This is a genomic window from Niastella sp. sgz303648, from assembly GCF_059587045.1.
The window spans coordinates 1-115,343 of the sequence record NZ_JCAPSW010000018.1 but is presented as its reverse complement, the minus strand read 5'-3'; the positions used below and the strand labels follow the sequence as shown (position 1 = coordinate 115,343).

Sequence of the window (115,343 nt, the reverse complement as noted above, 5' to 3'; positions counted from 1 at the left end):
TATAAATTACATTGTTACGGAAGTCAACATTTTCAATACCGGCTGTACTGGGCGAGTAGGTACTGATGCCTGCAAAACGCGGATTACGGTTGCGGCAATCGGCAAAAAGGTTATGGTGAATTGTTCCGTGTTTTGCACCCTGAATGCCTCCGTAGCCGTGCTGCTCATAATCTGTATCTCCGGTTTCGAAGTGATATGAATAATTCAACGGTTCGGTAATAAAACAATATTGTATAGTGAGGTTATCGCCTCTGTAAATTGTTAAACATTCATCGTCGCTCCAGCTTACACTGCAATGATCGACGATGACGTTGCTCACCTCTGTGCCGCCAAACGAATCGTCGCCCCCGCTGCCATCAACCATACCTTTGTTTTGGTTTTTATCACCCATTCTGAAGCGCATGTACCGCACAATTACATTATTTCCGCTGATCACTACGGGGTAATCGGCTACGCAAATACCATCACCCGGAGCGGTTTGTCCGGCAATAGTAACATTATCCCTGATGTTTAATTTTGAATTGAGGTGAATGGTGCCCGACACCCTGAACACAATGGTACGGTAGGTGGCAGTTGCCGTCAATGCATACCGCAAACTACCAACGCTACCATCGTCGTTTAAATTAGTTACTTCGAAAACTGTAGTAGGTGATGTTGAAGTACCCCGGCCGCCGGTTGTATACATACCGGCTCCTTCGGCTCCCGGGAATGAAGGCTGTTGCGCCTGTGTACTGATAACAGCTGTAATGAAAAAGATAACTACAATGAATAATTGTTTGAAACAATGCGCAATACAGCGGGTAAAAATTTGCATAAGCAATCGTTTGGTTGTTATATCGTGAAACGGCAAACGTGAAACGGCAAATACCTCCGTTTCAGTCAACCTGTAAACTTGTAAACCTGTTAACTTGTCAACGTCTTCTTACTTCGCACTTCCTGCCTCCTGCTTATTACTTACTACTTACGACTCTCTCCGCCAGCTCTAAATTCAACGCTCTTACTTCTTTCAGCACAATCTGTGCAATCATACGGGCGCCGAGTTCGTTGAAATGGGTGTTATCTTCTTTACCCTGCGGGTAATTGGGATGTTCACCCGGTGCCAGGTGATTGAATAATAACTTTGATTTTTCAACACCCCAGGCCTGCAACAGCTCCTGCCCTTTTTTATCAAGGTCGATCAACGGTACATTATTCTCTTTTGCCACCTTTTGCACGATCTGCGCATATACGTCGTGCGTTCCTTTTACATTTCCCAGCGAATCGAACAGGCGGCGCGCTACCGGCGTTAATAAAACCGGAATGGCTTTTTTGCTGCGGGTGTCGGTTATATATTTTATCAGGTTCGTTTTAAATTCCTCTTCGGTGGTATAGCTTTTCTTTGTTTTTACTTCGTCGTTATGCCCAAACTGTACAAACACATAATCACCTTCCTGTAAAGCATCAACCACCGGCTGCCAGCGGTTCTCCTGCATAAAGGTTCTGGTGCTGCGGCCGTTCTGCGCCCGGTTATCGATCTTTACGGTGCTATCGAAGAAATATACAAAGGGCATACCCCATCCGGTTTCGGGATATGCTTTTGTTTCTTTTACCGACATGGTTGAATCGCCGATAAGCCATACCGTTATTTTTTTCTTAGGCGGATTCGCAAAAGCTGTTATTAATGCAATTACTATACTGATGGTTCTGATCATGTGCTTACGTTTATAGTTGATAAGTTAACAGGGTAACAAGTTGACAAGGCAACGGGTTAACTTATCAACTTTTCAACTTTATCAACTCTTCAACTAAACTATTTACATACACCTCCACATTCGTATACTCCTTACTCAGCGTATAAGCTGCCGCGTCAGCAGCATCATCCGGATTTAATTTATGGGCAGTTTCCCATTCATCGGGCATGCCATCCTGGTCTTTATCGGCCGGGGCCGGTAACGACTTCAACGCAGGCCAGGCGTTCACCGTGGCTTCGTATTCAGTACCATGCGGATAACCGCCCTGTACATCAATAAAGTCGCCTTTACGACGTACCACATCGCTGATGATGCGCTCATCGAGCGCATCTCTTTTTGGCAAACTGCAACCTGCCGAAGCCAGCACCAATGAACAGGCATCTTTGGCCGGTTGGGTTGTTACCGGTACTATGGTAAAAGGCGAAGCGGCTTTTGCCTGCTCAACATCATCGGTATTTTTTTCGCCCATAATTACACCGGCCCAGTTGTTTTTGCTTACTTCGCCCGACCCATCAACATAATTGCCATCCACATACCATTTTCCATATGGTATTTTGGGTAGCTTGTTCCAGGGGTTCACTATCTGAAATTTTCTTTTTTCACTGGTAGAAGGTCCGCATTTGTAAAAATTGTTCACGATATTATAATTACCGCCTTCGCCGGCATACACGTTATTGCCGCCCCAGTTATAAATAACATTATTGCGGTAATCGACATTCTCTTCGGGAATATTCCTGATCCCATCAAAGCGGGGATTGCGGCTGTTGCAGTGCGCAAACAGGTTATGGTGGGCCGACAAATGTTTACCGCCCCAGATACCGCCATAACCGTGGTGTTCATAGTCTTTATCGCCTGTTTCGTAATGATAACTGTAATTCAACGGCTCCGAAATCAGGTTCCATTGCAGCGTGGTGCTGTCGCCGCCATACACCGAAAATGCTTCATCGGTGCTCCAGCTCATGGAACAGTGATCAATGATGATATTCCTTCGTCTGGTTCCGCCAAAAGCGTCATCGCCGCCATTGCCATCTACCATGCCGCCTTTTTGGTTTTTATCACCCATTCTGAAACGCAGGTAACGAACAATGATATTATCGCCGGCTAACAATACCGGGTAATCGGCCAAACAAATACCATCGCCGGGAGCGGTTTGCCCGGCAATAGTTATATTTCCTTTTATGTCGAGCTTCGACTGCAAATGAATAGTGCCCGATACCGCAAACACCACTATGCGCGGATCTTTTGCCTGCACTGCCTGCCGAAAACTTCCCGGGCCATTATCATCGAGATTGCTAACGATGTATACTTTTCCCCCACGGCCGCCTGTGGTGTATTGGCCAAATCCTTCAGCACCCGGAAAGGCGATGGGTTGTGCCATTGCGCCCGATGCCATAGCATAGCCTGCCACTATCAATGCCATTCTTATGATCTTCATTAGCCTCATCATTATCTCTATGTTTTTATTACAAATCACTTTCCTGCGTGGGACCCATTGCCTATTGCCCATTGCCTACTGCCTGTTTCTTACTGCCTCCACCTCGGATCACCACTGGTTGATTTACCGGCGAAGGAGGCATCCTTTATGGTAAAGTTGCCATTGGCCGGGTCGGTGAACAGACTGGTGCTTGCTGCGCCATAATCTGTTATGCCCGAAATAGCGCTGGCAACAAATGCCGCATCGGATGTTTTATAACAATTGGAAAGCGAATAAGCTGTACCGGCCCGTATGCCGCGTGCCGTTCCTGCAGCCGACAGCGTTTTACCCACAATATTATTATTGAACGTAAACGAAGTGGATATTACCTGCGCATTGTAATCAATTAAATAACGCGTATCTCCAACAACATTATAAAAAGTATTATTCTCAACCTGCACCGTTTGTGATGGTGTAACACTGTGTAATATCAGGCTATACCCAATATTGTAAAAGGTGTTATTGGTTAAAATTATATTATTGAATTTGCCTATAACTCCGGTTCCTGCACAATGAATAAATGCGTATGTACCGGTGGTTGCGTTAACGCCAATATCATACACGATGCATTTATCAACCGTTACCTTGCCAATGGTAATGACATTGGTGCTCTGCAAACGCAGGGGCGAGTTGGTTAAATTGCGTATGATGCAATTTTCAAAAATGATCTCGTTAGTAATATTAGCAGTGCTTTGGTTAAAAATATAATTGCGCTTGGTTAACGAAGGATCGGCATTCTGATAACCGGTTATATCAAGGTTTTCGAATTTAATAATACCGGCAGTGGCCGATAATGTAAACCCGTTAAAAGCAAGAATGGGTTTATTCGGCCCCAACTGACCCCATATAGTAAATGAAACGCCATCGGGAATAACGATCGGATTATCTGTGGTGTACTTTGTTCCCTGCAGCAACACAAACTCGGTTCCCGAAGTTACATTTGCAATCATGGTGGGCAGGTCGTCTGTTGCCTGCACATACACTACATTCGTACCTGTTGGTAAATCGGTTGGCGTGGTAAAAGTAATAGTGCCCTTTAGTTTGGTGCCGGCATAAATAGTAGCTGTATACGAAGTTTTTGGGGTAAGTCCCGTTATTTGTTTTTGACCGGCAGCAGCATCTGTAGCATCAAGCGTTATATCGGTTGCAGATCCGCCGGCGGGCGTAAGCGTAATTTTTGAAACACCTGCTGTTAATTTCCACCTCAGCCACACGCTGTTATAAACAAGGCCTGTATCGGCAATCGGCAAAAATATCTGCTCGCCGGTGATAGGAACAAAACTGCTGCTGTATACCCATTTCGAATCATCTGAAGGCGCCAGGGCATTGGCCTTTATACGGGCAAAATATTTTTGTTTTATGCCCAGCTGGTTATCTGTTACGGTAACCTTTGTTGAATCGGTTACTACCGAATATGCCGCAGTGCCTTGAAAAGCAGAATCGGCTGATATTTCCAAAGTGTATTGTACATCTTTACCGGTAGTGAACAACGAAGATTTCCATTGCAATATCGCCGATGTTTCGCCGCTGGTAACGGTAATATCACCGGGCATAAACAAACGGTCGGGTTCAAAACTGCTGTCTACCTTTTTTTTGCAGGCAACTGTTAAGAGCAAACAAATCGCCGCAAGCATTACATGATAACTGAATTTATATGGCAATGTTTTCATAATAATAATTGTTTGTGTTACGCAAAATCAATATCCGTAATCCTGACTTAATTTAGGGTTCGCATCAATAGCAGTCTGCGGCAATGGCAGCAGTTCGCTTTTGCCTGCAGTAAAATTCGAAGCCAGGTATTGCGTAATGGTTGTTGTGATACCCGATCCTATCCACGACACCGATGAAGTATAACCTGTAGGTGCTGAAGCGGGCGCCGGATAATAAAACGAATTACCCCACTGCATAGATGTTACGCCTGGTTTATAATACATGGTGGTTGGTAAATTATCATAGGGCGCCAATTTGTTAGCCATAGCTGTTAAGGAAACCTTTACGGCATCGAGCCGTTCCTTCAGTTTATTCCAGCGCAACAGATCGAATTTGCGAATGCCTTCGCCGCCAAACTCCAGTTGCCGCTCGTTCATAATGGCTGTAAAGAAACCGGCATAGTCAGTTGGAATGGTGCCTATAAGACTGGCATTGTTACCATAAGCGCGTAAGCGTACCTGTGTCAGCGCATTTTTGGCAGCAGTTGTTGGACCGTTGTTCAACTCATTTTCGGCTTCGGCAAACATCAGCAATACATCTGAATAACGGATCAAAGGCCAGTTGGTGCCAAAATACTGGGCTGCAGAAGTGGTAATTGAATTCCAGTCGCGCCGGAACTTACCATCAACCATGGTTTGCAGTGATCTTGCTTCGAGTGTTAAGCCCAGCAGAATATTATAGGGCGCGCAGGTAACATCACGGCGCGTGTCGGTTGAATCGAATGAATAAAAATAAGTGGGTAATATCGTCAGCGCACCATTGCCGGTTCCGTTGTAACGCGGACCGTTATAATACCCCAGTTTGCTATCGCCAAAACTACTGCTGCCGCCGCTCATGCCTACTTCCCAGATAATTTCGCCATTGGGTTCTTCTTTATGGGCGCCGATGGCATCTTTAAACACCGACTGAAAACTCGCATTCAGCTTGTGCTGACCGCTTTCGATAATCTTCTGGCATTCGTCGCGCGCAATCTGATAATACGTTTTATAATCGGCAGAGCGCTCCATGCTCTTACTTTTCCGTAACGAATACCCACCCCTGAACAAAGCAATGCGTGCCCGCAATGCCCGTACGGCCCCCTGTGATATTCTTTCGTTGGTAGTACCACTCGATGAACGCCAGGGCACCAGGTCGGCAGCTTTGCCCAGATCATCGATAATTACATTATAAAGGGAGTCGCGATCGGTTTTTGCTTTAAACAGATCAGTTTCCAGGGAAGATGGCTTAAACTGCGCAGGAAGATCGCCCCAGTTGCGGATCAGCTCCAGATAAAACTGGGCGCGTAAAGTAAGCGCTTCGCCATACAGCTTTCTTAATTGTGCCTTTTCGGTTTCAGTACCCCCGGTGTACTGGCTCATTAAGGGAATATTGTAAATACAGATATTGGCGCGTTCAATGCCCTGATACATCTGATTATACGGGCCCGCCAGCTGGGTGTTACCGGCTGTGGCATTATAACGTGCAATGTCTCTCCGTTCTCCATCACCGGCTGCACCGCCCTGCCCCATCATTTCATCATTATCATATGGATAGTACATGCTGATACGAATACCGTATCCCTGATCGCCATCCAGTGCGGCGTAGGCCCCCAAAACCGACTTTTCGGCATTGGCAACATTACTAAAAGTATAATCAGTTCCAAAAGAGGAAACGGGTTCAACCCCTAAATATTTTTTGCAGGAAGTAACCGAAAGCATTGCTACCGATACAAGTCCGGTTGCTATATATTTTGAAAGATTATTTACTCGCATTGTTCTTCGTATTTAAGGTTATAATGACAGATTTACGCCTACAATAAACGCACGGCTGCGTGGGTATGCCGAATAATCAACACCGGGTGTTAACGGCGTGTTTCTGCGTGTATTCACTTCGGGATCATAACCCGAATAATTAGTGAACACATACAGGTTGTTTACCGTGCCATAAATTCTGAAGTTATTGATCTTAACCTTATTTAACCATTTGCGCGGAAGCGCATATCCTAATGTAATATTATTGATCCTTAAAAAGGAGCCGTCTTCAACCGCCCATGAATGCACATAAAAAGAGCTGGCGCTGCGCAGGGGCTGCCATATGCCGGCGTTGGCGTTTAAAGTAGCCAGGGCCACGGGGTCGGTGACTACGACGCCATTTGCATCAATCGTTTTCCAGCGATTGTTCATGATGGCCAGCAGGTTCGAATTAGGAGTGTAGCCACTGGTAAATTCCAGCTTATTGGCATTGTATACATCGTTGCCCACCTGAAAGTTTACAAAAACACTCAGGTCGAAATTCTTATACGAAAACTGCTGGTTCAGCCCGCCAAATAATTTAGGTTGTGTATTGCCGATAATAGTACGGTCGTAATCTGTAGTAACCTTTCCATCGGGCTTGCCATCGGGGCCGCTGATATCTTTAAACTTCAGCATACCGGGAGCAGGGGCTGTAGCTGTTACATCAGCATTTGTGGGCACACCTGATTTTAAGGTGTATGTGCCATTGTTATAATCAAAATCATCAATTGTATAATAACCATCCGTTTGGAAGCCCCAGATCATGCCCACTGGCTGTCCTACACGAACAAGATAATCTTTAGGCATGGTGCCGCCTGCCCATGCCGACGAGGTCAGATATTGCGATTGATACGTGCCCAGTTTTTCGACGCGGTTTTTATTAATTGAAATATTGAAGCTTGCATTCCATTTAAAGTTTTTATTTATAACCGGTGTTCCGGATAACTGAACTTCCACACCTCTGTTCGTAGTAGAACCAACGTTCTGTATCTGTTCAGTATAGCCCGAATTCGAGGGTACGGGTACATTAACCAGCAAATCTTTTGTTGAGTTCCTGTACACATCAACCGATAAAGACAAACGGTTGTTGAGTATCGACAGGTCAACACCGAGGTTACGCGCAATGGTAGTTTCCCATTTCAGATTTGGGTTGGCCAAACTGGCAGGACTATACGCAGTGATCAACTGATCGTTTACACTATAATATACATCGGGGTTAAACTGTGTGAGGTACAGAAAATCATTGATACGGTTGTTACCTGCCTGACCATAGCTTGCCCTGAATTTAAGATCGTTGATGCCCGGCAGAAACTCCTGCACAAACTTTTCTTCACTTGCCCGCCAGGCAAAAGTGGCTGATGGAAAATAACCCCAGCGGCTATCTTCTGCAAATTTCGAGGAACCGTCGGCCCGCATCGTAAAGCCAAAAATGTATTTTCTGTCGTACGCATAATTCACTTTACCGAAAAACGAAAAAATGCGGCTGGGCAATTCGGTCGTAACAGGCAGCAGCGTGGAACCTCCCAGGCCCATGTTGCCAAGCGCTTTGTTGGCTGTAATACCCACCGGGAATAAACGCGATTCAATATAAAGCTTCTTGTAAGTTTGCTGATACAATTCCTGACCTACCAGCACATCGAGGTCGTTCTTTTCACTGAACCTGCTGCCCGACTTTTTCATTGTAAAAGTAAGTACGTTCGAATTGTTCAGAATATTCTGACTGATGGTAGTAATATTGGCCGTTGGCATATTACTGTTCTGTTTGGCAATAGCTGTAATAGTGTCGTTAAAAGCATTCTGGCGGGTATTGGTAATGTCTACCCCCAGGGTTGATTTAAAAGTGAGGTATTTATTAAACGTATAAGTAAAATAGCCGCTGAAGTTGGCTACCTGATTGAAATTCTTCCGGTATTCGGCATCGTTTAGCAATAAAGGGTTGATCAATGAAAGGCTGTTGCCGTTCGTTTGTAAAGCATAATCAGGATCATAGTCATTCATATCCTGCCCGTTCATTAATATGGGCCGGTATTTTATAGTTTGCCTTAACCGGTTGGTACCTGCAGAGCCGTCGCTCGACGTACCGGCGCCGTTTACTATGGTACTATTATATCTTACGGCTGCACCAACGATCAGTTTTTTACTTGCGTTGTGGTCGAACTTAAAGTTAATCAGCTTTCGATCGAAATCAGAATTGAGCATTACGCCTTCTTCTTTATTCGAGGTAACACTCAGGTTAAACCGGGTAGTGGCCGTACCGCCCGTGAGGCTTACATTATGTGTTTGCATCAACGCCCTTCTTCCAAACATTTCTTTCTGCCAGTCGGCCATGGGCGCTTTTTTATACAGGTCAAGATCTTCCCAGCGGCCATAGGTATTTTGAAAATCAGTACGGTCCTGCTGGCTGCCTCTTGATCTTTCGTACTGATATAATACAAAATCATACGGACTCATAACTTCGAGCTTATTGGCCAGCTTGCGAATACCAGCCATGCCATTGTAGTTCACTACGGTTTTCATTTCGCGGCCGCCTTTGGTCGTAATGATCACTACACCGTTGGCGCCGCGGGCGCCGTAAATAGCAGTTGCCGAAGCATCTTTTAAAACATCGATCGATTCAATATCCTGCGGAGCCAGTATCGATAAGGCGTTTTCGACCTGTATTCCATCAACAATATAAAGAGGTGAATTATCCTGTGTAATTGAACCGCCGCCGCGCACCCTGATCACAGCCTGTGCATTGGGCGAACCTTCGGAAGTGGTAACCTGTACACCTGCCAGCCGGCCTGTTATGGCTTCTGCAGCAGAGTTAATAGGAACATCTTTCAAATCGCGTGAGCCTACCGAAGAAACCGAGCTGGTTAAATCGCGGCGTTTTACCGTTTGATATCCCACTACCACCACATCATCGAGGTTCGAGGGAGCCTGTTCGAGGCGAATGGAAACGGGCGTGTTGGGGTCGGCTGTAATTTCGTATATCTTATATCCTGTAAAAGATACAACCAGCGCAATTTTTCCGGTACCGGCAACACTTAATGTGAAATTTCCCGACGCATCTGTTTGCGTTCCGTTTTTGGCGCCTTTCACTACCACGCTTACCGAAGCGAGTGGCGCACCTTTTTCATCGGTAACAGTTCCTTTAATTTGTCGGGTTTGTGCAAAAAGAAAGAATGGAATAATAAAAACCAGGACAACCAGCAGGGGGCATCTCTTATTCATATGGCGACTCATTTGGGTTCTCGATAGATTCCGGATAATCCTTAACCAACCGGAAAACGGGTTTTAAGTATAAGCAATCGTCTGATAGCAATCGTCAGCAATAGCAATCTGATGTCAATTCTAAATAGAATATTTGTTAAAAACACATTATATGTAGGCATTTTTCTATGCAATCGTTCCCGGTAACGAATGCAAAAACAGAAGTCGGAAGTCAGAAGTCTGAAATCAGACTGAACCTGTGAATTCATCAATTGTTACACCGGCACAGGCCGCGCCTTTTTCATCGGTGACCATACCTTTAAACCGGCGGCTTTGCGCCAACGTAATACATGGAACAATTTGAAATCCTGGTGATGGAACGCAGTAGCTATCACCGGGAATTGTAGGGTAGCAGTTATTTAGAGGTGGATGAATCAGGCTTTCACTGTACGATTTCTCTTTATGTATCCTTTGTATTAAAGTAGACATAAAAAATGTAAAAAATACTGCTTTGGAAATGCCTTTTTCTATGCAATCGTTCCCGATATCGATCTCAAAAAAGCATTATAACCAGCCTGTTAAAAAAAAGACTATTTTTATCTGCAGTTTGTTGCCACCACGTGAAATTTGAAACTGTAACCATAAAAGATATTGCCAGAGCGCTGGGACTTTCTACTTCTACCGTATCGCGAGCTTTACGGGGGAGCTATGAAATTAGTCCCGAAACAAAAAAACTGGTACTCGAGTACGCCGAAAAGATCAATTACCGGCCCAACCCCATTGCATTGAGCTTAAAGGAACGGAAAAGCCGCTCCATAGGAGTTGTGGTCAGCGAGATTGCTAATACGTTTTTCTCACAAGCAATTAATGGTATTGAATCTATCGCCTACAACCGGGGTTACCATGTTATTATTTCCCAAACCCACGAATCGTATGAACGGGAGAAGGTAACTATTCAACACCTGGCTTCCCGGTCGGTAGACGGATTACTTGTATCACTCTCAAACGAAACCACCGACCTTTCGCACCTGAAGCAGCTGCACGAAAAAGGATTGCCCGTGGTGTTCTTCGACCGAATTACCGACGAGATCAATACGCATAAAGTAACTGCCAATAATATAAAAGGATCTTTTGACGCCACCCAGCACCTGATCAATAAAGGCTTCAGGCGAATTGCTCATATTACCAATTCGGCCAACCTGAGCATTACCAGGGAACGGTTGAAGGGTTACCGCGATGCGCTGGAAAAGAACAACATTCCCTACGACGAAAAGCTGATCCACTACTGCTACCATGGTGGAATGATTTACGCCGAAATAGAAGATGAGATTCGAAAAATGCTGAGCGCCGGCAACAAACCTGATGCCCTTGTAACCGCCAGCGACCGCATTACCACTTCGTGCATGACGGCCCTGAAAGCCGCCGGCAAAAAAGTGCCCGACGATATTGCCCTCATCGGTTTTACCAATACCAATATTGCCGATTTATTTAACCCGCCATTATCTGCCATACGCCAGCCGGCGTTCGACATGGGCCAAACGGCAACCGAATTGCTTATTCAAATCATCGAAAGCAAACGCCCGGTTACCGATTTTGAAACGAGAATACTCGATACGGAGTTGTTTACGAGAGAATCTTCACAGAAAGCGATTTAGAGATCTATTTTTTTCGATTTCGGAATTTAACACACGGCCTGGTGCTCAGACCGGATTGAGCAGGAACTCCCCGCAAAGTGATTTTTCGATTTATTGATTTAGAGATTTTGAGATTTAATTGAGTTGTAGCTATGGAAGAAATCGCAAAATCTAAAAATCCCAAAATTCAGCAATAAAAGATCCTGGCCCCGCCCTCTGGAACGAATTGACCTTGTGTAATTCTTCTCCCAACCTTGCGTAATGCTTGTGCGATCCATGTGCGATCCTTGTGTCAAAACAGCTCTTTTACCAATGAAGCGCACATGATTCGCACATGGTTGACACAAGGATGAGGCTATTCACCCCAACTTTTACCGAAGCCCACCACATTTTTTGGTAAGGCTCACCACAAATGGCTGAAACCTCATTTACCGGCAGATTATTTTTGTATTGTTCAATTAAAACTTATTGGCCGGTAAATTTGCTCTTTGACAAACTGATTGCTGAAAACATTCAAAAAAATTACATGTCTGAATTGAATACCGTACAGGTGAATATCGAAAACCTTACCTCGCTTTGGAAAACGGCAGCCCAACCGTTTGGTGCTTACCGCAGTAACCCGGTTTACCATTACTGTGATGTGGCTGATTCGGATTGGCCCAACCGGTTGTGGTTTAATGAAGATATAACTGCCCATTCATTGGAAGCCGGTTTAAAAATTATTCCGGCGGCTTCAACGAAGTTTCATTTACCGTACTGGGATATTTATGGCAGTAAGTCGTACGAAATGATTGAAGCCAAAGGATATCCGAAAGTATCTGAACAGGCCGGCAAGTCGTTACAACTGCAGCAGCCGTTTGCACTAAAAAACAATTTACAGTATAAAGAAGTAGCAACAGCTGCGGAAGCTGAATTATGGACGAGCCTGTTTCAGCAGGCATTTGGCTACCACATCAGCAGCGCTATTCTTTTACACACATTGCAGCACATTCATTATTTTATAGCTTATTATGAAAGCCAACCTGCCGGCACTGCTATTTTATACAACACCGGCAGTGTTAGTGGTATACATGCCGTAGGCGTTGTGCCCGATATGCGAAGAAAAGGATTTGCCGAAGAGATCATGAAATTCATTCTTAATAAATCAATTGAATCGAATGCTACACACGCCACATTACAGGCATCAAAAATGGGAAAAGACCTGTATCTGAAACTGGGGTTTAAAGATGAGTTTGTGATTAAGAATTATAAGGTGAGAGGGTAGCAAAATCTGTTGCAGGTTGCAGGTTACAGGTTACAGGTTTCAGGTTCCAACCGATTCCCGGGCATGAAACATATACATATGTAAAAAAACGGTAGCGGCCCCCTGAACCTTGCAACTTGTAACCTGAAACCTTTAACTTCATATATGCTTTCTTCTGAACAAATCAAACAACTGGTTGCCAAACAGGCGGCACAACTGGTGCAGAATAATATGACCATTGGAGTAGGTTCAGGATCTACCGTATACTGGCTGATTGCCGAACTGGGTGAACGTGTAAAAAATGGCCTCTTCTTCAGGGCCGTTCCCACATCAAAAAAAACCGCCACACTGGCTGCACAGCAAAACATTCCCCTGGCCGATCTAAATGATGTAGACAGGATCGATCTTACCATCGACGGGGCCGATGAAATTGACCCCCAACTACAGTTAATAAAAGGCGGCGGCGGCGCCTTGTTGCAGGAAAAAATGGTAGCCGCTGCATCGCGTGAGTTGCTTATTATAGCCGACCATACCAAACTGGTGAACCAGCTGGGCAAATTTCCATTACCGTTAGATGTGATTCCTTTCGGATGGAAACAGGTGCAACGTCACATGCGCGAAACCTATAATATTGCAGCCACTCTTCGAATGAATGGTAATCAGCCCTTTGTTACCGATCATGGCAATTATATTCTGGATTGTCCCTTTCAACACATCGAACATGCCGATGTATTAACCTACGAGCTCAATGCTTTTCCCGGTGTAGTTGAAAACGGCCTGTTTATCAATATGGCCGAACTGGCATTGATCGGGTTTCCGGATGGGAAGACTGAAACATTGCACAAATAGTTTGTGGTTTGAAGTTTATGCCCGCCCGGATGACCCGGTCGGACGGGGTTTGTAGTTGCTGCCGCGCTTTGGAAAATCATTATTACCTCCCGGCACCTAAAAATTGTAACAGCATCAAAATCGCACAGTATGATTCACCGAAAGAACCACAAACTACAAACCTCAAACCATAAACTGCTTTGCGCGAATATCAGTTGAAATTTTCGTAATTTTAACTATATCAGATTCCCATGCTCAAAAATAAACTAAATGGCTCCGACCATTTATATCTGCAGATTGCCGAAGGATTGGAAAAAATGATCCATAACGAAATACTGAAGATCGGCGATAAGCTGCCTTCGGTTCGTATGCTTAGCGAAGAATATGGCATCAGCATGGGCACCGCCTTTCAGGCTTACTATTATCTCGAAGGAAAAGGATTGATCGAATCGCGTCCTAAATCGGGTTACTACGTGCGGTTCAATCAAAAACGCTTTCCGGGGCTACCCGCTTCGCCCAAACCCGAAACACTCACCGACAGCATCAGCGTTGAGGAAATGATAACCATGGTGTTCAAAAAAATGAGCACGGCCGATATAACCAATCTGGCCATGGCAGCCCCTGCCATGGAATTGCTGCCCACAGCCAAACTGAATAAATCAATAGTACATGCTTTTCGCCATTCGGCCACCAGCTGTATTCAGTATGAAGATATACAGGGCAATGTTGATTTGCGTAAACAGGTAGCGCGACTGGCATTTAACTGGGGTGGAAAAATAAATGCCAACGATGTAGTAATCACCGCAGGTTGCATGGAGGCATTATCGCTTTCGCTACAGGCAGTAACCCGCCCGGGTGATACCGTTGCTATTGAAACGCCTACTTTCTTCGGCATATTTCAGGTTATGGAAAGTTTGGGGCTGAACGTGGTTGAAATACCAACCGATACCATAACAGGCATCGACCTTAATTACCTTGAAAAGGCTATTAAAAAATCGAACATCAAAGCCTGCGTGTTTGTTCCCAGCTTTAACAATCCGCTTGGTTGCTGTATGCCCGATGAAAATAAAAAAGCGCTGGTTGAACTGATCACACGCTACCGCATTCCGCTTATTGAAGATGATATTTATGGCGAACTGTATTTTGGCCATCACCGTCCGCGTTGTTGCAAAACGTATGATAAAGAAGGATGGGTGCTGTATTGTGCATCGATAAGTAAATCGCTGGCGCCGGGCTATCGCATTGGCTGGACGATCCCCGGCCGGTTTAAAGAACAACTGATACGTTTAAAAATGCGGCATACCATTACCGGCGTTACTATAACACAATGCGCCATGGCGCACTTCCTGAGCATCGGTCGTTTTGATTATCATCTTAAAAAATTACGCACCGCATTACATACACAACAATTGCGGTTCGTACAGGGCATACTCGATCATTTTCCGGCCGATACCAAAGTATCGCGGCCACAGGGTGGTTTTGTATTATGGCTTGAGCTGAATAAAAAAGTGAACGGATTTCAATTATACCAGGAAGCGATGAAATACCAGGTATCGGTAGCGCCCGGCCGAATATTTTCAATGCGCGATCAGTACAGCAATTATATACGAATTGGCTATGGCCGGCCGTGGAACGATGAGGTGGAGAGAGGTGTTAGAATTATAGGAAATCTTGTGAAGAAGATGAGTTAAAACGGCAAATGAATATCGAATATTGAATTTTAAATTTTGAATGAAGAAGTGAATACAGAAGAAATGAAAAATGATAAATAAAGAATGTTAAATGTAAAAGTGAAAGACAAATACACGGGTTCTTACTTCGACATTCTACATTTAAAATTCGATATTCAATATTTTAGTGCTCGAAAAAGGCTTCTATATCAGCATTGGAATTGTAATTGCGGAAAACGTGCTGACTGCGAACGGGTAACCGAAGCGTACAGCCTTCGTCGAGAATGGCCTGCAGACTGTAATTCTTTAACCGGCCGATCATAATACGGCCTGCAACTTTTTCCATTCCGGTACGAGTATATAAACCACAAAACGGCTGGGCGAAATCAGCATCCTGGTATACATAAAAATCGTATTGATTATCGCGGATGTATTCCTGCAGCAGGTTGTCGATCGTAATAGCATCAAGATCGAGCATATCGCAGGCAAGCAACAACAGATCTTTATCGGGAAATTGCTGGTGCACACTCAGCAGGCCTTTTAACGGACCTTCCACTTCGGCATTATCAACCACCAGCAGCTCGGGCGAAATTTCTTCAATATAATTAAGCACCTGCTGCTGATTTACCGAGTATACAACGGGTATATGAAACATGGCCAGCTTTTCGTGCATATGTTTTGCCCATATCGTATTACGAATAGGCAACAGGCCTTTATCAGCCCCCATGCGCCTGCTTTCGCCGCCACATAATATTACACCTAACAAATTTTCCATAATTAATTTTCAGGGATTGATAAATCAATCATGTATTTTTCGATCTGCATGGCCCAGGCTTTTACCCGGCGCCACCACATCGCGCACCATTTGCTTCAACTCTTTTATTTCGGGGAAACCACCGGCCTCTTTTCGGTCAAAAATCTTCCGGTCACCTATGCAAATAATATACCGGCCACTTATTTCACTGGGTTGAATTAACACACCCTGCAGTTCGTCTGTAAATGTAGTTAATAATTCCTGCGCCATATACGCCGCACGCAGCAGCCAGCCGCATTTTGGACAGTATTCAATGGTTATCGTGGGTTTCATGAAGCAAATATAAGGGAAGCAGGCAAAAAGGCAACGAGACAGAAAGGTACAAGGCGCAAGGTTCAAGGCACCCGTGCTCTGGCGCAGAAGATTCAGCGCCCAAACGGCAGACAAGCAGAGCGTAGGGCGTATGGCATCTACCTTATGCCAGGATTGCGCATCTGTGCTATGGCGCTGAAGCTATGGTACAGGCACTTAATGATTCAGCGACACGCTTATGGTGAACAAACAAGGCTGAAACCGCCCTCCTTCGCTAAAGCTTCGGCTGACAGGCAAGGTTCAGGGCACCTGCCTTCGCATTTACGCACCTGAGCTATTGCGCAGGCGTCTGAGCCTTCACCAACACGCGAACGACGATCAAGCATGGAAAGAAAAAAAATGTTAAAAGTTGTGAGATGTTGAAAAGTTGATGAAGTTGAAAAGCTAACAGGTTTAAAAGTTGAGAAGGTGATAGAATTGTTCAGGGGACAAATAAAGCAGGCAGTGATCTTCGGGACTTATAGTCTGCCACTGCATTTCGGGACTTGCAGTCCCGAAGTTATATGCTGTTGCCTTTGGCAACGAATTAAAGTGGCCGAAGGCCACAAAATAATACGGCGGGGCTGCAAGTCCCGCAGAGCATAGCGAATTAAATAATGATACTACGGAACTTGCAGTTCCGTAGAGCGTAGAAATCTATTAACAGCTATACTTTAATCGCTTCGGTTTCCAACAACTCAAAATCATCTTTGTTTGCTTCGCACACAGGGCAATGATAGCTTTGAGGCAACTGCTCAAAAGATGTACCGGCGACAATATTATTGGCAGGATCGCCATACTGTTCGTCGTATACCGTAAAGCAATGCTTGCACTGGTGCAGCACAGGTTGCTTCGCCGAAGTTTTTACCGACGTGTCCTGCACTATCTCCTGCCTGTATACGCTGTGCAACACTTTATCGGCTTCGGTAGTGAGTTCGTAAAAATATTTGCACAACGAAATAAGGTAAGTGCCCAGCTCTTCCTTCTGCACGCCCTTGCGAAACAAAATATATTCCCTTGAATTGGGATTAAAATCTTTGGTGTATAAAATATCATACCGGTTCATGGCCGCACTTTTATTACGGCTCGAATTGTGCTGTTTGCTGATCACAACAGCGCCAAACAATCCGAACAAACCCGATTGCAATTTTGTTTTGATGGCAAAACAAAGTCCGTGCGTACGCACATCGTCCTTATCAAACTGACGAATGATATATCGTTTCAGATTCAAACCTTCTTCATTCAGATCTTCTACCTGCCAGTTGAGCTCATTGGCGGCATGATGCACGTTGATACGGTATTTGCTCAGTACATACTCCCAGGCCTTACGATCGTTTTGTGCAATACCTTTTACGATCAGCGATTTCCACGGCGTGGTATACAATTGTCCTACTTTGGTTTTCAAACACAACGAGGCAATATCTTTCAAAAACGAAACAGGAAAACATTCATCACGGCGGTAAATACCCAGCCATGTTTTTTCGCCATAGCGGTTAAACCCTTCGTAATAGGGCAAAGCAAAATCGGGCAAACTTAATTCGGCAGTAACCGGTTGCGTTATAAAATTCTCCCGGCTGTGCACCATGTTATACAAAGCATCGCCGTCGGTGAGCGTTTTATTGGCCACAATCATTTCCTCTAACAGCCGGCTTATACGGGGAATATCATCTGAATAAATCAAACCTTTCCAGCAATATATAATGGTGGTTTTCGGAAACCGGATGTACAAATACCAATAGTTGTTCACCGGCGATGAAACAAAATTGAGGTTACCGGTAAAGAAGGGTATGAACGACTGATTGGCATCTACCAGACTTATTTTTATTTTTGGCCTGAAATCGAACAACTGCAGAATATCTTTATACACGCCTTCGCTTAACCAGTTGGCATTCTGAAATACATCTTCCGCCACATACGAAGTAAGAATGTTCGGATGCTCATCGCGGCTGGCTTCGTAAAAAACACCCAGCTGATCGAGCTCTTTCAAAAACTCCTTTACATTGGCATTATCGGCCCGGCAATACATTTGCTGACGGTTGCCAAACTGCACCTGCTCTACTCCGCATCTTTCAGCAGCTTCCATCCAGGCATACAAATCACCGGCAGCTACGATGCCACCGGGCAGGTTTATTTTTATATGATGATACTTCCTCATTTAAATTCTAAGTTTTTAAGCACTCTAATTAAATGGTTCGATGGTTTTATTGTTTGATGGTTATTTCCGCGAATCCAACAGTCCGCCAATTATCAACAACCTTAAAATTCAGACACCCAGCCATCAAACCATTAAACAATCCAGCCATCTGTCAATCAACATTTATCTATTCACCATTGACCATTCACCATTGACCGTATTCAGGGTTTCCTCTAAGATCCTTTGCACTTCGGGCCGGCACGAACCGCAACCTGTTCCGGCGCCGGTTACTGAACATAACTGTTTAAAGTCGGTGCAGCCTTCATTGATTTTCATCTTCAAATTTTCACTGCCTACGTTATTGCAACTGCATACCAGCTTCCCTAATACAGGATCGGCCTTTTTTCCACTGCGCAACAACTGTAACCTTTTTTCATTCAGCTCAATTTTATTGGCAATCAGTTCCCTGAATTCCTGGAACTCGCTTTTATCACCAATTAAAATGGCACCTACCAACCGGTCCTGGTGTATAATACATTTCTTATAATACCGTTTTGCTTTATCCAAAAAGATGATCTCTTCGTAATCCTGTTCATTGGGGCATTCGGGTATACCTATGCTGCACAGATCAAACCCATGAATTTTGATAATGTTCATGAACAAACTGCCGCCGTAATAGCTGGCAATATCGCCCTGCAGAAAACGGGCTACCACATGCGCCTGTTGCTCTGCCGCTGCGGTAATACCATACAATGTGCCTTCAAATTCGGCTATTTCGCCAATGGCGAATATATTGGGATCGCTTGTTTGCAGTCTTTCGTTCACAATTACGCCACGCTGACAATGCAAACCGGTTTCTTTGGCCAGTTCAATATTCGGCACGGTGCCAATGGCAATTACAAGGGCGTTGCAATCAATTTGCTTTCCGCTTTTTAAACGAATACCCGTTAATTCAGTACGACCATAAAACAACTGCACTTCATCGTCGTAATAAATATCGCAGTGCTGATCTACCATTTCTTCGTGCAGTAACTGGCTACCCAGGGGATCGAGCTGACGGTCTAGGAAGCGCGAAATACGTTGCACAATGGTAATTCGTATACCAACTTCACGCAAAGACGCAGCCATTTCAAGACCCAGCAAACCACCCCCAACAATAACTACATGTCCATCGGCAGGTACATGTTTTTTAAATTCATCGGCATCGGTACGGCTGCGCATGGTAAAGATCCCTTTCAGCGAAGGCACATTGCGGGGAACTGCGGCCCGGCTACCGGTGGCCATGATCAGCACATCGTAATAGGTTGTGCGCCCGGTTGAATCGGTAACACATTTATTTTCGCGATCGATCTTTTCAATGCTTACTCCTTTATATAAACGGATATTATAACCAGACTCTTCCGATTCCTTCATTTTAATTAACTGCTCCCAGCTTTGTACACCGCTGATATAATCGGGCAGCATAACGCGATTATAAAATGGAAAGTTCTCTTTGCTGAAGATCACCAATTCATCTTCGCGGTTCAGTTCGCGGTACGATTTCACAAAACCGAATGCACCGGCGCCGGCGCCAATGATCACAATGCGCTGGCGGGGCTTTTTATACGGCTGCACCTGTACCGCACAGAATTTAAAATCAGGCTCTTTCGATATAGGGTCAATCAAAGCACTGGTAACATTATTGGCGCGGTTGAGATCGTTATTTAAGATCTTTCCCCAGTGCATGGGCAAAAACACAACGCCGCGTTTGATAGAAGCCGAAACGCTTGCCTTAACCCGTACTTCTCCCCTGCGCGAACTCACTACAGCTATATCGCCGTCTTTCAAATGCAGGCGGCGGGCATCTTCGGGATGTATTTCGAGAAATGCCTGCTGAATATGCTGCTTCAGCTTATTTACTTTACCGGTTTTGGCCATGGTATGCCACTGATCGCGTATACGGCCGGTAGTTAGTATAAACGGGAAATCACCATCGGGCTTTTCACTGGTAATATCATCGGGAACCGGATGAATGACGGCTTTGGTTGAAGGGGTATAAAATTTTTTGTTGGTAAACAATCTCGCAGTACCGTGGCCGGTTTCCCCTTCGGGAAACGGCCATTGTACTGTTTTTTTAGCCTGAATTGTACTATAGCTTAAACCACTAATGTCAATATTGGTGCCTGCTGTCAGCCGTGCATGTTCATCATAAATGGCCGAAGCATTGGGAAAATCAAAACCATGAAAACCCATTTTTTGGGCAAAGCGGCAAATGATCTCTGCATCCGGCAATGCTTCACCGGGTGCATCAACAACTTTATTCAGGTAAGCAATACGTCGTTCCGAATTGGTCATGGTGCCCTCCTTCTCCGTCCAGGTGGCGGCAGGCAAAATCACATCGGCATACTTCAGGGTTTCGGGGCGGGTGCTGATATCCTGCACTACCACAAACTTTGCTTTCTTCAATCCTTCTTCGGCCACGCGTACATTGGGCAAACTCACTAACGGATTGGTACAAATGACCCAGATGGCTTTTAAACGGCCGTCGTTCAAAGCATCGAACATTTCGGTGGCAGTTAATCCTGCCTTTTCTGAAATATGGGTACCGCCCCAGAATTGCTGTACTTCGGCGCGGTGTTTGGGATCGGCGAGATTACGGTGCGCCGGCAACATATTGGCCAGGCCACCTACTTCGCGGCCGCCCATGGCGTTGGGCTGACCGGTTAATGAAAACGGACCTGAACCGGGTTTGCCAATATGGCCAGTGATCAGGTTCAGGTTAATCAAACTCAGATTTTTATTTACACCAACGGCGCTTTGGTTCAAACCCATCGTCCACATGCTCAAAAATCCTTTGGCATTGCCTATATGGTGTGCGGCCAGGCGAATCAGGTCTTCACTTACACCGCAAATTTCAGCCGCTTCCTGCAGTGTTCTTTTAAAAACGATCTCTTTATACTTTTCAAAACCTTCGGTATGGTTCTTTATAAAATCAACATCGATATCACCGTTCTCTATCAATACTCTTCCTATGGCATGATTTAAGGTAATATCAGTGCCGGGGTTCAGTTGCAAATGCACATCGGCCAGGGAACAGGTATCGGTTTTACGCGGATCGGCAACGATGATCTTTACATTTGGGTTGGCAGCTTTGTGCGCCTCAACCCGCCGCCATATGATGGGATGGCACCAGGCAGGATTAGCGCCGGTTACAAAAAAGCAATCTGCCTGCTCTATATCATCGTAACAAACAGGCACACTGTCTTCGCCCAGCGACATTTTGTAACCAACCACTGCACTGCTCATACATAAACGCGAGTTGGTGTCAATGTTATTGCTGCCGATAAATCCTTTAATCAGTTTATTGATAACATAATATTCTTCCGTTAAGCATTGTCCCGATACATAAAAAGCCACAGAATCGGGGCCATACTTTTTGATAAATGTTTTAAATACTGCGGCAGTACGGTCAAAAGCTTCATCCCACGATACACGTTGCAGGGGCATGTTTTTATTGTAGCGCATCTGCGGATACAATAACCTGTCGCTTTTATCATTTATGGTATAATGCAGGTTCAGGCCTTTACTGCAAAGCATGCCTTTATTAACCGGGTGTTGCTTATCGCCTTCTACCGAAATATTCCCTTTTTTATCTTTATTCACTACCACGCCGCATCCTACGCCGCAATAACAGCACGTGGTGGTAACCGAACCGGAATTTACATTACTCATGATTATACTTATTAGATACGGACCCTAAGAAAATATTGAATATCGAATGTTGAATTTTGAATGCCGAAGTATAGCGTTTTTGTATTCGTCTTTCACTTTTTCATTTAACATTTCTTATTTTTAATTCTTAATTCCTTCTGTATTTCCTTCGACATTCTACATTCATTATTCAATATTCATCTGTTTAAAACTTATGCTCTTGCCAACGCTGCTTCGTCTTTCATTTCCGTAGCAGTTTCTGATTTCTGCGCGTTACGTAAATGGGTTAACAAAACCAGCACGCCAACCACCGCAACGCCAATACCTATATAATAAAAGGCCTGGGCATAGGTGATGTTTTTCGATTTGAATAAAAAGCCTACCAGCATGGCGCCAATATTTCCACCGGCGCCCACAATACCGGCAACGCTTCCAATAGCATCTTTATTTACAAATGGAACTATCGAATAGGTTCCGCCGTTAGCCATTTTCAAAAACAGGGCAAATAACAACATCGAAACAATGGCCATGGTTAAGGTACCTGCATTGGCAAACAGTATAATGCCCATGCCTTCCATTACCAGAAAACCGGCCAGCAATAAGCCTTTTCCACGCAGGCCATAGGCTTTGCCTACTTTATCGCTGATGATACCGCCGAGGGCGCGGGCAAACAGGTTCATAAAACCAAAAACGCTGGCCAGTGCACCTGCCATAATAATGGTAGCCTTAAAATTGTCGACGAAGTAAGTAGCCGCAACGTTGTCAACGGTAATTTCAATCCCAAAACAGGCGGCATAAGCAACAGCCAGTATCCAGGTTCTGTAATCCTTTAAAGCCATTACAAAAGTGCCTTTCTTCTTTTCCTTCGCCTGGCGTTTAATTTCATTATAGTTACCGGCAGGCGTATCTTTCGTAAACCGGTAGTAAACAAATGACATAATCAATAAAATAGTGCCGGGCACTACCATGGCGATTCTCCATGAATTGGCTTTGTCGATATAACCTAATCCAACAAATGCGGCAGCAATTAAAGGCATTACCAGGTTGGTAACACCGCCACCCAGGTTACCCCATCCGCCGGCAACGGCATTGGCAGTACCTACCACATTGGGGGCAAACATTACTGAAGTATGAAACTGGGTTATTACAAACGAAGCGCCTATGATACCGATAATAAGACGGAACAGTAAAAAGCTTTCGTAGCTATGGGCAAACCCGATACATATAACCGGAATTGCGCCAATAATCAGCAAAATAGTGTACGACAATCTGGGACCCAGGGTATCGCATAAGCGGCCAATGATCAACCGCGCTATAATGGTAGCCGATACAGATGCAATGGTAATATTACCTACCTGTTCTTTTGTTAAATGCAATTGTTCGCGCACAAGCGGCATCAGCGGTGCAATACCAAACCATCCGAAAAAGCAAAAGAAAAAGGTAAGCCAGGTAATATGGAAGGTACGCATCTGTATTCCTTTACCCGAAAAAATGTTCAGCTTAGCAAGCGGTTGACTCATACTTCAGAAATTATGCGGTTTAAAAATTTGTTGTTTTAGTTAGTTTGGTTTCTGTTATTCTTTTATATCATTTATCGAAAACTTATCAATCAGCAGGTTCAGTAATTTGTCGTGAATGCTCATATACACCGGATCGTGCACAATGTCTTTTTTGTTGCGCGGCCGCTCCAATGGAACAGGAACGATTTCTTTAATAGTAGCGGCAGGACCGTTGTTCATCACCACTACCCTGTCGCTTAAAAAGATGGCTTCCTCAATATCATGCGTTACCATTACAATGGTTTTTTCGCGGTTATCGAGGTTCCACAGTTTCAATAACTCAACGTGCATATTGCTTTTGGTCAGGGCATCCAATGCACCGAAAGGTTCATCGAGCAACAGGATGCTGGGATTAATGGCAAATGCCCGCGCAATGGCCACCCGTTGTTTCATACCACCCGAAAGCTGGCCGGGCAGTTTATCTTTATGTTCCCACAAATGCACCATTTTCAGATTGCGTTCAACAAGGGCTCTCTTTTCTGCCTTCGACATATCTTTTAAAGCACTATCAACTGCTTCATAAATATTTCGGTATACCGATAACCAGGGCAACAGGGAATAATTCTGAAAAACAATGCCTCTGTCGGGCCCCGGGCCACTTACGCTTTTACCATTGGCTATTACGGTACCGCCTGAAGGTTTAACCATACCGCTGATGGTGCCCATTAAGGTTGATTTACCACAACCCGAGTGACCAATCAAACTGATGATCTCGCCTTTTTGTACCGTGAGTGAAATTTCTTTCACGGCAGTATAAGTGCCTTTCGGTGTTTTAAAACTAACCGTAACGTTTTTGATATCAATGGCCGTTGACGGCGTTAATACCGGCTCCAGAATGGAGTCGGCAATATTTTTTGTGGCTATTTGGCTGGGTGCTGTGTTCATTTTGTGTCAGGTTTTAAACGTTAAAAGTTATTTGCTTTTGCCTGTTCCAGGCATCCGATGGGTTTTTCCGCAGAGATAATATGCTCAACACAGCCATCGGATGCCTTTGAATATTGTTGGTGATTAAACAACATACGTGAACCGCTTTTGCAGCCCGGTAAACATTTTATCAAGCACCAATCCTACTGCTCCGATGATCAGAATGGCAACCAGAATTTTTGCCACGCTGCCTCCGTTGAACCCTTCTTCCCAAACAAAATAGCCTAACCCGATGCCGCCCGATAACATTTCACCGGCAACAATTACCATCCAGGCCACGCCTATCGACAACCGCAACCCGGTGAAAATGTGCGGCAGGCTATAAGGCAACATGATCTTCGTTATATATTTCCAAACCGAAAAACCAAAGGCTTTACCTACATTTTTATGATCCTGCGGAATGCTTGACGCTCCAAATGAAGTATTGATGAGCGTTGGCCACAAGCAACAAATGAATATCATAAATATGCTTGCTTTAGGCGAATCCTGAAAAATGGCCAGGCCCAAAGGAAACCAGGCCAGTGGTGACACCGGCCTTAATATTTGCACAATGGGATTGATGATATTCATAATGGTTTTGCTTGAACCCATGATAAATCCAAGCGGGATGGCGATTAAACTGCCCAATCCAAAACCAATGCCTACCCTTGCCAGGGAACTTAACAGTTTTGTACCTATTCCTTTATAATCAGGATCGTTTTGAAACGGATTATGCATAACCTCTTTAAACACGCTCCAGGTAGCCAACGGCGATGGAATTTCGTTTTTGGTTATGCGCGCTATCATATCCCACAAACCCAGCAACAACAGCATGCCGGCAACAAAATACAAAACCGACCAACCTACTTTAATTGCTTTTGCTTTCATCTTTTTTAATTTTGATGGTTACATAATCGGGTTTACTTATTTTGGCGAAGCAGCGATGTATGCTTTCGGATTATTGGGGTCGAATGTTACAGACTCAATATTCAACTTAAATGGTTTCATATCATCTGCAGGAATGGGAATGTTCATGCTCTTTGCCACTTCTGCATACAGGTCATCCATTATTATATTATCAACAATTTCTTTATAATTGGCAGGTAATGCACCAATGTATCCAAAGCGAACATATTGCGACAAAAACCAAATACCATGTGCTTTGCGCGGTGCATTTACAAACCCATTGTTATGGAACAACATGTAATCATCTTTATACTTCTGCACACCTAAATCGCAACCGAGGTCGGTGCTGCCCATCAAACGGGCTTCGAGCACTGTTACCGGTGCATTCACGTAATTAGGGCGCGACAGAATAGCTGCTGCTTTTTTACGGTTACCCATATTATCGAGCCATTTGCAGGCTTCGAGAATAGCCATCATTACTTTTTTCAGGTCTTCGCGGCTGCCTTCGGCAAATGCTTTATTTACCACCAGCGCTTTTTCGGGATGGTTCTTCCAGATATCCTGTGTAGCGATATGAGTAAAACCAATGTTTTGTGCAGCTGCAACACCGTTCCAGGGCTCGCCTACGCAATAACCTTCCATGTTATCAACACGCATGTTAGCCACCATTTGCGGAGGAGGAATGGTGATAATGCCTACTGATTTCGAATTAACACCACAGGCGGCCAGCCATGTTCTTAACCAGATATCGTGTGTGCCGCCGGGAAAGGTCATGGCAAAAGTTACCTCTTTGCGCGACTGTACAGACTTCACTGCTGCTGCAACTTTTTTAATTTCTTTGAACCCAACCAAACCGCAAAAGTCCTTTGAGAGCGTAATCGCCTGGCCATTATTATTCAACATCATGGCAATGCGCATTTCGGAACCGGCTTTACCGCCGATGCCTTCGTATACCGAAAACGGCATCGAAAACAAACAATGCGCACCATCGAGCTCACCGTTCAATATTTTATCACGCACATTGGCCCATGACGCTTCTTTCGTTACCTGCACATCTAAACCGTATTTCTGAAAAAAACCCATTTCTTTTGCTATAACCAGGGGAGCGCAATCGGTTAAGGGAATAAAGCCCAGCTTAATTACTTTGGTTGGCTTTGGTTTATACGACGCATGCTGTACATACGAACTCGAAACGATCAATACAGCGAGCGTTATTAAGAATATTTTTGATTTATGAAAAAGCGTGTTCATGTTGGTTGATTTTAATAGCGTTATTGTTTAATTGCCACTGGTTTTGTGAAAAAGAAATCAGGACGAATGTTAATCATCAGGTAAGCCCATGTAGGCCGCTGATTGGTTTGGTCCATGGTCGTTCTTTTAACATACTCTGTGCTGTTGTTCGCCAGCATAAAAGAATAACCGAGTTCCAGCGTAGTAAACTTGTTCAGTGAATAGTTGGCTATAAAATCGAACTCATATCCAAGATCTTTTTTAATATTTGCTTTATTGACATCTGCTGCATTCACTACATTCTCAGCCAGTCTGAAGTTGTGTGCATCGGCCGATAATGAGAATAAATTCGACTGGTACTTAACTTTAAAGTAAGCATCCTGCAGGCCGCCTACCGGTGCACCGGTTGCTACATAATAATAATCCATATATCCCCAATGTTTATGCGGTGTTCCGTACAGGGGATCAAAGCGGTGGTTGTCGGTAGCTGCTGTATTGGGATCGTTACCTGATAAATAATCATATCCCGGACCAAAGCTGAACTTGCCTTTTTGTAACATAAGCGAAGCGGTATAATGCGAAGCCTTCAGGCTTTTCCCATCTCTGTCTTTGCCGCTCTGGAAATAGGCGCCTACCTGCCATGCTTTCTTTAAACCCGATGCATTACCTATAGTACCATTGATCATCATGCCATAGGTAAGCCGGCTGTTAACACCTTTTACATCATATCTTCTGCCGAATACATAACCGGATGATGCACCACCAACAGAATCAAGACGGTATTTTGAAAAGTCATCTTTAAAGAAAAGACCGGCAAATTTTGTTTGACCGAACTTGCGGCTTACATACAACATTTGCATGGACTTATATTGCTGGTTCATACCATTGGTGCTTACGGTATTGGCCAGCACCGGTGTACCCGTCAAACTACTTTTTGCGCCCATGGTGCCATTGGTCGAAAGGGGTATTAAGCCAGCGGGGGTTGCTACCAGAACACCGAGCGAATTGGTAACATAGGGAGGCACGTTGCCGGCTGTATAATAGGTTCCTGTTACACCAGCTGCATCGCTATTTTGATTAAAACCTACTCCCAGGTCAACCTGCCAGCCATGGTGCATTGCCTTAACCAGCAAGGCATCGTGGCGGCGCGCCTGTTGCAGCCAGTCGAGGTCGCCCAGCAAACGAACATCATCATATATTAAAGCCTGACGGCCTATTTTAAAAGAAAGGTTATCAATACCTTTTGTTTTGATAGTGGTATCGGCCACATTCATCAGCGTTACCTCGGCCCAGGCTTCATGTACCATTAACCGGTTGCCATCGGCATTATTAATGGTAGAAGCGTCCTGGCCCCACACACGCACATCCTGAACAGATACGTTAAAATTTACCCGGTCCCATTTATAGCCAAATGTCAAACGCGCCCGTTGTGAAGTGAATAATGCTTTTGACGACCCTTTGGTATTCAACGTACCATACCCGTCGCGCATTTCGGTACGCGTTCTTAATTGCCCCAGTAAAGAAAATTGAGCAACACCTTTAAAAGGGTTTCCCATAAACACAATTCCTAACAGCCCCATGAAAATTAATTTTTCCTTCATACTTTTGTTTTGGTTTTAAGATGATGATGATTCATTCATTTTAGAATTTGCTTCGCCCCGGCCAGACTGCCATCTGCCGGGGTTTTTTAATTGGCTTTGTTTTGGTTGGTTGTCAATTTTGTCATTCAGTGTTTGGTTTTAATTTAACAATCGGGTTAAGCAAAGCAGCAATCTGTTAGAGGTCATAAGCAGGCAATCATCATCTTAAAATATCGAATATCGAACCGAAGAACTATGAATGATGAAGTAAAAACAACTTCAATATTCAAAATTCAGCATTCATTATTCAACATTTTCTACTCCTATATACACCCAGTCGTTTTCTATTTTTACAGGATATGTTTTTATGTCGCATTCATCGCCATTCAAACACTTTCCGGTAGCGAGTGAAAAAGTTTTTTTGTGAAACGGACAAGCCACTTTCGGTTCACTGTTTTGTGTACCGATCAAACCACGGCTAAGCGCCATTTGCTGGCGGTGTGGGCACATATTCTGGGTAGCATACCACTCTTTGCGGCGGCTAAAATTGAACAGCGCTATCTGCTCATCCTGATACTTTACACATACACCACCGTTTTCGGGTACATCTGTTGTACGGCAGGCTAAAAACCAGGTAAATACTTTTTCTTGAATCATAGCATGTACATTGATTTGGCAAAAAATTTCTGTTTCAGCCTTCGCTGATCACTTTTTTCAATGGCAATTAAATGGGGGAAATAAAAACCCGCTGCATTTTTAATGCAGGCAAGCAATCGTTAGTAATGCGGCATTCAACCGTTTGCTGTTACAGACAAACAGGTTAAATATTAATGAGAGTGTTTTAGTTATATCAGAGAAGGATTACGGTTCAATTGGCAATGGGCAATAGGCAAATGTCGCTAAACTTTAAAAACTCAAATTCATTTCAACCATCATAAAACCCAGGCAATTGCTTATTGCTAATTGCCTATTGCTTTTTAGTTACTTCCACTCTTTCGCTCTCTTCTGTTCGCGCATGGGATCAAACTTCACCGATGGATCTTTTTCTTCAGGCGCATTCACAAAGTGAGTAAAGCGTTTGCGTATTTCAGGATTCTCTACCGCTTCTTTCCATTCGCATTTATAATTGTCGACCAATAGTTGCATTTCTGCTTCGAGCTGCGCGGCCAATCCCAAACTATCATTTACCACTACGTTGCGCAGGTAATCGATACCACCTTCCATTTTGTTCAGCCAGGTAGCCGTACGTGTTAACGGATCGGCAGTTTTGATATAGAACATCAAAAATCGGTCGATATATTTTATACAGGTTTCTGAATCAAGGTCGGTAGCCAGCAACAAAGCGTGTTGTGGCTTTGATCCGCCATTACCGCACACATACAGGTTCCAGCCTTTTTCGGTGGCGATTATACCAAAGTCTTTGCTTTGTGCTTCGGCACATTCGCGTATACAACCCGAAACAGCCGATTTAATTTTATGGGGAGCCCGTAATCCGCGATAGCGCTCTTCGATCTGAATGGCAAAACTAACGCTGTCGTGCAGGCCAAAACGGCACCAGGTGCTTCCCACACAACTTTTAACGGTACGCAATGCTTTACCATAAGCATGACCGCTTTCAAAACCGGCTGCAATCAGTTCAGCCCATATTTCAGGTAAATCGTTCAGGTGAGCGCCAAAAAGATCGATGCGCTGACCGCCGGTTATTTTTGTATAGAGATTATATTTTTGAGCAACCTGTCCTATTACGATCAGTTTCTCGGGAGTGATCTCTCCACCGGGTATGCGGGGCACCACTGAGTACGTACCACCTTTTTGAATATTCGCCAAAAAGCGGTCATTGCTGTCCTGTGCGGTATCGTTTCCTTTGGCCAGGATCATTTCGTTCCACAAACTTGCCAAAATAGATGCTACCGGTGGTTTACATAATTCACAACCATCGCCGGCACCCAGTTTATTGAGTACTTCATCGAAGGTCATCAGTTTATGAACTTTTATCAGGTCGTATAATTCCTGGCGGCTGTAATTAAAATGTTCGCATATAACGTTGCGTACATATTTACCCTGCGACTTCAGCGTATGAGTGATCAGGTCTTTTACCATCGGCACACAGCCACCGCAACCTGTACCTGCTTTGGTGCATTTTTTAATGGCTTCCATACTTTCGTTGCCATCACATACAGCACTGCATATGTCGCCCTTGCTTACACTTTCGCAACTGCATATTAAAGCATCATCGGGCAGGCTCGATACACCGGCGCCGCCTTCAGCAGCTGAACCGCCACGAGAGCCAAGTATTACATCTTCGGGATTGGGTGGCAATACCACTTTATTCTTTACGGTTTGCAGCAACATGTTGTATGCATCTGCATCACCTACCAGCACACCCCCGAGTAAATATTTTCCATCGGGCGAAATATTAATGCGCTTGTACACACCTTTCATCCTGTCTTCGAGCACTATACTACGGCCTTCGGATGCAGGTACAAAAGGATCGCCAAAGCTGGCCACATCAACACCAATCAGCTTCAGCTTGGTGCTCATATCGTAACCGGTAAATAATTTATCACCACCGGTTAAATTAGAAGCTACCACATCGGCCATTTCGTAACCGGGGGCTACGAGGCCATAGATCATACCATTATATAATGCACATTCGCCGATGGCAAAAATGTGCTGATCGTTCGTTTGCAGTTTATCATTTACGATAATACCGCCGCGGTTGCCTGTTTGCAGGTCGGCTTGTTTCGCCAACTCGTCGCGCGGTTTAATACCGGCCGAAATCACCAGCATATCTACATCGAGCTTGCTTTCATCATTGAACCGCATGCCGGTAATATATTGTTCGCCTAAAATTTCTGCGGTGTTTTTGCTGGTGTGAATGGAAAGTCCCAGCGCTTCGAGCTTGTTTTTAAGAATGTTTGAGCCGGCGTCATCAATCTGACGGGGCATTAAACGGGGGGCAAATTCAATTACATGGGTATTGGTAACACCCAAATCGATCATGGCCTTGGCAGCCTCGAGCCCCAGCAAACCACCACCTATTACTGCGCCGGTAGTTGCTTTTTTGGCGTGGGCCGTCATCAGTTCAAGGTCTTCGATGGTGCGATATATAAATACTCCTTCTTTTTCAACGCCGGGGATTGGCGGAACAAAGGCGGCAGAACCCGTTGCAAGAATGAGGTAATCGTACGATTCAACCAAACCGTGGTGCGAACGAATCGTTTTTTGGGCCCGGTCGATATGCTGAACCGGATCGCCCAGGTACAGGCGGATATTATTTTCAGCATACCATTCAATAGGCGCCATGGTAAGATCGTCGGCAGTTTTACCGGCAAAATACTCACTCAGGTGAACGCGATCGTAAGCGGGGCGGGTTTCTTCGCCAAAAACAACAATCTCAAATTGACCCGGCCGGGCTTTGGCAGTTAGTTTTTCACAAAACTTATAACCCACCATTCCATTGCCAATAACTACTATTTTCATATTCTGCGTTTTTTGATCTGGATTAAATTTTCGCAGCAATCGTTAATATTAAAATAAATCACATGTAATATCAAGTTGGCAATTCCTTAAAAAATTAACCGTTGTTTTGTGATCTGTGTAATAAAAATACGGCCTTTTTATTATTATTTTTACATATAAACCTGACATTGCTCATATATTTATTTTAATAATGTGTAAATATTTAGGTTTTTAAGTCAAATTTTAATTTGTGCAAACTCGTAGTTAATAATAAGTTGCACTATACCGATTTTGCAAAATGTGGGTATCTTTGAAAGATTATATTAAATTATTTTACATATATATTTGAAGCGTGAAAAAAAATAAAAATGGTTGTGATCTGAAAAGCTGCTTTTTGTGCAGGCTCTGTTCAAAAGACTGGTTGCCTGCTATTGATATATACCGCCAGAGCTTTCATGTAAACAAAGGCGAAATGCTGTTTACCGAAGGAAGTCAGGTTACCGGCATCTACTTTATATATAAGGGAACATTTAAGGTGCATAAAAAATGGACCGATGATAAGGAACTGATCGTTCGGGTGGCAAAGAATGGCGCCATTCTGGGACATCGCGGTTTAGGTAATGATATATATTATCCTGTTTCGGCAACCGCCCTTGAACCTTCGGAAGTATGTTTTATAGACCTCGACTTTTTTCAATCGACCCTGAAAGTAAATTACCAGTTCCTGTACGAACTGATGATGTTCTTTGCCGGGGAGCTGAAGGAGTCGGAAAAAAAGATGCGCAACCTGGCGCATATGCCGGTAAAAGGTAGAATTGCCCAGGCATTGTTGAATTTTCACGCAAAATTTGGCACCACCGAAGAAGGATTTATCGATTTAACGCTGAGCCGCCAGGACCTTGCCTCCTATACCGGTACCACTTACGAAACCGTTTTTCGCATCATGAATGAACTGGTACAGGAAGGTTCTCTTGAATTATCAGGAAAAAGTATTCGTGTTCTTGATACAGAAAAGCTGAACCTGCACGCCGGTGAATAACTTTGCATCTTGGAATTTTGGGATTTAGAGATTTTGCGATTTCTTCCATTGCTAAACGCTAATTAAATCTCAAAATCCCGAAATCACTAAATCAGCAATTTTAAATTTACGATTGTGAGCTCCTCCAATATTCAACCCGAACTGATTGTAGCCGGCGCGGGGCCTGGTGATCCTGACATGATCACGCTGAAAGCTTATCGCATATTACAGGAAGTGCCGGTGGTTTTGTACGATAACCTGGTGAATAAAACTTTACTCGGTTATACAAAACCCGATTGCGAACACATATATGTGGGCAAATTACCCTACGGCGAATATACCCCCCAGGAACATATTCATGAATTGATTCGCGAAAAAGCATTTGAAAAAGGAAAGGTATTACGCCTCAAGGGCGGCGACCCGTTTATTTTCGGAAGGGGCTTTGAAGAAATTTTATATGCACGCGAGCACGGCATTCGTACTACCTATATTCCAGGCATCACCAGCATGCAGGCAAGTGGTTTGTACGATATACCACTCACATTTCGCAATATCAGTGAAAGTATTTGGGTGGTAACCGGAACAAAAAAAGATGGTTCATTATCGGCCGATCTGCAACTGGCCATACAAAGCAAAGCCACAGTGGTGATTTATATGGGCATGAAAAAACTTGCCGAAATAGCCAATACCTATATTGAAAAAGGATGCGGCGATATGCCTGCAGCCATTATACATTATGCTTCATTGCCCTATAACAAACTGGCGAAAGGCCTGGTAAAAGATCTTCCGCAAATAGCAGCAGAAAAACATATTACACATCCGGCCCTGATCATTATCGGGCATGTTACTGCCTTACCTTTGGCTGATGTGTAATCATTCTTCCTATTGATTTAAATATTTTATCATATGATGTTGAGTAAATTTATCCTGATCAATAAAATCCAACACATATCAGTTTGCGATTACATAAAAACGTTATATATTACAATAAATTCTCACCTCAATATCTTTCGTATACCAAAGAATTCCTAACCGGTAACGCAATGGCCTAAGTGATTCTATGTATCGCCTTCTACAGGGGGATTACTAAATCGAAAAGTTTTCTGTTTTTTTTGTTGTCGTACTGCATTGTCACGTTGTTTATAATCAAGTGTTACTTAAAACAGGTAGCACAAAATAGTTATCGGTTGCTGCGCCTCAATTTTTTTTCAAAGTTTACACGAAGGCTCTGGTTAGGCACTTACAGCTCCCGGTTTAAAATCCGGGAGCTTAAATTTTTCAAATATGGAAATAGCTTGCTATAAGCCAGGTGTTACCAGCCAGGCAGATGGGTTCTTCGCTTCTACCAGTATGTCGGCAAGGAAAGAAGTAGTTTATACCAAACACTTTCTTCCTTCTTCATTATCTATTTCGTTACGGCCGTTTTGTGTGCCCCGCGATGTAACTACTTTGTATAAATGGGCATGGAAGCTAAGCCGCGCTGAAGATTCAGTGGCTGCTAGTTATTTGTATACTGGTTACAGCGATTTTGCACGTTCATTCATGGCATTGATCAAAAACCGGATACCGGTTTGTCAGATAGATATTTGCGCTGCCGACAAAGATGAATTGTGCGAAACTTATCCTTCATCACCGGGTGATTACATCATCAGGCTGCTTATGAACACCAACAAAAAAATAGTTCGGCCGCTTCATTTGAAAGCACTGCAAACCTGTATGGAATATTTCTTTTCTTTTCCAGAGATCAGGCAAATCATGGCAGAACCTGAAGCTGATAACAAATTATACAACGACCTGTTGCAAAAAGCGGGATTTCAATTCGAAGATCAGGTGTATCATCAATATACAGTATGCAATTTATTTGTATGCACCAGAGAAACTTTTATCTGCAACACTAAAAACGACTAAGACACTAACCCAATACATAACCTTGTCCTCAAATAAAAGAACGCACCATTAAACACTTATCCTGCTACTTATCCTGTAATGTGCTTACGCCCTTATCCTTACGCCTTATCCTAACCATGGCAACGCCGTGGAGATTTTGAAGCAGATATATGTGAATTATTACTCCCATTTAAAGGGAAGCCGTTCCCGGCTTCCCTTTTTGCTTATTGAAATTACCCCGTGACACATACAGACGAGTAATACATCAATAACCCGGCTTAGCTGCGATGCTATTCAGCGACATCATACAATTCATCCATTTTTTAATTGGCATACTGTAGAGTAATCTCCACACCAACCTCAAAACCTCACGGCACGAAATTTTAGCGTATACTGAAAAAGTATATGACGCTGAAGGCTTTTTATATAAGATATTCTGTTTGGGCAGCGGTATTTAATACCCTGAGTATAATCGTTTATTTGTTCGCCCGCAATTACACCAATGTATGGGTGCTGTATATCGGCAGTATTTTATTCAGCGCCGTTGTATTAATGGGTGTGTTTAAAGGCAATCACCGCGTTCACGAAACCGCCAGCGTACGTTCCTTGTTTATGATGGGCCTTAAGATCACTATATACGGTATTTTATTAGCATCCCTGTTGTGTGTGCTGCTATTACTCGTTAACTCGATGTTTACCGGTATTTCGTCGGCAGATGTTCCTGCACAGGCGGGCCGCGGCGATATCTTATTTACCATTTTATCGACCACCATTGCAGTGAATGCAATTTTGGGAGCGTTGACAGCTGTTATCGGCGCTACTGTTGTGAAAAAAAATCAAAAAACCGAACAGGGTAAAACATTGTATTAATGCAGCACGGACAAAAAAAGAGAAAAATTCGTCCTGCTCAAACGGTGAAAAAAAAGCAGGGCAAAGAAAAACAGATGCAACCCCAGCCAATATTTGAAAAGGAAAGGGATGTATTGCGGCTGCGTAATAAAACAGCCATTATAACCGGGGGCGACAGCGGCATAGGAAAAGCAGTAGCTATTGCCTTTGCAAAAGAAGGCGCTGATGTAGTTATTGCGTATCACGAAGATGATAAAGATGCACGTTCAACGGCCGGCCGTATTGAAGAGATAGGGCAACAATGTTTGCTGATAGCCGGTGATATTGGTAAACCGGCCCATTGTAAAAAAATTATTCAGCAAACCATTAATCGTTTTGGCAAAATAGATGTGCTGATAAATAATGCCGGCATTCAGTTTCCGCAAACCAGTCTTTCAAACATCACTCCACAGCAACTGAAAAAAACGTTTGAAACGAACATCTTCGCCATGTTTTACCTGGTGCAGGCGGCAGAAAATTATTTAAAGGAAGGCGCCTGTATTATCAATACCACATCCGTTACCGCTTACCGGGGCAGTTCGCATTTACTGGATTATTCAGCTACCAAAGGCGCTATTGTAAGTTTTACCCGGGCGCTGAGCGCCTACTTTGCCAAACAACAGATCAGGGTAAATGGTGTGGCGCCCGGTCCTGTTTGGACACCGCTGATTCCCGCCACCTTTCCGCCTTCGCATGTAAAATCATTCGGTTCTGATACGCCGTTAGGTCGTGCCGGCGAACCGGTTGAAATTGCCTGGTCCTACGTTTTTCTTGCATCCGATGAAGCCTCTTATATAACAGGGCAAATTCTTCACCCCAATGGAGGTGAAATTGTAAATACTTAAAACCGATGTAACATGAAAATGGTAGGGATTGTACTTATTGTCATTGGCATTGCCATGATCATAATCAGGCAAATAAATTTTACCAGCGAAAAAAAAGTGGCTGACCTGGGGCCCATTGAATTGAATAAAAAAGAACAGAAAACAGTTGCCTGGCCAACCTATGCCGGTATTGCCATAGCCGTGTGCGGCGTAGTTGTTTTGGTAGCAGCAGGAAAGAAAACAAGTCAGAGTTAATATTTCTGGATTTTTGGATTTGGGGATTTATAGAATTACGGAACCTCTGTTTTACAGAAATCTCAAAATTTATAAATCAGCAATTGTTTTTTAAAATGTCCGGGAATTTAGTTTTCAGCTGGCAATGTACAGTTGAATATGCCTGGTAATCATATAACAGGTAAAAAAAACACTTACTGCCAAATGCCAGGTAAAATCTGCAAACTTCCACCTGTAAACTGTCAACGGCTTTCCCTGTTTGGGGATTTTTGTTCACACTACTTTTATTATACCGCACTTAAATTCAATTAATTAAAGGAGGAATAGTATTTGAAGATATTTTTAATACGAGTTATCAAATTATTTATTTAAAAACTTTATAATCATGACTACAACGACTAAAGTTATTCTTGGCCTGATAGGCGCAGCCGCCGTTGGAGCTGCAGTTGGTCTATTACTTGCACCCGATAAAGGAAGTGAGATAAGAAAAAATATTAAAGATACAGCAGGTAAGTGGACAGATCGCTTGAGCGATATGTGGCAAAACGGCAAAAGCGCTGCAGAAAGAGCCGCTTCAAAAGTACAAAGCGAAATGTAACAGGTTTCTATCTCTGAAACCAATAAGGGGCAGGCTCAGGCCTGCTCTTTGTTTTTGTATTACTGTTCACCTTCGGTGAACGATGACCTGCCACAGATTGCACAGGTATGCACGGATAAATCCATTGCAATTTGTACAAGTAATTTGAAAATGATTGAAATGTTTTTAGCCTTAGATGGAAAATATCTGTATTCATCTGTGCAATCCGTTGCAACAAAATTGCTGAGCGAAGCGAAGAAGCTCCGTGACAAGGCCTGAATAAAGTGAAGATTTTAAAATTTCAGGTTATGAAAAAAAAGAAAACATCTGTAAGGCATCCGGTTGTGCATAAACATTCCACTACTCCACCGCACGTAAAACAACATACTAATACAACTAAACAAAACGAACAACCGGCAACTGAACCTGTAACAGATAAAAGCATTGCTATTCAAACCGGTTATAAAAAGCCCGACAACCAAAAAGTTGTGAATGAACAGGAGCAGGACCAGGTTGTAAATGACAAAGAAGAAGCACAGGAGGTGGAGGAAAGATAAACTATGCTGATCATTTAAATAAAAAAGCTGCCCTTTTCAGGACAGCTTTTTAAGTTATACCTATTAAATATTCTTAAAGTTGAAAGATTACTGTTTCAGCAATTTCACTACCACTCTTTGTGTTCCCTGAGTAACCACTGCCGTGTACATGCCCGCTCTCCAGAACGCTCCAACCGTTACCGTTGTATTATTGCTTACATTATTCATTCTGGTAACTACTTTTCCGGCCGAATCATAAATACGAATGCAAATTCTATCGGTGTTGGAGCTGGTTATTTTCAACTTAAATACACTGGTGCTTGGGTTAGGCATCGCCTCAACGGTCAATAATCCAAGATCGGGCGACTTCATATCCAACACCGTTATTGTTACTGTATCGGTACCGGTAGCACCTCTGTCGTCGGTAACTGTTAACCTGAATATATATACGCCGGTTACCATATTGCTAAGCACGGTAGTTGAAGAAGTTGGCGTAGATAAAGTAAACTGTGTTGGTCCGCTGATCTTTACCCATTTGTACGAAATGATAGTTCCATCAGGATCATAAGAAGCCGTACCATCGAGGGTTATACCTGCCGTGGGCAACTGAACGGTAATATCAACGCCTGCATTGGCCAGCGGGGCCTGATTACCGGGCGAAGCCGTATCGTTCACTACTACTGTAACATCATCATTGGCTGTTGCACCCTTATCATCGGTTACGGTTAACCGGAAAACATAGGTTCCTGTAGTCAGATTGCTGACTACTGTAATGGCAGAACCGGAGCTTCCGATCAGGAATTGCGAAGGACCGCTGACTTTTGACCAGGCATATTTTGCAATAGTGCCATCGGGGTCGCTCGATGCCGAACCATTGAGCGAAACACTGCTGGTAGGCAGAGTAATAGCAATATCGTTTCCTGCGTTTGCCACAGGCGGCTGATTGGTTGGTGTGCCGGTGTTGTTAACTATCACATTCACATCGTCGGTACCTGTTGCTCCTTTATCGTCGGTAACTGTTAACCTGAATACATAGGTCCCTGCCACCAGGCCGGTTAAGGCAGTAGATACGGCAGTGGCATCGGCAATAGTGTAAGTTGAAGGACCGCTTATTTTCGTCCAGCTGTATTTTGTAATGGTTCCATCCGGATCGCTCGATGCACCACCATTCAGCGTGGTACTGTTGGTGGGCAGTGTAATATTTATGTCGGAACCGGCATTGGCCACAGGTCCCAGGTTAGCGGCTTTTACAGTTACAGTAACATCATCGGTACCAGTTGCGCCTTTATCATCGGTTACTGTTAATCTGAAAACATATACGCCTGCTGCCAAACCGGTAACTGTTGTTGTTGCAGAACCCACACTGGTAATACTAAACTGTGAAGGGCCGGCGATCTTTGTCCACGCCCAGGTTACAATAGTACCATCCGAATCTTTCGAGGCTGAACCGTCAAGGTTAACCGAATTGGTAGGCAATGTAATAGTGATGTCTGAACCGGCATTCGCTACAGGAGCTACATTAGTGGTTGGCGGCTGACTAACAGGATCACTGAACAACTGGCTCACGGGAATATATTCCAGCCCGGTACTGGGGCTCATCCAAAACAAACCTAATGTACTGCGATCATCATTGTTAAAATATTCCAGCTGAATATCATATTTCTGTCCGGCTGTAAGTGTAACAGGTGTTGAATTATAGGTGTTCGGATAATCTTCCTGCCAGCCGTCGATAACCAGTTTGCCATCTACCCACAGGCGATGACCACCGCCGGCGCTTACCTGAAAAGTATAGGCTTCAGAAAACTGGGCCATTACTTTGCCGGTCCAGCGCATGGAATACACCATGCCCGGAATTTTATAGTGTACGCCCAACCGCATCCAGTCGAGGAATATAATATTGGGATCAGTTTTAGTGAATACGAGGTTCGATAATTTATCATCGCTATAATACTCTCCTTTTAATCCGTTTCCATTACCCCAGATCGTTGCTGCAAAAGGAGCAATATTGGTTTTACCTGAGTGTGTTAACACATACGGCTGACCGCTCGCCGGTTGCACACGCATATTTTCATCAGCGCCTGCATCGGGGCTCAGGTAGTAATCAACAGCAGATGATTGCAGGGCCAAAAAACCACCGGCCATACCCGCTGTGGTACATTGAATAATATCTACCTTCTTTGTTCCTACAGGTGATTGATTAATAATACCTGCTTTTGCATGGCCGGTAATTGTACAGTTTCTTATAAAAACAGGGTACGGACCATTAATCGGGCCTTCCTCAAGTATAATACCATAATCCCGGCCTGCGGCATCGATTACCAGGCTCTCAAATCGCAGGCGGTTACTGCTTTCCGAAGCTGCTTTAATCATCACTTCGCTGTTGTAAATTGAACCTCTGCGATACAGGTAGGTGTTTACATATGCGCCGTGATAAATACCAAAGTCGTTATTATATAAAACGAAATCTTCGATCACATGATTCTTTTCATTATTCTGCCACGACACGAAACCTGCGTTGCAGTTATGCGCCATATTATTATTAAAGTCCCAGGTACTTTCGATAGTTCCTTCATCCCATAAATAAGCGCCACCAATGCGATGATCGCCGGTATTACCAATCACCACATTGTTTTTACAAACATTATCGTCGCCTACGCCTAAAATAAAACCGCTCGTAGCCAATGAATTGGCCGATTGCGGAATGTATTTGCACATCGCCACTACATTACCATCCCATACAATACCATGCGTTAAGTCTAATACATCCCACCAGAAAGCAATCTCCGTAACATTATATGCTACATTTCCTTTCATGGTAACGCCATTCGATGCGTGTGGTACATAAGAACGGTTATCGCAATTGCGAACCACGCATCCTTCAACCAGCGAACCCACGCTGCCATTGTCGCAATGATGAAAATGTATACCGTATCTGCCAAGTACAAATTCTGAAATGCCATTGATCATCTGGCGTGGCCCTGCATAGCGAATCTGTGCATTTTTTATTGTTTGCGGAACAGAGGAGCGGATGAAAATATGCATTCTTCCTGCAGTAGTTCCTTCGATGCGCACATTGCGTGTAAGGTTTATCACTTCGGCAGTCCACGAATTGTTGATCTGCGGATGAACACGAACGGTTCCGGCATTAAGGGTTAATGACGTACCTGAAATGCTTTTAATACTGCGATCTTCGAAACCATTCAGATAAGCATCGCCTACTATGGGCGCTTCGGTAGGTGCAATGGTAAGGTCGTCGCCAACCATCCAGCCCGAAGGCGCACTGTTTAATGATATAGTGGCAGCACCTGCTGCAATACTTCCGGCAGCACGTACGTAAGCTGTTTTTGGCGTACCAACAATGTCAAGCACACCGGTTCCCATAACCCACAAACCAACATCGGTAGTCATTACATCCATTCCGCCCCCAACAAACACACTCTCATCGATATTAATAAACTGAAGTAACTGAACAACACTTGCCGAAGCCGGTTGCATTTGTAACCTGCCCTGTACAACCACATTGCCCGAAGTTTGCAACGTACAGCTGTTGTTGCTGTCGAATTGCAAAGTGGCTCCGCTGCTTACACTTACACCTGCATAGCTTGCCGTAGCTAAATCGAAAATAACTGTATGTCCCGATGAAATAAGAGGAATATCTGATGGCCCTGGTAATTTACCGCCCCATGTTCCGGGGTCTGACCAATTGCCGGATTGTATAGTGGAGACTGAACCTAAAAGCGCATAATTATTATTGGGTGCGCATTTGATGATATTGGTACGGATATCTTTTTTAGTAGCACCTATTTGAGAAGTCAAACACAATCCGGTTGCAGTCAGGGATGCATCCCGGAGGAATTTCCTTCGATTAGTGTTCATCATAGGGATATTTTCGTTTTTCTTAAAGAGTAGTTTCACGATTCACCAACAATTATGGTGCCTGAAATTTTCGCATGAAGATTATTAATGAAAAAATAGATTTGAATCAAACATATTCCTGTTATTCAAATATGTATATCTATTTCTATCTAACTTTTTCGGAATCATTTTTACCAAAAAAAAATTTTAAAATCTTCTGCAAAACAGATCTTGTCAGTGTTTACTAATAACGACGCGGATTTATAAAAGTATTATTGGTATAAGCATATTTATAAATTGAGAAAAAGTGCGCATACACGGCACAGAAAACACTATTTGCAATAGCAATTTTTACTAAAACTCAATAAGTAAATATGCTTAGTACAATTCAAAAATAAATTGGTTAACAACCAAATACAAAAAAAATGAGTAAGGGAAAATTACGAAGGCAGTAAAAACAGTTTTTGTAAAAATAAGTGCAGGAAACAGAAGAAGTGAAGATGTTCTGCAACATCAGAATAAATTTCGAAGCAGGAAGATTATCTACTGAACAAACGTTAGCCAAAGCAATTTATTGCCTGAGCAGTGGCATTAAAGAAACCGGCTTACTTCAGCATCTTTTCGAACCGGTTATTAATTTTTATGAAGCCCCACAACGCAATTTTGAATTTCAACATGGAGAATAATCCGCTTACATGAATGCGGCTGATGAATAATTTATTTTTTAGAGGCAGTTTGTCGACCCGGTTGCCTACTCTGAAAGCAAGGCGAACACCGTTTTGCTGAAGTATATCAAAAATAGCAAGCCGCCTGGTATCATTATTTTGACTGTACGCACCAAAGGTGTAGGCATGGCATGGCTGCACAGGAATGCCAAGATGTTGTAAGCGTTCTTTGGTTTGCTTTACATCGGCAGCAATTTCGGGTACGCCTAATTTTGAATAACTCTCGTGATGATAAGTATGTAAGCCAAACTGAACCATGTCGTTACTCATGGTCAGCGCTTCCTTTACATCCATGAATTCGCCCATAGGATTTTCAGCGAGGTGCTTATTATCGGGCGATTGAATAAAACCCGCTACCAGAAATATGTTGGCCTTTATATTATATTCCTTTAACAATGGATACAAACTGGTGTAATTATCGCGATAGCCATCGTCGAGCGTTATCATCACCGGTTTAGATGGCAATGGCTTCTTATGTTCAACATAATCAACCAGCTCACTTAAAAAAATAGAAGTGTATCCGTTTTTATTCAGGTATTCAAATTGCACACGCAACTGAGCAGTTGTTACCGTTAAAAAATCAGGCACGTTTCCACTGCTCACTTTATGATAATTTAATATCGGCAATCCTTTGAAAAAGGATCCCATATTATATATAAGTACCACAATGGCCGCCAATACTATTACAATAATTACCAGATAAACCATCCTGTGTATCCTTTAATCCCGGTGTTTTGTATTAACGTAGTCTTATCCTAAAATCTTTTTCAATCGCTGACTCACTCTGATGAACCCGTTTAATGCCAGTTTATATTGCCACATAGTATAGCTGCCATTCATATGTAAGCGGTTAAGTAGTAATCGGTTTACATTATTTCCCATAGGCAATTTATTTAACCGGTCGCCTACTTTAAATGCATACCGAACGCCATGCTTTTTCAGAATATCAAACATTCCACGTTGCTTAACAGGATCATTTTTCAGGTAGGCTGCCCATGAATAAGCAAAAACAGGCTGATAAGGTATGCCCAGCTCATCTAATCTTTGTTTCGACTGGCGCATATCTTCATCCATTTGCTCCAGGGTAAGATTATGATAGTTCTCGTGATACATGGTATGTAACCCAAACTGAATATGATCTTTACAAATAGTTTTAGCCTCTTCGGGCAACATGAATTCGCCTTCGGCGCGTGGGCCCATATTACCGGGTATTTGAACAAAACCGGCTACAATAAATATATTGGCTTTGCAATTAAACTCTTTCAGCATTGGATACAAATCGGTATAGTTGTCGCGAAACCCATCATCGAGTGTGATCATCAGGGGTTTGGGCGGCAGCGGTATATTTTTTTCAACGTAATCGATCAGGTCGGTGAAAAAGATGGTATTGTATCCGCTTTTAGTGATGTATTCAAGATGTTCGCGCATTCTTGAAGTAGACACTGTTAAGAAATCAGGTTTTTTGGTGCTGCTTATTTTGTGGTACACCAATACAGGTAAGCCTTTGAAAAACGGGCCGGCATACCAGTACATAAGCCCAAAAACCATTAACAGAAGTATAGCAGTTATTATTAAGTACGTCATGGGAAGGGGAATATTATGCTTTTTTGTGGTTGGTTTTGGAACAGGTTAAAATAGAAAAACAGGCAACAACATGGTTAAATAATTATTCAACAACTCTCGTCTGGTACCATTTTGTCGCTGCCTGTTGTGGTGGTTGTTTCAATCGGCGGCCGTTGCAGTAAAGGCCTTATTAAGTTGTAAATCCAGTTTTTCGTATTGCGAATTCTTGCTCTTAAATTCAGGCACCAGCTCCTTCATTTTTCTTACAATGCCGTAATTATCCTCGAGCCGGCTCATACTAATCAGTTCTTCAATATCTCTTACTATTTTATGCGAGCAGGGTATTACTTTGGCAATTTTTATTTTCTCGTGGTGCGTGGGCAAGGTTTTCTCTTCGGCGTTCAACAATTCTTCGTACAATTTTTCGCCGGGGCGTAATCCTGAGAATACAATTTTAATATCCTCATCGGGTGTTAAGCCAGCCAGTCGTATCATCTTCAAAGCCAGGTCAACGATCTTTACCGGTTTGCCCATATCAAAAACAAATATCTCGGCGCCTTTACCCATGATAGCGGCTTCCATAACCAGTTGCACCGCTTCGGGAATGGTCATAAAATACCGGGTTATTTCAGGATGAGTAACTGTAACCGGGCCGCCCTGTTGAATCTGTTGTCTGAAGCGGGGAATTACCGAACCATTTGAACCGAGTACATTGCCAAAACGGGTGGTAATGAACTTCGTTTTGCCGGTACCATTTAAAGAATGTTTCGATTCGCCATGAATTAAACCGATAATGGTTTCATCAACAAGGTTCGAAGCTACGCTGCTCAGTGATTGTACATACATTTCGGCAATACGCTTCGATGTACCCATTACATTGGTTGGGTTAACCGCTTTATCGGTTGAGATCATTACAAACTTATGCACGTTGTATAAAACGGCCAGGTCGGCAATGATTTTGGTTCCCATTACATTGGTAAGGATGGCTTCCGACGGATGCCGTTCCATCATAGGCACATGCTTGTAGGCGGCTGCATGGAATACAAAATGGGGGCGGTAATCGCGGAAGGGGATCTGCATCCGGTTGCGGTCGCGAATATTTCCGATAAAGATTTTGATATCGGCACCGGGAAATTTCTCTTCCATTTCCAGTTGCATTTCGTGCAACGGCGACTCGGCCTGATCGCACAGGATCACCATTTCAGGATCGAACGACAATGCCTGGCGCACAATTTCGGAACCTATTGAACCTGCCGCGCCGGTGATAAGAATTCTTTTGCCCGACAGTTCGTGTGAAATTTTTTCATTGTTAATGATGATCGGCTCGCGTTGCAAAAGGTCTTCGATGCGTAGTTCCTGGATCTGTTTCAAACTAAGCTTTCCATAAATCCATTGGTCCGACGGAGGAACAGTAAGCACCTTGATACCGAACTGCAAACATTTTTCAATCACTACTTTTTTATCCTTACTGTCTAACTGCTCGTTCATCAAAATCAGCTTATCGATCTTCTTCTTCGTTTTCAACAGCGGCAGTTCCCTGATATGATATACTTTTTTCTGCTGAATACTCATGTTGGCCTTATTGATATCGGTATCAACAAAACCGGCAATTACAAACTTATTGGTAATGCTCGATTCGATGGCCTGTTTTACCAACATAGCTTCGGTATCGGAGCCGAATATTAAAACGTTTTCCTTTAATGAAATAGAATTGTGTTTTACGAGGTAATAAAACCCGCGCACTGCTGCCCGCAACATCATATGAATGGTACAGCTTATAAAGAAGTTGATAAGTAAAACACCAAAAATGTTGAGAGAATTGATATGGTATTCGCGGTTCACGATAAATAATACGGCTACCGGGTACAGGATACCTGTAATTAATACCGCCAGTGAAATACGCATCATGTCGTATATATTCGAAAAACGCAGCATTCCCGTGTGAATGCGCATCGAATAAAATACAATTACCGAAATTAAGCAATACAATAGGGTATACACAAAAAAGTGGCCACGCAGAATTTCTGAAAATTCAAATTGCTTTACGATAAAGTATGATAACGTAAATGAAAAACCGGTAATAACCAGATCTGTAAGCAATATCACCCATCTGGGTACTGCCCTGGAGAATGATAAAAACTTCTTCATGCTACTAATCAAATATGTTTACAATGTTGATACCTGAGTGAACAGGATTTTCCAGGAATTAAATGGAACTACCATGAGTAATATTCAAAGAATAATCATGGCGAAATGGATATTACGCAGGAAAAATGGATTCCGGGGTTGAATAGTGCAAGGAAAAAATGGATTATAAACCAGGGAAGTTCAAAGGATTACCACAACGCTACAACAATTGGTTTTAATTACCAAGGATATGGATGAATAGAGGAATAAACAGAAAGGTCAAACAGTGGATTTGTAAAGGGAGACATTTCAAAGGATCGATCGGATGCAACAACCGGGATTTCTATATCCCTTATATATGGTTATTATGGAGGAGTATTGCGTTTTAATTTACTCGGAGGAAATTCAAAGGATTGACAGGAGGATTGATTCGGGAGACAAGGTACGCAAGAAATTGGATTATGAAGAATTTTGCGCATGATTTTTTTTGCACCATGGCACACTCACCACTTACCCCGCCCTGGCCACGCAATTAAACGTGAACCGCACCTGCTTTCTTAAAAGCAAACGAATGAATATGGGCAACCGCCTTTGCAGGGGTAAGGTATTTTTCAAAATAGGCCAGGGCATTTTGCTCCAGCTCCATCCGCTCTTCTTTGTGAGCAACGAGGTATCTGATAGCCTCTTTCAATTCGGCATGAATATCTTTTATCTCCATATAATGGGTTCCGGCCCCGAAATTCCCGGGCAATACGCGATTGATGGGCGTTGTAATTATGGCTTTACCCAATGCGAGGTATTCACCCAGCTTCCAGCCAAGGCAATCATGCACCGCAGGCGTATTAATAGCCACAGCCGATTGCTTCAGTTGCTGAAGGTATGCTTTATGGTTGTACCTTTTTTTGGCCGAATATTGCTCAAGCCCTTCGAACGGCCCTAACCTGCGACGCGAAAAGCCGCCTGTAAAAGAAATTACTTTTTCACGGTCGAGCTCCTGCAGCATGGTGATAATTTCCTTTCGCAGATTGGTTACATTGGTGTGCTTTTTCCAGGGATAGTTCAGGTAAAACAGGTAGTTGTCTTTTGACGGTTTTCGATCGGCATACACATCGAACGAACACCGCTTTAACGACTGGTGCGTATACACCCTGAAATACGGGTTTTTAATACCGGCCTTTCTATAGAGCTTCCACGATAAATTAAGATAGTTAGGAATACTAAAATAATTTATCCCAAAATTCGGCCCTATGGGCAATAGTTTTGAATGCGTTTGCAACGAGGCCTGGTCAACATTCACTTTAGCATATACATCAACCCAGTCGTAAACAGTTTCATTCACTTCGCATTTATCGTTGGCGGCAATGCATATTTTTTTAACGTTGCCGTTTTCACAGATCTCATAATAAAAAAATTCCTTTTTATATGGCCCGTTAACAAACTCTTTGAAACGAAGGAACCTGTCTTCGAACGAAAACTCAATGGTATAATCTTTATAAAAGTCATACAGACCCTTAATATAAAATTCATAATACCAGGGATCGAACAAAGGGCAAATCAGGATCTTCTTTTCCATGTTTATCTTTTTAAAAATTGATTATTTCTTACAGGCAACACGCACCTGCGGGAATAATAACCGGGGTTATTATTCAATTCATACTATATAATATATGTAAACAGTATTACGCCTTTAAAGCGGTTTTTAATGATCGTTCTTCAACACATTCATATATAGCAGAAGTTACTCTGTCGAGATCGGCTTTGGTAAGATTGGACCCCGAAGGCAGGCACAAACCTATTTCAAACAGCCGTGCACTGGTTTCTTTTCCGTAGTAAGGCGCATCGCAAAACACCGATTGCATATGCATTGGCTTCCATAACGGGCGGCAATCGATATTATTGGCAATTAAGCGCAACCGCACATCTTCGCGTGTAAAATGGCGGTTTTTTATAAGTATGGCTGTTAACCAATGGTTAGAGAAATAATTTTCATCAGGCTCTTCGAGAAATGAAATGCCTTCGATACCGGCAAGAGCTTTTTTATAAAACTGATAATTGCTGCGTCGTTGCTGAACCCGCAATGGCAATACTTCCATCTGGCCGCGTCCTATGCCGGCACAAACATTACTCATGCGGTAATTATAACCAATTTGCGAATGCTGGTAATGCGGTGCAGGATCGAGCGCCTGGGAACTCAGAAAACGGGCCTTGCGAACAAACTCGGGATTGGCCGATATCAAAGCGCCCCCACCCGATGTGGTTATGATCTTATTTCCATTGAAAGATAAAATACCAATATCGCCAAATGTTCCTACAGGTTTACCATGGTATGTTGAACCCAGCGCTTCGGCCGCATCTTCCACAACCGGTATTTCATATTTTCCGGCAATGGCCATAATTTCATACATATGGGCAGGCATGCCGTATAAGTGCACTACTATAATCGCCTTTGGTTTTTTGCCCTTTGCCATACGGTCTTTGATGGCTGCTTCAAGAAATTCAGGCGACATGTTCCAGGTGCTGTCTTCACTATCTACAAAAACGGGAGTAGCACCCTGGTAAACAATGGGATTAGCAGAAGCAGCAAATGTCATAGACTGACATATTACTTCATCACCTGCTTTTATGCCAAGTATGATGAGCGATAAATGCAGGGCGGCTGTACCTGAGCTTAATGCTGCTACATGCACAGTATTCCCTAAAAATTTTTCGAGATCCTGTTCAAAACCATTTACGTTAGGGCCAAGGGGGGCTATCCAATTAGAAGTAAATGCATCCTGAACATACACCATTTCCTTTTCGCCCATATGCGGAGACGACAACCAGATTTTCTCTTTCATTAGTTACTTCTTATATTATACAAATTATAACGCTTTTACAGATAAAACAATATGGCACAATCGGATTCTTTATTTTACCTGTAAATTTTTGTTTTTTTTAAACCGGTTCACTTACTTTAATTATTCTGCCGGGGTTACCCACAACTATAGCATAATCAGGCACATCGCGAATAATAACAGCCCCTGCTCCTATTGTCACCCATTTACCGATGCTGATATTTTGTATTACACAGGCCCCTATGCCTATTTGCGTGCCCTCACCTACCCGTACATTTCCGGCCAGCGCAGCATTGGGCGATATATGAACAAAATCACCAACCGCGCAATCATGATCAACCGAGCAATTCGTATTAAGTATAACATGATTTCCGATGCGTGTATGAATGTTTACCGAAACATTCGGCATCACCACATTACCTATACCCATTTCACTTCGTTGCGAAATTACCGATGAAGGATGAATGGCATTGGTAAATTTTACCTGCTTCAATTTTGCTGCTACCGCTTTGCGTATGCGATTGTTGCCAATGCAAATAATCAATTGATTACTGGCCGTTACGCCGGCTGCCTGCAACGAATTGAATACAGGATATTCGAGTAAAGATGTAACGTGTGGGTTATCGTCAATTAAGGCATGCGGGTTGCGCTGTTGCGCTTCGAGAATCTCACAAATCACTTTTGCATGCCCGCTGGCACCATACAAAAAAATCGGGTTGGTATTCGACATAATTTAAGACTCATCAATTCGCGCAATAAAAGTACATCATTTATAGCTGACCTCATTTTATTTAAACACGAATTGCTATATAGGGGTAATTGCATAGCGCTGATGCAACTGCCATTTATTATAAGTTAACTACAAATAATTACCGGCAAAATAAATGCTGTGCCTGTTCATCCGGCAATCCGGTAAAAACGACCCTGCTTACGTGGAGCAGATTCATCGGCAAAATCATATTTCTCCTCATCATTTTCACCGGTGGGCACTGAGTAATCAAAGCTTCCCGGCAAAATCATTACCGGAAACAAAAAGGTATTTATGAAAGTTTTTACCGGCCTCAGCTCTTTTACCGATGCAATAACAGCATCTGTAACGGTTTTACATTGGTCATTGGTAAGCTGAGGGTATATAGGCAGTGAAATTTCGTTTTTGTACATGTTATAGGAAACCGGATACTCATCTATTTTATATCCATTGTCTTTAAACACAGTAAGCATGGGCAGCGGCGTAAAATGCACATTCACCGTAACCGACTTGTTGGCAATTTTTTCAATGATCATATTGCGCTGTTGCTCATCAATATTTTTTATGCGCAATGGATACAGATGGTACGATGAGTGATATTCTTCTTTTTGATATGGCGGACAAATAGCCCACTCGTATCGGGCAAAAACACGGCTATAAAAATCGAACACCCTTTTTCTTTCGATCAGCAATAAAGATTTATATTTTTTGAACTGTGCCAGCGCTACTGCCGCCAGTACATCGGGCATATTCATTTTATAACCGGGATAAACCACATCATATTGCCAGCCGCCCGCTTTGGCTTTTGTAAAAGCATCTTTCGTTTGGCCATTTAAGCTCCATATGCGAAGCGTGTTATACGTTTCCTGATTACAGAATGGTGCAGGCAGGTTTAATATAATAATTCCACCTTCGGCAGATGTTATATTTTTTACTGCATGCAAAGAAAAAACAGTTATATCTGCACAGGCGCCAATAGGTTTGTTTTTATAAACTGCACCAAGCGCATGGGCCGCATCGTCCATCACCAGTATACGGCCAAGTTGTTTTTGTGCATTTGACGCAGGCCTGAATTTTAGTTTAACTTCTTCGCTGTTTACGATGCGGTAAATGTCATCGTAATCGCATGGCCATCCGCCAAAATCAACTGCAATAATGGCTTTTGTTTTTTCGGTGATGGCCTGCTGAATTTTTTCACAGCTGATGTTAAAATCATTGCCAACATCAACCATAACCGGTTTTGCACCTACATGCATAACCGCAAGCGCGGTAGCGCAATAGGTATAGGCAGGCACTATTACTTCGTCGCCTTTGGTAATGCCAAACCAGTGCAGCATAAGTATCATGCCCGATGTAGCCGAGTTAACAGCCAACGCATTCTTAACATGGCAAAACTCAGCCATTTCATTTTCAAGCTGTCGTGTTGCCGGCCCGGTCGTAAGCCAGCCACTTTGAAGTATAGAAGTGACTTCCCTGATGATATCATCATCAATGTAAGGTGGAGAAAAACGAATCATAGCGGGGTTTCTTAGGGTTTATAATTACCAAACTTACTTAATTAAAGAAGCCCCTTATTGAAAAAAAGCCCTCTATTTATTCAGCCAATCCGGTAGTTATAAACAGGTTTTAATGTAATGGTATTTTTGATTAGTTGCCGGTAAACTTTTGCATGGTAACATGGCCCTGTTGACTTATTCCCTCGCTTTTAACCACTTTCATCAACGTAAAAAAAATAATCTTACAGTCTAACCGAAAATCCAGATGGTCAACATACCAAACATCCAGTTCAAACTTTTCATTCCAGCCTATGGCATTGCGGCCGTTTACCTGAGCCCAGCCCGTAATACCGGGCCGCACTTCGTGCCTCCGTTTTTGTGTTTCGTTATACAAAGGCAGGTATTCAACCAGTAAAGGACGCGGACCGATCAAACTCATTTCGCTTTTTATAACATTGATCAGTTGCGGAATTTCATCGAGCGATGTTTTGCGTATAAAACTGCCAATACCTGTTAACCGGTCGGCATCGGGCAACAAGTTCCCTGCATCATCTTTACGGTCGTTCATTGTTTTGAACTTAACCAGTTTGAATATGCGCCCATTTTTTCCGGGGCGGGCCTGCACAAAAAACGGACTTCCCTGGTTGGCCACAAACAGCAAGGCTGTTATAATTAAAAACAATGGCAACAATAAACAAAACGCCACCAGGCTTACTATAAAATCAACTATTCTTTTAAAAAAATTACGATACAAATGCATGTTCTTTTAACTGGTCGTTATATTCTTTTAATAACAATTCCCAAATGTATTGCTGTTCGTAGCGGGCGGTGATCATTTTACGGGCATTGTTCTGTAAAGTTAAATATAAAGCCCGGTCGGTCATAAGCATTTCCATAGCCTTTTGCAGCTCATATACTTTTTTAACCGGAATGATCAAACCGTTCTTTCCGTGCTCAATGATTTCATTACAGCCATTGATATCGGTTACTATTGATGGCAGATCGAAACAGCCGGCCTGCATAGGCACATTGGGAAATCCTTCGCGATAAGAAGGAAACGCCAATGCATTACTGATCATAAGGTATGGCCTGATATCGTGCTGAAAACCTGCGTGTATGATCAACGCATCTGTTTCAATTATTTGTCGTGTTTCAGGTGATAAAGGATCTCGCTCGGGTTCATACGGACCAACCAGCAACAATTTAATTTGCGGATGCTTTTGCTTTAACTGGCTAAACGCTTCAACCAGTTCTTCAATTCCTTTATCTTTTACCAGCCGGCCAACAAATACAAACACAAAATCACTGCCGGTTAATCCAAATTGTTTTTTTAATTCACAGGCTGTTTTAGACAGTTCTTCATTCGGTTCAAAAAAGTGTGTATTGATGCCGTTGCTGCTACCGTTACCAAGCACCTTCATTTTTTTCGACTTACAAAAACTGTTTTGTACAATAAAATCGGCCAGGTGTTTCGAATTGGGGTATACGCCGGTTGCACAACTGTAAGTAAGGCGTTCTATTACATTCAGTATACTTCTTTTTACACCCGAATGCTCCATTAACGGCAACCCGGCCACCGTATGCAAACGTATGGGAACGCCTGCCAAACGGCCGGCGATCATACCCAGCAAACCAGCTTTTGGTGTATGAGTATGAATGATGGCAGGTTTTTCTTTTTTTAATAACCTGTACAACTTCCACAATGCCTTAACATCTTTAACAGGAGTAATGGCACGGGTCATTTGAACAGGCGCCGTTCTTACACCTTCACGAATACCTACCTGTTCCAATATTTTTTCGGGCGATGATACCGCCAGCACTTCAAAATGATTCGACATGTACCGCAGCTGATCTTTCAGCAACACACTTAACGACACCGGAACGGTGGTTATACGGATCAGTTTAAGGGGCTTCATGTTTTATAATTTAATTACGATACAGGGTACACTTTACAGAAAAACTTATCTTTATAAAGTTGGCAGCTGGCAATGGCAAATTGCCATACAGCTACGAGGATTAACACTAAACAACTAATATGCAAATACGACCAGCTAACCCGCAAGACAAACCGGCCATGATTGAGCTGCTGAAAAAATCCCTGGGCGAAGGATTAATTCCGAAATCAGAAGCCTTGTGGGCATGGAAACATGAACAAAATCCGTTTGGCGCTTCTTTTGTACTGCTGGCCGAAGAAAACAATACACTCATCGGTTTACGGGCATTTATGCAATGGCAGTGGCAATGGAAAGGAACTGTATACAAAGCCATTCGTGCCGTTGATACCGCCACACACCCCGATCACCAGGGAAAAGGCATCTTCAAAAAATTGACCCTGCAGCAGATAGAACTTTGCAAACAGCAGGGCATTCACTTTGTTTTTAATACACCCAACGACCAAAGCCGCCCGGGTTATTTAAAAATGGGCTGGGTACAGCAGGGGCGAATGCCATTAAAGCTAAAAATACTGAACCCGATATTACTGGGACTTAACCTTGCATTAAAAAAAGGAAAAACAATGTCAACTTCCGACGACCCTACCCCATTGCAGCAATGGGACCCCAGAGTATTTGAACTAACGGATAATTATGTTCCGCAAACCGACCTGCTAAACACCGTATTATCATCTGCGTATATCCGGTGGCGCTATGCCGACAATCCTTTATTCCGTTATGTTTATTTTACCGATTATGAAAGCTTTTTACTCATCGGCCGCATTAAGCCACATTCTTTCACCAAAGAGTTGCGCCTGGTAGACTTTATGTTCTTAAACAATTCATCAACAAACAGGCGCATTAACTCCCGGCTAAGCAAGTTGGTTATTCCGTTCTGCAAAAACAATAAGGTACAGGTCGTTTCATTTTCAGGTCAGCAGTATCAATCATACAAATCACATCTTAACTGGATGGGCATGTTGCCTGTTCAAAATCGTGGCCCCATTGTTACATTAAGAGACTTAAATATGAATGAACGATTTCCTGAATTATTGGACATTAAAAACTGGGGCTATTCTTTAGGCGACATGGAGCTGTTTTAAAAACAGCCTATCGCCTCATTTTGAGATTTAGGGATTTTGGGATTTAGAGATTTGATTCGGTGATACCGTATCAGGAAATCTCAAAATCCCGAAATCGCAAAATCAGAAATTTTTATTTCGCGGCTTTCCTGCTTCCCGCATAAATGATCAACATACTCACCCATATTCCAGCTTGTCATGCCATACCTCTCTTTACATTTTTTATAGTGCTGCAACAGAATTTTCAGGTTATTTAAATTCTGCTCAGGATAATCACCAAAATTTTCGGGGTGCCACCATAAATGGTAAACTTCTTTACGGGCAGCGGCAGAACGTAATTCCTGGCACAAACGTCTTAACTGCATTTTATTGGCGAACTCATATTTCGGTTGCCAGGGACGCATAAAACGACTGGCCGGCAATTGCAGCGGTTCACCAGGTACAACGGGAATGCTGCTTAAAGGATAAGTGGTTCTTATTGTACCCACCTGAATATAGGCATCGGCTGTGCGGAATATGCGACGCAGCCAGGTGGCGCCGCCATCGGCTACCGGCTTCCAGAACCAGCCTGAAGGATTTGAACGAACGGCTTTGATGCCATTATCGTAACATACTTTCATGTATTGGGGATTCACCTGGTTACGGGGAAACACCAGCGAACGCAGTTCGGTGTTGAACTTTGCAGCTGATTTGCGAACCGACTTCAGATCGGCATCAAAAGCAAGCTGCTCTCTTTGCTGTTCAAGACAATAATAATGACTGAACGTGTGCGTACCCAATTCCTGACCGGGGTATTGCATAATCATCTGCACTTCTTCGGGGCAAAAATGCGCCCAGCGATATTCTTCAGGCAAACCATGTTTACGCATCCATTTATAAGGTGAATATCTTTCTTCGGCATAATCGGGTTCAATGGCCGGTCTGAACTGCTCCCACTCCTGCTGGTTATTGGCAAACAAGCTGCCCACAGTAGCCCAGGTTACATGCACATCGTACTCAGCAAACAATTCGAGCATTTGCGGAATGATGCGTAATGTATTTTTATAACACGCTTCCCGGGCCTCCCGGTTTCTTTTATCAAACACACCCCAGTGCAATTCAAAATCCAGCGAAATGGTGAAAATACCTTGCATATAATAAGTTGTAAGTTCTAAGTTTTAAGTTCTAAGTCCTGAGTGCCTGTGTTCTTAATTCTGCATGCCCTGCCCGCTCCCGATAGCAATTGGCACCTACCACACCCTACTCACTTTCCATTGTCTGTTGCCTATTGCCCACTGTCTGTATTACTCACTGCCAGTTTTAATTTTCCGGTTACCGGCGCAGGCATATTGCGGCGTTGTAGCATCCGCTCCTTTTTCATTACCTGCAAATGTTTTTTATAATCAAGAAAGCAGATGATCACAAAAAGCAAAAAATACATGATCATACTCTTTTGCCGGATGATAATACCCATGTTCGACATGGTAGATGATAAAGCAAAAGATGTGGCCAGAAACGATACCGCACTTGTTTTTACTAAAGCCGACCCCGTACGTAAAAATTTTAAAAACCCTTTCTGAAACAATTTGCCGGTTAAATACAGATACAACATATTTTCAAACGAAACCACCAGCCCCATAGCACCGGGTGAATCAACAAAAAGCGGGCGGAACCAGAAAGTAAACAGCTTCAGCCATAACGGGTAATTTGAAATATCAATGCCTGAGCCCGCACTTTTTGATAACTCGTATGAACGCACTGCCGAAAACTGGTTAAAACTTTGTATCAGGTTGTCGCCATCGAGTTTTGAAAAGGCCATGATCTTATCGTACAACAGCACCATGGCAGCCACACTGCCTCCAAATACCAGTATTTTCTGGTACAAAGGAACTTTTTGACGCCCTGTAAATAATCCGACTACAATTCCCACCCCCATAAATAAAAACACGTGTGGCCGTACATGATAGATTATCAGCAAACCGAATATCAAAGGAATTTTACGAGTCTTTAACTGGCTCAGGCCAAACATCACCAAACCAAGGCCTAAAAAAATGATCGATCCTTTTCCCAGCGAACCCGTCCAAAAGTGCATATTGGGTAAAAAGATCATAAGACCAACAAGGTCCATGCCCCACAGCTTATGCTTATACCTTATATTTTCTTTGAAATAAACATAAAAGCATACAAATCCCCAGTATCCCATCCAGGCAAACAGCACCATCATCATTTCGTACGAAAAGCCGAGGTAATTAATAAAGGGATAACCTACAAAATCAATGAAAGGCGTACCGGTTCCATAAGCACTGAACCAATCGGCATACTCTGTTTGTGGGCGCAGATAATAATCCTGCGAATCTGACCGCGAAAACAAAGCAAATACATAATAAACGAGCATAAAAAGCATATGAAACCAGTACAGGTTTTTCATCATACCAACCTGAAACCAGGGCAAACGCTTTTTTACATCCTGTAGCACCGGAATAGATGCCACAAAAAGCAGGACCATTAAAAAAATTCCACCAATCACGTTCCTGATTTTTATTTATTAATCAAATCATTATAAATCGTTTCCAGTTCAGCTACCATTTTTTTCATGCTGAACGAACTGATAACCGTTTCGCGTGCAGCCTGTTTCATGTTCGCCAGGTGTTGCGGTTGCTGCAGGTATTGCGATAAGCGTTTGGTCAATTGCATTGGCTCATCTACCGGCACCAGTATACCGTTTACACCATCTTTGATCACTTCGGCAATACCCCCGGCAGCAGTACAGGCAGGCACACAATTCATACTCATGGCTTCGAGCAACGCAATGGGCAACCCCTCAAATTCCGAACTCATCATAAACACATCCATGGCCTTAAAATAAGGACGGGTTTCAGTTTGCAAACCTGCAAAAAACACAAATCCTTCTGTTCCCAGCGCTTTTGCCTTTGCATGCACGTCATCGCGCAAAGGACCATCACCTACCAATATAAAATACGTGTTGGGATGTTTGGCATGCAGCGCGTGAGCAATTTCGAGCCAGGTGGTTAATCTTTTTTGCACGCGAAAAACACAGGTGATGCCAATTACAGTAGCATCGGCCGGTATATTCAGCTCTTTGCGAATATCTTTTTCAAGCGGAAAAGTGCGAGTGTACTTGGCTGTATCAGTTCCGTTTAACACCACCTGCACCTGCGGTTTTGCCTTACTATAATGCGTTTTTATTGATGTAGCCACTTCCTGCGATACGGCAATAACTTTTTGCTGACTCGAAAAACTTAGTTTATTTAAATAGTAAGTGGCTTTATGATAGCGTTCCCATTTATTATGCTCGGTGTATACCACCGGAACACCGGTGAGGCGGCCCACCAAACGGCCCGCCATACCTGCCCAGGGAAGATGACAATGAATTAACTGAATATTGTGTTTGCGCACATAGGCCACTATACGACGAACAGTTAATAATATGGCCGCATTGTTTTTGGCAGGAATACAAATTACCGTTCCGCCTTCTTTTTCAATTTCGGCTACCACCTGGTTTTTCCAGGGAAGAAAATATATATAATGAAACCTGAATTTATCTTTATCGTGCTGACGCAATGTTTCGGGCAGCAATATTTCTGCACCACCCCGGCCGAGCGATTTAATGATATGCAGCACCGGAATAGGCTCTGGCTGCTGATACGATTTCCGGATATAAGTTTTGTTCAAGGTAGTCATTCTTTAGTTTGTCAGGGGGTTCGCTTATGCAATTGATTTATACACTTCGATGAACTTCTTAGCAACAATTGTATTCAGATAATCCTGCATCACCAGCTGCCAGGCATTTTGAATCATCTGTTTATTAGCAGCTGTATCGGCAAGTGCTTCTGTTACATTATTCACAAACGCTTCTTCGTTGCCTTTTGCCACCAGACGGCCTGTTTTATTATTGATCACTATTTCGTGAATGCCGCCTACATCATATGCCACTACCGGGGTTTTGCAATAGAATGCTTCGAGCAGTACACCGGGCAATCCTTCAATGATGCTGGGCAGTAACAACACATCGGCATTTCGCATAAACTGCATGGCATCGTTTCTGAAACCATAAAATGTTACGTGCTGTTGTAACCCTTTTTGCTTTACCAGGTCTTCGATCTGCTGCTTCATGGGGCCGCTGCCCACGCAATGCAGGCTGGCCGAAGGTTGCTGCTGATGTATTTTTTCAAACATTTCAATCAGCCGCACATGATTTTTTTCGTAGGTAAAGCCGCCTACATGCAGTAAAGCCGGCCGTGAAGCTTGTTGTAACGGATTATTTTGCGCTTCATTTATATTCACTTTCTCAATACCAATGGGAACCGTTACTATATTGTTTTTAAATTTCGGAAACAGGCGAACAAAATCCGTTGCCGATGTATTGCTTACCGAAACTACTTTTTTTGCATGCCTGAAAAAGAACCCGTTCAGTAATTTAGCCGGTACGGTTTTTATATACAAGCTAATGGTGCTGGCGTTTCTGAATACGATCGGCTGCTTCCACCCGAAAAACAGTTTCGATAACGCCGCATACTTTAAGGTATCCCCTGCATTTGCCTGAACAACATCGGGCTTTTCTTCCTTTATTATCTGTGCCAGTTTTTTCCAGGCCTGCCAGTCGAACATGCGCCGTTTTGGTGAACCGTTCAGATGCATTGTTTCACCGCTAAAAAGCAATGGTGCACTACCCGGAAAAACAAACACTAAAATCGCTCTGTGCCCGGCTTCGTTAAGGTGTGTACACAATTGCGAGGCAAACACTTCTGCTCCCCGCAGTTGCGGTTTTTGAACAAGTTGAAGTATGATCAATTTTTATCAATAATCATGTTTAGTAAATAGTTTTCCAGCTTCTCTGCAATAGTCGTGAGCTCAAAATTTTTACGCGCATGTTCATTGGCTTTAACGGCCAGCGCATTGGCGGTGCTTACATTATTCTTATACCACAACAATGCCTGTGTAATGGCTGGTACTGAGCCCTTCTCAAACAAATAACCCGTTTTCAAATGAGTGATCACTTCTTTATTAACCTCAATATCGCTGGCCAAAACCGGCAAGCCTGCAAACATAGCCTCTACAATGGCGCCGCTGAAACCTTCGCTGTGCGAGGGAAAAACAAAACAATCGTACTGATTTATTAATTGCGGTACATCGTTACGACTACCCAATAAAACAACCTTGTTCTGTAATCCCAGATCGTTAATGAGCGCGGTTAAAGAAGCACGGGCCACGCCCTCGCCGGCAATATGCAAAACGGCACCGGGACAGGTTTTTAAAAACTCATTAAAGCCCAATATCAGATCGTTCTGGCCTTTTACCGGCACCAGGCGGCCTACATTTAAAAACCGAAGCGGCTTACCGGCATTTGTATGCGGCACTTCAAACCGAAACACTTTGCTATCGCGGCCGCGGTTTATTACTTCAATTTTATCGGCAGCTATATCCAGTGCGGCGCCGTTCGATTGTTTTACCACCTCCGAATTCGCCACAAAACCTTTGCAATAGCGGGCGGTTCTTTTGTTTGCCCATCTGAAAAACGAAACAGCTGCTTTTGCCTTCCACGAAAGCGCTGCATTATACGAACCTGAATACAAATCGCTTACGAAAGTGCCGATAACCGGAATGTGCGTAAAGCGGCTTACCATGCGCGTAACCAGCTCTGAGCGGGTTAAATAAGCTACCAGTATATCGGGCTGTTCTTTCTGTACTATGCTTTTTAATTGTTTATACGCCTGCCTGAACCCAAACTTTTTTTGCAAGCCTACCGAGTGCACCGTTATGCCATTATCGGTAAAGCGTTTTTTCAAAAGGGCGCCTGCATACAAATGGCAAACCACCGGAGTGATTTGATTGAACCTGATGACATTATTGAAAAGACTTTCTTCGGCCCCTCCTGTTTGAAGGGTGTCGATTACAAACAACACTTTAAAGCGGCCTTTTTTGTGGCTGTTGCCCGGCAACATCACAGCTGCTTTGTCATCGGCTGCAGGCGTAATGATCTCCATACTATGCAACGGTGCTTTGGTTATCATCTTCAAATTTTATAATAATGTTTTCGCCCTGGCAAAACATGGTGAAATCGCGGTCAGCAATGGCCCTGAAAAAAGCAGGTGTGCATCCGGGTTTATCGCCATCGTGCAATTCGATCATTATGCAGCGAACCTTAGGCAACCAATTCTTATAGTTATATGTAAACAATTCTTTTTCGGCGCCTTCAATATCTATTTTAAGAATATCGATTGTTGACAGCTGGTACTTTTCCACAATATCATTTACGGTAATGCCTGCTGTGGTTCCAACATCGTTTCCGGTAGCTTCTACAACTCTAAACGCATATTCACCGCGACCACCATCGAACAGGTTCAGGTTTTTATCTTCATACCAGATGGCATTGTTCAGGGGATGCACATTTTTGTAACCCGATAAATTTTTTACCATCAGGTCGTAATTATGTTTTTCGGGTTCCAGGGCAATCACCTGTGCATCGGGGTATTTTGTTTTAAAAAACACGGCCGACAAACCGATGTTTGCACCAAGATCAATCACTGTTTTTACCGGCTTACCGTTCAGGCCATTAAAATTATATTGCCCAAACGCCATTACCTGTTTAAAAACTTTAAAATCAGAAGAGCCTTTTCTAAGGTGCACTTTGCGGCCCTTCCACTTTACTTCAAATTCCGCTTCAGCAGTAGCGCCGGTTATGGCAAGTCCGATCAATAAGGATTTAATAATCCCGACTCTGTAAATAAAACGAAGCGTGGAAAAAATTCTTTTGTTCAAGGTTTTCTTATTCATCTGTTGGCTTTTTTAATCAGTAAATGTTAGTAGTCGGTTCAAAGGGGTTTATTTTACCGTAAAAGCCTTAATGCTGACGCAAAAAATACGCTCTACACAACCAATTGAGCTGTTTTAACAGGGTGATGTTTGCCGGTTTCGAATTTAAGGGTTGCCGGATCTAACGTTTTACCGCCAACGCCTTTAATACCATGCCATATGCCCAGCAACCTGAATTTAACACGCTTAAACCGGTCGGGGGCAAACAGCGCGGCTGTAATCAGCAGCTTGGTTTGCTGCAGGCTATAGCCTAATAAACCTATAAATGAAAAATGCTTTTTGATAATAAACGTATGGTTGCGGGCCGAATAGTAGCCTCGCCATAAAGTAGCGCGGGTAAATTGTCCGCCACCTCCGAGATACAGGCGGTTATCGGTGTGGTTTTTCAACACGCCTATTTTGTACCCTCTGCGCTGCATACGTACCGAATATTCATGATCGTCGCACATCATAAAAAACTCCTCACAAACAGGCCCGATTTTGCGAACCACATCTGCTTTTATAAGCGCGCCGTCGATCATGGCATAATCAACTTCCTGTAATTTAATGTCTTCGCTCACTGCCATTTTTCTGCCCATTTTAATATGCGCACCATGTAAACCAAGCATGGCGAAGTCGCTCTGCTGAATATTCTGAACAAGATCAGCCAGCGCGTTTTCGGCATAAAATGTATCATCATCCATCACCCAGAAGTAATCGAAGGAATTATTTGCAAGCCCGAAATTCATAGCTTCGGCAATTGCACCGGCCGATCCGGTATTGCTTTTCATAAAAATGCAATGAACGTTGTTGCGGCCATGCACCGTTTGCAGATATTCACGGGTGCCATCAGTACTGTTGTTATCAACTATAACTATAGCAGTTGGTTTCACCGTTTGGTCAACAATGTGCTGCAGGGCAGTTTTGAGGGTTTCGAGCCGGTTATACGTAACAATGATCGCACAAACACTATTATTCATGGGAGCCTTAACTTAAATAATTAAAAATGGTACCGGTAGCTATTACTGTTTATACATCCTGCTTAAACTATAATCACGTACCGCTTTGCAGGTGGTTCTGATAACAAGGGTACCATACCTGAACCCATATTTATAGCTCAGTAAACTTTTACCAAACGAAACGAATAAAACAGAAAAGAATGCAGAGTAATGCCGGTGCTTTTTCATAATGAACAACAAATTGCGGATGCTGTAATAATCTCTCCACAACACGCCTTCATCTTTCTTTTTGGTAACTACGCGTTTAACCTGTAACCGGTTCCATTTTTCACGAAGGCCCAAAAACAAACCGGTATGCACCAGTATCTTGTAACCGGCTGCTTTTTGCGAAAGATCAAAATCAAGATCTTCGAAGCCGAAGAATAATTTTTCCTCGGGCACAATACCATTCCTTATACACTGGCCATTTATAATTTTGATCATGCCTCCGCCAATAGTATCCACTTCAAGGTATTCACCCTGTTTCAGTTCTTCATTGGTGGTTCTTTTCAGCAAACCGGTCATTTTGTTCAGCTTATGGCCTACCACACCTACCTGGCCTACCTTTCCGTTATGGGTTTCTGCCAGCTGCAACAACTTTTCAAATGTATCTCCTGTATAAGGCGGATCATTATCATCGCCCCAGAAAATCCATTCATACCCTTCCTTTGCCAGCGTTTCGAGACCAATTTTTCCACCGCCGGCATAACCGGAATTATGCCCCACTTTCAGGTGAGCTACATTGGGAAACAACTGCTGCAGATTGTTCTTTGTATCGTCGTTGTCGTTATTATCAACGATCAGCAACTTATCGGGCGGCCTTGTTTGACCGAGAATTTTTTCGATCGTATCCATTAAAACGTCGGGCCGCTTAAAGGTCACTATAAAAGCAGCAAATTTTTTATCATTACTCATAAAAGGGAGAATTAAAAGATTGTTTATGGTTTGTGGTTTATGGTTTGTGGTTCTTTCGGTGAATCCTGCCGTAAAATTTTGATCCTGTTAAACAGTTAAGGTATTCATTTTAATAATGAATTTCCAAAGCGCGGCAGCAACTTCAAACTACAAACCAAAAACCAGAAACAAAGGATTTAGAAGCCCTGCAGCGATACCATTTTCTGAAAGCGCGACGATTTGTTCACCATTTCGTCGAAAGAACCGGAAGCGGTTACTTTTCCTTTCTCGAGTAAATAAATGGTATCGGCTTCTTTGATAGTGGATAAGCGGTGTGCTATGAGCACAATGGTATAGGTGCCACGTAACTGTTCAATATTTTCCTGGATGATTTTTTCAGTTTCTGAATCCAGCGCTGAGGTGGCCTCATCGAAGATCAGCACCTCGGTATTCTTATACAACTCTCGGGCTATTGATATACGCTGGCGCTGACCGCCTGAGATGAGTATACCGTTATCGCCCAACCGGGTTTGTTCTTTTTCGGGTAGGGCAGTCACAAAGGAGTTGAGCGAAGCCATTGCGAGCACATCTTCAAAACGTTTTTTGTTTTCGGGTGTAGGCTCGGCCCAGAAGGTGATGTTGTTAAAAATGGTATCATTAAACACTACCGGCTCCTGGGAAATATAACCTACTTTATCGCGATATGTATTCAGGTTATACTGGTCCATGGGTATATCATCAATATACAACTCGCCATTATCGGGCTTTATTAAACCGGCAATCATGTTCGCGAGCGTTGTTTTACCGGCGCCGCTTTCACCCACCAGCGCAATGGTAGATTTTTTGGGAATATTTATGCTGATTTCATCCAACACCTTCAGGCTGTCGTACGAAAGCGTCACGTTTCTTAACTGAATGTTACTTTGAATGGTTTTGAATTCAATGGGGCCATGTACTTCCTGTAAGGCAGCCATTTCTTTGGTAAGCGACATAACCGCATTGATACCACCGGTGTTTTCAACAAATCCCTGCCAGTAGTTTTGCGTCATTACCAAAAAACTAAGGGCGCGGTAAAACAATAATAAGCTTAAAATGATGCTGCCCAAACTGGCGCCCATCCAGTGCAACTGCATTAATATTACCAGCATTACTATGCTTACAATGATAGGCTCTTTAATACTGGTAGCAATGGCCGTCATATGACCAATCTTTCTGTTTAACGATTCGGCCTGGTTAATAACCGTTTTTAATTTACCGGCATACCGGTTAAAGGTATTGGTAGATTTAAGGTATTTGAAGTAGTGTGTGGTTTGAATAAGAAAGCTGTTAAAGTCGCTCCCCTTTTTTGAGAGTTCGTTACTGGCCCTCTTGGTAGTCTTATACAGGTTATTGTATATGAGATTAGATAAAACAGCGCCAAAACATACAAGCACGGCAAACTGGTAATTGGCCAAAAATGCCAGGAACATGTAGGTAAGCAGCATAACAGATGCCTGCGCCGCCGTAAAATAAAAACTAAATGACTGGAACAAACGCTGTACTTCGGTAGTGAGGGTATTTTGAATTTTACCCGCATCGATCTTTAAAAAAGCACTGTACGATAATCCTTCGAGGTTATTAACGAGGTTATACCTCACTTTTTTAATAAACCGTTCGCGCAGGCGTGCATAAAAGCTCATTTGGGTATATTTCAACACGCCTTTCAGCACAAATAACGTAACCAGCGACATCAGCACGGTGGTAACCGTTAATTCGAAACCCATTTTTTTAATCAGGTTTATGATATGCTGCAACTGGCCCAGCGACTCGTGGTCAGTCGATGCCGCCGTTTGCGAATGCCCATCACCCACTGCTTTCAACAGGGGGATAAACATTGCAAGGCCCATACCATCTAAAAAGCTGATAAGAACGCTCAGGCCCAGGAACAGCATCAGTTTGGGTCCCACGATGCTGTAATAAAATTTAAAATAGGTCCAGAAGTTGTTTTTAAGAGAGAATTTCATTGTGTGCTTGTTTTTACTGCAAAACAGTAAGGTTGTTGCAGGTTACAGCAGGGTATCCCCAGCTGCAACCCGCAGCGATCAATTCATTTGCTTATTGCTGTTACCCGGCGATCGATGATCCTCAGGCAATTTTCAATTTACTATCGTTGTTTTTCTTTTTCTTTTTCATTTTGCCCATCTGACCATATTCGTAGCCATAACCATATACATGCTGGAATCCGTAACCGGGTTTAATGCCATTGATGATTAAAGAAATATGGGGCAACTTCTGATCTTCGTGCAACTGGTTGATCAGTTTCAGTGAAGGACGAATGGAGAATTTATGACGAAGCACAAAGAATGAAATATCTGCCAGCTTACCAAGCGATAAGGCATCCGACACTGCTTCAACAGGCGGTGTATCCATAACCACGTAATCAAAATGCGCTCTCAGGTAATCGAACAACACTTTCATACGCGGATGCAATATGATCTCGCCCGGGTTCAGTGGTAACGGAGCACCGGCACTGATGAATGAAAGATTTTCCAGTTCGGGAACTGCTTTAAAAATTTCATCGATCTGCAACTCACCGCGTAAGAAGTTGGTAAGGCCGGCTGATTTTTTAAATCCTATACGCTCAGATAAACTCGGATTGCGCAGGTCGAACTCAAGCAATACCACTTTTTTACCGCCGATGGCCAATGAGCTGGCCAGGTTTAAGCTTACAAAACTTTTTCCTTCGCCGCTTACACTCGAAGTAACCATCAATACCTTTTGATCGGGGCCATATCCCATATAAGAGATATTGGTACGCAGTGTTCTGAACTGTTCAGCAATGGGCGATACCGTTTCTTCGGCAATCACCAGGTCGGTTTTGCTGTTATCGAGAATAATTTCACCGGCAATGGGCAACGATGTAACGGTTTGTACATCTTCACGTGTTTCGATCTTGTTGTTGAGCATAAATTTCACAACAACAACCACAACAGGCAACATAAGACCCAGTGCCAGCGCCATAACATAAATCATCATGGGTTTGGGATCAACGCTTTTGCTAATCTTCCAGTCGATTATGCGCGAACCGGCAATTCCGGCCGAAGCATATTCCATTTTCTTATCTTCTATCTTTTGCTGCAGGAAGGTATACAACGCATCCTTTACACCCAATACTCTGTTGGTTTGGTTTAAATCTTTTTCTTTTTCGGTCATACCCTGAAAACGTCCGGTGGCACTTTGTTCCTGTGTAGCAATAAAGTCATTGCTTGTTTTCAGTTGCTGGCGTATGCTGTTAATGCTTCGGAATATGCTGTTCTTTAACTCGGCCAGTGCGCCATTGATTTCAGGCAGCCTGATATCCTGTGCCGTACTGCGATCGAGAATTTCTTTTCTTCTTAAAACCAGTTTATTGTATTGATCAACAAAATTGCTTAAACCGGGATCAGCCAAAGCCGTTACGTTGGGAATGATCTGCTCCTGGCCGCTTTGTTCGCGTATATTACCTTCAACCTGGTTTAATATATTTTCCTTTAACAGGTTATCGCTTTTGCGGCCGTCGAGCGTTACCAGGTTACCCAATATCTGGTTGGCCGATGTAGGCACATCGTTTACCTTGTTAGATGATTTAAAGTCTTTTACCTTATTGGCCTGTTGCGCCAGTTCAGATGATACGGTTGCCAGCCGGTTTTCGAGAAATTCAATTTCGGTGCGAAGTGCTTTGCTTTTAAATTCAAAATTGGCTTCATCGTAATTGCGGAGCAGCACATCAACTATCTGCTTTGCTCTTTCAGGAATTTCGTCGCGCACCGATATCTGCAGCATGGCCAAACCTCCTTTGGGTACAGCAGTAGCTGAAATTCTTGACAAATACTTTGAAACAGCGCCCGCTTCGCCCGGTAAGTGCAACAGGTAGGTGCTCTTTTTAAGGGTTACCAATGGCTTGGGCTGAATGGTAATGGTATCGCCCTTAAAAACAAGGGGCTTGAAGAATATACCGCTTACCTGTTCTTTTTCGTGCTGCAGTTTAAAGCCGTTTTCGTTGATGAAAAGTTTGTACACAGGTGTATTTTCATCTACGTCGAAACGGCTAACATTAATGGTAAAGGGCAACGAGTCGATGTGAAGCGGCTTATCGAGCACTCTTCCTTTTGTCATTACCTCAATATCGAGGCGCAATGAATCGACTATCTTTTGCACCAGCGCAGCCGAAGTTAATTTGAATATTTCACTATTCAGGTCGGGCTGCGCGGTGGCGGCTGCGTTAGGGGCCTGGCCAAAAGCCGATCCCCCGAGTATATTTGAAGTTACTTCACCGGGCGATTTCACCTCAATAAAGGTGGCTACCTGGTACAAAGGCGTTGTATACCTTATGTACAACCAGGCTCCTGTTATAAAAACGCCGGCTGATAAAATAAGCCACAAGTAACTTTTGGCCAGTTTGGAAAAAAGTCGTTTCGCATCAAAACCTTTACTTTCTTCTGGTTCGTCAATATACTTCTGCTCCATAAATGAAAAGTTTATTTGGTGGTGTTACGAATGGTAAAGCCCAGCGTTATGGCCGAAAGCAGGATGGTGAACATCGAGGCAAACAAGCCTGATTCCTCTTTCAACAACGAACCCGAACGAGCCTGAACATATATTACATCATTGGGGCGCATTTGAAAAATATCAGGATCATTCAGTATGTTGGCTTTGCGCAGATCGAATTTACTGATGGTTCTTTTGCCGTCGTAATCGCGGTACAAATGCACATCGTACCGTTTTGCCGTGTGAGGCAAATCACCTGCAGCAGCCAGCGCCTCGAATAAAGTAGCATGTTGTGATGATATAACAAACGACCCGGGATTCTTTACTTCGCCAAGCACCGTTACTTTAAACGTATTAAAGTTTACTTCTACCAGCGGGTCTTTTAAAAACGGACTAACAATGCCGATTAATTTTTCTTTTGCCTGGCGGGTAGTTAATCCTGCCAGCTTCACTTTGCCTATCACCGGAATTTCTATTTCACCCTCAGGATCAACCACGTAATCACCGTTCGACGTTCCTGCTGAAACACCCACACCACCTAATGTAGCAGCCGCATTTAAACTGTGCTTATTAAAGAAAGCGGCCGACTCCTGATCTTTTACAATAAAGGAGATATCGAGCCTGTCGCCACGTTCAATGATGCGCTCCAGCGGAAGCATCGGCTTTAACTCATACGACTCGGAATTCGGCAAATCATTAAAATAATTTAATTTTTTGCCGGTACTGCATGAACTGGTAAGCACTAAAACAAATGCAAAACAAACAAGGATGAGGGTAGCAGGATTTATGTGGTTTCGATTCATTGTGGGTTTTATTTTTATAGTTACAGGTTTCAGGTTAAAGGTTACAGGAGGAGGTGTGCCACGTTTCGTTTAACGCGCCAGAGTAACCGTGGCACACCTTTCAACATGCAACCAGCAACTATATCATGAGGTAATTTTCGAATAGGATGACTGCCTGTACCACTCTACAGTCGTTTGTAATCCTTTTTGAATGCTAACGGCAGGCTCGTAACCGATGAGTTGTTTTGCTTTGTCTACATTGGCCAGGCTATGCCGAACATCGCCTTTTCTTTCTTCGCGATAGCGCGCCGGAATATCGATGCCTGTAATGTCGCAGATGTGTTTCCACAACTGGTTCAGCGTTGTTACATCTCCAACAGCAATGTTCACTACTTCGTGTTTATTAATATCCGGGGCAAACAAAGCTTTTATATTGGCCTGTACTGCATTTTCAACATAGGTAAAATCGCGGCTGGTAGTACCATCGCCATTAATGAACGGCGCTTCGTTTTTTAAAGCACCCTGAATAAATAACGGAATTACGGCAGCATAAGGCCCGCGCGGGTTTTGGCGTGGCCCGAATACATTGAAATAACGCAACCCTATAGTATGAAAATCGTAGGTGCGGCTAAACACCTGTGCGTACAATTCATTTACATATTTTGTTACGGCATACGGCGAAAGCGGATTGCCGATTTTATCTTCCACTTTCGGCAAACCGGGATGATCGCCATAGGTGCTTGAACTGGCGGCATACACCATTCTTTTTACACCAGCGTCGCGGGCCGCTACCAGCATGTTTAAAAATCCGCTTACGTTCACTTCATTGCTGGTAATGGGATCGTTTATGGAGCGAGGCACTGAACCCAGTGCAGCCTGGTGCAACACATAATCAATTCCCTGCATTGCATTACGGCAGGTTTCGAGATCGCGAATATCGCCTTCGATCAAACTAAATTCAGAGCGTGGCAACCAGTGTTCAATGTTTTCCATGGAACCAGTGCTGAAATTATCAAGCACACGCACTTTGCCTGCACCGTTCTGCATCAAATATTCAACAATATTCGATCCTATAAAACCGGCGCCTCCTGTAATCAGAAAGCTGCTCTGGCTGATATCCGTATTATGATATAATTGATTGTACATATTTAAAAATTACAAACGTGCATCCACTAAATCTTTGTTTAAATGAGCCTTTACATCGAACAGTACGCAATGATCGCTGCAGAGCTGCTTTATCGTTTCATAACTAAATTGCTTATGCGCAACAGCGAGTACTACAGCATCATACTTTTGCTTTTGTACATCGGGTAATTCCTGTACCGTATTAATCCCGTATTCGTGCATCACTTCGGTGGGGTTGGCCCATGGATCATACACATCTACCTGCACATGGTAGCTTTCCAAATGGCGAATGATATCTATTACTTTGGTATTGCGTACATCAGGACAATTTTCTTTAAACGTAATACCTAATACCAGCGCCTTACTGTTCGATACGGGAATGCTTTTCTTCACCATCAGTTTTATCACTTCACCGGCAACATAAGCCCCCATGCCATCATTCAATCTGCGTCCGGCAAGAATAATTTCAGGATGGTAGCCTACTTCCTGTGCTTTCTGCGCCAGGTAGTATGGGTCTACACCAATACAATGACCACCTACCAAACCTGGTTTGAATGGTAAAAAGTTCCATTTGGTTGCTGCGGCAGCCAATACTTCGTGTGTATCGATATTTAACAGGTTAAATATTTTCGCCAGCTCATTAATAAAGGCGATGTTGATATCGCGCTGTGCATTTTCAATTACTTTGGCAGCTTCTGCTACTTTTATCGAAGGAGCGAGGTGCGTGCCTGCTATTATAATGCTGGCGTATATTTCATTAACTGTTTTCGCAGCTTCAGGTGTAGAACCCGATGTTACTTTTTTAATTTTTGTAACGGTATGCTCTTTATCGCCGGGGTTGATACGTTCGGGAGAATATCCGGCAAAAAAATCTTTATTGAACCGAAGACCTGAAATTTTTTCCAGAACAGGTACGCATTCATCTTCGGTAACGCCGGGGTAAACCGTAGATTCATATATAACGATGTCGCCCTTTTTCAGCACTTTTCCAACTGTTTCGCTGGCCTTGATCAAAGGCGTTAAATCAGGACGGTTAAATCTGTCGACCGGAGTTGGAACTGTTACAATGAATATATTGGTCGATTTGATAGCATCCAGCTGATCGCTTACCCACAAGCCCTGTGCACAATCCTGTTTACTTTTTAATACCCCTGCCAATTGATCATTGCTTACTTCCAGCGTATGATCGTTTCCGGACTGCAATTCGGTTACCCGTTGTTTATTAATATCAAAACCAACTACAGGGTATTTTTTAGCAAATTCAACTGCCAGTGGTAATCCTACATAACCAAGTCCTATTACAGCTAATTGGTATTGCTTTGTCTCTTCCATTCAAAAATTCAGTTTATTGTTATAATATTTTTATTGTAAAGAACCCTTTGCCAAATTGCTTTTATCAATTGCCACTAAGGCAAATCCCAGCGAAGGCAGCAACACTTTTACCATTTTATTTTTTACTTCCTGCACCTGCCCTTTTTGCTGCATTAACGGGCCGCCTAAAATAGTAACCTCGTCATTTACATTCAAGTCAATTTTTTCAACAGTCACATGCTCATAATCTTTCAAAAATTGCTTTACAATTTCAATTTCCTCATCACGAATGATCGCCGGTTTGCCCCGAAAGGTAACAAAATTCAGCACCCCATCAGTTTGCAACACCGGTATGTGTGCTTTTGGCGCAAGCCGTACAAGCACGTATGATTTAAACAAAGGTTCCAGAACAATTTTTTTACGGTCGCTCCAGTTCCGTTCTATCTTTTGCAATGGGCAATAATGTTCAATTTGTTTATTGTTGAGCAAATCAGCCACTTTTTTCTCCCATCTCGGCTTTGTGTATAATGCGTACCAATGTAAATCTATATTCATGCTTTATTTATCCTGGTTTAGAAAAAAGCTCCCGCTTCCCTCAGTCACAGATCTACTGAGAATCAATATTTTACAAAACAATAATTCAGTTGCACGGTAACCTATATCACCATCTTTTCATCGTTCATCACGAGAAAACAGGATCGTAACAGGTTATTGGTCCTTAGCACAAACGGTACATTACACAGGTAAATAGTAAACAGGGGCTATTCGAAGGATTCGATTGGTCAGAGGCATTCGAAGGAAATCGGTAAGGGGGTGATTCGAAAGGAAAATCGGGTAACGATCGGTGATTCAGAGGATGTTTGGAAGCATCGGAGGTTATTGAAGACGCTCAAAAGTAGAAAGATTTTTGAAATTATGCAATAAGAGTCAATGAATTTATTATACCATAATGTGGGTACCCGGCAAACAAGTCAATGGTATTTAATAAAAAATAGATGGTGATCAAGTGGCAGTAAGCAGTTATACGTATTCATATATTTGTAATGTGTTTTTAAAAAATTAATTTCTCCCGCAAAAAACAATTCCAAAGCAGCAGCACTTTGGAATTGTTTTTTCAACTTCTTATTGGTTACAACTTACTTCATGGAACGGCTAATGCCCAGCTCAAGTCCGCGTAATTCAGCCAGTCCGCGCAAACGACCAATGGCCGAATAACCGGGATTTGTTTTTTTCTTCAGGTCATCCAGCATCTGGTGACCATGATCGGGTCGCATGGGCAATGCAATTTGCCGCTGCTGCATCACTTTTATCAGGTTTTTTACCACATTGTACATATCCACATCGCCTTCGAGGTGATTGGCTTCATAAAAATTTCCATCGGCATCGCGCTGCGTGCTGCGCAGGTGAATGAAATTAATGCGGCTGCCAAATTGCAGCACCATCGCAGGCAGGTCGTTATCGGCCCTAACCCCAAATGAACCGGTGCAAAAGCACAAACCATTACTGGCATTGGGCGCCGATTCGAATAATTTCTGAACCTGTTCGGCCGTGCTCACCACACGTGGCAAACCAAATATAGGATAGGGAGGATCATCGGGATGAATCACCAGCTTTACGCCTACTTCATCGGCTACCGGCGATATCTGTTGTAAAAATTCAATCAGGTGTTGCTGCAGTTTATTGGCATCAATACCTGCATAGGTATCTAATGCTGCCTGAAACTGTTGCAGGCTGAAGCTTTCTTCGCTGCCCGGCAAACCGGCGATGACATTTCGCTGTAACAACAGCTTTTCATCTTCACTCATACCGGCAAGCCGTTGTTTTGCTTTAGCAAGCTCATCGGCCGTGTATTCTTTTTCGGCGCCGGGACGTTTCAGCATATACACATCAAAAGCAACCAGCGCTGCTTTTTCGAACCGAAGGGCTTTACTGCCATCTTCTACAGTGTACGACAAATCGGTACGCGTCCAGTCGAGCACCGGCATAAAATTGTAGGTAACTATATAAATACCGCAGACCGCCAGGTTGCGCAAACTTTCGACATAATTGGCAATATATTCTTTATACCGGCCTTTTTGTGTTTTGATATCTTCATGCACCGGCACACTTTCAACCACCGACCAAGTTAAACCGGCGGCTTCGATAATGTTTTTACGTTGTATGATCTCTTCTTTTGTCCATATGGCGCCATTAGGTATATGATGCAGGGCCGATACAACACCTGTACAACCGGCCTGCCTGATATCGGCAAGGCTAACCGGGTCTGAAGGTCCGAACCACCGCATTGTTTGCTCAAATTGATACATAACTGATTATTTAAAACACTTTTTTACAAGGTTACAATTGAATAAGTAGTTAATAAAGTTTTCTTTTTCAAATTCTTTGCAAACGTTTTCGAAAAATGTTGCAAAAATAGCGGGTAATTGCTAATCTTTGCCGGGGACGCTCTTATATGGACCAAGTGAATCTAAAGAAACTCGCGAAAGAACTGAACCTGGCCGTATCCACGGTAAGCAGGGCATTGCGGGACAGTCATGAAATCAGTTCGCAAACAAAAGAAAGGGTACGCGCATTGGCTGAAAAACTGGGATTTCAGCCTAATCCACATGCCAGCAGCCTTCGGCAAAATAAAAGTAAAACCATTGCGGTAATTATTCCTGAAATTGAAAACAACTTCTTTTCACAGGTTATCAATGGCATTGAATCGGTAGCACCCGAAAAAGGCTATCATGTATTGATTTATCTCACCCACGAAGATTATACCAAAGAACGCGACATATTACAAGTACTTCGAAACGGCCGGGTTGATGGTATTATGATCTCTGTTTCAAATACCACTGCCAATCTCGATCATATTGAAGCCTGGCGGCAGGCAGGAATACCTATGGTGCTTTTCGACAGAACCTGTGAAGACATTGATGTTCCCAATATTATGACCAATGATGCCGAGATGGCATTTAAGGCCACCGAGCATTTACTGAAAAGAGGATGCCGGAATATTGCTTTTTTAGGCATGGCGGGCAATTTGTCGATTGCCAACCGGCGCAAGGCGGGCTATTTAACGGCCCTGAAAAAATATAAAATACCGGCCGAACCGCAAATAATTGAATTAACAACCAAAGATTATATCAACCGCACCATCCTGAAAGAGGTGATGCAGCAACAATCCAAACCTGATGGCATTTTTGCTTCTATTGAAAAATTTGCGGTAAATACTTATGAAGTTTGCCAGGAACTGAACATTGATATTCCGAAAGATGTAAAAGTGGTCAGTTTTTCGAACCTGCAGGCGGCGGCCCTTTTCGATCCGGCCCTTAGCACCATCATTCAACCGGCTTATGATATCGGTCGCGAAGCGGCCAATATTTTATTTAAGATCATCGAAAAAAAGATGTTGATGCCGTATGAAAAAAGAATGATCCTTCCCTCACAATTAATTGAACGCGCATCCACAGCAGCAACAAAATGGTTGTAATAAGGGGGCTTTAACAAAAATTTGCAACTTTTTATAATCGTTAGTATGTTTATATTTATTGAGCCCGGAAGAATCTGTACAACTAATTAATTAACTTTCTTCCTGACTTACGGTCTTTCTGACTTTCGGACATTTAATCAATTTGAAATGACAGCCGGATTCATAGGCATACTTATCATACTGATAACCTTTGTAATATCCTACAGAGGTTTTAAAGACCATTTCTTTTTAGAAAAATATGAGTTTGGGGTTGATAAAGTACGGTTGTATAAAGATTACAAACGGCTAATCACTTCGGGCTTTTTGCATGTGAACTGGATGCATCTTATTTTCAACATGCTCAGTTTGTATTTTTTCTCGGGCCCCATTACCGGTTCGCTGGGCGCATTACAGTTTTTAACCATTTATTTTGCCAGTATGGTGGGAGGCAACCTGCTTTCGCTGGTTGTTTATAAAAACCAGGGCGATTATACTTCGGTAGGCGCTTCGGGTGCGGTGTGCGGGATCATATTTGCCTCTGTTGCCTTATTTCCGGGTTTCAGGATCGGCCTGTTTTTTCTGCCCATTTCTTTACCCGGCTGGTTATACGGACTTTTATACGTTGGCTATTCCATTTACGGCATTCGTTCAAAAAGAGATAATATAGGGCACGAAGCACATTTGGGCGGCGCCCTGATTGGCATGCTGATAGCGCTGGCCATGGAGCCTTCTGCATTCCTTGAAAATTACATAACCATATTAATTATAGCGGTGCCTACCATTGTGTTCATTTATCTGATCATTACAAGGCCGCATATATTATTAATCGACAATCTTTTTTACAATACGCATAAAGACTACTACTCTGTTGATCACAAGTACAATGAAGGAAAGTTTAACCAGCAAAAGGAAGTAGATAAAATTCTTGATAAAATAAGTAAGAGAGGCATCAACAGCCTGAGCCAGAAAGAGAAGCAGATATTGAAAGATTATAGTAAGAAGTAGGATGACGCATTTTTCCTGGCAACATCATTGGCATGCCGAAAGACAGGTTATGTCTGCTCACAGCAAGGCTTTGATTATCAGCCAAAAGTCTTTGCACGCATGCAAAGCCGCTTTGCAGCAACTTTTTTTTAAAAATAGCTTACATAGCCGTTCAAATACGCACATAAAAAGTGGAAATACCTTACAATTTTAATTTTGTAAGCTATTTTTTTTCGAATGTTGATTTTTTCGAGGCTATGTAAGCTATTTGCAGATCATTGTAACCTATTCCGATGTCTTTGTAAGCTATTCCGGAGGCAAAGTGCACTGCAGCGCACCTTTGCAGTGCTGCAAAGATGCGCTGCAACAAACAACGCAACTTTGCATGTTGTTTTGCCGGCTTTGCAAGCTATTTTTTTTGCCATGTTAAATTATTCGCTGCTTTGTATCCAGTTTTGGGGTTTATGTAAGCTATCCTGATGCCTTTGTAACCTGGTTGCTGTTTAATGTAAGCTATTTCGAAGTCTTTGTGAGCTATTTTGGAGGCTATGTACGCTACAAGGCTCTTTTGTGGTGCTGCAAAGATGCCCGGCCAAAAACGAAGCAGCTTTGTATGCTGCTTTGCCGGTATTGCAGGTTATATTTTTTGCCATGTTAGCTACTCCACTGCGTTGCAGCCTGACTTTGTGTTTGTGTAAGCTATTCCTGATGCCTGGGCAGCTTATTTACAGGTATATGTAAGCTTTAGGTGGCTGATGTATGCTTTTTTAGCAATTATGTACGCAGCAAAGCTCGTATGTACCCAGTCAGAATCCGAACCGACTTTAACTTATAATCCCCGAAAAATGCTCTGTTACACTATTTACTATCGCCTCAATATCGGCCTTATAAAAACCGGCGCTGTTTAAACAACCGCATTCTACAATGTAATAGTTATTGCCGGTTTCACAAATGTCCATTACAAATATTTCGTGAGGCGTATATTCGGCACAGCGGTTTTCAGCAAACCGAATAACCGCTTCGGGGCAACCACGTTCCTTTTTCAAATTAAAATCTTCACGGTATTTCGAAGCGGTTACTACTTTTTTGTTAACTATCCATAACCGCCATTCATACCGCAGATGATACGGTTCAGAAACGATAATCTTACTATTTAAAGACAAACTGGCGTTATCGAACATTTTTAACCGGTTATACCATTCCTGAATTTCAGCAAACCGCTTCACTTCACCAGAGAACGATTTCCTATCATCGTCAGGCCTTATAAAAAACAATTTATCGGCCTCAAATCCTTTAGCCATAAAATCGCTGAAAGTAGTTACCAAAGCGCCAAAATTCAACATGTGTCTTCCCCATTTGGCAAAGTAATTCTCTATTGAAAAGCTGAGGTCATCGAAGAAAAAGCCTTTATTAATAGTTGCATCATTAGTAACCAGTTTTCCTAAAGTGGTTGACCCATAGAATATGTTGTGCTTATTCCGATCAAAATCGGGGAGTTTATCGGTGAACGGAATTATATCAAACTCACAAAAACTTACGCCCAGCTTATTACAGGCAAGCTTTAGTTGCTGCAAATCATTCTGATTAGTAAGATTTTTCTGCACCGCCCATTGTATAGTATCGTATGTGCCTTTCATAAAGCCAATATATTCAAAAAAAATAAGTACCTCCCGAAACAAATTACACTAAACTTAAATTATAATTTAGTTCACAGGTATTTGCCATTTTTCAGCTAACTTATATTATGAATAAATCGCTACTAATTACTGCAATTTGTTTTTTTCTATACATCCCGTTAATGGCAGCTGCACCGAAGGATACTACATTCACCGAATCATCCGTTGTGCTGCATACGGCCAGCGGTGATATTACCGGTACGTTAACGCTTCCATGTATAGGCGGCAACCTGCCGGTTGCCTTAATCATTGCAGGTTCGGGCCCTACAGACCGGAATGGCGATAACCCCATGATGAAAAACGAAAACCTGAAACAACTGGCCCATGGGTTGGCGGCTAATCAAATTGCATCGTTGCGGTTCGATAAACGGGGCATCGGCGAAAGTAAAAGCGCTATGAAAACTGAAACCGATATACGTTTTGAAGATTACATAAATGATGTAAAAGGCTGGATTGACCTATTAAAAAAAGACACCCGCTTTTCGAAAGTATTTATAACCGGGCATAGCGAAGGTTCGCTTTTGGGCATGATAGCAGCTCAGCAGGGAGCCAATGGTTTTGTGTCGATCGCCGGCGCAGGCAAATCGGCTGATAAAATTCTGAAGGAACAACTGAGCAAACAACCTGCCGCTATCAAAGATTCGTCGATGCCGATTATCGACAGCCTCGCGGCAGGGAAAACCGTTCAAAACATACCTCCTGTGCTGAAAGCCATTTTCAGGCCCAGTGTGCAACCCTATCTGATCTCGTGGTTCCATTACGACCCACAAACAGAAATTAAAAAACTTACTATTCCCGTATTGATTATTCAGGGAACAAACGATTTGCAAATAACCGAAGAAGATGCGAACATGCTGGCAAAAGCCAACCCCCATGCGCAGTTAGTGCTTATTAAAAACATGAATCATGTTTTCAGGATCGTTGAAGGCGACAGAAAAGAAAATCTTGCTACTTATATCACACCATCATTACCTATTAGCGAGGAATTGATAAACGAAATTTCAAAATTCATCAGGAAGCCTTGATAATTCTGCTTTTTCTATTTGTTTAATAATTCTTAATTTTCCACAATAACCACAAATCAGCGTAGGGCGCAACAGCATAAAGCTGTCTACATGCGCCGTAGTATCTCTTCTATAGCTGCACATAGATAGTTTTTATTTCATCTTATTGCAAAAAACAAAATATGAAGCTAAAGTCTTTTCTTTCAGCAGCCTTACTTTTGTATGTAGTTGTGGTAAATGGCCAATCCGGGTCCAATATTGAATTTGAAAAATATGCGCACGATTGCGACAGTGTGTTTAGAAAATTGTATGAAAAGCGCGATGTAAAAACATACAACACCTTACTTAATGAATTTCTGGCAAAGTATAAAGGTTTGTCGCCCGACGATCAAAAAGAGTTTGCAAATTACCCTAAGAGCGCTTACTACAATTTAAGTTGCGCTTATTCATTACTCGATAATAAACCCCCGGCGCTGGAATATCTTGATAAAGCAATCAAGGCAGGGTGGTACGATTATGCGCATATACAAAAGGATGCAGACCTGAATAATATACGAAATGAACAAAAATTTAAAAGCCTGGTCAATCCGTTACGCGACATCAGCGATTATATGTATATCCTTAAAAAAGGAGCCGCCTATAATTTGCAGGATAACCGGGAACTACCAAAGTTTACCTACCTGAACAGTGATGATCCCAACCTTGTTTTACTGCGCAAAACATTCAACCTCGACTCCATTGCAGGCTCAGGAAATGAAGTGTCGAAAATTATCAACCTTATGCACTGGATGCACAATTTGGTTCCGCATGATGGTGGTAGCAGCAATCCCGATATAAAGAATGCAATCAATATGATTGCTGTATGTAAACGCGACAACCGGGGATTGACCTGCAGAGCATTGGCAATGGGATTAAACGAATGCTACCTGGCTATGGGCTTTAAGTCGCGATTTGTTACCTGCTTTCCTAAAGACAGCCTGAAAATAGACCCCGACTGTCATGTTATCAATGCAGTTTATGCAAAAACGCTTAATAAATGGTTATGGATGGATCCTACCAACGATGCCTATGTGATGAATGAGAAAGGTGAGCTGCTAAGTATAGAAGAAGTGCGGGAAAGAATTATCCAGGAAAAACCTTTAATTGTAAATCCCGATGCCAACTGGAATCACAGATCCTCTGTCACAAAACAAGGTTACCTGTATAATTATATGGCCAAGAACCTGTATATGCTGCAATGCGTTGTAAACAACGAATACGACACTGAAACATATGGCAATGGCAAAACAGTTACCCGTATTACCCTTGTGCCCTTAGATTATTTTGACCAGGCCCCGGATAAATATCAAGGCTACAACAAGGACCTGAATACCACTTTCAAAAAGTACAAAACGAATAACCCTGCCTTGTTTTGGCAGGCCCCATAAGCAGCTGCTGAACAATATCGAATGCAGAACAGAAGAATTTTGAATGTCGAAGTAAGAAACATTCCCAATAGCATAACATCTTCGGTTCAAAATTCTTCGGTTCATTATTCACTATTCTAAAGAGAAACACCTCGCTTCCACGGAATAAAATCGTCCTGCGCCAGTTGAACTGCTTTTGGTGTTGTTTCGCCACTGGCTACTTTGATACAATATTCCAGTATCTCCTCCCCTACCTGTTCAATATTTTTTTCACCGGTTATGATACTGCCGGTATCTATATCAATGATATCGGCCATACGTTTGGCCAGCGATGAATTGGTGGCAATTTTTATGGTGGGAGCCACGGGGTTGCCGGTTGGCGTGCCCAAACCTGTTGTAAATAAAATTAATGTAGCACCCGATGCTGCTTTCCCGGTGGTAGCTTCCACATCATTACCTGGTGTGCACACCAGGCTCAAACCCGATTGGTTTACCGGCTCGGTATAATCAAGCACGGCCACTACCGGAGAAGTTCCTCCCTTTCGGGCAGCACCTGTTGATTTGATAGCGTCGGTTATCAATCCGTCTTTAATATTTCCCGGCGACGGGTTCATATGAAATCCCGATCCCACCTTCATGGCCTGGCCATTATAATCCTGCATCAGGTGAATGAACCGGTTGGCCACATCTTCATTTACACAACGATCTACCAGCGACTGCTCGGCGCCACACAATTCAGGAAATTCGGCCAGTAATATTTTACCTCCCAAAGCCACCAGCAGGTCACTGGTATACCCTACTGCGGGGTTGGCCGAAATACCGCTGAACCCATCACTGCCGCCACACTTCACCCCAACGCATAATGCACTCAGCGGAGCAGGCTCGCGTTCGATTTTATTAATTTCAACCATTCCCAAAAATGTTTTACGAATGGCTTCGCAAACCAGTTCCTCTTCGCTTACTGTTTGCTGCTGCTCGAAAATGTAAAGCGGTTTATCAAAAGAGGGGTTTCTTTTCTTCAGATCATTTAAAAAATCAGTTATCTGCAAATGCTGGCAGCCCAAACTTAATAAGGTAACTCCACCTACATTGGGATGATCGGCATAAGCAGCAAGCAAGGCGCTCAATGTGGCAGCATCCTGGCGGGTACCACCACAGCCACCGCTGTGATTCAGGAATTTTACACCGTCTACATTTTTAAAAAAACGTTCGCTGCCATTACTGTACGACGGGTTCAGGTTGATATTATTTATATCCTCGCCCGATGTATATGCCCTGAACATATCACGGGTAAACTGGCGGTATTTTCCGGTAACCGCATAGCCCAGCTCGTTCCAGAGCGCTTCTTTAATAACATCGAGATTACGGTTCTCACAAAAAACAGTTGGTATAAACAACCAGTAATTGGCGGTACCTACACGGCCATCCCTTCTTTTGTATCCGTTAAATGTACGATTGACAAATTTAGATACATCGGGTTGTTGCCATGGCTCCTTTTTATTGCGCCAGGCATAGTCGCCGGCAGCATGATGGGTATTGGCGGTTGTCATAAGAGTGCCTCTCAGTAAATCGGTCTGCACTTTTCCTACCAGCGACCCATACATAATTACCTCATCCCCCGTTCGCATATTTTTAATGAAGAATTTATGTTTTGCCCCCACGGCCTGTGGTAATAAAATATCCTGTTGATCTATTGTAATTGTACTACCCTGAGCAAGATCCTGTAAAGCAACCAATACGTTATCATTAGGGTGTATTTTCAGAAAAGGTTTACGAACAATTTCAGCCATAACAATTCATTTTAATTTGTGCTGTAAATAATAGCAAAGCCTGTTTTTTGAGCCGTACGCAACGGCCGCTTATATGTTATTTGAATACAATTTATATACGTTTTCCTGTACGCCGGCGTTGGCGGTACAAGATCGGGAGGTTGCAAAATGCCGGAAAAACGCCCGGGCTGGTTCATAATTTTAGTTTCAACGGATATGTCATCCAGAGAAGAATAGTTGCAAATATTTACTGATGCCTGTACCAGCGCCAGTTTACAAAAGCAAATAAAAAGTTTATGGCTAAATGCAGATTGCAGCAAATTGTCTTATTATTCATCAATTTTACCATGATCACTACCCCTTCGGTTGCCCCGCGTGTGTCTTTATATAATAACGGGTACTGTTACGGTTACTGTAAACAGCTGCTAAACGCATGCTAAAGGGTAAAGTTGACCTACTAACCAATTTTTTACGAAAACGGTTACGGAAACGTTAGCGTAGATTTTTTACGCCAGCCCTAAAAGTTAACCTAAATTACCCCTGATTGCAATATATTTTGCCATTTGATGTAAAAATAGCTTAATCCATGAGGCCCCAGCTATTAAAAGTATCTAAAGAAATTCGCCACTCGTTCAGCGTAAGACAGGATCTTGTTCCTTACGTTAATAACCGTTGGCATTACCACCAGGAAGTTGAACTAATCCATTTCAGAAAAGGAGAAGGCACGCAGTTTATTGGCGACAGTATACGCCGGTTTAAACCTGGCGATGTGGTATTGGTCGGTTCAGGCCTGCCGCATTACTGGCGTTTCGACGATGCGTATTTCGATGAAAACACACCGTCAACTGCGGATGTGCGTGTTTGTCATTTTTGTGAAAACTTCTGGGGTGAACAGTTTTTGCAGCTGCCGGAGAATCTCAATATCAAAACGGTGCTTGATAAAGCTAAACGTGGCTTGCAGATCACCGGCAAAACCCGTACGGTAGTGGCCGAGTTTTTGGATGTATTGCTGCATACCGAAGGTCCGCATCGCATTATGCTGCTTACCGAGGCACTAACAGCTATCGCCGAGTGCAAACAACCCATCCCCCTTTCGTCGATAGGCTTCAAACACGATTTGCTCGAAGCAGAGAACGACCGCATCAATGCCATCTACGATTTTTCTTTAAAGAATTTTAAAAGGCCTATTCAGCTCGATGAAATTGCATCGGTGGCCAACATCAGCCCTAACTCATTCTGCCGCTATTTTAAATCGAAAACAAGGAAAACGTTTTCGCAATTTTTAATCGAGGTTCGTGTGGGACATGCGTGTAAATTGCTTATAGAAAATAAAATGAGCATTAAGCAGCTGTGCTTCGAAAGCGGGTTCAACAATTTCACCAGTTTTCATAAATACTTCAAATTGATTACCGGTAAAAGTCCGCTCAATTACCAACGGGAGTTTATTCAGAAACAGTAGGTAGGTGATAAGTTTCCATGTTGATTAGTTGACAGGTTCACCTGTTAGGGCTATTTACTGCCTGGTGCCTGGTGCCCGTTGCCTTTTTCATTAATATCGTACGCCATGACCTTACCATTTAACCGTTTGCACCAATTCGCTATAAGTACCCTTATAATTACAATTGCATTTAGTTTTCATTTGCCTGCCGATAAATGGGAATCGAAATTTGTTACCGCAGCAGCAAATGGAACCCTTCAGTATCATGCCGATGAAAAAGGAAATACCATTCCCGACTTCAGCCACGTTGGTTATTACCAGGGCGATCAACCGATTCCCACGGTACCTGTAATAAAAACCATCACCGCCACCGGCGACAACAGCCAGGCTGTTATTCAAAATGCGATTGATGAAGTTTCGCGGCGCTCACCCGACCAAAACGGATTTCGCGGAACCGTACTGTTAAAAAAAGGCATATATAAAATTCCCGCCACACTGCAGATTAATACCAGCGGCGTTGTGCTAAGAGGTGAAGGCGATAAGGAAAATGAAACTGTTTTACTGGCTACAGAAAACACCCAGCGTTCATTAATTAAGATAGCAGGAACCGGCAATATCGAAGAGTTACCCAACACCCGGGTGGCCATAACCGATGAATATGTGCCCACCGGCGCTACTTCTTTTCATGTTGAATCGGCCACCGGTTTTAAAGCAGGAGATAAAATAATATTATTACGACCAGGTACCGAAGCATGGATAAAAGACCTGAAAATGGATGCCATTGAGGAAAGAGGCGGCACCAAACAATGGAGGCCCAAAGAATATGACCTTCACTTTGAACGCGTGATCACAAAAGTAGATGACAATACCATTTACATCGACAACCCGGTTGTGCTTGCCCTCGAAAAACAATATGGCGGCGGTTTTATTTATCAATACCGTTTTAACGGTCGACTTGAAAAAGTAGCCATTGAACAACTGCGTTGTGAATCGGTATTCGGCAGCGATACAGCCGAAGATCATGGATGGACGGCCATTGAGTTTGATAAAATAGAAAATGGCTGGGTACGAAACGTTACCTCACGGTATTTTGGTTATGCCTGCGTTCACTTAAATAACCTGGCAAAATGGATTACTATTACTGATTGCCGTTGCCTCGATGCCAAATCAAAAATTACCGGTGGCCGCCGGTATTCATTCAATAACGACGGGCAGCAAAACTTAGTAATGAATTGTCAAAGCACCGAAGCACGTCACGACTATGTAACCGGCGCCCGTGTTTTAGGGCCCAATGTATTTTATAATTGCACGGCTACACAAACACATGCCGATATAGGGCCGCATCACCGTTGGTCGGCGGGCACCCTGTTTGATAATATTGTAACCGATGGCGAAATCAATATACAGGACCGCGGTAACTGGGGCAGCGGTCACGGTTGGGCCGGCGTAACCCAGGTTGTATGGAACTGCACTGCAAAACGGGCCGCGATACAAAACCCGTGGGTAAACGGAAAAAATTATTGCATCGGGTTAACCGGCGGCAAATACGACGGACGTTTGCACGGTCGCCCCGATGGAGAATGGGAAGGACAAAACAAAAAAGGACTTCAACCCGGTTCGTTATATATGGCCCAGCTGAAAGCGAGGAAGAAGTAACCAATTGACAATCGGCAATAGACAATTGGCAATTGATTATTCTGCTTTTTGCCGATTTGCTTATTGCCTATTGCATATTGCTTATTGGGCGGCTCTCACCTTAATCACAATCTTCTTCACCACTTTATTACCGCCGGGCGTAATGTTCGGGCGATGCGCATCTGTTGGAAAAAAGATGATAAATGTTCCGGCAGGTATGGTATAAAATTTACCGGGCGCTGTATAATTGGCAACATCTTTTGCTTCATCGTAGGGTTTTGTAACGGTAGTAACTTCAGCCACCGGCCATTTACCCATTTTTTCATCTCCGGTAATAACACATTGCACATCGATGTATTTTCGGTGCGACTCCCAGTTTGTTTTATCAAAATCTTTCGATGGGTCTTCTGTTACCGAGGCAAATACATTATCGCCATCGATAGGATATTTTCCTTTGGGCAGCGTTTTAAGGTCATGTTCTTTTAAAAACGCAAATGCTTTATCCCAATACACTTTGTTTATTTCATATTGCCGGGCAAACTCCTGCTTGTTGATAGATTTATGCGGTGTAAGCGCTACGCCGTTCAGCCACTCTTTTTTCTTAAACCATTTCGCAGCTTTAGCTTTCGACCAGGTACTGTCGGAAAGCGAATGAGCATTAACATGAAGCACAGAGGCAGCAAGCAATAAAACAGATAATACGAATACCCTTTTCATATGTGCAGGAATTATATGGTTGTAAAGATAAGGGCCAATAGCTTATTTTTTGTTTAAAGCTTGTTATAATAACGGTGCCACGGCCCCTTCGACTTCGCTCAGGACAACCGTGGCACGTTTAATAATTAATATAGCATTGATCAACTCACTTTGCCGCGCCGGTTGTAAACGCTTTGGCGGGCACAATCCCTTTCACTTGTAATTTTATTACCGATGCAATAGTATCCGGAGCTTTTTCGGGCAGTGTGATCACTAATCCATCTGCAGATGAAGCAGTGGTTACTGTTTTACCCGTAGCCAGCAATTTGGCCGATGTTACCGGTTGCTGTAAACCGGGCACCGTTAATTTTCCGTCGGCTGGCCAGTTAAATACCGACAGGTATAAAATGGTATTACCATTTTGTTCTTTTTTGGTGCATCGTCCCCACGACAAAGGCGCCAGCGGACTTCCCTTGCTTCCATAAATGGCTTCGCCGTTTACTTTCATCCAGGCGCCAACCTGTTTTAACCGGTCGATGCTTTCATCGGGGAAAGAACCATCGGCCTTAGGCCCAACATTCAATAAATAATTTCCGCCTTTCGATGCTATGTCAAGTAAATTTCTGATGATCGTTTCGGTGCTCTTCCAGTTATGGTCATCTTTCTTATATCCCCAGGTGCCGTTCATGGTCATGCAGGTTTCCCAATCGCGACCATCGAGCTCGCTTAAATTGGGAATTTTTTGCTCGGGCGTTTTGAAATCGCCGGCAAAATTGGGGCGTTTTAACCGGTCGTTTGTAATGATATTCGGTTGGAGCGCCAGCACGGCATTCAGCTTCTGTGCAAATTCGTCTGTCATACCGGTAGGCGTATCCCACCACAACACAGCCACATCACCATAATTGGTTAATAATTCTTTCACCTGCGGTACAGCCACCTCATCAATATACTGCGACATGGTTTTAGTAGTTTGCGCAGGGTCCCAATGACCTTCATGCGCCGCCGTATAGGCATCGATGGCAGCAGAATCAGGATTGGCCCATCCTTCACTGGCAACTTTTCGTGCTGCAGCGCCGCCGGGGTTGTTCCAGTCCTGTGCATGCGAATAATAAAAACCAAGTTTGATTCCATATTTGCGACAGGCCTCTGCCAAAGGTTTCAGCAGGTCTTTACCATACGGAGTTGCATCTACTATATTCCATTTGCTGGCACTGGATTTGAAAAGTGCAAATCCGTCGTGGTGCTTGGCGGTGATCACAATATATTTCATGCCGGCTTCCTTAGCCAATTTTACCCATGCCTCAGGATCATATTTAACCGGGTTGAACTCTTTCGCAAATGCCTGGTAATCTGTCACCGGAATTTTGCCACGGTTCATGATCCATTCACCAATGCGGTTAATAGCATGACCATTATAGTAACCCGCCGGTACCGCATAAACGCCCCAGTGAATAAACATACCCCAACGGGCCTCACGCCACCATTCCATGCGCTTATCACGGCTTACGCTTTGGGCCGATGTTTGCGCAGCCAGCTGGCCGGCAATACAGCAAACCAACAACACTACAGATACTACTTTTTTCATATAAGCATTCATTATCATTGTTAATTAAGATGCAACTAACCGATTATTGCAATCGGTTTTTTCACAGTAAGCTGCAATTTATTCAACTATTTTGGCAGGAACTTCGTTTGGCGAAGGAGCAGGTTGCTTGCAGGTTATACAGGCAGTATTTGTAGAAGTTGTAAAGAAGTCGTTTCTGTCACTCTATATTTTTCAATTCAAAACCATACTCAAAGCTTATTCTGTTATAATCACCGATATTTTCCTGCCAGGCAGGTTCTTCATGACTAAGTTCAACAATTTGTTTAGTTGTTTTTCCTTTGAATTTTTCTGATACATATTGCATCATTTCTAATTCAGTTTCTGAAAAAAGCCCATCTTCAACATTAAGCGCTTCAGCATCATCAGCAATAAAACGATCTCCAACAAAATCACCAAAATCCATTTCTTTTACCTTAACAAAGCCCGCGTTTACAACACAATTGTAAATTCCTCCATAATTCTCAGGCACCGGGCCTTTAGGTAGCGCTTTATAATAGATGCCGCTAATACTATGGCCATACCTTTTAAAATGGCCAAAATCTGTATAAAACAGGAGCTTATTAAGTGCAGTAGTAAATGGACTATTCCGCAGGGCGAAAAAACGAATTATATTACCCACTCTTTCCAAAGAGGGGACTCTATATCCATTGAAAATATTTGGATAATTATTTCCTGTTAACCAACCTTTCCATATTTGTTGGGATTGTTCATTATCGGCTTCCACCAATTCTATTTTCCTTTTTACCCGTTCAAATTCGTGAGGTTCCAAAACATTTTTACTCATTTCAAGCAGCTTCTTAAATTCCCGTGGATCTTCTCCCAACCTGATTAATCTGCCGGTAGAAACACTGGGCATTTCTCCTGCTTCATAACTTCTGTATATATTGGCTCCAAGACCAAGCACTTCACTCATTTTAGCCGCGCTTAACCCATACTGTTCACGAATATTTTTAATTTCATCTATAAACGGAATACCGTATTTCTCTCTGTATTTATTATGAACCTGATTAATATTAAGTGTATCAATAGCAGTGGTTGTAAATTGTTCGCCGCTATCAACACATAAATAATAATGATAAAGCACCTCGAATTTATCTTTCCTGTACTCAAGAACCCTTGATTCCTTTTCCAGTTTTGTATCTCCGCCTGTAAATGGACTTTTCATAACTTACTTTTTAAAAGATATTTCATAGGAAATTCTGCAACACCACTCCCCATATGCAAAGCTTTGCTTTAAAATCATGTAGGAATTTCTGAACGTCATCTTCTGATGTGGCCATAGTATTTTACTAATTCATGCCACAATTTTACTAATCAAAATTAAATTTCAACTAATTAGTTGCAATAAATATCCAATTTCTTGCATTTTATCAATTAATTCCTCTTTTTAAAAAGTAACTTCACTGTATTTAAACCAAAAAGGTTATTCCGGGGAATAACCTTTTTGTAATATTTTGATAATCAGCAAATAGTGGGTACCTCGTTGCTCTATACCTCGTTGCCTTATTTCTTACTTCTCAACAAAGCCTCCAGATAATAATAATCCGCATAATTGATCGGCACGTCTACTTCGCTGTTGGTTGGTTTGGTACCAGTGCTGTGCAATAATATGAATCCTTTGTTGTCACCTATTGGCGAACGATAGTTATTTGTAAGGTTTTGCAAAATGGTATTCGCTACCGACAGGTATTCTTTTTTATTGGCGCTGTATTTAGCCAGTTCAAATAAACCCGAAGCCAATACGGCAGCCGCCGATGCATCGCGGGGTTCATTGGGAATACCGGGTGCATTAAAATCCCAGTAAGGAATTTTATCCTTTGGCAAATTGGGATGATACAATATAAATGCAGCAATGTGTTCTGCCTGTTTCAGATATACAGGATTTTTTGTTTCGCGATAGCACATGGTATAACCATATAACCCCCATGTTTGCCCGCGCGCCCAGGCCGATTCATCGGCATAGCCCTGGTGCGTTTGGCGCTTTACCACTTTACCGGTCGCAGTATCGTAGTCAACCACGTGATAGGAACTGTAATCGGGCCTGTAATGATTTTTCATGGTAGTATTGGCATGACTTACCGCTATTTTGTAAAATGATGAATCACCGGTTAAACGTGTAGCGGCAAACAATAATTCAAGGTTCATCATGTTATCGATAATTACCGGATAGCCCCATTGCTCTTTATGATGGTCCCACGAACGGATGCAACCCACCACGGGGTTAAACCGGGTCGACAATGTTTTAGCCGATTGAATGATCACTTCTTTATAGGCAGGGTCTTTTGTTATTTGATATCCGGTACCATAACTGCAGTAAATTTTAAAACCCATGTCGTGCGTAGCGCCGTTCAGTTTTTCTTTTTCTTCAAGGCTTGTAAATTCTTCCGCTTTCGATTTCCATTGGGGCTTGTGCGTATAATTATATAACATCCACAATTCGCCGGCAAAAAAACCGCTCGTCCAGTCTTTAGCGGGCACCAGTTTTAGTTGACCGTTTACGAGGGTACGCGGCGATACCAGGTCGGCACCGGTTCCCTTTGTATCGGTAATGTTGGTTAACATTACGTAGGTTTGTTTTTCTGCATCAGAAAATACCTGCGGTAGTTTTACTGGTTGTGCGTGCACCATCGATCCAACAACAACAATCGCCAGTGTGGCAAACAACTTTTTATTCATCGTGTTTTATATTTTATATTTCTCGCGGAGGCGCGAAGGCGAAAAAAAATCCGTTAATTAGTTTTGAATTGTAATTCCAGTAATTTCATCAACTCGCCCTTGTCTATTGAAACCGGCTTAATAATCAACTGATGCGTTCCGGCGGGTAACGAAATGCTGTCAATATCATCGGTTATCACTTTTGTATCTGATCCGCTGCCCGTTATTTTTATTTCCTTTGAATAGCTTCCTGTTTGCAGCAGGAAGGTTCCTCCATTGCCATCTCCGGCCAGATATTTCATACTTACTTTGAAAGTCGCTGGTTGGGTGAGGCGAAATGTCCAACTTAACCACTGGTCGTTCGATTTCCAGTTCTGCACATAATATTTACCTGCTTTACCATCCCCATAGCTGAAGTTATTCCCGTGCAGCTGCGCATCAAATGCCAGTAACCGGTGAAGCGGCAAATTCGAAGCCAGCACCTGCACCGAATCGGTTTTCAATGGCTCCTTTAATTCAACAGCAATAACTGTAGTCAGCGTATCGGGCATTTTTGCAGGAAGATTGATCACTACATCATTTTCATTTACCCGGCCGGCAGTTAGTTGTTTATTACCATCGAGCAGATATATTTTTCCAAACGCACTTTTTAATCCACCAATGTATAATTTATGATCCGAAGGCCAGTTAAATACCTGCAAATACATCGTATTTCCTTTGACGGTAGATACTCCCCAGCTTTGCAATGGGAGCGGACTTGCCACGGAGCCATAAATGCTTTGTCCATTTTTTTGCATCCAGGCGCCAATGCCTTTTAAAATAGTGAGGTCGCGGCTGTCGAATGCACCATCGCCTTTGGGACCGATATTCATTAATAAATTGCCACCGCGTGAAGCTGCTTTTGCAAGTAACTGCACAAAGGCGCTTACCGGTTTGTGGCTGCTGTCGAATTTATGATAGCCATATGATTCATTGGTAGTAGGAATGGCTTCCCAGTCGCCGGTTACAGGATAAAATTCAAGCGGACGGTCAGCGGTATTTTTATAATCACCAAAACTGATGTCTGCATTGCGGGCCAGCCGTCCGTTTACTACCACATGCTGATCTACTTCACGAATGGCCTTTAATATTCTGATGTTTTCCGACAGCGGCAGTTTCGACGGCGTATCGAACCATAAAATATCAGGATGATATTTTGCAATCAGTTCTTTTATCTGTGGAATGGCCTTTTCATTTACATATTTCACCGCTTTCGGCAACAGCTCGGGATGTAAATTAAACCAATTGATGCCGCCATACAACCCTTTATCACCGCCGGGATTGCTATATTCCCAATCATTCCCCGGTGCATCGGGATGCTCCCAGTCGAACGCATGTGAATAATAAAATCCGAATTTGATACCGTACTTATGACAGGCAGCACTCAGCTCTTTCATAGGATCGCGTTTGAAAGGCGTTTGCTGCATAATATTAAAGTCCGACACTTTTGAATCGAACATCGCAAAACCATCGTGATGCTTCGATGTAATGATCATATATTTCATGCCCGCTTCTTTGGCATGGCGCGCCCATTCATCAGCATTAAATAATACCGGGTTGAACTGATGTGCCAACACAAGATATTCAGCACGTGGAATTTTTTCTTTGCGCATCAGGTGCTCGGCATATCCATCTACTTTTTTCCCTTTCCACTCACCACCGGGCAACGAATAAATGCCCCAGTGAATAAACATTCCAAAACGCGCCTGCTGCCACCATTGTATGCGCTCATCATGATTTTTCATAGAGGCAGTCCACCAGCCATTTACCGCTTCATCAATCGCCTGCTGATCGCGCTGACGTCCACGATTAAACATTTCCTTGTCTTCTTCACCGGCTGTTTGTGCATTAGCAATCGTGGTGGATAAGGCACAGGCAATTGCCAATAAATTTTTTCGTATCATTTGTTAAATGTTATCATCTTTAAACGATAGGTTTCTCGCAAAGGCGCCAAGGCGCAAATTGGCTCGTAACAATTTTAAACCATGACAAGCCGATGCATTAGAAGTTAATTAAACCTTTAAGAACGCAAAGAGTCTCTTAGCGCCTTTGCGCCTTTGCGCGAAATTTATTCACAACCAAATCAACGGATGGCGTATGGGCAAATTTCTTATCACTTCTTCTACTGTGGGCGCATGCTCAAGACCCTTCCAGGTTTTCAGCCATTCTTTATTATCATAGGCATTTGCGCCAAAAATTAAAAATGGCTGTGCCACCGGCCAGTTATCCCAGTACATTACATCAGGACTTTTTGGCCACTTGCTTTTATCAACAATAAACGGATACAAATATTCAATGCCTTTGCGAATGTTTCTTCCATCGGGTGTGGCATATGTAAACAGGTTGTCGGTTTTGGTGCTCAGTATCTGGCAAATAGTAATTAATGCATCGAGGTTGAAGATCGAATAACCATATGCTTTGGTTCTTCGCAGTTCCTGCGGAAAGCTGCCATCGGCCGCCATTTGATTAGGCAATAACACATTTTTGAACCTGTCGCGGCAAAAATTCATGAGTTGTTCATTATGCGTAAATCTGGCAAATGCCGCCGTTTGCATCACCCAGCAGGTACCATGATTATTAACGGCATTCATTTCGTCTTTACCATACTTATGCGTAGTTAACCATTGCAGGTATTTTTCAAACCAGCTTCTGATCGCCTGCAGCAGCTCACGGTCCATACCTTTTGCATTTCCCATTACCATCAATCCCTGTACTACCTCCATTAATTGAATGGTATCGATGATGCCAATGCCGCGACCGGTGAACCTTCCTTTGATGGCCTGTGAATACTGCAAACCCGGGTTCATCATAGTAGCGGTGTCAACAAACCAGGCTTTGCAATGACGCAATGCCTGTGCAATGTATTTTTCGTCGCCGGTGATCTGATACGCCGATGCCAACGCCCCAACGATCTGGCTTAATCGAATCATCGCATGGCGGTGGGCTACAAAATTGTCGGGATTACTCATGCCATCCCGTTGCACATACGGACTATCGGGAAATTGCGGATTGGGCCACCAGTAATCTCCTTCTGAAAAGAAATCGTGTTTACCACCGGCGCTTCGCGGCGAAGATTCCGCCGTTACTGTTACAGGCTGTTGCTGTAAAGCCCAGGCAGCCTGCTCCAGAATTTGTTTGCGCAGGGTTTTCATCACTTCGGCTTTATAATCGCTTTTCGAAACAACTGTGTTTTTTTCATCGGCCGCCGATGGCCAAAGTTGTGTATTTGCCATAATAGCAAACAACAACCAGCAAACCGTTATTTTATTAAATTCCATATGAAGGAGTTTATGGTTTTATTTCTTCCATTTTCAAATCTTCAAATTGGCGAATTTTCAAATTATTTAGTCATAAACTGCCAGCTCACATTACCTACTGTATTCGGCTTTCCTTTTACAGGTGCCGAAATGGTTCCTTTTAATTTGCCGTTCTTATCTTTCTCCACTTTTATTTCGCGCCAGCTGTAATCGCCTTTTTCATAATTATAGGTTTCGCCATCATCATCGTACAACATATATTTCCCGGGCTTTTCGCCGTAATAGCGAATGGTAAGATCAACTTTTTCATTGGCTGCGGGTGCATGCAGCATAGGCTTCATCATGGGTATAATAGCGCCGTCTTTTACATACAACGTAATTTTATCTAACCCCGGTGTAACGGTTATTACCTGCCCATCGCCCACAAAGGCGCCGGAATAAAAGTCGTACCATTTGCCTTTGGGCAATACCACCTTGCGTGTTTGCTGACCCGTAAACAAAGGAGCAACCAACAAATAATCACCGGCCATGTATTGGTCTTTGATCTCTTTCGATACGGCTTCTGCATAAGGATTCTCTTCGAGATTGGCATTGCCGTTTTCTTTTTTCGCTTCGGGCACAAAACCTTCTTCGAGGTTCATAGCTCTGAAGGGCGGAATGCCTTCAAAATGATAGCGCGCAAAAGCCGAATACCAGTAAGGCATCATTTGCATCCGGAGGAGTGCCAGTTGTTTTATCGGCTCAGCCACATCATCGTACGACCAGGGCTTAGTGCCGCTTGCCCAGGCATTGATCATGGCCATAGGCGAAAACACTACGGTTTGAAACCGGCGCAACCATTCTTCCGATGTTTTTGAGGCTCTCACTTCGGGCGTCCATAAAACACCGGCAAAGCCACTATTGATGAGCGCTGTAATAAAATCTTCATGATTATAATAATCGTTGTAAATAACATATGGGAAAGAAGCGCCGCCGGCATTAGAACCGCGCACCAGACCAAAGGTCCTTTTGTTCTGGCGGTGAAATATTTCTTCGCTGTAGCGTTGTACCAGCAACCCAAATGTTTGCCGCATTTGTTCGGCCGCAACACCCGACGGAAATGTAGCCACATCGGGCCACAGGTAATGATCATATCCGTCTACTTCATCAATTTTATACCCGCTTACACCGGCAGCCACCTGGTTGTTTTGCAGCTGATCAAAAAATAATTTACGCGCTTCGGGCGTGGTGAAATCAGGCACCAGTCCGTTCCATACGGTATGTGAACCGCTATACGGAATAATCGCCTTATAAAAAGGCGCATCGGGCGAAACGTAAGGATTCGTCCAGAGATTAATGCGAATATTATCCTTCAGCAAATCCTGTACAAAACCGGCAGCATTAGGATATCGCGTGCTATCCCATGAAAATGTACAGGGATATGATTTGCTTTGCCATCCCGGTTCAAGCCCGATAAAATCAAGTGGAAATCCTTTTTCACGAAAAGCGGCTACTTCTTTTTTTACTTCTTCTGAAGTATATAACGATTTTACCCGTTGTGTAAAACCCAGTCCCCACCGGGGCGGCAAACAACCGCCGCCATTAAACAGGTTAAACCGGCGAACAGCATCTAACGGCGTTGGGCCGCCGAATACGTATACTTCAACGCCTGCTGCGGGTACCAGTATTTCTACCGCATCGGAATAAGGGCGGGCGTTCCAGGTTTTATCGGTATTGCGGTCTTTGGCTACCGGTGCATTTTTACTGTCAACACGTACCCCTGTTCCTGCATACACATTCAGGTAGCGGGCCGAATTAATAAATACGCCGTATCCTTTCGATGAAACATAAAATGGTGTAGGCGCATGCGTACGGCCATTATCTTTTCCGCCAAAATGATCAACGTGCAGCTGCAAAATCTTTCCGCGCTGATGCACCGTTTGAAAATTCAATCCAAAACCATATACCTGTTCTTCTTTTTGCAGGGGAAAACGCAGATAAGTTTTTCCGTCTATCACTTTAATGGAAATATCACCTTGCGGCAAAGGGAAGGTTGCCGCGGTAATGGTTGCCAATGCTTCTTTGTTGGGTTGTGCACCTGATGCTTTCAGCAGATCATATGCTTCGGGCGCGCCCACAACGGCCTTCCATACACCGGGTGCTGTTTCTGTCCATGACAGATTCTGCGCATGGAGGATGCATACTTTAAACAGAATTATGCAAACCAGTAATATTCGTCTTGTACTATACATATCGTTTTTAAAATTCGTTTAATTCGATCTTGGTTCTCTGTACTTACTCCATACTTACTCCATATATATTCCATATATATTCCATATTTACTCCATACACCCTTCATACTACTCTCCTGGTACTTCCGTGGTACTCACGTATACCGGCCCTACCGGCATTGCGTCCCTGACGGGACGATTCCACAATCACGTTGGTTCTACCAACATCACGTCCCTAACGGGACGCACGTTCTAAAAATCATTCATCCCCTCATCTTTTCAACCAGTTAACCTTTCAACCTGTTAACTTTTTCAACTTATCAACCACTCAACATTTACAGCGGAACCACCGTATACGTCTTCCCCTTCTCCGTCACAAAATCTATGGTATACCGCTGTGGTATTGTCAAATCTGTCCCTTTCGCCTGCTGGTTTCTTTCGTAAGGCGGCTGTCCGTACGATGTATTCAGCCTGTTCGCATTATTGCCTGCTGCCGCTTTTGAAGACGCTTCAATGACTTTTATTGGTTGCAGGGCGCTTACACGACATGGACCGCCCAATGCACTGAAAATAGCTGACTTTGTCAACTTTCCCTGCTGCCATATTAAGGTTACGGTAAAATTGCCGCGCGCTTTAATTCCACTTATTGATCCGTTCTTCCATGCATCAGGCAATGCGGGCAACAAGGCCAGTTCGCCATTATTGCTTTGCAGCAACATTTCGGTTATACCGGCAGTAGCGCCAAAATTGCCATCGATCTGAAAAGGCGGATGTGCATCGAATAAATTGGGATAGGTACCGCCGCCGCTCATGGCATCTCTTGTTACGGTTGGATCGATATAGGTGAATGCATCGCTTAAAATTTTGTAGGCATGGTTGCCATCCTGTAAACGGGCCCACCAGTTTATTTTCCATGCCATCGACCAGCCGGTGCTTACATCACCGCGAAATATAAGCGATTGTTTGGCGGCCGCTGCCAGATCGGGCGTAGTAGAAGGATTGATCTGACTACCGGGATACAATCCAAATAAATGCGACAAATGTCGATGCTTATCATTCGGATCGTCCCAGTCTTTATACCATTCCTGCAATTGTCCGTATTGACCAATATGAAACGGATACAATTTTTCTTTGGCCTTTATTAACTGATCGCGAAATGTTTCATCCGTTTTAAGCACACTGCTTGTTTTAATAGCAGCAGTAAACAGTTCGCGAATAATGCTCATGTCCATAGTAGTGGCCGCACCCACCTGGTACTCTTTACCATTTATTTTCATGGTGTTTTCGGGTGAAGTAGACGGGTTGGTGATCAGATAGCCATTCGAAGGATCATTAATCAACCAGTGCAACATGAATTGTGCAGCTCCTTTCATCACAGGCCATGCATTTTTTAAAAATGCTTCATCACCGGTGTATAAATAATGTTCCCACAGGTGCGTGCACATCCAGGCGCCTGCCATTGGCCAGCAACTCCAGCGCGGCATACCACGCGGGTCACATTCGTAGCCACCGGGCGGTGATGTTTTTGCCCATAGGTCTGAATTGTGATGCGCTACCCATCCTTCCTGTATATTGTAATTTACTTTTGCTGTTTGCGCTCCATTCACCGCCATTTCTTTTAAGAAACTGAATAAGGGCTGATGGCATTCACTCAAATTGGTGTTCTCAGCCAGCCAGTAATTCATTTCGGTGTTGATGTTGGTGGTATAGTTACTGCCCCATGGTGGTTTTACCTGGTCGTTCCATATGCCTTGCAAATTGGCAGGCCGTGAGCCGGGCCTTGAACTGGCAATCAGCAGGTAGCGGCCAAACTGATAATATAATACCTGTAATTGCTGATCGATTGGGGCGGCTGCATATTTTTTCAATCGTTCATCTGTCGGTAATTTTGTGGCATCCTGAGATCCGTCATTCAATTTTAATGCAACGCGTTTAAATAACGACTGGTAATCGCGTATATGCGCCTGCTTTAGTTGTTCATAAGTTAGCCGAAGTGCTTTTTGCAAATTAGCTTTGGCTTCAACCGATGGATCTTTTCCATCAAAACCGGGCGACTTATCAAAACCATTAAAACTGGTAGCATCCGACAAATAAATTGTAATGGCATTGGCGCCGCTTACCACCAGCTTATCGCCTTGTTGTTGCACTTTGCCACCCTCGGTCTTTATTTTAACATGCACCTCAAAGTTCATTCCTTCACCGGGAAAGGTTGAGTTTCCCTTAACAGACTGACCCGTTTTTTCCAACGTATCATACACCACCTGCTGTGGTTCATAATCTCTGTTGGCAACAAACTTAGGCGCTTTACCCTGCAGCAAAAGGTAATCGGCGGCAGCAGTTTTTACTAAGTATTTTAATTTGCTTGTCAATGCAAGACTTCCATTGATCGCGCCTTTTTTATCGGCAGTAATGCGCATCACCAAAACATGCGAAGGATAACTGATAAACGTTTCGCGCTGATAAGTTACTCCTCCTGTTTTATACTTAACGGTGGCCACTGCATTATTCAGATCCAGGTCACGGTAATAAGTTGTGGGTACCGAATCATTCAAATTCAAATGCCACCACAGATCGGCCATGGGCAGATAACGAGCAGAATACGGGCCCTGCATTTTTTTCCATAAGGCGGCTGCTTTTTCGTAATCGCCGTCAAATACGGCCTGCCGCACCTGTGGCAATACAGATGGTCCATTGGCATTATTACCAGCCTCGGGATATCCCGACCACAATGTGTTGTCATTTAACTGCAGGCGTTCTGTACCAACACCTCCAAATACCATAGCACCTGTTTTTCCATTACCAAGCGGAAGGGCTTCTTCCCAGGCAACGGCAGGTTTGTTGAACCAAAGTTTGAGGTTGGGGTCATTGCCTGTTTGCGCATGCACAGCAATGTTAGCAAGCAGAAAAAAACAAAATATCGTTGTATTAAATCTCATATGTTTATTTTGAGATGTGCCACACTTTGAGATGTGCCACACTTTGAAAGTGTGGTACATCTTTACAGATCTGTAAATACAGTTGTCAATCCTTCACTCTTAGCACTCACCACCGACTTACCACCATTGGTTTGCACCCGAATAATAGCACGGCCATTGTATGCCTGCACATACCGTGAGCCGGTATCGGTTCCCTGGTTATCGATGAGCTTTCCATCGCCGGTTAAACCAAAACGAATCCAGTTGGCGGCATCCAGACAAGCCACATTATTTTTGTCTGTTATTTTAACCTGTACAGTGGCAATACCGTTTTCTTCGCTTATTTTTTCCAGTAACAACTTAGCCGGCTTACCCCATTTTTCGGTTTGATATTGAAAGCTGATTGAATCGGCCACAACCGTTTTTCCATTACGGGCAATTACTTTTACCTGGCTCATGCCTTTACTGAAAGGTACATTCCACCGCAATCCTGCAGCCGGAAAATCCTGGCTGTTCCTTTTCTTTACTCCATAGCTTTTGCCGTTTACGAACAATTCGGCTTCGGCACAATTAGAATACACTTTTATCATTTTTTCTTCGCCTTCGCTGCCCCATCGTACCGGCCATGAATGTCCGTAAATATGCGCCATGGGCTGGGTCGTCCAGTATGATTGAAATACGTAATACGCTTCTTTTTTGGTGAGATCCCTTTCTACTACACCTTTTTGATTCATGTATGGAATGGGATTATCAGGACGAACAGGTGTTGAAAAATCTTTGAAAGGCCATTGGGCCGAACCGGTTAACCAGGGCATGGTTTCCTGTTCTTTTAAATGCCAGTCGATGAGATTGCAAATGTAGGTTTCGCTCCAGTCGCCATCTTTTGAAACCCGCGCGGCGCCGCCATATAAACTGGCATCTCCCGCCCTTTCATCGGCCCCATTGCCAGTTTTAACAACCTGCAAAGCTTTGTCGGGGTTTTCTGAATGACGGCGGGCATGACTATCGCCACCCCACTCCACATGCAGAAAATGATTTACTTTTTTAAACTCTTCTTCACTCGCCTGTTTGTATTCGGTAAAAATGCCCCGATACCAGCCCGCCCAGATGGATGGCGAATACACGTCGACGATATCTTTACAAAAATCACAACGGCGAATAGCGGTTTTACGTGAAGGATCGAGCTGATGCGAAAGATCGTTCAAACTTTTCATAAAGCTGCGGATCTTTTCTTTATCAAACTCAGGAAAATCACCAGGCCAATCGTTCTCATTCCCCATACCCCATATGATCACAGCAGCATGATTATAATGTTGTTCGATCATGTTGGTGAGCATTCGCTTTGCCTGTGCCTGGTATATCTCGCCACCGAGGCCGCCGCGGCACCAGGGAATTTCTTCCCAAACAAAAATGCCGAGGCTATCGCACAAATTCAAAATAATGCGCGACTGCTGATAATGCCCGAGCCGGATGAAATTCACACCCATTTCTTTCATCATGATCATTTCACGGCGCATCATATCTTCGGTCATGGCAGCTGCCACGCCGGCATGATCTTCATGGCGATGGGTACCACGCAGCAATAATCGTTGCCCATTTAATAAAAACGGACCGTGATCGGCAAATTCAAAATAACGAAACCCAATTTTTTCGCTTCTTACATAGCTGCCTTCCGGCGAAGTAACAGTGGCTTCTACCGTATATAATGCAGGTTTTGAGGGTGACCACAATTGTGGCGTTTTTACTGCAAAATCAGTAAGGTGAATATCGCCCTGTAAATTGTTAGGTTGTATTTCTTTTTGCTGTAATAATTTACCCTGTGGATCCATCAACTTTACAACAACACGCGCACCGGCTACAGCAACAGGATTGTACAATCGTGTTGACACCTGTACATTTCCCGTTTCCCCTGTTTTGTCAGTTTCTGCTTTTGCAAATAATTTATCAATGGAAACAGCAGGTGTATACACGAGATTAAGATACCGGTAAAGGCCACCGTATACATTAAAATCCGACAAATTCGAGGGAATCATTTCAAGGTCTCGCGAATTATCTGTACGAATGGCAACAGGTATTTTTCCTTTAAATTGCTTTTGACAAACCTCGGTTTTACGAAATGCCTCTACCGCATCGGTAATGTCTACCGCCCATTCGTCGTACCCGCCGGTATGCGACCCTACTTTTGTTGTGTATACATATACATCTGTTTTCTGTCCGGCGCCTTCAAAAAAAAGCAGGGTACGGCCGTTGTTATACGGGTTGCGAATTTCGAGTTGCGAACGGTACCATGCGGGCCCCTGGTAATAATTTACATCGGGGTCAACAGCATCTTCGGCATTTACACAATGCGGCAACTGTACCGTTTGCCATAGCGGTACGCTTTCGGGGTTACCCTTACCAACCGGGCGAACAATTTCCCAGATTCCGCCTACGTCTTGTTTTAAAAATTCCCAGTTACCTGTCAGTCTCATCGACTGCTGCGCCATTATCTGTTCACACCACAATACAATCAATACAATAAACAAACTTTTTATCTTCATTTTTTCCCTGTTATTTAACCAAGTACGTCATTTGCTCAATTGACAATATTAGTTGATCAGTTAACAGGTTAACTGGTTAACTGGTCAACTTTTCAACTTACTACTTTACCGTAACAGTCTTTTGCAACCGAATATCTTTCGATGAGCTTCCTATGAGTATGTCAAATTCACCGGGTTCAACCAGCCAGTTCATATTTTTATCCAATATGGCCAGATCGTCGGGCGAAAGTGTAAAGTGAATGGTTTTCTTTTCCTGCGGCTGCAAATGCACCCGGTCAAAACCACGCAGTACGGTTTCATATACAGTTACGCTGCTCAGCTTATCTTTTACATACAGTTGCACCACTTCGTCACCCGCCAGTTTGCCTGTATTTTGAACATCTACCGATATAGAAAAAGAACCCTGCGCTCCCTGCGTTTCGGGTGTAATGATCAGATTGCTGTATTCAAACGAGGTATAGCTTAATCCGTACCCAAAACAATACAAGGGTCCGTTTACGCTGGTTTTACCATAACCATTGGGGCCATCGGTTGGCTGATCGGCCTGTGAGCCGGGTTTAAAGGGAAAGTTCAATTCAATTTGTCCGGTTGTTTTTGGGAAGGTGATCGATAATTTGCCACCGGGGTTATAATCGCCAAACAGGGTTTCGCCAATTACCTGTCCGCCCGAAGGGCCGGGGAACCATGCTTCCAAAATTGCAGGTACAAAACGGTCGGCCCAGTTAATGGTTAAGGGTTGTCCGTTGATCAGTACCAGCACAACGGGTTTACCGGTTTCGTTCAAAGCCTGCAGTAATTGTTGTTGGCGGCCGGGCAAATCGAGCGAAGTGCGCGACAAGCTTTCGCCCACACATTTTTCATCTTCACCCAAAACAGCGATAATAACATCGCTTTGTTTTGCTTTGGCCACGGCTTCATTGATGCCGGCCTGTTCTTTTTCGGTTAATGGAGTGGGTATGATCTCCGTTTCGGGCCAGCCTTCATTTATCACATCACAGCCTTTGGCATAGTCAACGGTGATATTTTTCCCTGCCGATTGTGTTACACCTTTTAATATCGAAGTAATGGGATTGTTATTGGGGCCGTACCGGCTCATGGCATAATTCACGGCGTCGGCCAGCGGACCGGTTACCAGTATGTTTTTGATGTTATTTCTGTTGAGGGGCAACAGGTTGCTTTTATTTTTTAACAGCACCATCGACTCGCGGTTGATCTGTACACTCAGCTCTTCATCTTTAGGAGTATGTACTGTTTTATCTGACAAAGCCGGATTGGCCACATAAGGCTGATCGAACAAGCCTACCAGCATTTTCACGCGCAATACATCACGCACTCTTTCATTAACCGTTTCTATTGATAATTTTCCTTCTTTTACGAGGTCGCGAATATTTTTTATATAAATTTCGGGTGGATCGAAATTGGTCCATACGTTTAACCCTGCCTCCACCGCCTGCCGGGTTGCATCTTTAAAATCGGGCGCCACATGGTGTTTGCTGTAAATAAATTCCACGGCTTTGCTATCGGATACAACATACCCGTTAAACCCGAATTTTTGCCGCAACAGCTCCGTTAAAAAATAATGACTACCGGTAATGGGCACACCATCCCAATCGTTATAGCTGCTCATAACACCAAGTGCATGAGCTTCTTTTATCACTCGTTGAAACGGATACAGGTACAACTGGTGCATTTCGCGCGGCGCCACATGCGGGTCGGTGCGGGCATTGCCATCGCGGCCTCCTTTGGGCATACTGTACACCGCAAAATGTTTGAGGGTAGCGGCAATGCCATTGCTTTGAATGCCGAGGGTCATTTGTTTACCCAACTCGGCAATTAAAAAAGGATCTTCGCCATAACATTCAACGGTACGGCCCCAGCGCGGATCGCGGGCCGGATCAAGAATAGGCGCGTATATATTTGTATAACCAAGGGCTTTTGCTTCGCGACCAACTATTTCACCTGCCCTGCGCACCAGGTCGCGGTTCCATGTATTGCCGATTGAAATTGGCGCCGGAAGCGGCGTGGCGCGATCATGGCAAAGACCGTGAATGCCTTCATTGGTAAAATCAACCGGAATTCCGAGGCGCGTTTCCTCAACAAACCATTTTTGAACGGTATTGATGGCCTGGGCGTGTTTGCTAAAGGGATAGGAATAATCAGTTTTTGCTTTGATATTAAAAGGTAAACTGTTCAATTCCTCATCAATATTGGCAATGCCGTCTTTCCACACTTCGTTCTTCCATTCAGGCGTTGGCATTTCATCTTTCAGTACCCGCTTATAGCCGTAGAGCGTTGCCATCTGGCAGCTTTTTTCGTCGAGCGACATTTGCGACAACAGGTCTTCTACCCTTTTGTCAACCGGCTGGGCCGGATCTTCAAACACATCTTTTTTACCGTTTTTATTGAAGTCGATCCACGTGCCATGATAAATAGAGGGTTTTGTTTGCGCAACAGCAACAAAAGAAGAAGCGGTGAACAAAAAAACAGCACTGATTTTCAAAAAACCGTTCCTTCTTACTGTACAGATCATTCTCATATTTAAAATTTCAATAAATAAAATACAATCGTTACGAACAGGTGATGGCGGGAAACCTGAAAATTAAGGCGAATACCGTAAAGCATTCAGCTAAACAATTCATTCTATTTAGCCAATAAATAAGCAGGATTTGCAGTTGGCAGTTGGCAGTTGGCATTAGTGCCGTTAGGCACAAAATGTAGGCAGAAAAAATCATTAGAATTTATATCACCCGCCCAATTGGCAGACGATATCCCCTACCGCATAACATTGATGAAAATCGATTGAATTAACAAAATCGAATATTATTGGGCATTCAATTATGTTTCGTGCCTAACGGCACAGGTACCGATAATTTATTCATATCTACCAATATTATGTCACTACGGGCCAAAGCTGCTCTGACATTCCCATTTGCCAATTGCCTATTTCCTTCCCACTCGCCACTCCCCACTCGCCATTTTACTGCCCGTTTGCCTGTTTATTCCCCCCTGTTATTCAGTCAGTTGCCCGGGGGATCATGCGGCATAGTTTTTTTATAAATTCTAAAAAAAACTGTGTTATGGCAAGAACAAAAACTCCGAAAAAAGAGAAAATCAATAGCCCATCAACTGATAATACACCTTCATTCGACCAGGAGCAAACAGCCAAAGCATCTAACAGACTGAATGAAGAAAAATTGAAACAGGATGGCTCCTATACAGAGATACCGGATGTATCGGATATACCCGGCCAGGAAAATATTGTAAATGCCGGCGTACCGGGCGAAATGGCCGACACTACCATTTCGTCGGATGATGAAGAAGGTATCAGTGAAGGAAAAGATATACTCGAAGAGGAAGACGATGTTAAGATCGTTATGGGCACCGAAGCCGACGTAACCGCTGAAGACCTTGAATTGCTGGGCGATCCTGATCAGGATATGGACATGAATGAAGATGAACTGATCAGAAAAGAAGGCTTAGACGATACCGATATGGACGGCGATCCTTTAAACGAGGCAGCAGTGAATGAAGACAGCACCGGCGACGATCTGGATTTACCTGTTGACGACACCGATATTGACGATGAAGAAAACGATTATTACAGCCTGGGCAGCGGCGATAACGATGAGCTGAATGAAGGCAGGAAGGATGAGTAAATTCCGATTACTGATTTTGAGATTTAGAGATTTTGAGATTTGTTTTGGTGATACCGCATAAGAAAATCTCAAAATCTCTAAATTGCTAAATCCCAAAATGCTTCCGGCCGCTACTTATGCCCAAAATAATTGCACTTTGTTTTATCGTCAACTCCTCCGGCAATCCAGTTGTTCATGACCAGCATGGTATCGTGGATCGCATAAATTTTGAAGGTAACGGGCCAATAAGTGGTATAACTGATCTTTATTGAATCTTTACCAACTACCGACCAATTGAAATCGTAGGTGAAATAAGTAGAAGTTGACGAGTCCCTGATGTTTTTCTGATAACCCGTTTTGTCAGAATTGAACCGCAATATATACCACGGTGTTCCTCTACTTTCCGATTTCCATTCTATATCGGTAATTTTTGTTTCATCAATTTTAACCAGGGGCGCTTCTGTATCATCATTTTTCGATTTTTTGCACGCCATCCAGCATGCTGATGCTACCAGCATTATACCGGCAAATAATTGTATTCTCATGGTCGGTTTTTTAAGGTCTTAACAGTGATTATTTAAAAGGCAATGCAAAACGTATACTTTTCCGGTCGCAAATATATCCTATACCTTTTGTATATGTTATATGAATTAATAAGTGCGTTGATTTAAGCAATAACCGTGCAAATAAGAAAATAAGCGTGCCCGCTGCAATCGCCTAACCTTTGCTAATATGATTGAATAATTAGATAACCAGCCATGTACACATAACCACAGCGTTATTTTCCTTTGTACAGGCAGCTTCCTGTATTAATACCAATATTGTATTTTCACATTACATATAATCACATATCATTCAACCGATTTCAGCTAAGTCATATGATAAAATTCGTCCTGCTGTTTTTTATAAATTGTATTGCAGCTGTTGTGGCAGTCCATGCCCAGGCGCCGATTGTGCTCGAAACAAAAAACACCAGCCTTGTACTCACCGTTGGCAATAATCACCGCCTATACCAATCGTACCTCGGACCCAAATTTGCCACCCCGGCAGAATATGAAAAGTTATCCGGCGGCCGTGAAGTTTACCTCACAGCCGGCATGGAAAACCAGTTTGAACCCGCCATTCGCCTGGTACATGCCGATGGCAATCCTTCACTCGAATTAACCTATGCATCGCATACCACCGAAAAAAAAGACAATGTCAGCACTACCCGCATCATTTTAAAAGATTCAGCCTATCCGGTAGAAGTTGTGCTGCAATACACGCTTTATATTAATGAAGATGTTATTACCTGCAATGCAACCATACAGCACCACGAAAAAAAACCGGTTCGTCTTACCCAATATGCTTCGGGCATGCTGCACTTCAATGCCGACAATTACTGGCTCACCCAGTTTCATGGCGATTGGGCAAAAGAAGTAAATATGGTTGAAGAAAAATTAACCAACGGCATCAAAAGCATTGAAAGTAAACTGGGCACCCGGGCCAATTTTTATCAAACGCCTGCATTTTTTCTTTCATTGAATGAACCGGCTACCGAAACAAACGGTGAACTGATTGCCGGAACACTTGGCTGGACAGGCAATTTTCAGTTTACGTTTGAAGTTGATCAACGCAATGGGTTGCGCGTTCGTTCGGGCATCAATCCCTTTGCATCGGATTATACACTGCAACCCGGTGAAGTTTTTACCACGCCTGATTTCATATTCACTTACTCAGCGCATGGTAAAGGACAGGCAAGCCGCAATTTGCACCGCTGGGCCCGTAACTATGCCGTGCTCGATGGCCATGGCCCCCGTTTAACATTACTGAACAACTGGGAAGCTACCTATTTCAACTTTAATGAAACCAAACTTACAGAGTTGTTCGACGAAGCCAAACAACTGGGCGTTGACCTGTTTTTACTGGATGATGGATGGTTCGGAAATGCATTTCCCCGCAATGATGATAAGGCCGGCCTGGGCGACTGGCAGGAAAATAAAAGCAAACTTCCTAACGGCATTGAATATCTGGTAAAAGAAGCAGAAAAAAAAGGCATCAAATTCGGCATCTGGCTTGAACCGGAAATGGTAAACCCCAAAAGCGAGCTCTATCAACAACACCCCGATTGGATATTGCGCTTACCCAATCGCGCCGAGAACCTGGCCCGCAATCAGCTGGTGCTCGATTTAACCAATCCCAAAGTACAGGATTTCGTTTTTTCTATTGTCGACAATATGCTTACCAAAAATCCGGGCGTGGCGTTTATTAAGTGGGATTGCAACCGCAGCATGACGAATGCCTATTCTTCTTACCTGAAAGAAAAACAATCACATTTATTTATCGAGTATACACGCTGTTTGTACAAGGTATTAGACAGGATCAGGGCAAAGTATCCGCGCCTGCCGATCATGTTGTGCTCGGGTGGTGGCGGCCGTACCGATTACGGCGCTTTGAAATACTTTACCGAATTCTGGCCCAGCGATAATACCGATGGCCTTGAACGTATTTTTATACAATGGGGTTATTCGTATTTCTTTCCTGCCAATACTATTGCCGCACATATAACCAGCATGGGCAAAGGCCAATCGCTCAAATTCAGAACCGATGTGGCCATGACCGGTAAACTGGGTTACGATATCAGGGTAAATGAATTTACGCCGCAGGAATTACAGTTCAGCAAAGAGGCTGTGCAAACCTATAAGCGCATTAATGATGTAATATGGTTTGGCGATCTGTACCGGATTATTTCGCCGTACGACGAAAACAGGTCGGTTCTCCTATATGTAAATGAAAATAAAAGCAGGGCCATTTTATTCAATTATATTTTAAACATTCGGCGGAAAGATATTTTCTCCCGTGTGCAGTTGCAGGGACTTGATCCGCAGAAAAAATACAGGTTTAAAGAAATCAATCTTTTTCCCGGTACCAAACCGAACAATCCAGACAATGACAAAGTGTTTACCGGCGAATACCTGATGACGGTGGGACTGAACCTGACAGCCGGCCGGGTTACATCATTAACGAGCAATGTTTTTGAGATCACGGAAGAGTAATGTGCCAATTTGAAAATTTGATAATTTGAAAATGGAATACAGATATGGTACAAGCTTTTTGTACAACTATTTAACTTCCGTTGCGTCGCACGCTTATACTGCAACAATTCGTTTCAGCAATTTTTAAAGAACAATTTACCATATGAAAAAATTATTGTTACAATTAACTTTCGTTCTGCTCACTACCCATCTATGTAATAAAACCATTGCACAAACACCACAGGTATTCGTAATAGATGCCGGCAGGCTCACAGCACTTAAACAAAAAATACAACAAAAAGATGCCGCTACACTTGAGCTGGTGAGCAGGTTACGCAAACAAGCCAATGAATTACTGAATATGAAGCCGGTTTCGGTTTTAGATAAAGCCTTTACACCTGTTAGCGGCGACAAACACGATTACATGAGCCAGGCGCCCTATTTCTGGTACGACAGCAGCAAACCCAATGGTTTGCCCTACATGCGCAGAGATGGCGTGCGCAATCCCGAAATCAATAAAATAACCGATCATAAAAATTTGGGTGAGGTAGATAATGCCTGTCGCACCCTGGCGCTTGCCTGGTACTGTACCGGCGAAGAAAAATATGCCGCCAAAGCTTCCGAATTATTACGCCACTGGTTTTTGAACGACGCCACCAAAATGAACCCCAATCTGAATTTTGCACAGGCAATACCCGGTATTAATAACGGACGCGGTATTGGTATTATAGAAACAATTTCATTGACCGGCATTGCCGATGCAGCGGGATTGCTCAAAGGATCGGCCTCATTCACCGATGCTGATTTTAAATCTTTACAGCAATGGTATGCGCAATACCTGAACTGGATGCTAACCAGCAAAAACGGTAATGAAGAGCATGCCGCAAAAAATAATCATGGTACCTGGTATTATGCACAGGCCATTGACTTTGCCTTATTCACCGGCAATACGGCCAAAACAAAAGAGCTGGTTGAAGAAAGTAAAAAACGTATGGATTCGCAAATTGATAAAGAAGGAAAAATGCAACTCGAACTCGACCGCACCAACGGACTGGGCTATAGCACTTTTAATTTGCAGGCATGGTTCAGAGTGGCCACACTGGCTCAACATGCAGGCATTAATCTGTGGCAATATATGAATCAGCAGCAGGCTTCTATCCGCACCGCATTCGACTGGGTGCTGCCCTACGCGCTTGGTCAAAAACAATGGACGTACCAGCAAATCAGCGAATACAAAAAGAATAATATTTATTCATTGTTGTTGCAGGCTTCCGTAGCTTATAATGATGCAAAATATGCAGCTATTGCAAAGCAGCTCAATAGTGAAGTGAATGACGTGACGATTGATTTATTATATAATTAGACATTTCATTACAGCACCTTAACAAACCGGCTGCTGATCCAGCCGATAACATGTGTCGGGAATTTATTTCCAACATAAAAAACATCCTTTTCAGGTTTATATTGCACGTCCATTTCAACATACCACCATACACGTCCGGTGGCATCCGTGCTTTTTCCTAAGGCTGTGCCCAATGATCCTTTGGGCAACTTTCCTATGGTATTTCCTGGATCTATTATTTTTTTGTTCGATTCTATATGCCAGATATATATCGCAGTATCGTCAACTTTAGGTTCACCGCGTATATTATACTTATCATTCAGCACTTCAAAACGAATGGGTTGCTGAAACAAACTATCCGGCGCCGGCTGCTTACTCATTAAAATGCATATACTCTGATAAATTTGTTTAACAGCCGGTGCCGGCTGATCATAATTTATTTCAAAAATTCTATTCGTTTGAGTATAAGCAGCGCAACAGCCCCAATCGTAGATATATAGTCGCTTTATTTTTGCTCCCTCCCAGTCAATTTTCGCTATACCCTGATATTCAGAAAGCAGTTTTTTATATCCCTTTTCATTTCGCATATATATTTCAATCAATCTTCCCTCTCCGGGGCCTTGTCCATCGAAAATAACGTCCGGTTTTCCATCTGCATTAACGTCAATAAAATGAAGGTCATTTGCAAGGCTGTCTAAATTCCAGGATTGCTGATACCGGTATGCTCCAAATTCCTCTGGAAATGCCTTTATAAACCTATCAACATCTGGCCTGGGTACTTTTTTCTCAATAGATTTCCAGTTATAGCGAACCTCCCCCAAAACCACCGGAAATGTTATAGATTGCTGGCACCAGCAGTTGCATACGACTGTAAGTAGTACGACAGTAATGAACGTTTTCATAATATGGTTTGCGATAAAGACAGGCTGCGGTTAATTCTTTAACTCTTTCAGCTTTTGCGTAGCCGCATTTCTGGCGTCTTCGTCTCCGAGCTTTGCGGTAAGCTCATAATATTTTATGGCATTTAGTTTATCGCCTTTTCTTTCGTACATCGCGGCAATATTGTTCAATACAATCGCATCGCGGGGAGCAATTTTTTCGGCCTTCAGCAATGCTTCCAGCGCACGATCATAATTCTGTTGCAAACCATATGTAATAGCCAGATTAGAAAGACTCTCAACATGATTGGGGTAATATTTCAAAACAGCTTCGGCAATCCTTCGCATTCTCTGCAACTGATCGTCGCCTGCGTTGTACAATTGCACCACATATTGCTGAATAGTACTTAATAAAAAACGATCGGGATGGTTTACTTTTTTATTGTCTGTCCACAGCCATTGATTTTTTATACGGTCGGCCTGGTGAATCGTTTTAATGATCTCATTGGTAAATTCTTCGTAATGTTCAATTTCTCCAAGCGCATATACTTTACCAAACCGCATATCGAGTCGTGCAGGATATTTGGTTATGCCTGTGTTTATATACTGAAAACCATTTTCGAGCAGGCTGGAATCGTAATCGAAGTCGTCAGACAAATACCCAATGGTATTCTCTGTGCTGTCTTTTATTTCAATTGACTGTGATTGCTGCGGGTCTGAGCCGAAACGCACCATTTCTTTTTTGCTTAACGAAAAGTAGTAATTAAACCAGGCAACATATAATTCTGCATCATCAGGTGTTGCCTGTTGCCAGTTTTGAAGCAACTGCATTTGCGCCGCAGTATCTTTTTCGGCCGTCAGTTTGCTAAACTGCGATTTAAAATTTTGCGCAAAAGATTGACCAGCAATGAAAAGAGAAAACAATAGGTAAAATTGTTTCGCCATTTTAGGGTTTTGGGGTGACCAAATCTACAAAGTTTGCTACGGATTACATAATTAAGAATGTTGAGTGGTTGCCACTGATTTCAGGGGTATCGCCTTCGGCGCCACGAAAACAAATTTGCCACAGATTGCACAGATTAACACGGATTAATACATATATAATCAGGTCATTTCAACCGTTATAACAAGAGTCAAAATAAATGACTGTATAATTCTGTATAATTTAGTATAAATGAATGACGACTATTAGTTTTGATGTTGTAGCCGAAACATATCTGTGTTCATCTGTGTAATCCGTGGCAAAACATCTCGCGTAGCGAGGGTGAGCGAAGCGAACATCAGTGGCATCACTTTTTCTTTTGCAAAAAATAATGAACAGCACATATAGCGTTGGCGCAGTTACCGCTCCAATGCGTGTCGAAATGCCATTTAAAATCCCAGATAGCATTTTGTTTGGCATCGTTCGATTTCATACCATACAACTGGAGTGATTGTTTAAGGTATTTATAAATGGCGCCCAGATCTTCATACAAATCGCCATACACAATGCCCGTATCCTTTTTACGCACTGTGGGATCAAACACATACCAGTAATAGCGATAATCCCATAACCTGTCGGCTATAAAATGAAGTGATTTCTGAAATTCAATGTCATCAAGCCGGTTATCGAATTTTTTATCGCTCTTTTCCTCGATGATCATCATTGAGTTGCCGAGGTTGTATAATGTAAGCAGGTGATTTTGTGTAAGCAGAATAAAATTCCTTGGTGTATCTGCCTCATATGTTTCAATGAAAGAACAGTACTTTTTAGCGGCATCAATAAAGCTTGTGAACTCGTTGGTCGCTATAATTTTGGAAACTAATATCTTGTCAGACAGTGGCACTTTCTTCTCAAATAGCGGTTATTAATAATGGTTGCATCCATTAATAACCAAAAATGATGCCTGTTTATACCCTTATTGTGCCAAAACGCAGGAAGGAAGCTGTTTTACAGGAATATACTTATGTTTTCAAATATGTATATGTTTAAATACATTTTACTTCATCGTATACCTACGAAATCAAATAGTGAATATACGGTCGACGCCTGCCATTCACCATTGACCATTCACCACTCACCACTCACCACTCACCATCACAACTGAATTGTCAACGTAGTTCCTTCCTTCATTACATACTTCTTTTCCTTATCTCCTTTTTTAATAGTTATAGAAAGCTTACCTGCCTGCGCCCTGTTTACAGTTATGTCGAACACCGTTCCAAATGAATGCACGTTGCGAAGGGCCATCTGGTTCCAGCCATTGGGTAGCCGGGGCGAACATTCAAAACTATTAAAGGCAACAGGCCGCATGCCAAACAATCCTTCGGTGTAAATACGACAATACAAACCACTTTCGGCCGACAAATGTCGCTGATTGCCTTCGGGGTAAGCTTCTACCGGATAAGGCACATGCTCGCCCAGCAATCTTCGTTGTGAATAGTAGCGTAAAAACTGCATAGCCTTTTCTGTTTCACCAGCAGCCAGCACACCACGCAATGCATACAAAGTGCTGCGGTCCCAGAAGGTGGTGTTACCTGCAAGAGAGGCAAGGCCGTCCTGCGTCCACAAACGGGGCGAAAACAAGGCCGCAATGGTTCCCTCTTTCCGGTCGAAAATATCAACCGTTAACGGCGTGCATATCCAGGCGCGCAGCGTATCGTTACCTGCATAGTATCGATAGGTTTTAAATCCGTCTACTGTGGCGCCAAAAAACTTTTCAATATTAGCATGCATTACCTGCGCCTCATTGGCGTACCGGCTTATTTGTTCCTTTGACACATTTAATAATTTTCCCAGCATGGCGGCCGAGCGAAGCGCATCGTAATACAATGCACTTGTATTTAAATTGGCTTTACCTGCGGGAAAACGTCCTTCCAGTTCATCGCTGTTGCTGGCCACTACTCCACTTTCATTTATCTGCCGTTTTAAATACTCAAGACACCATTCAATCAATGGCCATAATACACGGGCTGAATCAATATTACCGTAGGTGAGCGCATATCGCGAAGCGCCATAGGCAATCATGGCCATATCGCCCCTGTCTTTGGCGCCATGCCAGGTGGCATCGCCTTCGGCAATGATTGAACTGGGAATAGGCTTGTAATCAGGATTCATATACCGGGCAAACCAGCGATAGGCATTCATAGCCGATTTATTACCGGTTTCATCGCCCAGCATCGCAAAAAAGGGATTGATGTATTCTGCCTGATCGTTGGCCCAAATGGCGGCATAGTAACGCAATCCGCCGGGGCCGTGTAAATAACCGCCTTTTGTTTTATAAATGCTTTCTGTGGCACGGATCTTTGCAAAAGCAAAAGCAGTATTTAATACAGGATCGGGAGTTTCGAGCTGCATCAGTGATAAAATATCCTGCACGCGTTGTTGCCGTGCTAATTGTTCTGCGTTGATATCAACAGCAGCAACAGGATTATTTTTATCGATGGCCTGGTAAAGAATGGCAAACTGTACCGAGTCGCCGGGCGCTACGGTTTTTAATCCTTCATTTACGGTAGATACGATAAAACTATGCTGCACCGGCGTTGTTCGTTCGGCAGCCGGACGAACCTCGCGATACAGGTACTCCATTTCAATGTTTACCGGTTGTTTACCGGTGTTGGTGAATACCCATTTTTCAATGGCCACCGGTTTATTGGTCGATGGAAACAGGGTACGATGTAATGTCATTTGTTTGTTATTACCAATTTCACTGTTTATCGTCAACAGGCCTTTTTGCTTTATAGTGGTAACTTTTTCGGGCTGGTCGGTTGTTACTGCGGCATTGTACACACCGGCTTTCAACAGGTGATCGTTGATTAAAAAGCGGGGCAAATCGCCATCCGTTATATTGTACGTCATGCTGGCGATGGTGCGTACCGGTAATAACCTGAAGGTTGGAAAAACAAAAGTTCGATTGAGCGTTGGCGAACTATCTGCATTCACGCCATACTGCACCCACATCGAAATTTTTTCGCCGCTCATTTCAACATGATCATTATGGGGCAGACGGTTATCGATGGGCCATTCAATACTGCCATCGGGTAAAATTCGCCAGCGATCCTGCTGAAGGGGTAAGGATTGTTGAGAATATGTTGTAACCGTAATGCTGATGAATGCTATGAAACAAATAATTCTTGACATAATTATAAAAGGTCGTTATGATTTTAATTTTTGAAAAATCCTCACAGCTGTGCCGTAAGGCACATAATGTTGGTAAAGATGCAAATGCGCCACGTACGTCCCGTAGGGACGAAACATCGGATGTTGTGAAATGACGTTTATAAACAATTGCTCACGTTTCGTCCCTACGGGACTATCACAACCCGAATGTTTTTGCTACCAACATCAGGTCCCTAACGGGACCCTTCCCTTAGCCTTTGCGCGAAAAACTCATTTCACCAACTCAGCAATATACCCGCCGCCAGCTACAAGGTTTAATTCAATACTATCACCGGCTGAATAATTTTTATGTTCTATCACAACAGATGCCGAATTATCGCCATCATCTTTCACAATGGTTGTGCTATAATTTCCGGTTTTTAAAAAGTGTAGGGGTATGGTTATTTTCTTTGGTGTATTTCCATTCATAACGGCTACAAACCAGTTATTTCCTTTCCGGCGCGCATAAACAGCCAGCTCACCAATTTCTGATGGTGGCAACACAATGGTTTCATCCCAAACAGCCGGAATATGTTTAATGACTTCAACAGCCGGATTCGATAACATACTGGCAGGCTGAGCGGCATAAGTAAGCAGCGGAGCGCTTAATACAGCAGCGCTGGCAATCTGATGTGCCCAGGTGGTGTTTTGCCGGCGGTCGGTAAAAAGCATCACCGTATACTCAGCAGGTCCTGCAAAAAAACGGGTGAATGGTATGGTAGTTTCGTGCGTGGCCCTGTCGGTAAGCCGGCTCGATTCCATTCCTTTAACCGCTTCATAGGTAAGTGAATTAGGCCATGTACGGGCTAAGCCTGTGGGCTTATTAGCGCCATGAAAATCGAGCAGTAAATGGTATTGAGCCGCTTCGCGCAAAATGTCGGCATACAGATCGATCGTTTCTTTGGCTTCATGATCAAAGAAATCGATCTTTAAACCGGTAACGCCCAACTCGTGGCATCGTTTAAAAAATGCCTGCCGCTCAGCAGCATTGCGCAACGACTTTGAATGTTTCCAAAGCCAGATGCCTACTTTTTTCTGTCGTGAATAATCGATAAGTTGCCGTAGGGTATCGCCGCCCCAGCGGGACCAGAATCCTTCGAGAATATTATGTTCAAACCCCAGTGCAGCGGCTCCATCGGTAAATTTTTTCATTACTTCAAAAGAGCCTTCGCCTCCCCCATCGAGGTATTTCCAAACAGCACGGCCAGGTTGCAACCAGGCTGTTTGTAATCCTTCGGGAAATAATTTTTTATCGGGCGGCGGACAAAGATTGGGCACAATGTCGCTGTTCACCAGTTGATTCAGATCGGCGCCGATGATCACCACTCGCCACGGCGTAACAATTGTTCCTTTTATAGCAGCCGGTTGCTGCAGGCGCAGGGTATCTTCGGCGGAGTACCGTAACCGGTAGGGATAAGATGGTCGCTGATGATGGGCCAGTCGTACTACCAACCCATTGGCGCCATTGGCCTGCAATCCCATGCCTGCATAATTTACCAGATTAGCTTCTGTTATGGATGCATAATATCCCTGCGGCAATTTATACGTGGCAGGCGGCGCCACCCATTCACCCGCTTTTACCTGGCTGATTTCTTTTTTTACGTGTATGCCTTCATAATGCATTTCAAGATCGTGATACCACAGTGTACTGCCGGCAGGCAAATTAAATACAGTGGCCTCATCGGGTACGCGGCTGGCGCCGGCAGCGCCCGCACTTATTATTCTGAATGCAACGCCATCATTAAATACACGCACTTCGAAGGTATCGGCCTGTTGCTGCCGCTGTAAGGTGATTTTTGCCCCATTGCATTGATTGATGGCCATAGCATGCGCACCCCACCATGGGTATTGCTCGTTAAGCTGATAGCGCTGTATGCTTTTGGATGTAACAGCAGTTTTTATTTGTTGATCATTCAACAACATTATTATGGGTGAGTTTGCCACTACCGGAATACTTTTACAGGTAACGGCATACTGCAACTGATTTTGCTGTTCAAAAAGTTTGAATTGAATTTGTTTGTCGGGACTTGTAATAATTAATGTGTCGGAAGGTAAGGCTTTCGATGAAGGCAATATAAAGAAAACCACATAAACGATGAGCAATGCTTTTTTCATATAGCCGTAACTTGGTTTGATACAAAAACGAAACAACAACTATTTAAACGAAGTTATATTTAATTGATTAGCAAACCATTCAGCTATTCTGGCAGTGAAGTTGCCCTATCATTCCCCCATCCTGCCTGTTCCCCTATCCACTCCCTAACCGTGCTCTATCTGTGCCGTATAGTTGCCGTATCCCACTCGTATTGGTGCCGTATCCCGGCCGTATTTCAGCCGTATCTTTCCCGTATTTCACCCGTAGATGCTCCCTCCTTGCCCCCGGGTTGCTCCGGGGTTGCTCCGTACCAGTACCGTATAGTTGTCGTATCCTTGCCCTATGCTTGCCGTACGTGTCTCGTCCTGAAATCACTTTACATATTTAGGTACTAAGTAT

82 protein-coding genes (1 of these 82 running past the window's edge) are annotated in these 115,343 nt (G+C 43.2%); 22 read left to right on the top strand and 60 right to left on the bottom strand.

Annotated elements, in window-relative coordinates; all coding sequences use genetic code 11:
* The 6 genes from AC59IL_RS33265 to AC59IL_RS33240 form a co-directional block, all read right to left on the bottom strand.
* On the bottom strand, positions 1-814 hold the 5' end (the start) of the coding sequence (locus tag AC59IL_RS33265; protein WP_496556574.1) for a pectinesterase family protein. 7,556 nt of this gene lie to the left of the window's left edge; the window shows 814 of its 8,370 coding nt (coding positions 1-814); its start codon is at positions 812-814; its stop codon lies beyond the left edge, outside the window.
* Between the two features lie 136 nt (positions 815-950).
* Entirely contained in the window at positions 951-1,691 is a 741-nt protein-coding gene (locus AC59IL_RS33260) for a rhamnogalacturonan acetylesterase (RefSeq protein ID WP_496556573.1), read from the bottom strand.
* 64 nt (positions 1,692-1,755) lie between these two features.
* Positions 1,756-3,177 carry a pectate lyase family protein gene (locus tag AC59IL_RS33255; RefSeq protein WP_496556572.1) on the bottom strand — a complete coding sequence of 474 codons (1,422 nt, stop codon included), beginning with the start codon at positions 3,175-3,177 and terminating at the stop codon, positions 1,756-1,758.
* A gap of 77 nt (positions 3,178-3,254) precedes the next feature.
* Complete coding sequence (locus AC59IL_RS33250; RefSeq protein WP_496556571.1) at positions 3,255-4,874, bottom strand: DUF5123 domain-containing protein; 1,620 nt, start codon at positions 4,872-4,874, stop codon at positions 3,255-3,257.
* A gap of 27 nt (positions 4,875-4,901) precedes the next feature.
* Positions 4,902-6,665: a RagB/SusD family nutrient uptake outer membrane protein gene (locus tag AC59IL_RS33245; protein WP_496556570.1), complete on the bottom strand. Its 1,764-nt coding sequence runs from the start codon at positions 6,663-6,665 to the stop codon at positions 4,902-4,904.
* An 18-nt stretch (positions 6,666-6,683) separates the two neighbouring features.
* Positions 6,684-9,902 carry a SusC/RagA family TonB-linked outer membrane protein gene (locus AC59IL_RS33240; protein WP_496556569.1) on the bottom strand — a complete coding sequence of 1,073 codons (3,219 nt, stop codon included), beginning with the start codon at positions 9,900-9,902 and terminating at the stop codon, positions 6,684-6,686.
* A gap of 599 nt (positions 9,903-10,501) precedes the next feature.
* On the opposite strand from AC59IL_RS33240, the gene AC59IL_RS33235 reads away from it, so the two are divergent.
* The 4 genes from AC59IL_RS33235 to AC59IL_RS33220 all read left to right on the top strand — a co-directional run bounded on the left by AC59IL_RS33235 (position 10,502) and on the right by AC59IL_RS33220 (position 15,277).
* Entirely contained in the window at positions 10,502-11,536 is a 1,035-nt protein-coding gene (locus tag AC59IL_RS33235; RefSeq protein ID WP_496556568.1) for a LacI family DNA-binding transcriptional regulator, read from the top strand.
* 505 nt (positions 11,537-12,041) lie between these two features.
* Entirely contained in the window at positions 12,042-12,779 is a 738-nt protein-coding gene (locus AC59IL_RS33230) for a GNAT family N-acetyltransferase (RefSeq protein ID WP_496556567.1), read from the top strand.
* A gap of 144 nt (positions 12,780-12,923) precedes the next feature.
* Positions 12,924-13,607, top strand: a complete 684-nt coding sequence (rpiA, locus tag AC59IL_RS33225) for a ribose-5-phosphate isomerase RpiA (protein WP_496556566.1) — start codon at positions 12,924-12,926, stop codon at positions 13,605-13,607.
* Between the two features lie 230 nt (positions 13,608-13,837).
* The gene (locus AC59IL_RS33220) at positions 13,838-15,277 is read left to right on the top strand and encodes an aminotransferase-like domain-containing protein (protein ID WP_496556565.1); all 1,440 of its coding nucleotides are present in this window, start codon (positions 13,838-13,840) and stop codon (positions 15,275-15,277) included.
* A gap of 163 nt (positions 15,278-15,440) precedes the next feature.
* Here AC59IL_RS33220 and mobA read toward each other — a convergent pair whose 3' ends face one another.
* The 11 genes from mobA to nirB all read right to left on the bottom strand — a co-directional run bounded on the left by mobA (position 15,441) and on the right by nirB (position 31,846).
* On the bottom strand, positions 15,441-16,031 hold the full coding sequence (gene mobA / locus AC59IL_RS33215) for a molybdenum cofactor guanylyltransferase (protein WP_496556564.1): 591 nt from the start codon (positions 16,029-16,031) through the stop codon (positions 15,441-15,443).
* A 24-nt stretch (positions 16,032-16,055) separates the two neighbouring features.
* A complete protein-coding gene (locus tag AC59IL_RS33210; RefSeq protein WP_496556563.1) occupies positions 16,056-16,343 on the bottom strand; it encodes an Rdx family protein in 288 nt (95 codons plus the stop codon).
* Positions 16,344-17,028: 685 nt separating this feature from the next.
* Complete coding sequence (locus AC59IL_RS33205; RefSeq protein WP_496556562.1) at positions 17,029-18,516, bottom strand: rubredoxin; 1,488 nt, start codon at positions 18,514-18,516, stop codon at positions 17,029-17,031.
* Between the two features lie 162 nt (positions 18,517-18,678).
* Positions 18,679-22,206 (bottom strand): molybdopterin-dependent oxidoreductase, encoded by a 3,528-nt coding sequence (locus AC59IL_RS33200; protein WP_496556561.1) that lies wholly within the window; start codon positions 22,204-22,206, stop codon positions 18,679-18,681.
* Between the two features lie 191 nt (positions 22,207-22,397).
* The gene (locus AC59IL_RS33195; protein ID WP_496556560.1) at positions 22,398-23,705 is read right to left on the bottom strand and encodes a NarK family nitrate/nitrite MFS transporter; all 1,308 of its coding nucleotides are present in this window, start codon (positions 23,703-23,705) and stop codon (positions 22,398-22,400) included.
* Between the two features lie 54 nt (positions 23,706-23,759).
* On the bottom strand, positions 23,760-24,629 hold the full coding sequence (locus tag AC59IL_RS33190) for an ABC transporter ATP-binding protein (protein WP_496556559.1): 870 nt from the start codon (positions 24,627-24,629) through the stop codon (positions 23,760-23,762).
* A 123-nt stretch (positions 24,630-24,752) separates the two neighbouring features.
* A complete protein-coding gene (gene ntrB, locus AC59IL_RS33185) occupies positions 24,753-25,535 on the bottom strand; it encodes a nitrate ABC transporter permease (RefSeq protein ID WP_496556558.1) in 783 nt (260 codons plus the stop codon).
* A gap of 36 nt (positions 25,536-25,571) precedes the next feature.
* On the bottom strand, positions 25,572-26,804 hold the full coding sequence (locus tag AC59IL_RS33180) for a CmpA/NrtA family ABC transporter substrate-binding protein (RefSeq protein WP_496556557.1): 1,233 nt from the start codon (positions 26,802-26,804) through the stop codon (positions 25,572-25,574).
* Positions 26,805-26,824: 20 nt separating this feature from the next.
* Complete coding sequence (locus AC59IL_RS33175; RefSeq protein WP_496556556.1) at positions 26,825-28,384, bottom strand: alginate export family protein; 1,560 nt, start codon at positions 28,382-28,384, stop codon at positions 26,825-26,827.
* 282 nt (positions 28,385-28,666) lie between these two features.
* Complete coding sequence (gene nirD / locus AC59IL_RS33170; RefSeq protein ID WP_496556555.1) at positions 28,667-29,020, bottom strand: nitrite reductase small subunit NirD; 354 nt, start codon at positions 29,018-29,020, stop codon at positions 28,667-28,669.
* A 324-nt stretch (positions 29,021-29,344) separates the two neighbouring features.
* On the bottom strand, positions 29,345-31,846 hold the full coding sequence (nirB, locus tag AC59IL_RS33165) for a nitrite reductase large subunit NirB (RefSeq protein WP_496556554.1): 2,502 nt from the start codon (positions 31,844-31,846) through the stop codon (positions 29,345-29,347).
* 331 nt (positions 31,847-32,177) lie between these two features.
* Here nirB and AC59IL_RS33160 point away from each other — a divergent pair, with 331 nt between their 5' ends.
* From AC59IL_RS33160 to AC59IL_RS33125, 8 genes are all read left to right on the top strand, one after another.
* On the top strand, positions 32,178-32,864 hold the full coding sequence (locus tag AC59IL_RS33160) for a Crp/Fnr family transcriptional regulator (protein WP_496556553.1): 687 nt from the start codon (positions 32,178-32,180) through the stop codon (positions 32,862-32,864).
* A 114-nt stretch (positions 32,865-32,978) separates the two neighbouring features.
* Positions 32,979-33,716 carry a uroporphyrinogen-III C-methyltransferase gene (cobA, locus tag AC59IL_RS33155; RefSeq protein ID WP_496556552.1) on the top strand — a complete coding sequence of 246 codons (738 nt, stop codon included), beginning with the start codon at positions 32,979-32,981 and terminating at the stop codon, positions 33,714-33,716.
* Positions 33,717-34,127: 411 nt separating this feature from the next.
* Entirely contained in the window at positions 34,128-34,751 is a 624-nt protein-coding gene (locus AC59IL_RS33150; RefSeq protein WP_496556551.1) for a GNAT family N-acetyltransferase, read from the top strand.
* Positions 34,752-35,135: 384 nt separating this feature from the next.
* Positions 35,136-35,600 (top strand): hypothetical protein, encoded by a 465-nt coding sequence (locus AC59IL_RS33145; RefSeq protein WP_496556550.1) that lies wholly within the window; start codon positions 35,136-35,138, stop codon positions 35,598-35,600.
* Positions 35,600-36,463, top strand: a complete 864-nt coding sequence (locus AC59IL_RS33140) for a glucose 1-dehydrogenase (RefSeq protein ID WP_496556549.1) — start codon at positions 35,600-35,602, stop codon at positions 36,461-36,463. Before AC59IL_RS33145 ends, AC59IL_RS33140 begins: the two co-directional genes overlap by 1 nt.
* A 12-nt stretch (positions 36,464-36,475) precedes the next feature.
* Positions 36,476-36,697: a hypothetical protein gene (locus AC59IL_RS33135; RefSeq protein ID WP_496556548.1), complete on the top strand. Its 222-nt coding sequence runs from the start codon at positions 36,476-36,478 to the stop codon at positions 36,695-36,697.
* A gap of 364 nt (positions 36,698-37,061) precedes the next feature.
* Positions 37,062-37,274: a YtxH domain-containing protein gene (locus tag AC59IL_RS33130; RefSeq protein WP_496556547.1), complete on the top strand. Its 213-nt coding sequence runs from the start codon at positions 37,062-37,064 to the stop codon at positions 37,272-37,274.
* 287 nt (positions 37,275-37,561) lie between these two features.
* Positions 37,562-37,810, top strand: a complete 249-nt coding sequence (locus AC59IL_RS33125; RefSeq protein ID WP_496556546.1) for a hypothetical protein — start codon at positions 37,562-37,564, stop codon at positions 37,808-37,810.
* Positions 37,811-37,897: 87 nt separating this feature from the next.
* On the opposite strand, the gene AC59IL_RS33120 is transcribed toward AC59IL_RS33125, so the two are convergent.
* The 10 genes from AC59IL_RS33120 to AC59IL_RS33075 form a co-directional block, all read right to left on the bottom strand.
* Positions 37,898-41,605 carry a PKD domain-containing protein gene (locus AC59IL_RS33120; RefSeq protein WP_496556545.1) on the bottom strand — a complete coding sequence of 1,236 codons (3,708 nt, stop codon included), beginning with the start codon at positions 41,603-41,605 and terminating at the stop codon, positions 37,898-37,900.
* Between the two features lie 644 nt (positions 41,606-42,249).
* Complete coding sequence (locus AC59IL_RS33115) at positions 42,250-43,077, bottom strand: polysaccharide deacetylase family protein (RefSeq protein ID WP_496556544.1); 828 nt, start codon at positions 43,075-43,077, stop codon at positions 42,250-42,252.
* Positions 43,078-43,119: 42 nt separating this feature from the next.
* On the bottom strand, positions 43,120-43,953 hold the full coding sequence (locus AC59IL_RS33110; protein WP_496556543.1) for a polysaccharide deacetylase family protein: 834 nt from the start codon (positions 43,951-43,953) through the stop codon (positions 43,120-43,122).
* Between the two features lie 138 nt (positions 43,954-44,091).
* Positions 44,092-46,080: a polysaccharide biosynthesis protein gene (locus AC59IL_RS33105; RefSeq protein ID WP_496556542.1), complete on the bottom strand. Its 1,989-nt coding sequence runs from the start codon at positions 46,078-46,080 to the stop codon at positions 44,092-44,094.
* Positions 46,081-46,591: 511 nt separating this feature from the next.
* Positions 46,592-47,632 carry a glycosyltransferase gene (locus AC59IL_RS33100; protein WP_496556541.1) on the bottom strand — a complete coding sequence of 347 codons (1,041 nt, stop codon included), beginning with the start codon at positions 47,630-47,632 and terminating at the stop codon, positions 46,592-46,594.
* Positions 47,633-47,738: 106 nt separating this feature from the next.
* Positions 47,739-48,896 (bottom strand): DegT/DnrJ/EryC1/StrS family aminotransferase, encoded by a 1,158-nt coding sequence (locus AC59IL_RS33095; RefSeq protein WP_496556540.1) that lies wholly within the window; start codon positions 48,894-48,896, stop codon positions 47,739-47,741.
* 97 nt (positions 48,897-48,993) lie between these two features.
* Positions 48,994-49,623: an acetyltransferase gene (locus AC59IL_RS33090; RefSeq protein ID WP_496556539.1), complete on the bottom strand. Its 630-nt coding sequence runs from the start codon at positions 49,621-49,623 to the stop codon at positions 48,994-48,996.
* Between the two features lie 167 nt (positions 49,624-49,790).
* Entirely contained in the window at positions 49,791-51,158 is a 1,368-nt protein-coding gene (locus tag AC59IL_RS33085; RefSeq protein ID WP_496556538.1) for a DegT/DnrJ/EryC1/StrS family aminotransferase, read from the bottom strand.
* 130 nt (positions 51,159-51,288) lie between these two features.
* Entirely contained in the window at positions 51,289-51,897 is a 609-nt protein-coding gene (locus AC59IL_RS33080; protein ID WP_496556537.1) for a sugar transferase, read from the bottom strand.
* Positions 51,881-53,053 (bottom strand): glycosyltransferase family 4 protein, encoded by a 1,173-nt coding sequence (locus AC59IL_RS33075; protein WP_496556536.1) that lies wholly within the window; start codon positions 53,051-53,053, stop codon positions 51,881-51,883. The genes AC59IL_RS33080 and AC59IL_RS33075 overlap by 17 nt, the downstream gene beginning before the upstream one ends.
* 119 nt (positions 53,054-53,172) lie before the next feature.
* Between AC59IL_RS33075 and AC59IL_RS33070 the strand changes: the two genes are divergently transcribed.
* A complete protein-coding gene (locus AC59IL_RS33070) occupies positions 53,173-54,171 on the top strand; it encodes a GNAT family N-acetyltransferase (protein ID WP_496556535.1) in 999 nt (332 codons plus the stop codon).
* 80 nt (positions 54,172-54,251) lie between these two features.
* On the opposite strand, the gene AC59IL_RS33065 is transcribed toward AC59IL_RS33070, so the two are convergent.
* From AC59IL_RS33065 to uxuA, 15 genes are all read right to left on the bottom strand, one after another.
* Complete coding sequence (locus AC59IL_RS33065; protein ID WP_496556534.1) at positions 54,252-55,283, bottom strand: polysaccharide deacetylase family protein; 1,032 nt, start codon at positions 55,281-55,283, stop codon at positions 54,252-54,254.
* A gap of 131 nt (positions 55,284-55,414) precedes the next feature.
* Complete coding sequence (locus tag AC59IL_RS33060) at positions 55,415-56,656, bottom strand: hypothetical protein (RefSeq protein WP_496556533.1); 1,242 nt, start codon at positions 56,654-56,656, stop codon at positions 55,415-55,417.
* 11 nt (positions 56,657-56,667) lie between these two features.
* On the bottom strand, positions 56,668-57,831 hold the full coding sequence (locus AC59IL_RS33055; RefSeq protein WP_496556532.1) for a glycosyltransferase: 1,164 nt from the start codon (positions 57,829-57,831) through the stop codon (positions 56,668-56,670).
* Positions 57,832-57,855: 24 nt separating this feature from the next.
* Complete coding sequence (locus AC59IL_RS33050) at positions 57,856-58,941, bottom strand: glycosyltransferase family 4 protein (protein WP_496556531.1); 1,086 nt, start codon at positions 58,939-58,941, stop codon at positions 57,856-57,858.
* A complete protein-coding gene (locus AC59IL_RS33045; protein ID WP_496556530.1) occupies positions 58,938-60,161 on the bottom strand; it encodes a glycosyltransferase family 4 protein in 1,224 nt (407 codons plus the stop codon). Before AC59IL_RS33045 ends, AC59IL_RS33050 begins: the two co-directional genes overlap by 4 nt.
* Positions 60,136-60,924 carry an FkbM family methyltransferase gene (locus AC59IL_RS33040; RefSeq protein WP_496556529.1) on the bottom strand — a complete coding sequence of 263 codons (789 nt, stop codon included), beginning with the start codon at positions 60,922-60,924 and terminating at the stop codon, positions 60,136-60,138. The genes AC59IL_RS33045 and AC59IL_RS33040 overlap by 26 nt, the downstream gene beginning before the upstream one ends.
* 92 nt (positions 60,925-61,016) lie before the next feature.
* Positions 61,017-61,922, bottom strand: a complete 906-nt coding sequence (locus AC59IL_RS33035) for a glycosyltransferase (protein ID WP_496556528.1) — start codon at positions 61,920-61,922, stop codon at positions 61,017-61,019.
* A 42-nt stretch (positions 61,923-61,964) separates the two neighbouring features.
* Positions 61,965-62,855 carry a glycosyltransferase gene (locus AC59IL_RS33030; protein WP_496556527.1) on the bottom strand — a complete coding sequence of 297 codons (891 nt, stop codon included), beginning with the start codon at positions 62,853-62,855 and terminating at the stop codon, positions 61,965-61,967.
* 176 nt (positions 62,856-63,031) lie between these two features.
* Positions 63,032-64,837: an ABC transporter ATP-binding protein gene (locus tag AC59IL_RS33025; RefSeq protein ID WP_496556526.1), complete on the bottom strand. Its 1,806-nt coding sequence runs from the start codon at positions 64,835-64,837 to the stop codon at positions 63,032-63,034.
* A 121-nt stretch (positions 64,838-64,958) separates the two neighbouring features.
* Positions 64,959-67,319 carry a GumC family protein gene (locus AC59IL_RS33020; RefSeq protein ID WP_496556525.1) on the bottom strand — a complete coding sequence of 787 codons (2,361 nt, stop codon included), beginning with the start codon at positions 67,317-67,319 and terminating at the stop codon, positions 64,959-64,961.
* 11 nt (positions 67,320-67,330) lie between these two features.
* Positions 67,331-68,143: a polysaccharide biosynthesis/export family protein gene (locus tag AC59IL_RS33015; protein WP_496556524.1), complete on the bottom strand. Its 813-nt coding sequence runs from the start codon at positions 68,141-68,143 to the stop codon at positions 67,331-67,333.
* A 123-nt stretch (positions 68,144-68,266) separates the two neighbouring features.
* Positions 68,267-69,268: an SDR family oxidoreductase gene (locus AC59IL_RS33010; RefSeq protein WP_496556523.1), complete on the bottom strand. Its 1,002-nt coding sequence runs from the start codon at positions 69,266-69,268 to the stop codon at positions 68,267-68,269.
* Between the two features lie 9 nt (positions 69,269-69,277).
* Complete coding sequence (locus AC59IL_RS33005) at positions 69,278-70,579, bottom strand: nucleotide sugar dehydrogenase (protein ID WP_496556522.1); 1,302 nt, start codon at positions 70,577-70,579, stop codon at positions 69,278-69,280.
* A gap of 30 nt (positions 70,580-70,609) precedes the next feature.
* Positions 70,610-71,113, bottom strand: a complete 504-nt coding sequence (gene nusG / locus AC59IL_RS33000) for a transcription termination/antitermination protein NusG (RefSeq protein WP_496556521.1) — start codon at positions 71,111-71,113, stop codon at positions 70,610-70,612.
* Between the two features lie 581 nt (positions 71,114-71,694).
* Positions 71,695-72,864: a mannonate dehydratase gene (gene uxuA / locus AC59IL_RS32995; RefSeq protein WP_496556520.1), complete on the bottom strand. Its 1,170-nt coding sequence runs from the start codon at positions 72,862-72,864 to the stop codon at positions 71,695-71,697.
* A gap of 146 nt (positions 72,865-73,010) precedes the next feature.
* Here uxuA and AC59IL_RS32990 point away from each other — a divergent pair, with 146 nt between their 5' ends.
* Together AC59IL_RS32990 and AC59IL_RS32985 are read left to right on the top strand one after the other, a co-directional pair.
* Positions 73,011-74,033 (top strand): LacI family DNA-binding transcriptional regulator, encoded by a 1,023-nt coding sequence (locus AC59IL_RS32990; RefSeq protein ID WP_496556519.1) that lies wholly within the window; start codon positions 73,011-73,013, stop codon positions 74,031-74,033.
* A gap of 147 nt (positions 74,034-74,180) precedes the next feature.
* Entirely contained in the window at positions 74,181-75,017 is an 837-nt protein-coding gene (locus AC59IL_RS32985; RefSeq protein WP_496556518.1) for a rhomboid family intramembrane serine protease, read from the top strand.
* An 803-nt stretch (positions 75,018-75,820) separates the two neighbouring features.
* Here AC59IL_RS32985 and AC59IL_RS32980 read toward each other — a convergent pair.
* Complete coding sequence (locus AC59IL_RS32980) at positions 75,821-76,633, bottom strand: ATP-grasp domain-containing protein (protein WP_496556517.1); 813 nt, start codon at positions 76,631-76,633, stop codon at positions 75,821-75,823.
* Between the two features lie 107 nt (positions 76,634-76,740).
* Here AC59IL_RS32980 and AC59IL_RS32975 point away from each other — a divergent pair, with 107 nt between their 5' ends.
* A complete protein-coding gene (locus tag AC59IL_RS32975) occupies positions 76,741-77,697 on the top strand; it encodes an alpha/beta hydrolase family protein (protein ID WP_496556516.1) in 957 nt (318 codons plus the stop codon).
* A gap of 161 nt (positions 77,698-77,858) precedes the next feature.
* Positions 77,859-79,103, top strand: a complete 1,245-nt coding sequence (locus tag AC59IL_RS32970) for a TPR end-of-group domain-containing protein (protein ID WP_496556515.1) — start codon at positions 77,859-77,861, stop codon at positions 79,101-79,103.
* Positions 79,104-79,219: 116 nt separating this feature from the next.
* Here AC59IL_RS32970 and AC59IL_RS32965 read toward each other — a convergent pair whose 3' ends face one another.
* Positions 79,220-80,872 (bottom strand): UxaA family hydrolase, encoded by a 1,653-nt coding sequence (locus tag AC59IL_RS32965; protein ID WP_496556514.1) that lies wholly within the window; start codon positions 80,870-80,872, stop codon positions 79,220-79,222.
* A 565-nt stretch (positions 80,873-81,437) separates the two neighbouring features.
* On the opposite strand from AC59IL_RS32965, the gene AC59IL_RS32960 reads away from it, so the two are divergent.
* Together AC59IL_RS32960 and AC59IL_RS32955 are read left to right on the top strand one after the other, a co-directional pair.
* Positions 81,438-82,310 carry an AraC family transcriptional regulator gene (locus AC59IL_RS32960; protein ID WP_496556513.1) on the top strand — a complete coding sequence of 291 codons (873 nt, stop codon included), beginning with the start codon at positions 81,438-81,440 and terminating at the stop codon, positions 82,308-82,310.
* 105 nt (positions 82,311-82,415) lie between these two features.
* Positions 82,416-83,945 (top strand): hypothetical protein, encoded by a 1,530-nt coding sequence (locus tag AC59IL_RS32955; RefSeq protein WP_496556512.1) that lies wholly within the window; start codon positions 82,416-82,418, stop codon positions 83,943-83,945.
* Between the two features lie 81 nt (positions 83,946-84,026).
* On the opposite strand, the gene AC59IL_RS32950 is transcribed toward AC59IL_RS32955, so the two are convergent.
* The 10 genes from AC59IL_RS32950 to AC59IL_RS32905 form a co-directional block, all read right to left on the bottom strand.
* Positions 84,027-84,641 (bottom strand): NanQ anomerase/TabA/YiaL family protein, encoded by a 615-nt coding sequence (locus tag AC59IL_RS32950; RefSeq protein WP_496556511.1) that lies wholly within the window; start codon positions 84,639-84,641, stop codon positions 84,027-84,029.
* Positions 84,642-84,786: 145 nt separating this feature from the next.
* Positions 84,787-86,205, bottom strand: coding sequence for an alpha-L-fucosidase (locus tag AC59IL_RS32945; protein WP_496556510.1), 1,419 nt, complete (start codon positions 86,203-86,205; stop codon positions 84,787-84,789).
* A gap of 178 nt (positions 86,206-86,383) precedes the next feature.
* Positions 86,384-87,391 (bottom strand): type II toxin-antitoxin system antitoxin SocA domain-containing protein, encoded by a 1,008-nt coding sequence (locus AC59IL_RS32940; protein ID WP_496556509.1) that lies wholly within the window; start codon positions 87,389-87,391, stop codon positions 86,384-86,386.
* A gap of 338 nt (positions 87,392-87,729) precedes the next feature.
* On the bottom strand, positions 87,730-88,902 hold the full coding sequence (locus AC59IL_RS32935) for a glycoside hydrolase family 88 protein (RefSeq protein WP_496556508.1): 1,173 nt from the start codon (positions 88,900-88,902) through the stop codon (positions 87,730-87,732).
* A 53-nt stretch (positions 88,903-88,955) separates the two neighbouring features.
* Positions 88,956-90,824 (bottom strand): alpha-L-fucosidase, encoded by a 1,869-nt coding sequence (locus tag AC59IL_RS32930; protein ID WP_496556507.1) that lies wholly within the window; start codon positions 90,822-90,824, stop codon positions 88,956-88,958.
* 168 nt (positions 90,825-90,992) lie between these two features.
* Positions 90,993-92,198: an alginate lyase family protein gene (locus AC59IL_RS32925; RefSeq protein ID WP_496556506.1), complete on the bottom strand. Its 1,206-nt coding sequence runs from the start codon at positions 92,196-92,198 to the stop codon at positions 90,993-90,995.
* A 62-nt stretch (positions 92,199-92,260) separates the two neighbouring features.
* Positions 92,261-94,408, bottom strand: a complete 2,148-nt coding sequence (locus AC59IL_RS32920) for a glycoside hydrolase family 31 protein (protein WP_496556505.1) — start codon at positions 94,406-94,408, stop codon at positions 92,261-92,263.
* A 314-nt stretch (positions 94,409-94,722) separates the two neighbouring features.
* Positions 94,723-97,323 carry a glycoside hydrolase family 95 protein gene (locus tag AC59IL_RS32915; RefSeq protein ID WP_496556504.1) on the bottom strand — a complete coding sequence of 867 codons (2,601 nt, stop codon included), beginning with the start codon at positions 97,321-97,323 and terminating at the stop codon, positions 94,723-94,725.
* 62 nt (positions 97,324-97,385) lie between these two features.
* Positions 97,386-99,842 carry a glycoside hydrolase family 2 TIM barrel-domain containing protein gene (locus AC59IL_RS32910; RefSeq protein WP_496556503.1) on the bottom strand — a complete coding sequence of 819 codons (2,457 nt, stop codon included), beginning with the start codon at positions 99,840-99,842 and terminating at the stop codon, positions 97,386-97,388.
* Positions 99,843-99,942: 100 nt separating this feature from the next.
* Positions 99,943-102,378, bottom strand: coding sequence for a glycoside hydrolase family 3 N-terminal domain-containing protein (locus AC59IL_RS32905; RefSeq protein ID WP_496556502.1), 2,436 nt, complete (start codon positions 102,376-102,378; stop codon positions 99,943-99,945).
* Between the two features lie 541 nt (positions 102,379-102,919).
* On the opposite strand from AC59IL_RS32905, the gene AC59IL_RS32900 reads away from it, so the two are divergent.
* A complete protein-coding gene (locus AC59IL_RS32900) occupies positions 102,920-103,498 on the top strand; it encodes a hypothetical protein (RefSeq protein WP_496556501.1) in 579 nt (192 codons plus the stop codon).
* Between the two features lie 110 nt (positions 103,499-103,608).
* On the opposite strand, the gene AC59IL_RS32895 is transcribed toward AC59IL_RS32900, so the two are convergent.
* On the bottom strand, positions 103,609-104,022 hold the full coding sequence (locus tag AC59IL_RS32895; RefSeq protein ID WP_496556500.1) for a hypothetical protein: 414 nt from the start codon (positions 104,020-104,022) through the stop codon (positions 103,609-103,611).
* Positions 104,023-104,403: 381 nt separating this feature from the next.
* Here AC59IL_RS32895 and AC59IL_RS32890 point away from each other — a divergent pair, with 381 nt between their 5' ends.
* Both AC59IL_RS32890 and AC59IL_RS32885 read left to right on the top strand, forming a co-directional pair.
* A complete protein-coding gene (locus AC59IL_RS32890; protein WP_496556499.1) occupies positions 104,404-106,512 on the top strand; it encodes an alpha-galactosidase in 2,109 nt (702 codons plus the stop codon).
* Between the two features lie 142 nt (positions 106,513-106,654).
* Entirely contained in the window at positions 106,655-107,854 is a 1,200-nt protein-coding gene (locus AC59IL_RS32885; protein ID WP_496556498.1) for an alginate lyase family protein, read from the top strand.
* Positions 107,855-107,862: 8 nt separating this feature from the next.
* On the opposite strand, the gene AC59IL_RS32880 is transcribed toward AC59IL_RS32885, so the two are convergent.
* The 5 genes from AC59IL_RS32880 to AC59IL_RS32860 all read right to left on the bottom strand — a co-directional run bounded on the left by AC59IL_RS32880 (position 107,863) and on the right by AC59IL_RS32860 (position 114,964).
* Positions 107,863-108,735 (bottom strand): hypothetical protein, encoded by an 873-nt coding sequence (locus tag AC59IL_RS32880; RefSeq protein ID WP_496556497.1) that lies wholly within the window; start codon positions 108,733-108,735, stop codon positions 107,863-107,865.
* A gap of 30 nt (positions 108,736-108,765) precedes the next feature.
* Entirely contained in the window at positions 108,766-109,656 is an 891-nt protein-coding gene (locus AC59IL_RS32875) for a tetratricopeptide repeat protein (RefSeq protein ID WP_496556496.1), read from the bottom strand.
* 344 nt (positions 109,657-110,000) lie between these two features.
* A complete protein-coding gene (locus tag AC59IL_RS32870; RefSeq protein WP_496556495.1) occupies positions 110,001-110,537 on the bottom strand; it encodes a DUF5063 domain-containing protein in 537 nt (178 codons plus the stop codon).
* A gap of 251 nt (positions 110,538-110,788) precedes the next feature.
* Positions 110,789-112,831, bottom strand: a complete 2,043-nt coding sequence (locus AC59IL_RS32865) for a glucosidase family protein (protein WP_496556494.1) — start codon at positions 112,829-112,831, stop codon at positions 110,789-110,791.
* 249 nt (positions 112,832-113,080) lie between these two features.
* Positions 113,081-114,964: a glycoside hydrolase family 97 protein gene (locus AC59IL_RS32860; RefSeq protein ID WP_496556493.1), complete on the bottom strand. Its 1,884-nt coding sequence runs from the start codon at positions 114,962-114,964 to the stop codon at positions 113,081-113,083.
* Between the last annotated feature and the right edge of the window lie 379 nt (positions 114,965-115,343).

What these genes read in the sequence shown, in the direction of transcription:
- AC59IL_RS33260 (WP_496556573.1), bottom strand. Translation starts at nt 1,691, where the DNA reads ATGATCAGAACCATCAGTATAGTAATTGCATTAATAACAGCTTTTGCG.
- AC59IL_RS33255 (WP_496556572.1), bottom strand. Translation starts at nt 3,177, where the DNA reads ATGATGAGGCTAATGAAGATCATAAGAATGGCATTGATAGTGGCAGGC.
- AC59IL_RS33250 (WP_496556571.1), bottom strand. Translation starts at nt 4,874, where the DNA reads ATGAAAACATTGCCATATAAATTCAGTTATCATGTAATGCTTGCGGCG.
- AC59IL_RS33245 (WP_496556570.1), bottom strand. Translation starts at nt 6,665, where the DNA reads ATGCGAGTAAATAATCTTTCAAAATATATAGCAACCGGACTTGTATCG.
- AC59IL_RS33240 (WP_496556569.1), bottom strand. Translation starts at nt 9,902, where the DNA reads ATGAATAAGAGATGCCCCCTGCTGGTTGTCCTGGTTTTTATTATTCCA.
- AC59IL_RS33230 (WP_496556567.1), top strand. Translation starts at nt 12,042, where the DNA reads ATGTCTGAATTGAATACCGTACAGGTGAATATCGAAAACCTTACCTCG.
- rpiA (WP_496556566.1), top strand. Translation starts at nt 12,924, where the DNA reads ATGCTTTCTTCTGAACAAATCAAACAACTGGTTGCCAAACAGGCGGCA.
- AC59IL_RS33220 (WP_496556565.1), top strand. Translation starts at nt 13,838, where the DNA reads ATGCTCAAAAATAAACTAAATGGCTCCGACCATTTATATCTGCAGATT.
- mobA (WP_496556564.1), bottom strand. Translation starts at nt 16,031, where the DNA reads ATGGAAAATTTGTTAGGTGTAATATTATGTGGCGGCGAAAGCAGGCGC.
- AC59IL_RS33210 (WP_496556563.1), bottom strand. Translation starts at nt 16,343, where the DNA reads ATGAAACCCACGATAACCATTGAATACTGTCCAAAATGCGGCTGGCTG.
- AC59IL_RS33205 (WP_496556562.1), bottom strand. Translation starts at nt 18,516, where the DNA reads ATGAGGAAGTATCATCATATAAAAATAAACCTGCCCGGTGGCATCGTA.
- AC59IL_RS33200 (WP_496556561.1), bottom strand. Translation starts at nt 22,206, where the DNA reads ATGAGTAATGTAAATTCCGGTTCGGTTACCACCACGTGCTGTTATTGC.
- AC59IL_RS33195 (WP_496556560.1), bottom strand. Translation starts at nt 23,705, where the DNA reads ATGAGTCAACCGCTTGCTAAGCTGAACATTTTTTCGGGTAAAGGAATA.
- AC59IL_RS33190 (WP_496556559.1), bottom strand. Translation starts at nt 24,629, where the DNA reads ATGAACACAGCACCCAGCCAAATAGCCACAAAAAATATTGCCGACTCC.
- ntrB (WP_496556558.1), bottom strand. Translation starts at nt 25,535, where the DNA reads ATGAAAGCAAAAGCAATTAAAGTAGGTTGGTCGGTTTTGTATTTTGTT.
- AC59IL_RS33180 (WP_496556557.1), bottom strand. Translation starts at nt 26,804, where the DNA reads ATGAACACGCTTTTTCATAAATCAAAAATATTCTTAATAACGCTCGCT.
- AC59IL_RS33175 (WP_496556556.1), bottom strand. Translation starts at nt 28,384, where the DNA reads ATGAAGGAAAAATTAATTTTCATGGGGCTGTTAGGAATTGTGTTTATG.
- nirD (WP_496556555.1), bottom strand. Translation starts at nt 29,020, where the DNA reads ATGATTCAAGAAAAAGTATTTACCTGGTTTTTAGCCTGCCGTACAACA.
- nirB (WP_496556554.1), bottom strand. Translation starts at nt 31,846, where the DNA reads ATGAAAATAGTAGTTATTGGCAATGGAATGGTGGGTTATAAGTTTTGT.
- AC59IL_RS33150 (WP_496556551.1), top strand. Translation starts at nt 34,128, where the DNA reads ATGGAAATAGCTTGCTATAAGCCAGGTGTTACCAGCCAGGCAGATGGG.
- AC59IL_RS33145 (WP_496556550.1), top strand. Translation starts at nt 35,136, where the DNA reads ATGACGCTGAAGGCTTTTTATATAAGATATTCTGTTTGGGCAGCGGTA.
- AC59IL_RS33140 (WP_496556549.1), top strand. Translation starts at nt 35,600, where the DNA reads ATGCAGCACGGACAAAAAAAGAGAAAAATTCGTCCTGCTCAAACGGTG.
- AC59IL_RS33135 (WP_496556548.1), top strand. Translation starts at nt 36,476, where the DNA reads ATGAAAATGGTAGGGATTGTACTTATTGTCATTGGCATTGCCATGATC.
- AC59IL_RS33130 (WP_496556547.1), top strand. Translation starts at nt 37,062, where the DNA reads ATGACTACAACGACTAAAGTTATTCTTGGCCTGATAGGCGCAGCCGCC.
- AC59IL_RS33125 (WP_496556546.1), top strand. Translation starts at nt 37,562, where the DNA reads ATGAAAAAAAAGAAAACATCTGTAAGGCATCCGGTTGTGCATAAACAT.
- AC59IL_RS33115 (WP_496556544.1), bottom strand. Translation starts at nt 43,077, where the DNA reads ATGGTTTATCTGGTAATTATTGTAATAGTATTGGCGGCCATTGTGGTA.
- AC59IL_RS33110 (WP_496556543.1), bottom strand. Translation starts at nt 43,953, where the DNA reads ATGACGTACTTAATAATAACTGCTATACTTCTGTTAATGGTTTTTGGG.
- AC59IL_RS33105 (WP_496556542.1), bottom strand. Translation starts at nt 46,080, where the DNA reads ATGAAGAAGTTTTTATCATTCTCCAGGGCAGTACCCAGATGGGTGATA.
- AC59IL_RS33100 (WP_496556541.1), bottom strand. Translation starts at nt 47,632, where the DNA reads ATGGAAAAGAAGATCCTGATTTGCCCTTTGTTCGATCCCTGGTATTAT.
- AC59IL_RS33095 (WP_496556540.1), bottom strand. Translation starts at nt 48,896, where the DNA reads ATGAAAGAGAAAATCTGGTTGTCGTCTCCGCATATGGGCGAAAAGGAA.
- AC59IL_RS33090 (WP_496556539.1), bottom strand. Translation starts at nt 49,623, where the DNA reads ATGTCGAATACCAACCCGATTTTTTTGTATGGTGCCAGCGGGCATGCA.
- AC59IL_RS33085 (WP_496556538.1), bottom strand. Translation starts at nt 51,158, where the DNA reads ATGATTCGTTTTTCTCCACCTTACATTGATGATGATATCATCAGGGAA.
- AC59IL_RS33080 (WP_496556537.1), bottom strand. Translation starts at nt 51,897, where the DNA reads ATGCATTTGTATCGTAATTTTTTTAAAAGAATAGTTGATTTTATAGTA.
- AC59IL_RS33075 (WP_496556536.1), bottom strand. Translation starts at nt 53,053, where the DNA reads ATGAAGCCCCTTAAACTGATCCGTATAACCACCGTTCCGGTGTCGTTA.
- AC59IL_RS33070 (WP_496556535.1), top strand. Translation starts at nt 53,173, where the DNA reads ATGCAAATACGACCAGCTAACCCGCAAGACAAACCGGCCATGATTGAG.
- AC59IL_RS33065 (WP_496556534.1), bottom strand. Translation starts at nt 55,283, where the DNA reads ATGCAAGGTATTTTCACCATTTCGCTGGATTTTGAATTGCACTGGGGT.
- AC59IL_RS33055 (WP_496556532.1), bottom strand. Translation starts at nt 57,831, where the DNA reads ATGACTACCTTGAACAAAACTTATATCCGGAAATCGTATCAGCAGCCA.
- AC59IL_RS33045 (WP_496556530.1), bottom strand. Translation starts at nt 60,161, where the DNA reads ATGATAACCAAAGCACCGTTGCATAGTATGGAGATCATTACGCCTGCA.
- AC59IL_RS33040 (WP_496556529.1), bottom strand. Translation starts at nt 60,924, where the DNA reads ATGAATAAGAAAACCTTGAACAAAAGAATTTTTTCCACGCTTCGTTTT.
- AC59IL_RS33035 (WP_496556528.1), bottom strand. Translation starts at nt 61,922, where the DNA reads ATGAATAATAGTGTTTGTGCGATCATTGTTACGTATAACCGGCTCGAA.
- AC59IL_RS33030 (WP_496556527.1), bottom strand. Translation starts at nt 62,855, where the DNA reads ATGAGTAATGATAAAAAATTTGCTGCTTTTATAGTGACCTTTAAGCGG.
- AC59IL_RS33025 (WP_496556526.1), bottom strand. Translation starts at nt 64,837, where the DNA reads ATGAAATTCTCTCTTAAAAACAACTTCTGGACCTATTTTAAATTTTAT.
- AC59IL_RS33020 (WP_496556525.1), bottom strand. Translation starts at nt 67,319, where the DNA reads ATGGAGCAGAAGTATATTGACGAACCAGAAGAAAGTAAAGGTTTTGAT.
- AC59IL_RS33015 (WP_496556524.1), bottom strand. Translation starts at nt 68,143, where the DNA reads ATGAATCGAAACCACATAAATCCTGCTACCCTCATCCTTGTTTGTTTT.
- AC59IL_RS33010 (WP_496556523.1), bottom strand. Translation starts at nt 69,268, where the DNA reads ATGTACAATCAATTATATCATAATACGGATATCAGCCAGAGCAGCTTT.
- AC59IL_RS33005 (WP_496556522.1), bottom strand. Translation starts at nt 70,579, where the DNA reads ATGGAAGAGACAAAGCAATACCAATTAGCTGTAATAGGACTTGGTTAT.
- nusG (WP_496556521.1), bottom strand. Translation starts at nt 71,113, where the DNA reads ATGAATATAGATTTACATTGGTACGCATTATACACAAAGCCGAGATGG.
- uxuA (WP_496556520.1), bottom strand. Translation starts at nt 72,864, where the DNA reads ATGTATCAATTTGAGCAAACAATGCGGTGGTTCGGACCTTCAGACCCG.
- AC59IL_RS32990 (WP_496556519.1), top strand. Translation starts at nt 73,011, where the DNA reads ATGGACCAAGTGAATCTAAAGAAACTCGCGAAAGAACTGAACCTGGCC.
- AC59IL_RS32985 (WP_496556518.1), top strand. Translation starts at nt 74,181, where the DNA reads ATGACAGCCGGATTCATAGGCATACTTATCATACTGATAACCTTTGTA.
- AC59IL_RS32980 (WP_496556517.1), bottom strand. Translation starts at nt 76,633, where the DNA reads ATGAAAGGCACATACGATACTATACAATGGGCGGTGCAGAAAAATCTT.
- AC59IL_RS32975 (WP_496556516.1), top strand. Translation starts at nt 76,741, where the DNA reads ATGAATAAATCGCTACTAATTACTGCAATTTGTTTTTTTCTATACATC.
- AC59IL_RS32970 (WP_496556515.1), top strand. Translation starts at nt 77,859, where the DNA reads ATGAAGCTAAAGTCTTTTCTTTCAGCAGCCTTACTTTTGTATGTAGTT.
- AC59IL_RS32965 (WP_496556514.1), bottom strand. Translation starts at nt 80,872, where the DNA reads ATGGCTGAAATTGTTCGTAAACCTTTTCTGAAAATACACCCTAATGAT.
- AC59IL_RS32960 (WP_496556513.1), top strand. Translation starts at nt 81,438, where the DNA reads ATGAGGCCCCAGCTATTAAAAGTATCTAAAGAAATTCGCCACTCGTTC.
- AC59IL_RS32955 (WP_496556512.1), top strand. Translation starts at nt 82,416, where the DNA reads ATGACCTTACCATTTAACCGTTTGCACCAATTCGCTATAAGTACCCTT.
- AC59IL_RS32950 (WP_496556511.1), bottom strand. Translation starts at nt 84,641, where the DNA reads ATGAAAAGGGTATTCGTATTATCTGTTTTATTGCTTGCTGCCTCTGTG.
- AC59IL_RS32945 (WP_496556510.1), bottom strand. Translation starts at nt 86,205, where the DNA reads ATGAAAAAAGTAGTATCTGTAGTGTTGTTGGTTTGCTGTATTGCCGGC.
- AC59IL_RS32940 (WP_496556509.1), bottom strand. Translation starts at nt 87,391, where the DNA reads ATGAAAAGTCCATTTACAGGCGGAGATACAAAACTGGAAAAGGAATCA.
- AC59IL_RS32935 (WP_496556508.1), bottom strand. Translation starts at nt 88,902, where the DNA reads ATGAATAAAAAGTTGTTTGCCACACTGGCGATTGTTGTTGTTGGATCG.
- AC59IL_RS32930 (WP_496556507.1), bottom strand. Translation starts at nt 90,824, where the DNA reads ATGATACGAAAAAATTTATTGGCAATTGCCTGTGCCTTATCCACCACG.
- AC59IL_RS32925 (WP_496556506.1), bottom strand. Translation starts at nt 92,198, where the DNA reads ATGGAATTTAATAAAATAACGGTTTGCTGGTTGTTGTTTGCTATTATG.
- AC59IL_RS32920 (WP_496556505.1), bottom strand. Translation starts at nt 94,408, where the DNA reads ATGTATAGTACAAGACGAATATTACTGGTTTGCATAATTCTGTTTAAA.
- AC59IL_RS32915 (WP_496556504.1), bottom strand. Translation starts at nt 97,323, where the DNA reads ATGAGATTTAATACAACGATATTTTGTTTTTTTCTGCTTGCTAACATT.
- AC59IL_RS32910 (WP_496556503.1), bottom strand. Translation starts at nt 99,842, where the DNA reads ATGAAGATAAAAAGTTTGTTTATTGTATTGATTGTATTGTGGTGTGAA.
- AC59IL_RS32905 (WP_496556502.1), bottom strand. Translation starts at nt 102,378, where the DNA reads ATGAGAATGATCTGTACAGTAAGAAGGAACGGTTTTTTGAAAATCAGT.
- AC59IL_RS32900 (WP_496556501.1), top strand. Translation starts at nt 102,920, where the DNA reads ATGGCAAGAACAAAAACTCCGAAAAAAGAGAAAATCAATAGCCCATCA.
- AC59IL_RS32895 (WP_496556500.1), bottom strand. Translation starts at nt 104,022, where the DNA reads ATGAGAATACAATTATTTGCCGGTATAATGCTGGTAGCATCAGCATGC.
- AC59IL_RS32885 (WP_496556498.1), top strand. Translation starts at nt 106,655, where the DNA reads ATGAAAAAATTATTGTTACAATTAACTTTCGTTCTGCTCACTACCCAT.
- AC59IL_RS32880 (WP_496556497.1), bottom strand. Translation starts at nt 108,735, where the DNA reads ATGAAAACGTTCATTACTGTCGTACTACTTACAGTCGTATGCAACTGC.
- AC59IL_RS32875 (WP_496556496.1), bottom strand. Translation starts at nt 109,656, where the DNA reads ATGGCGAAACAATTTTACCTATTGTTTTCTCTTTTCATTGCTGGTCAA.
- AC59IL_RS32865 (WP_496556494.1), bottom strand. Translation starts at nt 112,831, where the DNA reads ATGTCAAGAATTATTTGTTTCATAGCATTCATCAGCATTACGGTTACA.
- AC59IL_RS32860 (WP_496556493.1), bottom strand. Translation starts at nt 114,964, where the DNA reads ATGAAAAAAGCATTGCTCATCGTTTATGTGGTTTTCTTTATATTGCCT.